At 57.1% G+C, this 113,259-nt stretch carries 108 protein-coding genes (1 of these 108 only partly in view); 49 read left to right on the top strand and 59 right to left on the bottom strand.

What is annotated here, in order from left to right:
• The 4 genes in view from uraD to IFT53_RS07040 are tightly spaced (at most 7 nt apart) and all read left to right on the top strand, a layout consistent with a single transcriptional unit that may run on beyond the window.
• Window positions 1-149, top strand: the final stretch of a protein-coding gene (gene uraD / locus IFT53_RS07025) for a 2-oxo-4-hydroxy-4-carboxy-5-ureidoimidazoline decarboxylase (RefSeq protein WP_192064258.1). The gene continues 385 nt to the left of window position 1, outside the view; the window shows 149 of its 534 coding nt (coding positions 386-534); its start codon lies off the left edge, out of view; the stop codon is at window positions 147-149.
• A 7-nt stretch (window positions 150-156) separates the two neighbouring features.
• Window positions 157-657 (top strand): ureidoglycolate lyase, encoded by a 501-nt coding sequence (locus IFT53_RS07030; RefSeq protein WP_192064257.1) that lies wholly within the window; start codon window positions 157-159, stop codon window positions 655-657.
• A complete protein-coding gene (gene uraH / locus IFT53_RS07035) occupies window positions 654-1,010 on the top strand; it encodes a hydroxyisourate hydrolase (protein ID WP_042617386.1) in 357 nt (118 codons plus the stop codon). Before IFT53_RS07030 ends, uraH begins: the two co-directional genes overlap by 4 nt.
• 5 nt (window positions 1,011-1,015) lie before the next feature.
• Window positions 1,016-1,756, top strand: a complete 741-nt coding sequence (locus tag IFT53_RS07040; protein ID WP_192064256.1) for a metallophosphoesterase family protein — start codon at window positions 1,016-1,018, stop codon at window positions 1,754-1,756.
• Here IFT53_RS07040 and IFT53_RS07045 read toward each other — a convergent pair whose 3' ends face one another.
• The 10 genes from IFT53_RS07045 to IFT53_RS07090 all read right to left on the bottom strand — a co-directional run bounded on the left by IFT53_RS07045 (window position 1,757) and on the right by IFT53_RS07090 (window position 16,281).
• Window positions 1,757-3,001 carry a D-alanyl-D-alanine carboxypeptidase gene (locus tag IFT53_RS07045; RefSeq protein WP_192064480.1) on the bottom strand — a complete coding sequence of 415 codons (1,245 nt, stop codon included), beginning with the start codon at window positions 2,999-3,001 and terminating at the stop codon, window positions 1,757-1,759.
• 491 nt (window positions 3,002-3,492) lie between these two features.
• A complete protein-coding gene (locus IFT53_RS07050; protein WP_042617383.1) occupies window positions 3,493-4,629 on the bottom strand; it encodes an alpha-hydroxy acid oxidase in 1,137 nt (378 codons plus the stop codon).
• 185 nt (window positions 4,630-4,814) lie between these two features.
• Window positions 4,815-6,773, bottom strand: coding sequence for a methyl-accepting chemotaxis protein (locus IFT53_RS07055; protein ID WP_192064255.1), 1,959 nt, complete (start codon window positions 6,771-6,773; stop codon window positions 4,815-4,817).
• A 226-nt stretch (window positions 6,774-6,999) separates the two neighbouring features.
• Entirely contained in the window at window positions 7,000-8,316 is a 1,317-nt protein-coding gene (gene guaD, locus IFT53_RS07060; RefSeq protein WP_192064254.1) for a guanine deaminase, read from the bottom strand.
• Window positions 8,313-9,560, bottom strand: a complete 1,248-nt coding sequence (gene puuD, locus IFT53_RS07065) for a urate hydroxylase PuuD (RefSeq protein ID WP_192064253.1) — start codon at window positions 9,558-9,560, stop codon at window positions 8,313-8,315. Before puuD ends, guaD begins: the two co-directional genes overlap by 4 nt.
• A 115-nt stretch (window positions 9,561-9,675) precedes the next feature.
• Window positions 9,676-10,569, bottom strand: a complete 894-nt coding sequence (locus IFT53_RS07070; protein WP_192064252.1) for a LysR substrate-binding domain-containing protein — start codon at window positions 10,567-10,569, stop codon at window positions 9,676-9,678.
• A gap of 224 nt (window positions 10,570-10,793) precedes the next feature.
• Complete coding sequence (gene xdhC / locus IFT53_RS07075; RefSeq protein ID WP_192064251.1) at window positions 10,794-11,651, bottom strand: xanthine dehydrogenase accessory protein XdhC; 858 nt, start codon at window positions 11,649-11,651, stop codon at window positions 10,794-10,796.
• 15 nt (window positions 11,652-11,666) lie between these two features.
• Entirely contained in the window at window positions 11,667-14,006 is a 2,340-nt protein-coding gene (gene xdhB, locus IFT53_RS07080; RefSeq protein WP_192064250.1) for a xanthine dehydrogenase molybdopterin binding subunit, read from the bottom strand.
• 5 nt (window positions 14,007-14,011) lie between these two features.
• Window positions 14,012-15,481 carry a xanthine dehydrogenase small subunit gene (gene xdhA / locus IFT53_RS07085; protein ID WP_192064249.1) on the bottom strand — a complete coding sequence of 490 codons (1,470 nt, stop codon included), beginning with the start codon at window positions 15,479-15,481 and terminating at the stop codon, window positions 14,012-14,014.
• 23 nt (window positions 15,482-15,504) lie between these two features.
• Complete coding sequence (locus IFT53_RS07090) at window positions 15,505-16,281, bottom strand: 3-hydroxybutyrate dehydrogenase (RefSeq protein WP_192064248.1); 777 nt, start codon at window positions 16,279-16,281, stop codon at window positions 15,505-15,507.
• Window positions 16,282-16,438: 157 nt separating this feature from the next.
• On the opposite strand from IFT53_RS07090, the gene glpK reads away from it, so the two are divergent.
• From glpK to bacA, 4 genes are all read left to right on the top strand, one after another.
• Entirely contained in the window at window positions 16,439-17,932 is a 1,494-nt protein-coding gene (glpK, locus tag IFT53_RS07095; RefSeq protein WP_192064247.1) for a glycerol kinase GlpK, read from the top strand.
• A 116-nt stretch (window positions 17,933-18,048) separates the two neighbouring features.
• On the top strand, window positions 18,049-19,110 hold the full coding sequence (locus tag IFT53_RS07100; RefSeq protein ID WP_192064246.1) for an LLM class flavin-dependent oxidoreductase: 1,062 nt from the start codon (window positions 18,049-18,051) through the stop codon (window positions 19,108-19,110).
• Between the two features lie 17 nt (window positions 19,111-19,127).
• Window positions 19,128-19,880, top strand: coding sequence for a type I methionyl aminopeptidase (gene map / locus IFT53_RS07105; protein ID WP_042617372.1), 753 nt, complete (start codon window positions 19,128-19,130; stop codon window positions 19,878-19,880).
• 186 nt (window positions 19,881-20,066) lie between these two features.
• A complete protein-coding gene (gene bacA, locus IFT53_RS07110; protein ID WP_192064245.1) occupies window positions 20,067-21,344 on the top strand; it encodes a bacteroid development protein BacA in 1,278 nt (425 codons plus the stop codon).
• A 54-nt stretch (window positions 21,345-21,398) separates the two neighbouring features.
• On the opposite strand, the gene IFT53_RS07115 is transcribed toward bacA, so the two are convergent.
• The gene (locus tag IFT53_RS07115) at window positions 21,399-22,382 is read right to left on the bottom strand and encodes a polysaccharide deacetylase family protein (protein ID WP_192064244.1); all 984 of its coding nucleotides are present in this window, start codon (window positions 22,380-22,382) and stop codon (window positions 21,399-21,401) included.
• A 195-nt stretch (window positions 22,383-22,577) separates the two neighbouring features.
• Between IFT53_RS07115 and IFT53_RS07120 the strand changes: the two genes are divergently transcribed.
• The 4 genes from IFT53_RS07120 (at window position 22,578) to IFT53_RS07135 (ending at window position 26,293) form a co-directional block, all read left to right on the top strand.
• Window positions 22,578-23,162, top strand: a complete 585-nt coding sequence (locus IFT53_RS07120; RefSeq protein ID WP_042617369.1) for an NnrU family protein — start codon at window positions 22,578-22,580, stop codon at window positions 23,160-23,162.
• A gap of 156 nt (window positions 23,163-23,318) precedes the next feature.
• Window positions 23,319-23,990: a tetratricopeptide repeat protein gene (locus IFT53_RS07125; protein WP_192064243.1), complete on the top strand. Its 672-nt coding sequence runs from the start codon at window positions 23,319-23,321 to the stop codon at window positions 23,988-23,990.
• Window positions 23,991-24,023: 33 nt separating this feature from the next.
• Window positions 24,024-25,460 (top strand): ribosome biogenesis GTPase Der, encoded by a 1,437-nt coding sequence (gene der, locus IFT53_RS07130; RefSeq protein ID WP_192064242.1) that lies wholly within the window; start codon window positions 24,024-24,026, stop codon window positions 25,458-25,460.
• A gap of 224 nt (window positions 25,461-25,684) precedes the next feature.
• Window positions 25,685-26,293 (top strand): DUF2026 family protein, encoded by a 609-nt coding sequence (locus IFT53_RS07135; protein WP_192064241.1) that lies wholly within the window; start codon window positions 25,685-25,687, stop codon window positions 26,291-26,293.
• Window positions 26,294-26,440: 147 nt separating this feature from the next.
• Here the strand turns inward: IFT53_RS07135 and IFT53_RS07140 are convergent, their stop codons facing one another.
• Window positions 26,441-27,529 (bottom strand): bifunctional monoglucosyl/glucuronosyl diacylglycerol synthase, encoded by a 1,089-nt coding sequence (locus IFT53_RS07140; protein WP_192064240.1) that lies wholly within the window; start codon window positions 27,527-27,529, stop codon window positions 26,441-26,443.
• 96 nt (window positions 27,530-27,625) lie between these two features.
• Window positions 27,626-28,543: a sugar kinase gene (locus IFT53_RS07145; protein ID WP_192064239.1), complete on the bottom strand. Its 918-nt coding sequence runs from the start codon at window positions 28,541-28,543 to the stop codon at window positions 27,626-27,628.
• A gap of 163 nt (window positions 28,544-28,706) precedes the next feature.
• Here IFT53_RS07145 and bglA point away from each other — a divergent pair, with 163 nt between their 5' ends.
• Complete coding sequence (bglA, locus tag IFT53_RS07150) at window positions 28,707-30,374, top strand: beta-galactosidase BglA (RefSeq protein ID WP_192064238.1); 1,668 nt, start codon at window positions 28,707-28,709, stop codon at window positions 30,372-30,374.
• A 12-nt stretch (window positions 30,375-30,386) separates the two neighbouring features.
• Here the strand turns inward: bglA and IFT53_RS24030 are convergent, their stop codons facing one another.
• The 3 genes from IFT53_RS24030 to IFT53_RS07165 form a co-directional block, all read right to left on the bottom strand.
• Window positions 30,387-31,337: an HD domain-containing phosphohydrolase gene (locus tag IFT53_RS24030; RefSeq protein WP_192064237.1), complete on the bottom strand. Its 951-nt coding sequence runs from the start codon at window positions 31,335-31,337 to the stop codon at window positions 30,387-30,389.
• Between the two features lie 102 nt (window positions 31,338-31,439).
• Complete coding sequence (gene ade, locus IFT53_RS07160) at window positions 31,440-33,137, bottom strand: adenine deaminase (protein ID WP_192064236.1); 1,698 nt, start codon at window positions 33,135-33,137, stop codon at window positions 31,440-31,442.
• Window positions 33,138-33,268: 131 nt separating this feature from the next.
• On the bottom strand, window positions 33,269-34,375 hold the full coding sequence (locus tag IFT53_RS07165) for a branched-chain amino acid ABC transporter substrate-binding protein (protein ID WP_192064235.1): 1,107 nt from the start codon (window positions 34,373-34,375) through the stop codon (window positions 33,269-33,271).
• Between the two features lie 271 nt (window positions 34,376-34,646).
• On the opposite strand from IFT53_RS07165, the gene IFT53_RS07170 reads away from it, so the two are divergent.
• Window positions 34,647-35,816, top strand: a complete 1,170-nt coding sequence (locus IFT53_RS07170; protein WP_192064234.1) for a DUF3095 domain-containing protein — start codon at window positions 34,647-34,649, stop codon at window positions 35,814-35,816.
• A 108-nt stretch (window positions 35,817-35,924) separates the two neighbouring features.
• Here the strand turns inward: IFT53_RS07170 and IFT53_RS07175 are convergent, their stop codons facing one another.
• From IFT53_RS07175 to IFT53_RS07190, 4 genes are all read right to left on the bottom strand, one after another.
• Entirely contained in the window at window positions 35,925-36,242 is a 318-nt protein-coding gene (locus IFT53_RS07175) for an ArsR/SmtB family transcription factor (protein WP_042617358.1), read from the bottom strand.
• 459 nt (window positions 36,243-36,701) lie between these two features.
• Entirely contained in the window at window positions 36,702-37,748 is a 1,047-nt protein-coding gene (choV, locus tag IFT53_RS07180) for a choline ABC transporter ATP-binding protein (RefSeq protein ID WP_042617357.1), read from the bottom strand.
• Window positions 37,745-38,596 carry a choline ABC transporter permease subunit gene (choW, locus tag IFT53_RS07185; RefSeq protein WP_192064233.1) on the bottom strand — a complete coding sequence of 284 codons (852 nt, stop codon included), beginning with the start codon at window positions 38,594-38,596 and terminating at the stop codon, window positions 37,745-37,747. Before choW ends, choV begins: the two co-directional genes overlap by 4 nt.
• 87 nt (window positions 38,597-38,683) lie before the next feature.
• On the bottom strand, window positions 38,684-39,643 hold the full coding sequence (locus IFT53_RS07190) for a choline ABC transporter substrate-binding protein (protein WP_192064232.1): 960 nt from the start codon (window positions 39,641-39,643) through the stop codon (window positions 38,684-38,686).
• Window positions 39,644-39,843: 200 nt separating this feature from the next.
• Between IFT53_RS07190 and IFT53_RS07195 the strand changes: the two genes are divergently transcribed.
• The 4 genes from IFT53_RS07195 (at window position 39,844) to IFT53_RS07210 (ending at window position 43,520) form a co-directional block, all read left to right on the top strand.
• Complete coding sequence (locus IFT53_RS07195; RefSeq protein ID WP_192064231.1) at window positions 39,844-40,425, top strand: thymidine kinase; 582 nt, start codon at window positions 39,844-39,846, stop codon at window positions 40,423-40,425.
• Window positions 40,426-40,544: 119 nt separating this feature from the next.
• Window positions 40,545-40,994, top strand: coding sequence for a pseudoazurin (locus tag IFT53_RS07200; protein ID WP_192064230.1), 450 nt, complete (start codon window positions 40,545-40,547; stop codon window positions 40,992-40,994).
• 93 nt (window positions 40,995-41,087) lie between these two features.
• A complete protein-coding gene (locus IFT53_RS07205) occupies window positions 41,088-42,113 on the top strand; it encodes a hypothetical protein (protein ID WP_192064229.1) in 1,026 nt (341 codons plus the stop codon).
• Between the two features lie 210 nt (window positions 42,114-42,323).
• Window positions 42,324-43,520 carry a DUF2333 family protein gene (locus tag IFT53_RS07210; protein ID WP_192064228.1) on the top strand — a complete coding sequence of 399 codons (1,197 nt, stop codon included), beginning with the start codon at window positions 42,324-42,326 and terminating at the stop codon, window positions 43,518-43,520.
• Window positions 43,521-43,551: 31 nt separating this feature from the next.
• Here the strand turns inward: IFT53_RS07210 and IFT53_RS07215 are convergent, their stop codons facing one another.
• Both IFT53_RS07215 and IFT53_RS07220 read right to left on the bottom strand, forming a co-directional pair.
• Entirely contained in the window at window positions 43,552-44,268 is a 717-nt protein-coding gene (locus tag IFT53_RS07215; RefSeq protein WP_192064227.1) for a helix-turn-helix transcriptional regulator, read from the bottom strand.
• 241 nt (window positions 44,269-44,509) lie between these two features.
• Window positions 44,510-45,031, bottom strand: a complete 522-nt coding sequence (locus IFT53_RS07220; RefSeq protein ID WP_082249857.1) for a TIGR00645 family protein — start codon at window positions 45,029-45,031, stop codon at window positions 44,510-44,512.
• Window positions 45,032-45,345: 314 nt separating this feature from the next.
• Between IFT53_RS07220 and IFT53_RS07225 the strand changes: the two genes are divergently transcribed.
• Complete coding sequence (locus IFT53_RS07225; RefSeq protein ID WP_192064226.1) at window positions 45,346-47,592, top strand: TonB-dependent hemoglobin/transferrin/lactoferrin family receptor; 2,247 nt, start codon at window positions 45,346-45,348, stop codon at window positions 47,590-47,592.
• A 55-nt stretch (window positions 47,593-47,647) separates the two neighbouring features.
• Here IFT53_RS07225 and IFT53_RS07230 read toward each other — a convergent pair whose 3' ends face one another.
• Window positions 47,648-48,505 carry an extensin-like domain-containing protein gene (locus tag IFT53_RS07230; RefSeq protein ID WP_192064225.1) on the bottom strand — a complete coding sequence of 286 codons (858 nt, stop codon included), beginning with the start codon at window positions 48,503-48,505 and terminating at the stop codon, window positions 47,648-47,650.
• On the opposite strand from IFT53_RS07230, the gene IFT53_RS07235 reads away from it, so the two are divergent.
• From IFT53_RS07235 to queF, 6 genes are all read left to right on the top strand, one after another.
• Window positions 48,506-48,688: a hypothetical protein gene (locus IFT53_RS07235; RefSeq protein WP_192064224.1), complete on the top strand. Its 183-nt coding sequence runs from the start codon at window positions 48,506-48,508 to the stop codon at window positions 48,686-48,688. It abuts the gene before it with no gap.
• Window positions 48,689-48,770: 82 nt separating this feature from the next.
• A complete protein-coding gene (locus tag IFT53_RS07240) occupies window positions 48,771-50,960 on the top strand; it encodes an anthranilate synthase (protein ID WP_192064223.1) in 2,190 nt (729 codons plus the stop codon).
• A 69-nt stretch (window positions 50,961-51,029) separates the two neighbouring features.
• Complete coding sequence (locus IFT53_RS07245) at window positions 51,030-51,731, top strand: TIGR02117 family protein (RefSeq protein ID WP_192064222.1); 702 nt, start codon at window positions 51,030-51,032, stop codon at window positions 51,729-51,731.
• A gap of 37 nt (window positions 51,732-51,768) precedes the next feature.
• The gene (locus IFT53_RS07250) at window positions 51,769-52,404 is read left to right on the top strand and encodes a LysE family translocator (RefSeq protein WP_192064221.1); all 636 of its coding nucleotides are present in this window, start codon (window positions 51,769-51,771) and stop codon (window positions 52,402-52,404) included.
• 134 nt (window positions 52,405-52,538) lie between these two features.
• On the top strand, window positions 52,539-53,456 hold the full coding sequence (locus IFT53_RS07255; protein ID WP_192064220.1) for a cation diffusion facilitator family transporter: 918 nt from the start codon (window positions 52,539-52,541) through the stop codon (window positions 53,454-53,456).
• A 3-nt stretch (window positions 53,457-53,459) separates the two neighbouring features.
• Window positions 53,460-53,924, top strand: coding sequence for a preQ(1) synthase (gene queF / locus IFT53_RS07260; protein WP_042617345.1), 465 nt, complete (start codon window positions 53,460-53,462; stop codon window positions 53,922-53,924).
• Window positions 53,925-53,941: 17 nt separating this feature from the next.
• On the opposite strand, the gene IFT53_RS07265 is transcribed toward queF, so the two are convergent.
• Together IFT53_RS07265 and IFT53_RS07270 are read right to left on the bottom strand one after the other, a co-directional pair.
• Entirely contained in the window at window positions 53,942-54,712 is a 771-nt protein-coding gene (locus IFT53_RS07265) for a DUF2076 domain-containing protein (protein ID WP_192064219.1), read from the bottom strand.
• A 111-nt stretch (window positions 54,713-54,823) separates the two neighbouring features.
• Complete coding sequence (locus IFT53_RS07270; RefSeq protein WP_192064218.1) at window positions 54,824-55,414, bottom strand: HupE/UreJ family protein; 591 nt, start codon at window positions 55,412-55,414, stop codon at window positions 54,824-54,826.
• 218 nt (window positions 55,415-55,632) lie between these two features.
• Between IFT53_RS07270 and IFT53_RS07275 the strand changes: the two genes are divergently transcribed.
• Window positions 55,633-56,214 carry an ATP-dependent Clp protease proteolytic subunit gene (locus IFT53_RS07275; protein WP_042617342.1) on the top strand — a complete coding sequence of 194 codons (582 nt, stop codon included), beginning with the start codon at window positions 55,633-55,635 and terminating at the stop codon, window positions 56,212-56,214.
• An 84-nt stretch (window positions 56,215-56,298) separates the two neighbouring features.
• Here IFT53_RS07275 and IFT53_RS07280 read toward each other — a convergent pair whose 3' ends face one another.
• Window positions 56,299-57,360 carry an SDR family oxidoreductase gene (locus tag IFT53_RS07280; RefSeq protein WP_192064217.1) on the bottom strand — a complete coding sequence of 354 codons (1,062 nt, stop codon included), beginning with the start codon at window positions 57,358-57,360 and terminating at the stop codon, window positions 56,299-56,301.
• Window positions 57,361-57,458: 98 nt separating this feature from the next.
• On the opposite strand from IFT53_RS07280, the gene IFT53_RS07285 reads away from it, so the two are divergent.
• The gene (locus IFT53_RS07285) at window positions 57,459-57,848 is read left to right on the top strand and encodes a winged helix-turn-helix transcriptional regulator (protein ID WP_192064216.1); all 390 of its coding nucleotides are present in this window, start codon (window positions 57,459-57,461) and stop codon (window positions 57,846-57,848) included.
• Here IFT53_RS07285 and IFT53_RS07290 read toward each other — a convergent pair.
• Entirely contained in the window at window positions 57,845-58,519 is a 675-nt protein-coding gene (locus IFT53_RS07290) for a spermidine synthase (RefSeq protein WP_192064215.1), read from the bottom strand. The two genes, IFT53_RS07285 and IFT53_RS07290, sit on opposite strands and share 4 nt — an antisense overlap.
• Before the next feature lie 163 nt (window positions 58,520-58,682).
• Here IFT53_RS07290 and IFT53_RS07295 point away from each other — a divergent pair, with 163 nt between their 5' ends.
• Window positions 58,683-59,867 (top strand): benzoate/H(+) symporter BenE family transporter, encoded by a 1,185-nt coding sequence (locus tag IFT53_RS07295; RefSeq protein ID WP_192064214.1) that lies wholly within the window; start codon window positions 58,683-58,685, stop codon window positions 59,865-59,867.
• A gap of 299 nt (window positions 59,868-60,166) precedes the next feature.
• Window positions 60,167-61,873 carry a 2-isopropylmalate synthase gene (leuA, locus tag IFT53_RS07300; protein ID WP_192064213.1) on the top strand — a complete coding sequence of 569 codons (1,707 nt, stop codon included), beginning with the start codon at window positions 60,167-60,169 and terminating at the stop codon, window positions 61,871-61,873.
• A 51-nt stretch (window positions 61,874-61,924) separates the two neighbouring features.
• Here the strand turns inward: leuA and IFT53_RS07305 are convergent, their stop codons facing one another.
• Entirely contained in the window at window positions 61,925-62,890 is a 966-nt protein-coding gene (locus tag IFT53_RS07305; protein WP_192064479.1) for a metallophosphoesterase family protein, read from the bottom strand.
• A gap of 228 nt (window positions 62,891-63,118) precedes the next feature.
• Between IFT53_RS07305 and IFT53_RS07310 the strand changes: the two genes are divergently transcribed.
• Window positions 63,119-63,517 (top strand): NUDIX domain-containing protein, encoded by a 399-nt coding sequence (locus IFT53_RS07310; RefSeq protein ID WP_192064478.1) that lies wholly within the window; start codon window positions 63,119-63,121, stop codon window positions 63,515-63,517.
• A 3-nt stretch (window positions 63,518-63,520) separates the two neighbouring features.
• On the opposite strand, the gene IFT53_RS07315 is transcribed toward IFT53_RS07310, so the two are convergent.
• Window positions 63,521-64,513 (bottom strand): glutathione S-transferase family protein, encoded by a 993-nt coding sequence (locus IFT53_RS07315; RefSeq protein ID WP_192064212.1) that lies wholly within the window; start codon window positions 64,511-64,513, stop codon window positions 63,521-63,523.
• 294 nt (window positions 64,514-64,807) lie between these two features.
• Between IFT53_RS07315 and IFT53_RS07320 the strand changes: the two genes are divergently transcribed.
• Window positions 64,808-65,374 carry a GNAT family N-acetyltransferase gene (locus IFT53_RS07320; RefSeq protein WP_192064211.1) on the top strand — a complete coding sequence of 189 codons (567 nt, stop codon included), beginning with the start codon at window positions 64,808-64,810 and terminating at the stop codon, window positions 65,372-65,374.
• Between the two features lie 5 nt (window positions 65,375-65,379).
• On the opposite strand, the gene IFT53_RS07325 is transcribed toward IFT53_RS07320, so the two are convergent.
• From IFT53_RS07325 to IFT53_RS07345, 5 genes are read right to left on the bottom strand one after another with little or no spacing between them, the layout of a single operon-like run.
• Window positions 65,380-65,805, bottom strand: coding sequence for a GNAT family N-acetyltransferase (locus tag IFT53_RS07325; protein ID WP_192064210.1), 426 nt, complete (start codon window positions 65,803-65,805; stop codon window positions 65,380-65,382).
• Window positions 65,802-67,883, bottom strand: a complete 2,082-nt coding sequence (locus IFT53_RS07330) for a hypothetical protein (RefSeq protein WP_192064209.1) — start codon at window positions 67,881-67,883, stop codon at window positions 65,802-65,804. Before IFT53_RS07330 ends, IFT53_RS07325 begins: the two co-directional genes overlap by 4 nt.
• A 1-nt stretch (window position 67,884) precedes the next feature.
• Window positions 67,885-70,698, bottom strand: coding sequence for a DUF4159 domain-containing protein (locus IFT53_RS07335; protein WP_192064208.1), 2,814 nt, complete (start codon window positions 70,696-70,698; stop codon window positions 67,885-67,887).
• Window positions 70,695-71,615, bottom strand: coding sequence for a DUF58 domain-containing protein (locus IFT53_RS07340; RefSeq protein WP_192064207.1), 921 nt, complete (start codon window positions 71,613-71,615; stop codon window positions 70,695-70,697). The genes IFT53_RS07335 and IFT53_RS07340 overlap by 4 nt, the downstream gene beginning before the upstream one ends.
• Window positions 71,616-71,640: 25 nt before the next feature.
• Entirely contained in the window at window positions 71,641-72,651 is a 1,011-nt protein-coding gene (locus tag IFT53_RS07345) for an AAA family ATPase (protein ID WP_042617330.1), read from the bottom strand.
• Between the two features lie 180 nt (window positions 72,652-72,831).
• Here IFT53_RS07345 and IFT53_RS07350 point away from each other — a divergent pair, with 180 nt between their 5' ends.
• Genes IFT53_RS07350 through IFT53_RS07360 form a run of 3 tightly spaced genes read left to right on the top strand, consistent with a single transcriptional unit; the run spans window position 72,832 to window position 75,340 of the window.
• Window positions 72,832-73,455, top strand: coding sequence for a DUF1285 domain-containing protein (locus IFT53_RS07350; protein WP_192064206.1), 624 nt, complete (start codon window positions 72,832-72,834; stop codon window positions 73,453-73,455).
• Window positions 73,452-74,081, top strand: a complete 630-nt coding sequence (locus IFT53_RS07355; RefSeq protein ID WP_192064205.1) for a CoA pyrophosphatase — start codon at window positions 73,452-73,454, stop codon at window positions 74,079-74,081. Before IFT53_RS07350 ends, IFT53_RS07355 begins: the two co-directional genes overlap by 4 nt.
• The gene (locus IFT53_RS07360) at window positions 74,078-75,340 is read left to right on the top strand and encodes a CCA tRNA nucleotidyltransferase (protein ID WP_192064204.1); all 1,263 of its coding nucleotides are present in this window, start codon (window positions 74,078-74,080) and stop codon (window positions 75,338-75,340) included. The genes IFT53_RS07355 and IFT53_RS07360 overlap by 4 nt, the downstream gene beginning before the upstream one ends.
• On the opposite strand, the gene IFT53_RS07365 is transcribed toward IFT53_RS07360, so the two are convergent.
• From IFT53_RS07365 to hemF, 3 genes are all read right to left on the bottom strand, one after another.
• The gene (locus IFT53_RS07365; RefSeq protein ID WP_042617326.1) at window positions 75,331-75,519 is read right to left on the bottom strand and encodes a DUF1059 domain-containing protein; all 189 of its coding nucleotides are present in this window, start codon (window positions 75,517-75,519) and stop codon (window positions 75,331-75,333) included. The genes IFT53_RS07360 and IFT53_RS07365 overlap by 10 nt on opposite strands.
• A gap of 99 nt (window positions 75,520-75,618) precedes the next feature.
• Window positions 75,619-75,888 carry a hypothetical protein gene (locus tag IFT53_RS07370; RefSeq protein ID WP_236727927.1) on the bottom strand — a complete coding sequence of 90 codons (270 nt, stop codon included), beginning with the start codon at window positions 75,886-75,888 and terminating at the stop codon, window positions 75,619-75,621.
• A gap of 119 nt (window positions 75,889-76,007) precedes the next feature.
• Window positions 76,008-76,919: an oxygen-dependent coproporphyrinogen oxidase gene (hemF, locus tag IFT53_RS07375; RefSeq protein ID WP_192064203.1), complete on the bottom strand. Its 912-nt coding sequence runs from the start codon at window positions 76,917-76,919 to the stop codon at window positions 76,008-76,010.
• Window positions 76,920-77,041: 122 nt separating this feature from the next.
• Between hemF and IFT53_RS07380 the strand changes: the two genes are divergently transcribed.
• Entirely contained in the window at window positions 77,042-77,320 is a 279-nt protein-coding gene (locus IFT53_RS07380; RefSeq protein WP_192064202.1) for a hypothetical protein, read from the top strand.
• On the opposite strand, the gene IFT53_RS07385 is transcribed toward IFT53_RS07380, so the two are convergent.
• Complete coding sequence (locus tag IFT53_RS07385; RefSeq protein WP_192064201.1) at window positions 77,317-78,972, bottom strand: Na/Pi cotransporter family protein; 1,656 nt, start codon at window positions 78,970-78,972, stop codon at window positions 77,317-77,319. The two genes, IFT53_RS07380 and IFT53_RS07385, sit on opposite strands and share 4 nt — an antisense overlap.
• A gap of 194 nt (window positions 78,973-79,166) precedes the next feature.
• Entirely contained in the window at window positions 79,167-79,628 is a 462-nt protein-coding gene (locus tag IFT53_RS07390; RefSeq protein ID WP_192064200.1) for a tRNA (cytidine(34)-2'-O)-methyltransferase, read from the bottom strand.
• A 406-nt stretch (window positions 79,629-80,034) separates the two neighbouring features.
• On the opposite strand from IFT53_RS07390, the gene IFT53_RS07395 reads away from it, so the two are divergent.
• Window positions 80,035-81,891, top strand: coding sequence for an ABC transporter ATP-binding protein (locus tag IFT53_RS07395; RefSeq protein WP_192064199.1), 1,857 nt, complete (start codon window positions 80,035-80,037; stop codon window positions 81,889-81,891).
• Window positions 81,892-82,021: 130 nt separating this feature from the next.
• Complete coding sequence (locus IFT53_RS07400; protein WP_192064198.1) at window positions 82,022-83,899, top strand: ABC transporter ATP-binding protein; 1,878 nt, start codon at window positions 82,022-82,024, stop codon at window positions 83,897-83,899.
• Here the strand turns inward: IFT53_RS07400 and IFT53_RS07405 are convergent.
• Complete coding sequence (locus IFT53_RS07405; protein WP_192064197.1) at window positions 83,896-84,831, bottom strand: endonuclease/exonuclease/phosphatase family protein; 936 nt, start codon at window positions 84,829-84,831, stop codon at window positions 83,896-83,898. The two genes, IFT53_RS07400 and IFT53_RS07405, sit on opposite strands and share 4 nt — an antisense overlap.
• Before the next feature lie 305 nt (window positions 84,832-85,136).
• Here IFT53_RS07405 and petA point away from each other — a divergent pair, with 305 nt between their 5' ends.
• From petA to IFT53_RS07425, 4 genes are all read left to right on the top strand, one after another.
• Entirely contained in the window at window positions 85,137-85,715 is a 579-nt protein-coding gene (gene petA, locus IFT53_RS07410) for a ubiquinol-cytochrome c reductase iron-sulfur subunit (RefSeq protein WP_042617320.1), read from the top strand.
• 12 nt (window positions 85,716-85,727) lie between these two features.
• Window positions 85,728-87,011 carry a cytochrome b gene (locus IFT53_RS07415; RefSeq protein WP_192064196.1) on the top strand — a complete coding sequence of 428 codons (1,284 nt, stop codon included), beginning with the start codon at window positions 85,728-85,730 and terminating at the stop codon, window positions 87,009-87,011.
• 22 nt (window positions 87,012-87,033) lie between these two features.
• On the top strand, window positions 87,034-87,921 hold the full coding sequence (locus IFT53_RS07420; protein ID WP_192064195.1) for a cytochrome c1: 888 nt from the start codon (window positions 87,034-87,036) through the stop codon (window positions 87,919-87,921).
• 190 nt (window positions 87,922-88,111) lie between these two features.
• Entirely contained in the window at window positions 88,112-88,654 is a 543-nt protein-coding gene (locus IFT53_RS07425) for an adenine phosphoribosyltransferase (RefSeq protein WP_042617317.1), read from the top strand.
• Window positions 88,655-88,701: 47 nt separating this feature from the next.
• Here the strand turns inward: IFT53_RS07425 and IFT53_RS07430 are convergent, their stop codons facing one another.
• The 8 genes from IFT53_RS07430 to IFT53_RS07465 all read right to left on the bottom strand — a co-directional run bounded on the left by IFT53_RS07430 (window position 88,702) and on the right by IFT53_RS07465 (window position 96,602).
• Window positions 88,702-89,169 carry a MaoC family dehydratase gene (locus tag IFT53_RS07430; protein ID WP_192064194.1) on the bottom strand — a complete coding sequence of 156 codons (468 nt, stop codon included), beginning with the start codon at window positions 89,167-89,169 and terminating at the stop codon, window positions 88,702-88,704.
• Complete coding sequence (locus IFT53_RS07435) at window positions 89,166-89,621, bottom strand: MaoC family dehydratase (RefSeq protein ID WP_042617315.1); 456 nt, start codon at window positions 89,619-89,621, stop codon at window positions 89,166-89,168. The genes IFT53_RS07430 and IFT53_RS07435 overlap by 4 nt, the downstream gene beginning before the upstream one ends.
• Window positions 89,622-89,777: 156 nt before the next feature.
• Window positions 89,778-90,881, bottom strand: coding sequence for a redox-regulated ATPase YchF (gene ychF / locus IFT53_RS07440; RefSeq protein ID WP_042617314.1), 1,104 nt, complete (start codon window positions 90,879-90,881; stop codon window positions 89,778-89,780).
• Window positions 90,882-90,997: 116 nt separating this feature from the next.
• Entirely contained in the window at window positions 90,998-91,624 is a 627-nt protein-coding gene (locus tag IFT53_RS07445; protein ID WP_192064193.1) for an exopolysaccharide biosynthesis protein, read from the bottom strand.
• A 119-nt stretch (window positions 91,625-91,743) separates the two neighbouring features.
• Complete coding sequence (gene pth, locus IFT53_RS07450) at window positions 91,744-92,460, bottom strand: aminoacyl-tRNA hydrolase (RefSeq protein WP_192064192.1); 717 nt, start codon at window positions 92,458-92,460, stop codon at window positions 91,744-91,746.
• An 84-nt stretch (window positions 92,461-92,544) separates the two neighbouring features.
• The gene (locus IFT53_RS07455; RefSeq protein WP_192064191.1) at window positions 92,545-93,261 is read right to left on the bottom strand and encodes a substrate-binding periplasmic protein; all 717 of its coding nucleotides are present in this window, start codon (window positions 93,259-93,261) and stop codon (window positions 92,545-92,547) included.
• A 24-nt stretch (window positions 93,262-93,285) separates the two neighbouring features.
• Window positions 93,286-95,676 (bottom strand): EAL domain-containing protein, encoded by a 2,391-nt coding sequence (locus IFT53_RS07460; RefSeq protein ID WP_192064190.1) that lies wholly within the window; start codon window positions 95,674-95,676, stop codon window positions 93,286-93,288.
• A gap of 311 nt (window positions 95,677-95,987) precedes the next feature.
• Window positions 95,988-96,602: a 50S ribosomal protein L25/general stress protein Ctc gene (locus tag IFT53_RS07465; protein ID WP_042617309.1), complete on the bottom strand. Its 615-nt coding sequence runs from the start codon at window positions 96,600-96,602 to the stop codon at window positions 95,988-95,990.
• A 285-nt stretch (window positions 96,603-96,887) separates the two neighbouring features.
• Here IFT53_RS07465 and IFT53_RS07470 point away from each other — a divergent pair, with 285 nt between their 5' ends.
• Window positions 96,888-97,847 carry a helix-turn-helix domain-containing protein gene (locus IFT53_RS07470; protein WP_042617308.1) on the top strand — a complete coding sequence of 320 codons (960 nt, stop codon included), beginning with the start codon at window positions 96,888-96,890 and terminating at the stop codon, window positions 97,845-97,847.
• A gap of 135 nt (window positions 97,848-97,982) precedes the next feature.
• Complete coding sequence (adh, locus tag IFT53_RS07475) at window positions 97,983-99,500, top strand: aldehyde dehydrogenase (RefSeq protein WP_042617307.1); 1,518 nt, start codon at window positions 97,983-97,985, stop codon at window positions 99,498-99,500.
• 81 nt (window positions 99,501-99,581) lie between these two features.
• On the opposite strand, the gene IFT53_RS07480 is transcribed toward adh, so the two are convergent.
• The 6 genes from IFT53_RS07480 to lgt all read right to left on the bottom strand — a co-directional run bounded on the left by IFT53_RS07480 (window position 99,582) and on the right by lgt (window position 105,570).
• Complete coding sequence (locus tag IFT53_RS07480; protein WP_042617306.1) at window positions 99,582-100,514, bottom strand: ribose-phosphate pyrophosphokinase; 933 nt, start codon at window positions 100,512-100,514, stop codon at window positions 99,582-99,584.
• A 242-nt stretch (window positions 100,515-100,756) separates the two neighbouring features.
• On the bottom strand, window positions 100,757-101,467 hold the full coding sequence (locus tag IFT53_RS07485) for a hypothetical protein (RefSeq protein WP_192064189.1): 711 nt from the start codon (window positions 101,465-101,467) through the stop codon (window positions 100,757-100,759).
• Window positions 101,468-101,552: 85 nt separating this feature from the next.
• Window positions 101,553-102,704, bottom strand: coding sequence for a M24 family metallopeptidase (locus tag IFT53_RS07490; RefSeq protein WP_192064188.1), 1,152 nt, complete (start codon window positions 102,702-102,704; stop codon window positions 101,553-101,555).
• 1 nt (window position 102,705) lies between these two features.
• Complete coding sequence (gene pgeF, locus IFT53_RS07495; RefSeq protein WP_192064187.1) at window positions 102,706-103,500, bottom strand: peptidoglycan editing factor PgeF; 795 nt, start codon at window positions 103,498-103,500, stop codon at window positions 102,706-102,708.
• Window positions 103,501-103,644: 144 nt separating this feature from the next.
• The gene (locus tag IFT53_RS07500) at window positions 103,645-104,745 is read right to left on the bottom strand and encodes a class I SAM-dependent methyltransferase (protein WP_192064186.1); all 1,101 of its coding nucleotides are present in this window, start codon (window positions 104,743-104,745) and stop codon (window positions 103,645-103,647) included.
• Window positions 104,746-104,760: 15 nt separating this feature from the next.
• Entirely contained in the window at window positions 104,761-105,570 is an 810-nt protein-coding gene (gene lgt, locus IFT53_RS07505) for a prolipoprotein diacylglyceryl transferase (protein ID WP_192064477.1), read from the bottom strand.
• 134 nt (window positions 105,571-105,704) lie between these two features.
• Here lgt and IFT53_RS07510 point away from each other — a divergent pair, with 134 nt between their 5' ends.
• The 5 genes from IFT53_RS07510 to IFT53_RS07530 all read left to right on the top strand — a co-directional run bounded on the left by IFT53_RS07510 (window position 105,705) and on the right by IFT53_RS07530 (window position 108,270).
• Window positions 105,705-105,881 (top strand): hypothetical protein, encoded by a 177-nt coding sequence (locus tag IFT53_RS07510; RefSeq protein ID WP_192064185.1) that lies wholly within the window; start codon window positions 105,705-105,707, stop codon window positions 105,879-105,881.
• On the top strand, window positions 105,878-106,141 hold the full coding sequence (locus IFT53_RS07515) for an accessory factor UbiK family protein (protein WP_042617301.1): 264 nt from the start codon (window positions 105,878-105,880) through the stop codon (window positions 106,139-106,141). Before IFT53_RS07510 ends, IFT53_RS07515 begins: the two co-directional genes overlap by 4 nt.
• 452 nt (window positions 106,142-106,593) lie before the next feature.
• The gene (locus IFT53_RS07520; RefSeq protein WP_042617300.1) at window positions 106,594-107,094 is read left to right on the top strand and encodes a YbjN domain-containing protein; all 501 of its coding nucleotides are present in this window, start codon (window positions 106,594-106,596) and stop codon (window positions 107,092-107,094) included.
• 4 nt (window positions 107,095-107,098) lie between these two features.
• Window positions 107,099-107,917: a pyrroline-5-carboxylate reductase gene (gene proC / locus IFT53_RS07525; RefSeq protein WP_192064184.1), complete on the top strand. Its 819-nt coding sequence runs from the start codon at window positions 107,099-107,101 to the stop codon at window positions 107,915-107,917.
• A gap of 11 nt (window positions 107,918-107,928) precedes the next feature.
• Window positions 107,929-108,270 carry a tRNA-binding protein gene (locus tag IFT53_RS07530; RefSeq protein ID WP_192064183.1) on the top strand — a complete coding sequence of 114 codons (342 nt, stop codon included), beginning with the start codon at window positions 107,929-107,931 and terminating at the stop codon, window positions 108,268-108,270.
• Window positions 108,271-108,290: 20 nt separating this feature from the next.
• Here IFT53_RS07530 and IFT53_RS07535 read toward each other — a convergent pair whose 3' ends face one another.
• From IFT53_RS07535 to IFT53_RS07550, 4 genes are all read right to left on the bottom strand, one after another.
• A complete protein-coding gene (locus IFT53_RS07535) occupies window positions 108,291-109,652 on the bottom strand; it encodes an ATP-binding protein (protein ID WP_409233674.1) in 1,362 nt (453 codons plus the stop codon).
• A gap of 56 nt (window positions 109,653-109,708) precedes the next feature.
• On the bottom strand, window positions 109,709-110,422 hold the full coding sequence (locus IFT53_RS07540; RefSeq protein ID WP_042617296.1) for a response regulator: 714 nt from the start codon (window positions 110,420-110,422) through the stop codon (window positions 109,709-109,711).
• Between the two features lies 1 nt (window position 110,423).
• Window positions 110,424-110,942 carry a MarR family winged helix-turn-helix transcriptional regulator gene (locus IFT53_RS07545; protein ID WP_042617295.1) on the bottom strand — a complete coding sequence of 173 codons (519 nt, stop codon included), beginning with the start codon at window positions 110,940-110,942 and terminating at the stop codon, window positions 110,424-110,426.
• Window positions 110,943-111,159: 217 nt separating this feature from the next.
• Window positions 111,160-111,759, bottom strand: coding sequence for a DUF1236 domain-containing protein (locus tag IFT53_RS07550; RefSeq protein WP_192064181.1), 600 nt, complete (start codon window positions 111,757-111,759; stop codon window positions 111,160-111,162).
• Between the two features lie 188 nt (window positions 111,760-111,947).
• Here IFT53_RS07550 and IFT53_RS07555 point away from each other — a divergent pair, with 188 nt between their 5' ends.
• Window positions 111,948-112,592: an MBL fold metallo-hydrolase gene (locus tag IFT53_RS07555; protein ID WP_192064180.1), complete on the top strand. Its 645-nt coding sequence runs from the start codon at window positions 111,948-111,950 to the stop codon at window positions 112,590-112,592.
• Window positions 112,593-112,748: 156 nt separating this feature from the next.
• Here IFT53_RS07555 and IFT53_RS07560 read toward each other — a convergent pair whose 3' ends face one another.
• Window positions 112,749-112,964, bottom strand: a complete 216-nt coding sequence (locus IFT53_RS07560; RefSeq protein ID WP_042617292.1) for a cold-shock protein — start codon at window positions 112,962-112,964, stop codon at window positions 112,749-112,751.
• Between the last annotated feature and the right edge of the window lie 295 nt (window positions 112,965-113,259).

Consider the following 113,259-nt stretch of genomic DNA (forward strand, 5'->3'; position numbering starts at 1 on the left):
GCGCTTTTGAGACGCGCATCGATAACAATGCGCAAGACGAGTTCGCCACCGCGACGGAGCAGGTTGAGAAAATCGCCCTGCTGCGATTGTCTGTCTTGCTGCCTGATAACGCTGACGGTTCCGATCAGGCGCGTGCGGACCAGAGGTGAATGTATTTTGACTGATTTTCTGGAAATCCTGCCTCTGACCAAGGCGGCATTCGCGCCCTTTGGCGATGTAATCGAGACAGACTCCGCCACTGTCAGGCTCATCAATGGTGGCAACACCGAACGGCACCATGCGCTGGCAGCAGCAGATGTGACGGGCGAGGGCGCGCGGGTCGTCCTGAACATTTTTCGCGGAAAGCCTCGGCAGTTTCCCTATGCTGTTGATATGATGGAGCGGCATCCGCTGGGGAGCCAGAGCTTTACGCCCTTGAGCGGCAATCCGTTTCTGGTGGTTGTGGCGCAGGATGATGAGGGCAGACCCGGTAAACCTCACGTGTTTCTGGCGCGGGCAAGTCAGGGCGTGAACTATCATCGCAACGTCTGGCACCACCCATTGATGACGCTGGGTTCGACAAGCGATTTTCTGGTTGTCGACCGCGATGGGCCCGGCAACAATCTGGAAGAATCCTTTTTCGATCGACCCTATTTCATCACGGACCCTCAGCCATGACCGGCCTTACGACACATGTTCTTGACGCAGCCCACGGCACGCCCGCGCAAGGATTGAAGATTGACCTTTACCGGCTGGATGGCGAAAGCCGCGAAAAGCTGAAAACCGTTGAAACCAACAGCGACGGCCGTGTGGATGGCGGCCCTTTGTTGATCGGGGAAACATTCCGCGCCGGGCAATATGAGCTTGTGTTTCATGCAGGTGATTACCTGCGAACAAAAGGTCTTGTTCTGCCGGAGCCAGCCTTTCTCGACATCATTCCCATTCGTTTTGGCATCGCCGATGAAAGCGGGCATTACCACGTGCCACTGCTGCTTTCGCCCTATAGCTACTCGACCTACCGGGGAAGTTAAGCGCCATGATCTTTGCCGCCATCGCTGATATCCATGGAAATTGCGCTGCTCTGGAAGCGGTTCTCCGCGATATCGAGAGGCTTGGCATCACCGATATCGTCAATCTGGGTGATTGCTTCAGCGGCCCGCTCGATGCTGGCCGCACGGCTGATATTCTAGTGGGGCAAGCCATGCCGACGGTGCGCGGCAACCATGATCGTGCCTTGATCGATCGCCCTTTTGAAGAGATGGGCGACTGGGAAAAGCCTGCATATCAGCAGCTTTCGCCAGCCCATATCGCCTGGCTGGAGGCGTTGCCTTTCGACCTCGTTTTCAAGGATGTGGCCTATTGCTGCCACGGCTCACCGGTGGATGATCTGGGTTATTGGCTGGAGCAACTGGCGCCGGAAGGGTTTCTTCACCAGCGCGCGCGGGCTGAGATTGAGGCTCTGGCCGATAGCATCAAGCAACCGCTCATGCTGTGCGGCCACACCCACATTGCCCGCACGGTCCAGCTTTCGGATGGTCGGTTGATCGTCAACCCCGGCAGTGTCGGCTGCCCGGGCTGGAAGGATGATGAACCGTTTTACCATCAGGTTGAGGCGGGGCATCCACTTGCCAGTTATGCGGTGCTGGAAGAAACGGCGCAGGGCTGGCAGGTTTATGCGAGGCAGGTACGTTATGACAGTGCGACAGCGGCAGAGCTTGCACGCGCCAATGGCATGCCCGCTCTGGGCACGGCCATCGCCACCGGCTGGCTCGGCTGATTATCCCTCATTCGCCATCACGACACAGGAATAGGACTGCGCCTTCAAATCCTTGCAGGCGGAAAGGGCTGCCGCCTGGCTATCGAAGCCGGTAAACCGCGCGCGATAGAGCGTCGTTGCCCCACTGCGTACCGCTTCGGTGTAGGGCGCAATTCCTGTGTATGCAGAGACGATGGTTGGGCGGGCACTGCGCAGCAGCGACATGGCTGCGGCCTGAGTGTCCGCTGCCGCGATCTGAACTTCCCAGTCGCTGCGCTGAGGATCTGCCAAGGGATGAGACGATGACGTGTCTACCATCGCCATGGCGTTGCTGGCGGTGGCGATCTGCATGGCCACAGGATCTGTCCGGCGTTCCCGGAACATGGGCAATGGCACGGTGGCCAAGGCGACATAGAAGGTGCGGCTTGTGCTGGCGCTGGCAATCAGCTGCTGATTGACACCAGATCTGGATGCCTTCGGGACGGCCTGATCCAGAAGAGACGCCATTTGGGCATCGCGGCTACGGGCGGTCTTGCCACCAAGAACGACGCCCACGACACTGCGACCATTGTGGTTGACCGCGCTGACCAGATTGAAGCCGGAGGCATTGGTATAGCCGGTCTTGATGCCATCGACCCCGGTATAGCGCGCCATCAGGCGGTTGTGGCCGCGTATTGTTTTGCCGCGAAACTTAAAGGACTGCGTGGCGAAGAGTTTGTATTCTCTCGGAAAATCGCGCTGAAGCGCAAGGCCGAGCTTGGCCATGTCACGCGCCGTTGTCACTTGCGACTTGTTGGGCAGACCGGATGCGTTGCGGAAGGTGGTTTTTGTCATGCCAAGCTGGCGCGCCTTGCGCGTCATCATCTGCGCGAATTTCGCTTCGGAGCCACCAATGTGATCGCCCATACCTTCGGCCATATCATTGGCAGACTTGACGATCATGCCATAGACCGCTTCTCGCACCGTGAATGTCGTGCCTGCCTTGACCCAGAGTTTCGAGGGGATCACGGAGGCTGCGTGTCTGGACATGATGATTTTCTGATCCCAGCGCAGCCGTCCCTCGTTCAAGGCTTCGAAAACCATGTAGAGCGTCATCATCTTGGTGAGGGAGGCTGGATAATTGACCGTATCGGCATTTTGGGACGCCAGCACTTTGCCCGTCTTGGCATCCATGACGAAATGCGCGTAGCCCGCATGGGCCTCAGATGCTTGTAACGCAAAGACCATACTGAGAAACGCCAATGCAAAGATCCATGCTCCAGCCATTCCTTGTTTGATCGTTCCCAGCATCAATTCGCCCCTTGTTCGTCCATGTCTTCTGGTCCCGAGCCTACCGATAGATTGAGGCAACGAAACCGCTCAAACTTTAAAGATCGCTTTCATCCCTAATTAAGTATGAAAATCGACCCCTATTGGTGGCGGGTTATTTTCTTGGAGGATGACCGCCGTAAAATACGTTTCCGCCCAAAATCTTGCTCAGAGCGAGATGACGAAATGCCGTTGGGCGCGCGCAGTGATCTGGCCAACAGCGCGCCCAAACGCGCTGGATATTAGGGATTTTGCGGGGCTCTACGAATGCGGGCGGTCGTGCCTCTGACGAGACGGAGCGTGGGCCGTTCCAGTCTGGAAGGCAGCCGTGGAAGTTGAACGTCACGGCCATTTTTCTGGGTAAATTGAAGAAAGTGCCTCACGGGATCGTGACGACCACGGTCGCCTCGAAACTGCCTGCGCTCTCTTTTGAGAGCGCAGGTCTGGTTTCAACGAACGAGAATGCTGCGATCCACATCGGTCAGCAGACGCTTGCCGCACAGCGCCATGGTCACATCCATTTCCTTGCGGATGATTTCCAGAGCGGTTGTCACGCCCTGCTTGCCAGCTGCGCCTAGGCCATAGAGGAAAGGGCGGCCGATATAGGTGCCCTTGGCGCCGATGGCGATGGCCTTCAGCACGTCCTGACCGGAGCGAATGCCGCCATCCATATGGACCTCGATCCTGTCGCCAACCGCATCAACGATCCTTGGCAATATCTCTATGGAAGATAGCGCGCCATCGAGTTGCCGCCCGCCATGGTTGGAAACGATGATGGCATCGGCTCCCGTATCGGCTGCGGCGCGGGCGTCTTCCTCATCCAGAATGCCCTTGAGGATCAGCTTGCCGCCCCAACGTTCCTTGATCCATTCGACATCCTTCCAGGACAGGCGTGGGTCGAACTGTTCCGCTGTCCAGGAAGACAGCGATGACAGATCGGCAACATTCTTGGCATGCCCGACGATGTTTCCGAAGGTGCGGCGTTTCGTGCGCGCCATATCAAGGCACCATTGCGGGCGCGTTGCCATTTGCCAGATGTGTTTTGGCGTGAATTTCGGCGGTGCAGACAGTCCGTTGCGCAGATCCTTGTGGCGCTGGCCAAGAATTTGCAGGTCGAGCGTCAAAACCAGCGCCGAGCATTTGGCGGCCTTGGCGCGGTCGATGAGGTTGTTGACGAAATCACGGTCCCGCATCACGTAAAGCTGGAACCAGAAGGGGCGGGAGGTGACAGAGGCCACGTCTTCGATGGAGCAGATGCTCATGGTCGACAATGTGAAGGGAACGCCGAATTCTTCCGCTGCCTTGGCGGCCAGCATCTCTCCATCCGCGTGCTGCATGCCGGTCAGGCCGGTGGGGGAAAGCGCCACCGGCATGGAAACCTTTTCGCCGATCATTTCGGTTGCCAGCGACCGGTTGGTCATATCCACGAGCACACGCTGGCGAAGCTTGATCTTGGCGAAATCATCTTCATTGGCGCGGTAGGTGCTTTCGGTCCATGCGCCACTGTCCGCATAATCAAAGAACATCTTCGGCACGCGGCGTTGAGCCTGTTTCTTCAAGTCAGAAATCGTCAGTGCTTTGCTCATGGATGAAGCCTTCAAATTTGAATGTCTTCTTCACCTACCATGAGCGCGGGATTTGTAACATTGAAAATGTTGGCCTGTGGTCTGCGACGCGCAGCAAAAAATGCGGAGGACAAAACCGCATCACAGGAAAAAGCTCATAAAAAAAGGGCGGCACAAGCCGCCCCATTTTCGGTCTATCGTTGCTTTCAGAACTCTTCCCAGCTGCTTTGAACTGCGGCAGCCGATGCGCCGCCGCCGAAAGCGCCTGCGATCTTGCGGCCAAGGGCGCGGGCAGGGGATGGCGCCGGTCTGGACGCGGTTGACGCTGCTCTGACAGGTGCGGCCTGTGCCGGTGCCGCACGGGCTGCGCCATCTGAGGCGCCCAGGTTGAAGCGCTGCAGCAATTGGTTGAGAGAGGCTGCTTCCTTGGCAAGGCTATGGCTGGCCGCAGTCGATTGCTCGACCATGGCAGCATTCTGCTGTGTGCCCTGATCCATGGTGTTGACGGCAGTGTTGATTTCCTGAAGTCCAACAGACTGTTCACGCGAGGATTCAACAATCGCTGTGATGTGACGGTTGATTTCCTGGACTTCGCCAACGATGACTTCCAGAGCGCGACCGGTTTCACCGACCAGATGCACGCCGGAGCGAACGTGTTCGCCAGAGGTGGTGATCAGTGCCTTGATTTCTTTTGCGGCCTTTGCAGAGCGCTGGGCGAGTTCACGCACTTCCTGTGCGACAACGGCAAAGCCCTTGCCCGCTTCGCCCGCCCGTGCTGCTTCAACACCGGCGTTGAGCGCCAGAAGGTTGGTCTGGAACGCGATTTCATCGATGACGCTGATGATGTTGGTGATTTCGCCCGAAGAGTGCTCAATCTCGTTCATCGCAGTCACGGCCTGACGAACGACGTCGCCGGATTTTTCCGCACCTGCACGCGCCTTGGCCACGAGCCGGCCGACTTCTTCGGCGCGATTGCTGCTATCTTTCACCGTTGTGGTGATCTCTTCCAGCGCCGCTGCCGTTTCTTCGACAGAGGCCGCCTGCTGTTCCGTGCGTTTAGACAGATCGTTGGCAGCAGAGCGGATTTCATTGGCACCTGCATCGATCCCGCGGGCATTCTGTCCCACAGCACGCAAAGCGTCATTCAGGTTGCCGACGGAATCGTTGAAGTTGGCGCGCAGCGTATCGAGATGGGCCACGAATGGCGTGGTGATGCGATAGCCAACATCACCGGCGGCCAGACGTCCGAGACCCCGGGCCAATTCATCAACGGCAAACTGGGTATCAGCTGCGTCCTGCTCTTTCTGCGCTTCGCGCTCCAGGCGTTCTTTCTCGGAAAGGCTGCGGCTTGCTTTGGCTTCATCTTCCAGACGCGTGCGCTCAAGCGCATTTTCGCGGAAGATGGACACTGCCTTTGCCATCAGTCCAACTTCGTCGTTGCGGTCCTGTCCATCCACAGGGGCAGCGGTTTCACCCTGTGCAAGGGTCGTCATGCGTTCACGCAGCGCGGCAATGGGTGACGTAATTCCCTTGGCGGCAACAATAAGCGCGGCAAGAATTCCCAATGCGAATACGCTGCCAACGACAGTGAGGCCCATCAGAATGGCGGAATTCGTCGCGTCGGTCAGACCGTCACTTTCTTCTGCTACCGATTCTACGATCTTATCCAGAGCGCTTGCATTGTCTTTGGTCAGGGGAATAATCAGGGCGTCAGCCTTGGCCAAAACCGCGGCAGCTTCGGTGTTGCGGTCTTGCTGACCCAACAGAACAGCCTGATCCGTGAGGATGGTAACTTCCTTCGCTCTGGATATCAGCGCATCGATGGCTGCCGTTTCTTCGGGAAGGTTGTCTTTCGCCCCCTGAAGGCGCTTGAACATCGCCGTCTTGCTTTCATTATAAAGGGTAACCGCCGCCTGCAGACGCGGATCCTCTTTGTTATATGAAAGTGTTTGGTAGGCAGAGTAAGCGGCGGCAACCAGATTTCGATTGGCGCGAGCCAGTTCAACAGTGGACGTATTATCCTTGGAGATGAACTCGCTGTAAGCGTCGTCTGCTGCTTTGAACTGGACTGAAATATATGCAGTGCCGCCCATTCCTACGATGCAGAGCGGGACAATTAAAGATAGGATTTTGGTGCGAATACTCGCATTTTTTAAAAAAGACATCTTCCCTCGCGATTGGGTAATGGGTGCGAAAACGGTGCATCTGAGCGGCAGCGTGGGAGTCGCTTCGTTTCAAAGCAGAATGTTTTCGTGAAATGACGCTGCATGACAGGAGGGGATGCCGTCATGGCGACCGTGGGCATTACTGTCACTTCCACGATTAGAAAGTTACAGTTTACACAAACTTAATTTTGAATTGCGTGTTTTAGTAGTGCTAGTTCTCGCAGGATTATTTAAGCTCAATAAAGCTTTTGGTTGCGACGCCGGCTACATATGTTTCGCTGACGGTTCTGTCGTCCCCCATGGTCAGCATCAGGAACAATTCTTCCGTCAGGCTTTTGACGACTTCCATTTTCAGCGCCATGGCGGGCGTGGATGACGCGTTGAGAACGGTTATATCCGCATCGGTGCCAACGTCCAGAGTGCCGATGCGATCAACCATCGACAGGGCCTCGGCATTGCCGCGGGTCATCATATACCAGCTTTCGAGCGGATTGAGGCGCTCACCCAGAAGCTGTTGAATCTTGTAAGCCTCGTCCATGGTGCGCAACATGGAATAGCTGGAGCCGCCGCCAATATCGGTGGCAACCGCGATGCGCACGGGCTTTTCGCGCCGCTGCAACTTTCTCATCGGGAACAGGCCGGAGCCGATGAACAGGTTTGAGGTTGGGCAGTGCACGGCGACCGCGCCTGTCTCTGACAAGACATCCGCTTCCCGATCCGACAGGTGAATGGCGTGGCCGAGCAGGGTCTTGTTGCCCATCAAACCGTAACGCACGTAAATATCCGTGTAGTCGATGGCCTCAGGGTAAAGTTCGCAGGTATATTTGATCTCGTCCAGATTTTCCGACAAATGCGTCTGGATGAAGAGATCAGGAAACTCCTGCGCCAGTGCCTGCGCTGCTTCCATCTGCTTTGGTGTGGATGTGATGGCAAAGCGTGGTGTGATGGCGACGTGGTTGCGGCCTTTGCCGTGCCAGTCCGCAATCACCTGGCGTGTCTCATCATAGCCCTGTTCAGGCGTATCGAGCAGACCCTGCGGGGCATTGCGGTCCATCATGACCTTGCCGCCCACCATCAGCATGTTGCGCTTCATGGCCTCGGCAAAGAATGCATCGGCGGAGGTTTTGTGGACAGAGCAATAGGCAACCGCCGTGGTGGTGCCGTGGCGGATCAGCTCATCGTAAAAATGCGTGGCGATGCGTTGCGCATGCGCGCTTTCCACAAAACGGCATTCTTCCGGGAAGGTGTAGGTGTTCAGCCATTCCAGCAGATTGGCCGCATAGGAGCCAATGACCTGCATTTGCGGAAAGTGCACATGCATGTCGATGAGGCCCGGCACGATGAGGTGAGGGCGATGATCCTTCTCGAGGACACCTTCAGGGGCCTGTGCGCGGATGTCTGCATAGTCTCCGATAGCGCTGATCTTGCCGTCTTTAATCAACAGGCCGCCATCTTCGATATAGAGATAGCTGGCCGTATCATCGATGGAAAGCGGTGCGCGATTGAAGCTGAAAAGACGTCCGCGCAGCAGGAGCATGCTCATTGTGTTTTTCCTTGAGACACGGCGCTTTCATACCAGGCGGTCAGCACCTTGCGTTCTTGCGGCGTTATCGCCGTGATGTTGCCGGGGGGCATGGCATGGCTGCGGCCTGCCTGTAAATAGATTTCCCGCGCATGGGCTGCAATCTGTGCATCCGTTTCCAGTTTCACCCCCTTCGGTGTGAAGGGAACGCCCTCCCAGACGGGCTCTGCCGCATGGCACATGGAACAGCGGCCCTGCACCACATCCCGTGCGGATGCAAAATGCATATCGCTGGCAAAACGCTGCTGGGCAGGGGAAAGCGTAGCGGCTTTCTCTTCCTGCTCGCCGGTTAGTATCTTCGGCACTGTTGATAGCCACATGATGACGATGAAGATCAGCAGAGTGACCAGCCATGTCCATGTGGGCCGGCCCTTACGTGCATGTGTGGTGTTGAACCAGTGGCGGATCGTCACGCCCATCAGGAACACCAGCGCGGCGATGATCCAGTTGAACTGCGTCGCAAATGCCAGCGGATAATGGTTCGACAGCATGAAGAAAATGACGGGCAGCGTCAGGTAGTTGTTGTGCAACGAGCGCTGCTTGGCAATGCGGCCGTATTTTGGGTCTGGCGTGCGCCCTGCAATGAGGTCAGCGACGACGATCTTCTGATTTGGAATGATAATCATGAAGACGTTGGCCGACATGATGGTGGCGGTAAACGCGCCCAGATGCAGGAAGGCGGCACGGCCGGTAAAGACCTGTGTATAGCCCCAAGCCATGCCCACCAGCGCGATGTAGAGCACGACCATCAGGCCCCAGGTGTTGTTGCCCAGCGGAGATTTGCAGAGGAAATCATAAAACAGCCAGCCGACAGCCAGCGATGCGAGCGAAAGACAGATGGCCTGAAACTGCGTGAGTTCCAGCACCGAATGGTCGATGAGAAACAGGTCTGCGCCGCCGTAATAGACGATGCAGAGCATCGCAAAGCCGGAAAGCCATGTGGCATAGCTCTCCCATTTGAACCAGGTGAGATGTTCCGGCATCTGCGCGGGCGCCACCAGATATTTCTGGATATGATAGAAGCCACCGCCATGGACCTGCCACTCTTCGCCATAAGCGCCGACAGGCAGATGCGCGCGCTTGACCAGTCCCAGATCGAGCGCGATGAAATAAAAGGATGAGCCAATCCAGGCAATGGCGGTAATCACGTGCAGCCAGCGGACGGCAAAAGCCATCCATTCCCACGCAATGGCGTATTCGTACATTCTGTTCCCCTGACGTTTCACCGCACTGTGCGAGAAAATCCCACGTTAGAAAAGAGGGAACCGTTGTCTCGCCGCCCGTTGTCCGTCTGTTTTTTGATGAGTGATGGCTTGATGCTTACTTGGCCTGTGGGACAAGACTGAAAATCCAATCGCAGAACAAGGCGATCTTGCGCGATCGGCTGCGGTTTTCCGGATAAACCAGCCAATAGTTCGCGGCGTCATAGCTTAAAATATCGAAAGGCTGGATCAATCGCCCCAAGGCGATCTCGTCTGTATAGAATTCAGGTGTGAGAATGGCGACGCCCTGTCCGGCAATCGCCGCTGCCGCTTCGAAGGTCTGTGCGCCCATGCGGCTGCCCGTTCGCTGTAAAAACGACGGATCGTCTATGCCTGCGGCCTTGAACCAGAGCGTCCACCACGGGTCGGTTGGATCGATGATGCGAAGCTTCAGCAGGTCTTCAGGGGTCTTCACGCCTCCGATGCTATCTGCCAGCGAGGGGCTTAGCATGGGGCTAAAGCCCCCACGCATCAGCAAATGCGACTTCAATCCTGGCCAATTGCCTGAGCCAACGCGGATTGCGAGATCGACATTCAGCCCGCTAAAGTCCACGAAGTCCTGAGAGGTTTCGAGCCTGACGGCAAGATCGGGATTTTCGATCTGGAACGAGACAAGGTGGCGAGAAAGCCAGCGCGCCGCAAATGTCGGCGTCGTATGAATGAACAGCGTGCCTCCAGTGCTTTGCTTGAGGTCGGAGACCGCCTCCACAAGAGTCGTCAAACCATCTGTCACGCGCGGTGCTAGCCGCCTTCCGTTTTCCGTCAATCGAAGCTGACGGGGCTTGCGCTCAAAAAGTGCGGAGCCGACGAAATCCTCCAGCAGCTTGATCTGATAGCTGACCGCCGTCTGGGTCATGCCCAACTCCTCGCCAGCTTTGGTGAAGCTGAGATGTCGGGCGGCGCTGTCGAAAACGCGCAACGCGTTCAACGGAAAATTGCGGGACAGCTTCATAGATAAGTTCTCTTTATCCATAAGGTCTGAAGTTTCATTGGTTATTCCATAAAAACAGGAGCATTGGTCTCTCATAGCATCAAAAGAGCTCAGGAGAAATACAATGCGTACAGCCGCTTTCAGCGTCTGGCCACGGCTATTGTCGCGCCTATGGATTGGGATGAAATTTCCGCGTCACGTGACAGTGCGTCGGGATTGTCCGGAAGAAGAATTACACGATCATCTCAAGCGTGATCTTGGGCTTCTGGATGGACGGGAAGGGGTTGGTCCGGGGCGGGCACGGCGGAGCGATGCAATGCGTGAAGCACTTGCGCTACCACCAAGGCCGCTATGACGGCGGGGCGTTTGTCTTTGACTGCCTCTCCACCAATTGGCAGAACCAGCCGCTCCAGTGCGGACCTCGGCGCACCCTCACGCTCCAGCCAGTGCGCGAAGGTTGCGCGCTTGGTTTTCGAGCCGATCATGCCGACATAGGCAAGATCGCTGCGGGCAAGCGCTTCCTTCGCAATCAGGAAATCGAGCGCATGGTCATGGGTTACGATGATGGCCGCGCCGCCTGCCGGAATATTCTTCACGAAGCCTTCTGGCATGGCTGTCAGCTTCGATGAAACGGTGGTGGGCAAGCCTTCCAACTCGTCAGCGCGTGTTTCGATCACAGTCACGGATAGTGGAAGCAGCGATAGCGCTTGTGCCAATGCCTTGCCCACATGGCCCGCGCCGAAAATGACGACGGCGGGGCGAGACTGATCGTCCTGCGCCAGCCGCGCTTTAATGGCCTCCGCAATCTCCTCCGAAACCGGACTAAACCGAAGCAGGGTGCGCCCGCCGCAGCACTGGCCGATTTCTGGGCCCAGCGGAATGTCCATGCTATCGACATCAGTCTTGCCAGCCAGCATCGCCCGGGCGTGGTCAATCGCCATATATTCGAACTGCCCACCACCAATCGTCTGCCAGATCAGATCTTTTGAAACCAGCATGAAGGTGCCAGCCTCACGCGGGGCCGAACCTTTGACAGTTTCGATCTCTATGAGAATGCTGGGGTTTTTGCCATCCAGAAAGAAGGAGATGGGGGTGTCAGCCATGGGCGCGGGCTCCGGTCAAACCTTCCTCAGCCGTTCCACCGCCATCAGCACCCTCTCAGGTGTTGCGGGTGCATCCAGCCGCGGGCAGACTTTGTAATCGGCAACGCTTGCGACCGCCATGGACAGGGCTTCCAGAACCGAGATCGCCAGCATGAAGGGTGGCTCGCCCACGGCCTTGGAGCGGCCAATGGTCGGCTCCACATTCTGCGACCATTCCGCCAGCTTGACGTCGAAAATCTTCGGACGGTCGGAGGCAAGGGGGATCTTGTAGGTGGAGGGCGCGTGGGTACGCAGCCGTCCCTTGTCATCCCACCACAATTCTTCCGTTGTTAGCCAGCCCATGCCCTGCACGAATGCGCCTTCCACCTGACCGATATCGATGGCCGGGTTGAGGGATTTTCCGACATCGTGAAGAATATCGGTGCGCTCCATCATATATTCGCCGGTCAGCGTATCGATGGAGACTTCGCAGCAGGAGGCGCCATAGGAGAAATAATAGAACGGCTTTCCTCTGCCCGCCGCCCGGTCCCAGTGAATTTTCGGGGTCTTGTAAAACCCCGCAGCGGACAGCTGAACGCGGGCGAAATAAGCCTGTTTGATAAAGTCGTTAAAGGCGATTTCTTCCGTTCCGACTCTGACACGATTGGGCAGAAACGCGACCTCGTCTTGACCAACCTTCCATTTCTCCATCGCAAACTGAACAAGGCGCTCCCTGATCTGGCGTGCCGCATCATAGGCGGCCATGCCGTTGAGATCGGTGCCGGAAGAGGCCGCGGTCGCAGAGGTGTTGGGCACCTTGCCGGTGGTGGTGGCGGTGATCTTGACCCGGTCGATATCCACCTGAAACGCATCGGCAACCACCTGAGCCACCTTGGTGTAAAGCCCCTGGCCCATTTCTGTGCCGCCATGGTTCAGGTGAATGGAGCCGTCATTATAGACGTGGATCAGCGCGCCTGCCTGATTGAAGGCGGTCATGGTGAAGGAAATGCCGAACTTGACCGGCGTCAGGGCGATGCCCTTGCGGATAATAGGGCTGGTCTTGTTGAAATCGATAATCGCCTGCCGCCGTGCCTGATAATCGCTTGATGTTTCCAGCTCTTCCACGATGCGGGCGATGATATTGTCTTCGACCTCCTGATGGTAGGGCGTGGTGGTGCGGCCCGAGCCCGTCTGGCCATAGAAATTCAGCTTGCGGACTTCCAGCGGGTCCTTGCCAACAGCATAGGCGATTTCCTCGATGAAGCGTTCTGCACCCAGCATGCCCTGTGGCCCGCCAAAACCTCGAAACGCGGTGTTGGAAACGGTGTGCGTTTTCAGTGGCTTGGATTGAAGTTTTACATGTGGATAGAAATAGCTTGAATCCGCGTGGAAAAGCGCGCGGTCGGTGACCGCGCCTGACAGGTCCGAGGAGAAACCGCAGCGTGCCGCATAGGTCGCGTCAACCGCATGGATGCGGCCTTCGTCATCAAAGCCCAATTCGTAATCGACTCTAAAATCATGGCGCTTGCCCGTTGCCACCATGTCCTCGTCGCGGTCAGGGCGGATTTTAACGGCGCGGTTCAGTTTCTTGGCCGCGATGGCGCAGAGTGCTGCGAACTGGTTGCCCTGCGTTTCCTTGCCGCCAAAGCCTCCGCCCATGCGCCGCACCTGCACCGTGACGGCATGGGATGGCACTTGCAGGATGTGGCTGACGATGTGCTGGATTTCGCTCGGGTGCTGGGTGGAACTCCACACCGTGACCTCATCATCCTCACCCGGCACAGCCATGGCAATATGGCCTTCCAGATAGAAATGCTCCTGCCCACCGATGCGCATGGTGCCGGTCAGGCGGCGTGGCGCGACATCCATTTCGACCTCGGCATCGCCGCGTTGCAGCAGCATGCCGGGGGTCACCAGCGGCTCGCCGTTTTCGATAGCGCTGTCGATATTGCTCCAGTGCGGAAGGTCATTGTAGGTGATTTTCGCCTTGCGGGCGGCTTTGCGGGCAATGTCGCGCGTCTCCGCGAAGACGGCAAAGATTGGCTGGCCGTGAAATTGGACGAGCTTCTCCGCCAGCAAGGGCTCATCGTGACGCCCGCCGGAGGATACATCGTTTTCGCCCGGAACATCTTTTCCGGTCATCACCCAGAGCACGCCGGGTGTTGCTTCCACCTGCGACAAATCCATCGAGACGATTTCCGCATGGGCTCGGTCTGCCATGCCCAGCGCGCCGTGGATCAGACCAGCGGGTTCAGGAATATCGTCGATATATTCAGCACTTCCGGTGACATGCTTGTGTGCTGAATCATGGCGCATAGATCCATGAAGTTCGCCGTTTACTGCTGTTTTCTTGCGCTCGAATGTGTTGGTATCCATGGCCTTCACGCCTCCGCCAGCGCAAAGCGCTGCAACTCTTGGGCCTCACCTGTGGTTTCCAGGAAAAAGCGGGTCAGCAGGTTTTTCGCGGTCAGCAGACGATATTCGGCTGTGGCGCGCCAGTCGGTCAGCGGCTGAAAATCTGCCTCGATCACATCACGAGCCGCTTGAATGGTTTCAATGTTCCAGGCTTTGCCCTTGAGCGCGCCCTCAAGCGCCACGGCGCGCTTGGGCGTTGCCGCCATGCCGCCAAAGGCAATGCGTATGTCTTCCACCACGCCTGCGCCATCCAGCTTCAGATGATAGGCGGCACAGAGTGCTGAAATATCCTCATCGCGGCGTTTGGAAATCTTGTAGATCGCGCAATGGGTATCGGCTGATGGGATCGGCACGAAAAGTTTTTCCACGAACTCGCCGGAAAAACGATCCTGCTTGCCGTAGTCGATGAAGTAGTTTTCGAGCGGCATTGTCCGGCTGCCGGTTGATGAGCGCAGCGTCAGCGTGGCCCCAAGTGCGATCAGCGCAGGTGGTGTGTCGCCGATGGGTGAACCATTGGCAATGTTGCCGCCAATCGTTCCCATGTTGCGAACCTGCTGGCCACCAATGCGGTCAATCAGACGGCCAAGGGAGGGAATATGCTTTGCCAATATTGTGAAGGCATGGGCGTAAGTCACGCCAGCGCCTATCGAAATGCCGCCATCTCTTACCGAGATCGACTGAAGCTCGCTCAAGTGATTGATGAAGATGACGGAGGTCAGCGTCCGCATCTGCTTTGTCACCCACAGGCCGACATCGGTGGAGCCAGCCACGATGGTGGCCTTGGGCTCAGCCGCATAGGCGGAAGCGAATTCGGAAATGTTCGACGGTATGATCGTGCGACAGTCATCTTTGTTGATGATGATCGTTTCAGTCTGCTGGATCGCCCAGAGGCGTGACATGATGCTGGAGCGGTCCCGCTCGATCGGGTCGAACAGGGTGCTGGGTCTGGCAGCTGTCACGCTTTCAGCGGCGCGAATGATCGGCTCGTAGCCGGTGCAGCGACAGAGGTTGCCCTGCAACGCCTTTTCGATATCGGCACGGGATGGCTTGTTGCTGGTGAGCCAGAGGCCATAAAGCGACATGACGAAGCCGGGTGTGCAAAAACCGCATTGGGAACCATGATAGTCCACCATGGCCTGTTGCACCGGGTGCAGCACGCCATTCTTGCCCGCCAGATGCTCTATGGTGACGATATGCGCGCCATGCAGCGAACCGATGAAACGGATACAGGCATTGACGGTTTCGTAGCGCAGCGAGCCATCCAGAAGACGACCGACAAGAACGGTGCAAGCGCCGCAATCGCCTTCGGCGCAGCCTTCTTTTGTCCCGGTCAGTCTTTTTTGCAGCCTCAGATAATCGAGCAGCGTTTCCGTCGGACCAAAATCCTTAAGCGAAACGGTCTCGTTGTTGAGGATGAAGCTGATTGCGTCTTTCATGCCGTGCCTTCGTCTGCGTATGATTATTGTGCGGTCCAGCCGCCATCGATGGAAATATGCGTGCCGGTGATCTGTTTTGCGGCATCGCTGGCCAGGAAGATGGCGGTTGCGGCCACATCCTCGACCTTCACGAATTCTTTCGTCGCCTGCAGTCGCAAGAGAACGTCGTTCTTGACCTCGTACTCGCTGATGCCGCGTGCCTTGGCTGTGTCGGGTATCTGCTTTTCCACGAGCGATGTCAGCACATAGCCCGGGCATATGGCGTTGACGGTAATGCCAGTCTCGGCAAGTTCCAGCGCTGCGGATTTCGTGAGCCCGATGATACCATGTTTTGCCGCCACATATGCAGATTTATAGGGCGAGGCAACGAGACCATGCGCGGAAGCGATGTTGATGATGCGGCCTTTGCCTGCTGCTTTCATCAGTGGAATGACTGCCCGCATGGTGTGAAACGCGCTGGTCAGGTTGATGGCGATGATCTGGTCCCATTTTTCCGGCGGAAAATCTTCCACCGGTGCCACGTGCTGCACGCCCGCATTGTTGACCAGAATATCCACTGATCCGAGCTTGTCATGCGTCGTTTTTACCAGATCGGAGATCTCGTCGGGCTTTGTCATATCAGCCGCGTGGTAGAGAACGCGTGTGCCGCTTTCTGCTTCCATCAGCAGACGGGTATCTTCGATCTCACTCTCAACGCCGAAGCCATTCAGCATCACGTTGCAGCCATCATTGGCAAAGGCTTGTGCTATGGCCAGACCAATGCCGCTGGTTGAGCCTGTCACGATTACGGTTCGGTGCATGGCGTTTCCCTTTGCCCAACGTTGCAACGCTTGCTGGCAGGTTATGCTTAAAGCAGGGGAACTGGCAATCATATTTGACATGTGATGCGCATGCCGTGGCTTGACATTGTGAGCCGCGCATATTGTCTTGCGCCAAACTTTATTCCGGGAGGCATGCATGGGCGGTTATATTCTCGCCATCGACCAAGGCACGACATCGACACGCGCCATCGTTTTTGATGGTTCGATGCGGGTGGCAGGGACGGGGCAAAAAGAGTTCCGGCAGATTTTCCCTGATTCCGGATGGGTGGAGCATGATCCGGAAGAGATCTGGGAAAGTGTCGTCTGGTCGATCAAGCAGGCTTTGGAAAAGGCCGGAGTGAAGGCGTCTGACATCGCCGCCATCGGCATTACCAACCAGCGCGAAACCACGCTTTTGTGGGAGCGTGACACCGGCAAGCCGCTACACAATGCCATTGTCTGGCAGGACCGGCGCACCGCCAAGCTGTGCGAAAAGCTGAAGAAGGACGGGCACGAGAAGGTGTTCGCCAAGAAGACCGGCCTGCTGCTCGATCCGTATTTTTCTGGCACAAAACTGTCCTGGCTGCTTTCGAAGGTCAAGGGTGCGCGCAAGCGCGCCGAGAAGGGCGAGCTGTGCTTCGGCACGGTCGATACATTCCTTATCTGGCGGCTGACCGGCGGCAAGTCCTTCGTGACGGATGCCACCAATGCGTCTCGCACGCTGATGTTCAACATCGAAAAGAACGCCTGGGACAAGCAGCTTCTCGAAATTCTTGATGTGCCAGCGTCTGTTCTGCCTGAGGTTCTGGATTGCGCCGCCGAATTTGGCGTGGCGGATGCCGAACTTTTTGGTGCGCCTATCCCTATTCTCGGTGTGGCGGGTGACCAGCATGCAGCCGTGATCGGGCAGGCCTGCTTTGAGCCGGGCATGCTCAAATCCACCTATGGCACCGGCTGCTTTGCACTTTTAAACACCGGCAAAGACATGGTTCGCTCCAAGAACCGGCTGCTGACAACCATTGCCTACCGTCTGGATGGCAAGACCACCTATGCGCTGGAAGGGTCCATCTTCGTCGCCGGTGCTGCCGTTCAATGGCTGCGCGATGGGATGAAGGTCATCGGTTCCGCATCCGAAACCGGTGCTCTTGCCGAGAAGGCAGACCCATCGCAGGACGTTTATCTGGTGCCTGCCTTCGTTGGTCTTGGCGCGCCCTGGTGGGATGCGGATGCGCGTGGCGCCATGTTTGGGCTGACGCGCGGCACCGGTCCGGCAGAGTTTGCGCGCGCTGCATTGGAAGCCGTCTGCTACCAGACCGGAGATCTGCTGGATGCCATGCACAAGGACTGGAAGAACGCCAATGGCGACACCGTGCTGCGTGTCGATGGCGGCATGGTAGCCTCTGACTGGACGATGCAGCGCCTGTCCGACCTCATCGATGCACCGGTTGACCGCCCTGTGATCCTTGAAACGACAGCCCTTGGTGCCGCCTGGCTTGCGGGCAGCAAGGCGGGTGTCTGGCCGGATATGAAGGCGTTTTCTGAAGTCTGGTCTCGCGACAACAGGTTCGAGCCGCAAATGGATGACGAGACCCGCGAGCGCAAGATCAAGGGGTGGCGAAATGCCGTGCGGCGCACCCTGAGTTCAGTCTAGAACCGAAGCGCCGCCGTCTGGCCTATCGAATCTCTCGATAGGTCCTTTCGGCTTTTTGGGTTTGCCTCGCTCTCATTCTATCCCTATCTCTCAAGAAACATCATTGAGGGTTAGACATGGAATTGGGTCTCTATACATTTGCGGATGTCGATCCGAACGCGCCTGGCGGCAAGGGTGCCGAGGGTGCGCGCAGGCTGAAAGACCTTCTGGAAGAAATCGAGCTTGCCGATCAGGTGGGGCTGGATGTGTTTGGTCTGGGCGAACATCACCGCCCGGATTATGCGGTTTCATCGCCATCAACAGTGTTGGCTGCAGCAGCCGTGAAAACCAAGAACATCCGGCTGACGAGCGCTGTTTCCGTGCTGAGCTCGGATGATCCGATCCGGGTGTTCCAGCAATTTGCAACGGTGGATCTCCTGTCCAATGGCCGTGCCGAAATCATGGCGGGCCGCGGCTCCTTCATCGAGTCCTATCCGCTGTTTGGATATAATCTTGAAGATTACGACGAGCTGTTCAGCGAAAAGCTGGATTTGCTGCTGACGCTTCGCGAGAAGGAAATCGTGACGTGGTCCGGGTCGAAGCATCCGCCCATCAACGGACGCGGTGTTTACCCGCGCCCCTTCCAGGACCATCTGCCGATATGGATTGCCGTTGGCGGCACTCCGCAATCCGTGGCACGGGCAGGGGCCATGGGCTTGCCTGTGGCGCTGGCGATTATTGGCGGCGAATACCGCCGCTACGCGCCGCTGTTTGATCTTTACCGCGAGGCAGCACGCCGCGCCGGGCAGGAGCCAGCGAAGCAGAAAACCAGCATCAATGTGCATGGGTTCATTGCCGATACCACCGAAAAGGCCGCCGACCAGTTCTACGGGCCGCAGGCAAAGGTCATGAACCGCATTGGGCGCGAACGCGGCTGGGGACCGACCAACCGTGCGCATTATGACGTGGCGCGCGGGCCGGAGGGCAATCTGTTTCTCGGTGACCCGGAGCTGGTCGCGGAAAAAATCATCAAGGCCCATGGCGTCTTCAAGAACGATCGTTTTCTGCTGCAAATGGCCATCGGCCTCATGCCGCATGACCAGATCATGCGCGGTATCGAGCTTTACGGCACCAAAGTCGCCCCGATTGTGAGAAAAGAATTGACTGGCAGGAGCGATAGCGCGAAAGCCACGGCCTGAAAAACAACGGGACGACAATGGTTATTTCCTCCGAAGAAGAACTGGCGAAGCTGAAAGAGATTGGCCGCATTTGCGGGTTTGCGATGCAGACCATGGCCGATGCGATGGAGCCGGGCATGACGACGCTGGAAATGGATGCCATCGGTCGCAAGGTGCTGGAAGACAATGGCGCGCAATCTGCCCCGGAATTCTGCTATCAGTTTCCGGGTGCGACCTGCATCAGCGTCAATGAAGAAGTGGCCCACGGAATTCCCGGCCCCCGCATCATCAAGGCGGGCGATCTCGTCAATATCGATGTGTCAGCGGTGAAAGATGGCTTTTTCGGAGATACCGGCGCGTCCTTTGCCGTTCCGCCTGTCAAAAAAGAGATCGAGCGGCTGTGCCGGGATGGCAAGCGCGCCATGTGGACTGGTTTGCAGCAGATCAAGTCAGGCCGCCCGCTGGCGGATATCGGCAATGCCATCGGCGCCTTTGCGAAGAAAAATCGCTACACGCTGATCACCAATCTCGCCAGCCACGGCATTGGCCGCTCCCTGCACGAAGAGCCGACCGAGCTTGCCACATGGCCGGACAAGGATGAAACCCGCATCATGACCGAAGGCATGGTGTTTACGGTCGAGCCCTTCCTGTCCATGGGTGCCTATTGGGCCGAAGATGGCGATGACGATCCATGGACGCTGTTCAGCGACCCTAGCGCACCAACGGTCCAATTTGAGCATACCGTCGTCGCAACCAAGAATGGTCCATTGATCCTAACGCTTGCAGAGTAATTCCAGGTGGCTGCACGCATGCCTTGTTTAAGGGTTTCCTCATCTCCGGCTGCGGCAGCGCGCATCTACCTTACATCTTCGTAAGTTAGCGTTTGTTGCATTGCTGCACACGGATTTCTGCCCTAGTTTCCCGCAAAACTGCTTCGCCAATAATGGCTGACCTCAAAGCTCGCGAGAGTTCAAAACGTGTTTCATTCCTTCTTCCCAAAACCCAAACTGTTTTTCACCTCTGCCGTCGTCTGGTCGCTTCTTATGATTGGGCTTTGGTATGCTGGTGCACGAGGGTGGGGCAATGCAATAGGCCTGCCCGATCTGCCTGCGGGCCAGCCGCCTGCTACCGGCGTTACCGTTTTCTGGTCGACCCCATTTCTTTGGTTCTATCTCTATTACACAGCGGCCGTTGCGCTGTTTGCGGCTTTCTGGTTCGTCTATAGCCCGCACAGATGGCAGAACTGGTCAATTCTGGGCTCGGCGCTGATTATTTTCGCGACCTATTTCTCGGTTCAGGTCAGCGTGGCTATGAACGCCTGGTACGGTCCCTATTATGACCTTGTCCAGCAGGCTCTGGCCAAAACCGCTCCTGTTACGGCAGAGCAGCTCTATATGGGGCTTGTTGGCGTTACCGGTATTCTGTTCTTCGCCATCACTGTCGGCGTGCTCAATCTGTTTTTCGTCAGCCATTATATCTTCCGTTGGCGCACCGCGATGAACGAATTTTATATGGCCAACTGGGATCGCCTGCGCCACATTGAAGGCGCTTCGCAGCGTGTTCAGGAAGACACGATGCGTTTCTCCAGCACCGTCGAGGGTTTGGGCGTCGGTCTGGTGCGAGCGATCATGACGCTGATCGCATTTCTGCCCGTTCTCTTCACCTTCTCCGAGACAATCACGGAACTGCCGATCATCGGTGAGATTCCGCATGCGTTGGTGTGGGCCGCAATTGTTTGGTCACTGTTCGGCACTGGCTTCCTCGCTCTCGTCGGCATCAAGCTTCCCGGTCTTGAGTTCCGCAATCAGCGCGTTGAGGCGGCCTATAGAAAAGAACTTGTTTATGGCGAGGACCATGAAGACCGCGCCCGCCCTGCTACCGTGGCGGAGCTCTTTTCGAATGTGCGGAAAAACTATTTCCGTCTTTATTTCCACTATCTGTACTTCAACGTCGCTCGTATCTTCTATCTTCAGGCCGATAATCTCTACAGCCTTATCGTGCTCATTCCATCGATTGCGGCTGGGAAGATCACGCTGGGTGTGTTCACGCAGATCGGTAACGTCTTCGATCAGGTGCGTGGGTCGTTCCAGTATCTCATCAATTCCTGGACAACGATCGTTGAGCTTCTTTCCATCTATAAGCGCTTGAAGGCCTTCGAAGCTGCAATCGACGATAAGCCGCTGCCGGAGATCGATCAGCGTTACCTCAAGCGTGAAGCTGAGGATGGCGAGTTGGCTGCGAACAAGCCGACCTGACACAGAAAAGGGTGGCCATGTGCCACCCTTTTTCATTTCAAACCCATGCGGTTTTCAGCCCTGCGATTTCTGCGCCCGCCGTGCCTCGATCATCGGCATGGCCTGCGCGTAAGTCACGCAGGCGACATCCTGCCTGTTGCAGACCTCCCGCAGCAGGCGCTCCAACGCATTCCAGTAGGCGCCGCCATTCATCTTCACAAAGTGAAAGCCGAGTTGGAGCGGCATGCGCTCGCCATCATATTGTCTGTCGAAGGCGGCGCGGAAGGCCTGATAGGCGCGTTCCTCGAATTCGGCTGACTTTTCTCTGTTTTCGATGGCCATGGAATGGCGCACGAACAGATTGTAGTCCATGGCGATGATGGGCCGGTTGCTGGGGCCTTCTGGAATGAGCGGCAGACCGAAATGCTGGATGCCGTTTTTCATGGTCGGCCATGCCGGGCCTTTGGTAATGCTGGTGGCATCATAGACGAAGCCGTGTTTCTTCTGGGCAGCGGTCAGCGCTTCGCTTTGCGATAGATAGGGCGCGCGGAAGCCGTTGATGCCGTGAACGAGATCGCGCCAGCCCTGCGGCTCCACATCCTTCTTACCAATCATCTGCCACGCATTTTCCATGGTGCTGGTAAAGTTGGTGAATTCGGCATCCCACTGTTCTTCACTCCAGTTGCCACCATCAAAATGGCCACAGGTGTGGTTGGCAATCTCGTGGCCTTCCTGCCTGGCTGACCAGATATTCTGAAGGCGTGTCTCGACCTCTTCAACCGACTGGCCGAAGCCGACATTGGAGCGGCCAGCTTTCATGCCAGGTCCCTGATAGCTCTTGGCGCTCGTCTTGCGGTCCATGACCAATGTGCAGGCGAGGAAATAGGTGAAATGCGCGCCCACCTCTTTCGCCGTTGCGCGGCTTCGCTCCCAGAGCGAATTATCGCCAGCGCCATCGAAGGAAACCATGAGCAATTGTTTTGGCTTTTCCATCGTCTGTGCGCTGACGGGCGCGGCAAAGGCGACGGATAGGGAAAGAAGTGCAATAGAACGTAACATTATGACCACATCTGCAAAAGGTGGTGCTTCATGACCATGCAATAAGGCGAAGCTTTGATTTGTCTGCAAATTTCGTTAAATTGCGGCCGTTCGCGGGGCAAGCCGAAATCGGCAGTAGATTAAGGCTGGCGCTTTCGCAGCATTGTTTTAAGCATAGCCTCATACGCTTTGCGCGACATATTCAAAGGGCTCTCCATGCTATTGCTTGTTATCTCTCTCATCGTTCTTCTGGGCACGCATTCGGTTCGGATATTCGCGCCGGGCTTTCGCAATAAAATGATCGCGCAGATGGGTGAGGGGCCATGGAAGGGCGCCTATTCCGTCGTTTCCATTCTGGCCGTCGCCTTCGTCGCCTATGCCTTTGGGCAGGCGCGGCAGGTTACCGGCATACTTTATTCCCCACCCATCTGGACCAGCCATATCGCGCTGACCCTGATGCTGTTTTCGATGATCTGTCTTGCCGCCAGCCTCCTTCCGGCTGGCCATATCGCAACGAAGATGAAGCATCCGCTGGTTCTGGCGGTCAAGATCTGGGCGCTGGCGCATCTTCTTGCCAATGGAGAGACGTCTTCCGTCTTGCTCTTTGTGGCAATTCTCGCCTGGGGCGTCGTGGTGCGCATTTCGCTGAAGCGTCGCGCAAGGGCAGGTGAGGTGGTTACCCGCCCCTTCGTCTCTGCACGCTACGACATCCTCGCCGTTGTGCTGGGCATTGTGCTGTGGGCTGCTTTCATCTGGAAGCTGCACGAATGGTTGATCGGCGTTCAACCGCTCGCGATGTAAGAAAAACGAGTTTTCCCCTTACATATAAGGGAAAATAGGCTAGAAGGCCGAGCAATGACCGTGGTTGGCTTTTTGCGCTGGCCTCGGCCAAGGGCTTTGGCATGTCCGCAGACCAGATGAACGGTGACGGATCCGGTGCGGGTAATGGAGAATTCGATGGCAAACGAGAATGATACATTCGTCCGCGAAGTAAACGAGCAGATCCGCGCTGAGCAGATGAGCAATTTCTGGGGACGCTATGGCATTGTTGTCGTGGCTGCCGCCGTGCTTGTCGTTGCCGGAGCCGCCGGAACTGGCATTTATGAATACTGGAACAGCAACCGCGCATCGGCCTCTGGCGATCAGTTTGCCAGCGCGTTGAAGCTTGCCGCCGATGGCAAGAATGACGAGGCGCTGAAGGCTCTGGCCGATCTGGAGACTGCCGGTCACGGCTCCTATCCGGTTCTGGCAAAGTTCCGCTCTGCAACGCTTCTGGCCCAGAAGGGCGATACAGCAGGCGCAATCACGGCCTTTACAGCTATTGGCAACGATACATCCGCGCCACAGGTGTTCCGTGATACGGCCAAGGTTCGCGCCGCGTGGCTGCTGGTGGATACCGGCAGTTACGAACAGGTTTCCGCGCAGGCGGAAGTGCTGGCCAGCGAAGGCCAGGCCATGCGCAATTCCGCACGCGAGGCGCTTGGCCTTGCGGCTTACAAGGCTGGCGATTTCGTGAAGGCCAAGCAGTGGTTTGAGCAGATCATGTCTGATGCCCAGGCCCCGCGCAACGTCACGAGCCGCGCACGTATCATGCTCGATAATATTGCCGCATCCGGCAAGGCAGCGTAAGTTCGCGCCATAGTTTCAAGTTAGGGTTTCCCCATGAGTTTCACCGTCGCCATCGTAGGGCGTCCCAATGTCGGCAAGTCCACACTGTTCAACCGTCTGGTTGGCAAAAAACTCGCGCTTGTGGATGATACGCCGGGCGTGACCCGCGACCGCCGCCCCGGCGATGCGAAGCTCATCGACCTGCGCTTCACCATCATCGATACTGCAGGTCTGGAGCAATCCGGTCCGGAAACACTTCAGGGCCGTATGTGGGCGCAGACGGAGGAGGCCATGGAAGAGGCTGACCTGACGCTGTTTGTCGTGGACGCCAAGTTCGGCCTCACACCTGCTGACCAGACGCTGGCGGAAATGCTGCGTCGCCGAGGCAAGCCTGTGGTTCTGGTTGCCAACAAGTCTGAAGCACGCGGCTCCGATGGCGGCTTTTACGATGCCTACACTTTGGGTCTCGGTGAGCCATGCCCGATTTCTGCCGAGCACGGGCAGGGCATGATCGACCTGCGCGATGCCATCGTCGCGGCCATTGGTGAAGACGTAGCGTTTCCGAAGGACGATTTCGACGAGGCTGAGACGGATGTCGTGCTGCACCGCGGCGAATTTGGCGAGGACGAGGACGACGAGGAAGAAGAGCCCGTTTATGACGAGACCAAGCCGCTGCGCGTGGCAATCATCGGTCGTCCCAATGCTGGCAAATCCACCCTCATCAACCGTTACCTCGGCGAAGACCGCCTTCTGACGGGACCTGAAGCGGGCATTACCCGTGACAGTATTTCGGTTGAGTGGGATTGGCGCGGCCGCACCATCAAGATGTTCGATACCGCAGGCATGCGCCGCAAGGCACGTGTTACCGAGAAGCTGGAAAAGCTTTCCGTAGCGGATTCGCTGCGCTCTATCCGCTTTGCGGAAACTGTGGTCATCGTGTTTGATTCCACCATTCCTTTCGAGAAGCAGGATTTGCAGCTCGTCGATCTGGTCATCCGCGAAGGCCGTGCCGCTGTGCTGGCTTTCAACAAGTGGGATCTGGTCGAAGACCCTCAGGCGTTTCTGGCAGACCTGCGCGAAAAAACTGAACGTCTGCTGCCGCAGGCGCGTGGCATTCGCGCTGTGCCCATGTCCGGCCAGTCTGGCTATGGCCTTGACCGGTTGATGCAGAACATCATCGATACCGACAAGATCTGGAACCGCCGCATCTCCACAGCCAAGTTGAACAAATGGCTGGATGCGCAGGTTACCCAGCATCCGCCACCGGCAGTATCAGGCCGTCGTCTGCGCCTCAAATACATGACGCAGGTCAAGGCCCGCCCACCGGCCTTCATGATTTCCTGCACGCGCCCGGAAGCCATTCCGGAATCCTACACACGCTACCTCGTCAACAACCTGCGCAAGGATTTTGACATGCCGGGCGTACCGATCCGGGTGCACTACCGTGGTTCGGACAACCCGTTCGAAAGCAAGGCGAAGAAGAAGCGCTAGTGCCGGTCGTCGCCGATCTAGCCGCAAGCCTACCTATCACTCGACGTCATCCTCGGGCTTGACCCGGGGATCTAACTAGCCCCTACATTCACCGTGGTTGGATCCTCGGGTCAAGCCCGAGGATGACGGAAGTGGGGGTAGCGTACTCCAACGCAACCTCTTCCCATTGCAATATCGACAATACGGTTTCCCAGCGCAAAGCCGTAATTCTCAGGTAAAAACCCATGCTGATCAAGCAGACTGACTATCACCGCATCTATCGCGTCATCAACAGCCTGCTGGTCAACGAGAACGCTGATCCTGCATCGGCTTCCATGTATTTCAGCACCTTTGGTGCCTTTATTCTTGAGCATCATTACAAGGTCAAGGCCAAGCCGAAGGGTGGGCTTGCGGCCTATAATCTGGATGGCAAGTTGATCCTGTTTGCGGATCACCGCGAAGATGGCCATGTGACCGGAGCTGGCGAGAATTTTCACTGCTGGGTGGAGGCGGAAGGCTGGGCGATCGATTTCATGGCGCCAGCGTTTGCCGAGGCAGCGCAGGGGCTTTCTGTGCCGTCGAAAATGTTTCAGCGACCATTGTCTGAGATGGCAGTGTCGATCAACGATCTCTCGCAGTCGGGCGATTTCTATTACAAGTCCGAGCCGGAAGCGACTGCCCGTCGCTTTGCGGATTGGCGCAAGCACACCATGATCGGGGACCTTGCATCGGTTGCCGCAGGCTGGTTTCGGAAGTCGCCCAGGCAGATGCAGTCATCTATCTCCGTTGTCGATCAAAGCGACAAATCCACGACCATTCCTCTGGTCGGTCATGCCCTCCAGGGCGCATGGTAAGGCTGTATCGGGGAATTAAAAAGGACGGCCAGCGTGATCCCGCGGCAGCCGCCTGACGTCAATCAGCAGCCCGACCCCGCTCTAAAGATAGCGGCGGTCGCGTCCCGATGCGTCTTGTGACAGCCTTGCCCGGCTTCGTCCACATGTCTATCGGGAAAAAGCGTCGAATTTCAGCATATTTCTGCTGCGGGCTGCAATCCTTGATCCAAACTCCGGTAGTCCGCTGCTCGCTGCCGAGGTGACGTTGTCAAGAAACTGGTTCGATGCCTTTTCCCAGGAATAGGTTCGCGATAGTGCAAGTGCAGCTTCACTTGAACACTTCAGCGCATCCATGCAGGCGGTGCGCAAATCCGTGTTCAACGCACCAGCGCGGGGATGGTCGCCGAGAATATCGAGGGGGCCAGTGACTGGAAATGCTGCGACAGGCACGCCGCTAGCAAGTGCTTCTAAAATCGTATTGCCAAATGTGTCTGTCTTGGACGGAAAGACGAAAACATCTGCCTGAGCATAGGCGTCGGCAAGATCCTTGCCGGTTTTAACGCCGGTAAACAGAACGTCCGGGTATTTTTGCTGGAGCTCAGCGCGCGCGGGACCATCGCCCACCACGACCTTTGAGCCGGGCAGATCGAGAGCGAGAAATTCAGGCAGGTTCTTTTCTACTGACACGCGACCGACGGTCATGAAGATGGGGCGTGGCAGATCAAACGGTTGGGCCTGTTTTTCGCGGGGAAAGAACTGGGCGGCATCAATGCCACGGCTCCAGCGTTTCAGGTTCTTCACGCCCTTGGCATTCAATTCGGTTTCAAGGCTTGGTGTGGCCACCATGCAGGCGCTGCCGCCATTGTGGAACCAGCGCACGAAGGCATAGAGCCAGCTTTCCGGTACTGGAAAGCGTGCGGCCACATATTCCGGGAAGCGTGTGTGGTAGCTGGTGGAGAAGCGCATGTTGTGTTTCAGGCACCAGCGGCGTGCCATGAAGCCCAGCGGGCCTTCGGTTGCTATGTGGACGTAGGACGGCTGGCTTTTTGCGATTTCTTTCGAAACACGGCCATAGCTGGCCACGGAGAGACGGATTTCCGGGTAGGTCGGGCAAGGAACGGAGTGGAAGTTCTGCGGTGTGACCATGCAGACTTCGACGCCCATGCGCTCCAGCTCGACATTGGTGTTTTCAATGGAGCGCACGACGCCATTGACTTGCGGATGCCACGCATCAGTGACGATGGTTATTCTGGTCATGATATGCCGACCTCCGCGCTGACGAATCCCGAAAGGATGTCGGGCTCCCACGCGTGTATGGGACAGGCATGTTACAGCTTCATGTCAGGGAGCCGATCAGTCCTTCGGCAGCAGGCCCGGGTCGATCAGCGCACCATGGTGACCGATGACGGTGACGGCGGCCTTGGCCGCGAAAGCGGCGGCAGCCTCTGGTGTGCTGCCCGCGACCAGCCTGGACAGGAACGCACCGTTGAAACTGTCGCCCGCGCTGGTCGTATCCACCACCTTTGCTGACTGGACCGCTGGTGCATGGCAGCGTGTCCCTGCGAAATCCAGCGTGGCACCATTGGCGCCATCCTTGACAACGATATTTGCGACGCCCGCAGCGCGGTAGCGGTGAATGGTAGCTTCAACATCCGCATCGCCGAAATGTGCAGCTTCGTCATCGAAGCTCGGCATGACCAGTGTCGCAGCGCGTGCGCCATCGGTAATGGTGCTCAGCATGGTCTTTCGGTCGGCCCAAAGGCGGGGGCGGATGTTGGGGTCGAAGACCACCTGTTTTCCCGACGCTTTGGCGCGCCGCATTTCGGCAAGAAATGTATCGACAGCAACAGGCGTGCTGAGAATGGCAAGCGTTATACCTGAGAAATAGACCATGTCGGCAGCTTCAATCGTGCCGCGCAGGTGGTCCGCATCCGCTGCCAGTTGGCGTGCGGCTGATGTGCTGCGCCAATAGCTGAATGTGCGCTCGCCATCCTTCAGGTTGATGAGATAAAGCCCAGGCGTGCCGCCTTTAAGCCGGGAAATGTTGGCGGTTTCTATGCCTGCCGCCTTGATGAAGCCGAGCATTTCTTCCGAAAGAGGATCGTCACCTAGGGCCGTGAAGTAATCGACAGTCCAGTCCGCTGGCATGCAGGCGCGGGCGTACCAGGCGGTGTTCAGCGTATCGCCGGCAAAGCCTTTGCGCAGCAATCCGTCGCCTGCCTGAGAAAGCTCGACCATGCATTCGCCGATAGAAAGAAACCGTCCGCCCATACAATTGCCTCCCTTGAATGGATGTCCCGCATTACGATGCTTGCCGCAGGCTGGCAAGGGCAAGTCATCATATGAGTGACTTGTTGGCTGAAACTGACAGGATTGCCGTTTACGAACAGACCTTAGCTTTATATGCTTTGACGAGCTTAACCGGAGATTGCCCATGGCCGACCTGATTGCCTCTGCCAACACTTCCACACACGACGGAGACTGGTGGAGGGGAGCAGCGATCTATCAGGTCTATCCACGCTCGTTCCAGGATACGACAGGCGATGGTTTTGGCGATCTGGCCGGTGTGACGGAACGGCTGCCCTACATCGCGTCGCTTGGCGTCGATGCTATCTGGCTTTCGCCCTTCTTCACCTCGCCCATGGCGGATATGGGCTATGACGTGTCAGATTATTGCAATGTCGACCCCATGTTCGGCACTCTGGCGGATTTCGACACGCTGATTTCGGAAGCGCATCGCCTTGGGTTGAAGATCATCATAGATCAGGTGATTTCCCACACGTCCGACCAGCATCCCTGGTTCAAGGATAGCCGCGCCAGCCGCACCAACCCGAAAGCCGACTGGTATGTCTGGGCAGACCCCAAGCCGGATGGGACTGCTCCCACCAACTGGCTGTCGGTGTTTGGCGGGCCAGCATGGGAATGGGATGGCGTGCGCAAGCAATATTACATGCACAATTTCCTCGCCTCGCAGCCGGATCTCAATTTCCATAATGTCGAGGTGCAGGACGCGCTGCTGGAAACCGTTCGTTTCTGGCTGGAACGCGGGGTGGATGGTTTCCGGCTGGACACGGTAAACTACTATTTCCACGACAAGCTTTTGCGCAACAACCCGCCTCATGCGCCCGATAGCGATGATGCTGGTCTCGATGCGCCTGATGTGAACCCCTATGGCATGCAGAGCCATGTTTACGACAAGACGCAAATCGAGAACATCGCCTTTCTCAAGCGGTTCCGTGCGCTGCTCGATCAATATGAGGGTCGCATGACCGTGGGCGAGGTGGGCGATGGTGCACGGTCGCTGAAGACGGTGGCGTCCTACACCGCCGATGGCGACAAGCTGAACATGTGCTACACGTTCGACCTTCTTGGCGGGGAGTTTTCCGCAGACCATATCCGAGGCGCGGTTGGCGGTTTTCAAAAGGCCGTCACCGATGGCTGGGTCTGCTGGGCTTTTTCCAACCATGATGTCGTACGCCATCTCAGCCGCTTTTCCGAAGGGCCGGAGGAGCAGACGCGCGTGGCAAAGCTTGCCTTCAGCGTGCTTGCCACATTGCGCGGCTCCATATGCCTTTACCAGGGCGAAGAGCTTGCGCTGACAGAGGCTGAGCTTGCATTTGAAGACCTGCGAGACCCCTATGGCATACGGTTCTGGCCTGCCTTCAAGGGGCGTGATGGATGCCGGACGCCAATGGTTTGGGAAACGGGACAGCCCAGTGCTGGCTTCACGACTGCGGAAAAACCGTGGCTGCCGGTGCCTTACGCGCATGCCATGCTGGCTGCCGATGGGCAGGAGCGCAAGCCGGACTCGGTGCTGAGCCACTACAAGGCGGTAATGGCGTTCCGCAAAAACCATGCAGCCTTGCGAGATGGCGACATGGTGTTTCTGGATACGCAGCAGGACCTGCTGGCCTTTACCCGAGCAAAGGGACAGGAACGCCTGCTTTTCGTGTTCAACCTCACGCGGGAGCCGGTGGAGTTCCTCATTCCAACTGATCTCAAAGTTGATGAAGTGCTGACAATGCCGGGCTTCCAGCCGCTGTTCGACGAGACCACGGTCAAACTTGATGGGCTTGATGTGTTCTGCGCGATTTTGGCGTGAGTGGTGGGCCTCTTAAAAGAGGCCCTTCGTCATCTCCGGGTCAAGACTAAGCACGAATTGCCAGATCAGTTCTTTATCAAACTGGTCGTCCCGTCCCATCATCCAGCTCAGTGCCTGTTGCGATGACCAGCCCTTCTTGTAGGGGCGTGTGGAGGTCAGCGCGTCGAAGACATCACAGATGGTGCTCATGCGCACTTCGGTGCTGATGGCGTCAGCTTTAAGCTGCTCGGGATATCCATTGCCATCCAGCCTCTCATGATGAGAGCGACAGATGTCGAGAACAAGCTGGGGCATATCCGTGTTTGCGGATAGCAGCTCGTAACCCAGGCTGGTGTGTTTTTCCACCACCTTGCGTTCATCAAGGTTCAGGACAGTCTGCTTTTGAAGAATGTGCTTTGGAATATAGAGCTTGCCGATATCGTGCAGCATGCCGGCCATGCACAGGTGCTGGACCGTTTCTTCATCCATGCCCTTAGATCGGCCAAAATGAAGCAGCAGGGCACCAACGGCAACAGAGTGCATGTAGGTTGCGCTATCGCGAGACCGTAGCCGTGACATGCCGATGTAAAGCGATGGATTTTCTTCCATCGTTCTCGCAACATCGTCCACCAACGGCTTGAAGGATTGCACGGTAACAGCTCGACCCTGGCAAATATCGCTGACCAGTGATTTTGCTGATTCTGCCTGTCCCTGAATTTTTGCGGCAGCTTCCAGCTTTTCCTGTCGGGTGGCGTTCGTCAGGTTTCTCTCGGTGGCGGGTGTGGCCCAGCCGGTGGGGGCGCACCCCAAAGACGTGTTGATGAAGACGCCGCCGCTCTCGGTGCTGCAAATCAGATCGATCTCTTCGCCAGACCGGATAACGAAGCGCCGCCCGAGGGTTGGGCTATCCTGCCACGCACCCTCGATAGCTTCAACGAACATCCCGACTTTGAGTTGCGACTTATCGATCTTCGTTACAGTCACGTGTTGCCCCGATACTCAAGCTCCATCCATCAAAGCTTGTTATCTAGCGCGACTCCGTTAATTCAATATGAGTATTTTCGATTATATTGTTATGGTTGTACTTTATGGAATGAGCGCGAACCGATCCACATCCACCATGCCCATATCCGAAATTTTCAGGTGCGGAATGACTGGGAGCGGAAGGAAGGCAACCTGCAAAAACGGTTCTTCCAGCGTTGTTCCAAGTGCATAGGCGGCCTTGCGTAGCTCGTGCAGCGTATCACGCACGGTCTCATAGGGCTCTAGGCTCATCAGGCCTGCGACGGGCAGGGCGATTTCTCCCGTAACCTTGCCATCTTCAACCACCACGAAGCCGCCCTTGATATCGCTGAGGCGGTTGGCAGCGCAGGCCATGTCGTCTTCGCTGACGCCAACCACGCAGATATTGTGGCTGTCATGCCCGACGGTTGAGGCGATTGCGCCCTTCTTCAGCCCGAAGCCCTGGACGAAGCCATTTGCATGGTTGCCATTTTTGCCGTGGCGCTCGATGACAGCGACCTTGATGATGTCATTGTCCAGATCAAGGCTTGTCTGGTTTCCATCCGTGGGAAGCTTGTAACGACGATGCTCGGTGATGATCTTGCCCGGCATAACGCCGATGACGGATGTTTCACCGTCTGTGACGGGCACGCCGAAATGCGATGCCAGAACGGGGCGTGCCTTGACGCTATCGAGCCCTACAGGCGCGATGGATTTACGCGTGGCGAAAAGCTCATTGGTCACTTTTCGTCCAGCTGAGAACACCATGTTGGCCTTGCAGTTCTGCAAGCTGTCAATCACCACCAGATCGGCGCGCCAGCCGGGCGCTATGAGACCACGATCGTTGAGGCCGAATGCCTTTGCGGCTGAAATGGATGCGGCACGATAGATGGCTAGCGGCTCCACGCCGCTTCCGATGGCGGTGCGGATCATATAATCGAGATGGCCCTGCTCGGCGATATCAAGCGGATTGCGGTCATCCGTGCACAGCGCCAGATAGGGCGACAGGCGCTCGGTGATGATGGACATCAGGGAGTGAAGATCCTTGGATACCGATCCTTCGCGCACCAGAATATGCATGCCCTTGCGGATTTTCTCCATCGCCTCTGCGGCGGTGGTGCATTCATGTTCGGTGCGAATGCCAGCTGAGAGATAACCATTCAGCGCTGTGCCGGAAAGCAGTGGTGCGTGGCCATCAATGTGCTGGCCCTGAAAGGCCTCCAGCTTCGCCATGCAGATCGGGTCTTTGTGGATCACGCCCGGAAAATTCATGAACTCGGCAAGGCCGATGACCTTCGGGTGGTTGCGGAAAGGCAGCAGGCTTTCGATTGGCAGGTCGGCGCCGGATGTTTCCAGATGGGTGGCAGGTACGCAGGAAGACAGCTGGACTCTGATGTCCATGATCGTTTCCAGCGCGGAATCGAGAAAGAACTGAATACCCTCTTTGCCGAGCACATTGGCTATTTCGTGCGGATCGCAGATGACGGTGGTGACGCCATAGGGAAGCACGCAGCGGTCGAATTCATGCGGTGTTACCAGCGATGATTCGATGTGCAGATGCGTATCAATGAAGCCGGGCACAACGATCTGGCCGGTAATGTCGATCGTTTCGACACCCTCATAGCTCTCGCATGTGCCGATGATCGTGTCGCCGCAGATTGCGATATCGGACGCTACAAGCTCGCCTGTAACCAGATCGAAAAAGCGGCCGCCCTTGAGAACGATATCAGCCTTCTCGCGACCTGTTCCCTGATCGATCCTGCGTTCTAGTGTCGATACCACGCTTCACCTCATTTCGATTTTTAGCTGGTCACGATTAAGCCAGACGAGCCGATGGCTTGTCCACCATGATGTGCCATAAAAGAAAACCGGGCGCGTCGCCGCACCCGGTCATATCAGTCATAACAGCGAAATTACTCGGCAGAAACGATCTTGCCGTTTTCCCACTTGTAGAGCGAGAAAGCCTGCGATGTCAGGTCGCCTGTTTCGCCATAGGTCAGCTTGCCGATGGCTGTTGCAACAGGCTCACCAGCCTTCAAAACCTTCGCAACGGCTTCCGCATCTTCAGCGCTACCAGCCTTTTCAATGCCTGCTTTCAGCACTTCAACAGCTGCATAGGCATTCAGCGTGAAGGCTTCTGCTGGAATGTTTGCGGCGGTCAGGGCATCAGCCGCAGCCTTGGAGTCGGTGCTCTTGGTCGCATCTGCTGCATTGGTGAAGATGGTGCCCGCAGCAGCGTTTCCGCCAATGCTCCAGAACTCGGAGTTCGACAGGCCATCGCCACCGATAACGGTTGCCTTGGCGCCAACATCGTTCATCTGGCGAACCAGAAGGCCCGCTTCAGGGTGGTAACCGCCGAAATAGACAACATCCACATTTTCAGACTTGAGGCGGGTCGTCAGCGCGCTGAGGTCTTTGTCGCCTGCCGTCAGTGCATCATACATGACTTCGGTCACGCCGCCTTCATTCAGCGTCTTCTTGAACGAGTCAGCCAAACCCTTGCCGTATGCACCCTTGTCATGAATGATCGCAACGCGGCGGTCCTTCAACTGTGCCAGTACGAGTTTGCCAGCGACCTGCGCCTGCTGGTCGTCACGGCCGCAGGTGCGCAACACGTTCCACAATTCGCGGTTTGTCAGGTCAGGTGCAGTGGCCGTTGGCGTTACCATCAGCACGCCGTTTTCCGCAAACACATCAGAGGCAGGAATGGCAACGCCCGATGTGACGGGGCCGACAACGAAACGGATGCCTTCGGCAACCAGCTGGTTGGCGGCAGATACGCCCTGCTTTGGCTCGCCACCATCATCAGCGAGCTTCAGGACAACCTGCTCGCCCAGAATGCCGCCATTCTTGTTAATAACGTCAACGGCGGTCTGCGCGCCTTTTTTGACCTGATCGCCATAGGCTGCGACGGGGCCTGTGAGCGGCGCAATAAGACCGATTACGATCTCAGCATGCGCCATTGGTGCGAAAGCGACCGATGCTGCCAGCGTCAGGCCAGATAAAATTTTGAAGGTCATTCCAGTTTCTCCTTGGGTTGGGTCCCGATGTGCCGCCGCAAGCACGGCGCTAAAAGCGCGCAAACCTCTTTCGGCGGGCGGGACTGGTGTCGTCTCATGTTTGATTTCCGACATCCTGCCGTCGTCATACGCATCAGAGGCGATTTCGCAAGCCATGTTTGATCCAAAGCGTTCGTGGGCGCGTAAATCCTGTGTGAGCGCAAAGTACTGGCCGCGTCAGAATAATAAATGGCTGCTGGTTTTTCATCGCTTATAGAAGGATAATACCGGCATGACGCCGACTGACGAAGAGTTTTTACAGAACCTGCCAGTCTTCCTGCATTTTGAGGATGTGGCAGACCCTATGCTGTATCGTGCCCTGCCGGATGGCTGGGCGCTTGCGCTTGCAGACATCACCGATTCCACGGGTGCGATTGATGCGGGCCGCTACAAATCCGTCAATATGGCGGGTGCTGGCGTCATTTCCGGAATTCTGAACGCCCTGCAAAGGCACGACCTTCCCTTCATTTTCGGCGGCGACGGTGCTGTGGTGGCCATTTCGCCCTCGCAGATCGATGCTGCGCGGGAGGCGCTGTCACGGGTGCAGACGTGGGTCGCAGATGATATCGGCCTGACACTGAGAGCTGCCATCGTGCCGCTATCAGCCATTCGCGAGCAGGGACTTGATGTTCGCGTGGCGCGGCTGCAAGCCAGCGATGATGTGTCCTACGCCATGTTTTCTGGCGGCGGTAACCACTGGGCCGACGAGCAGATGAAAAACGGCCGCTATCTGATCCATCCGGCCGAAGCCGGTGCGCGCCCTGATCTGACGGGTCTTTCGTGCCGTTGGGATCCGATCAAAGCGGCGCGGGGCAAGGTGGTGTCGATCATCGCGCTTCCGGGTCCCAACCAGGATGCACAGGCATTTCGGGATCTGGTGGCAGAGATCGTGGCGCTGGCCAATGATGATGGACGTGGTGGCCATCCGGTTCCCGCCGAAGGACCCCCGCTGGGGTTCATCAAAGAGGGAATGTTTCTGGAAGCAAAAGCGCTTTCCAATTACCGCGACCGGATCTCGCAGGTCCGCAAGCTTTCATGGGTACTCTTCCAGACAGCGATCATCACCGTTCTGTATCGGTTTCGAAAAACGGTGGGACGGTTCGATCCCGTGCAATACAAGCGATCGGTCGCCAGCAATACGGATTTTCGCAAATTCGATGACGGCCTGAAAATGACCGTGGATGTGGACGTCGACAGCTTGAAAAAGATCAGGGCCAGGCTGGAAGTTGCGGCGCGTGAGGGTATCTGCTTTTATGGTCTGCACGAGCAGGACACGGCACTGATGACCTGTATCGTTCCATCCCCGCTATCCAAGGATCATATGCATTTTGTCGATGGCGGTGAGGGAGGCTATGCTTATGCGGCGGCCAACTTGAAGGCGCAGATACAGGCATTGGAATAGGATGGGAAGAAGCGCCATGCGGCTGGAGGACACATGGCGCTTTGCTCGCTGTCACCCACGCTGTCGGCTTTAATGAAACCATTCAGCGTAGGGCGTTTGCGCTATCATTCAGGCAGCGGTCTTTTCCGCGCTCGGTGCGCAGTAGATTCCCTCGAGTGTCGCCAGGATCTTCTTCACGGAATCCGAAGTGCTGGAATAGTAGATCGTCTGCGCGTCGCGGCGTGTCTTCACCAGGCGCTGTGCGCGCAGCTTGGAAAGGTGCTGGGAAAGCGCTGACTGGCTCAGGCCAACCTGCGTTGCAAGAACGCCGACTGGAACTTCACCTTCAACCAAACTGCAAAGAATCATCAGCCGCTTGGGATTGGCCATGGCGGAAAGGAGACCCGCTGCTGCAGTCGATTGTTCTGAAAGAGTTTCTGTATTCATATTCTCACTTCTCCTGAGTGAACCCGCCCCCGCGGCTGCCTCATTGGCAAAACGAAACGTTATATGCCCTGATTGTACCAATTCGGCCAGATCGTTGTATATACCTAAATCTAGGGTAAAGCCCCTGCTTCATTAGAGAATTTTCACATTCTGTCATTTTTGCTTGTTATTGACGGAAAATAGTCGAATGTTCTACTTTACCTCGTCTCAACCCATTCTTACGGGTTATTTTTTACATTTTTGCGGCTGTGTGGGTATTTCATTTTCGCGTTTTCAAGACTTTGGCGGGTGCGGATTGGTTTACAAATGCTAAGCGCCCCCAAATTCTCTCACCTTAATTTAAAGTGATTGAAAATCGGTCTTACAAATCCGTTTTGGACACTCGTCCGCGTTGACATCACGCCTGTGCATTGCCGTGGCCGGGCTGGCCACGGACTGATTTGACCGGCATCGGGTGATTTATTTTCGCCGGTGAAGCGTCAATCCACGAACGACGTCATCCGAAGTGACCGTGCCGACCACCACGCCATTGTCGACGATACCAATCGCGCCGGGCTGTTTCGCCATGGCATCGAGAATGTCGACTAGCGGTGCGGTGGGGCGGGCCGTGCCGCTGACGGAAAGCCCGGCATTTTCCGCCGTCACGCCTCTTCGCATCACGTCTTCCGCCGTCAGCATGGAGATCGGGTTCATGTTCTGCACAAACTCCGCCACGTAGCTGTTGGATGGGTTCCTGACGATATCTTGCGGCGTGCCGCATTGGATGATGTGCCCACCTTCCATCATGGCGATGCGGTTGCCGATGCGGAAGGCCTCATCCAGATCATGGCTTACGAACAGGATCGTCTTTTTGAGCCGGCTCTGAAATTCCAGAAGCTCATCCTGCAACCGGTGGCGGATGAGGGGATCGAGTGCCGAAAACGGCTCATCCATCAGCAGGATCGGCGCTCCTGTTGCGAAAGCGCGCGCCAGCCCGACGCGCTGTTGCATGCCGCCGGATAGTTCCCCCACCTTGCGGTCTGCCCAGTCGGACAGATTGACGAGTTCCAACTGCTCGGCCACGCGTTTTTTGCGCTGGGCTTCCGGCAGGCCTGCCAGCTCCAGTCCAAAGCCGACATTGTCGGCTACGTTGCGCCATGGCAGCAGCCCGAATTGCTGAAAAACCATGGATACCGTGTGCATGCGCAGATCACGGAGTGATTTTTTCGATGTCTGATAGGGGTCGATATAGCCTTCAGGTGTTTTGACGCTGACGCTGCCGCGCACAACGGGTGCCAGTTGGTTGACGGCGCGAAGCAGTGTCGATTTTCCGGAGCCCGAGAGCCCCATCAGAACGAGAATTTCGCCTTCCTTTACGGCCAGCGAGGCATTGGCCACGCCCAGCACGAGGCCTGTCTCTTCGTTGATTTCGGCTCTGGTTTTCCCTGCATCCAGCATGGCCAGTGCCTTTGCCGGATTGTCTCCGAAGACGATATCAACCCGATCAAATATGATGGCGTCACTCATGCCTCATCCTCCGAGCCAGGTAAGCGGAACAGGCGGTCCAGTATGATCGCGACGATCACGATACAGAGGCCTGCCTCGAACCCCATGGCGATGTTGACGGTGTTGAGCGCACGAACCACCGGAACGCCTAGCCCATTGGCGCCGACCAGCGCGGAAATGACCACCATGGACAGTGACAGCATAATGGTCTGCGTCAGTCCGGCCATGATTTGCGGCGTAGCGAAGGGCAGTTCCACCTTGCGAAGCACTTGCGATGGTGTCGCGCCGAAGGCGACGGCCGCTTCGACAAGTGCGGGTGGGGTGGAAATAATGCCAAGCCTTGTGAGGCGAATGGGGGCCGGCAGAGCGAAAATGACCGTTGCGATCAGGCCCGGCACCATTCCCAGCCCGAAAAGAACCAAAGCTGGAATGAGATACACGAAGGTCGGAATAGTCTGCATCAAATCGAGAGCGGGGCGCATGATGGAATAGGCCCATTTGCGCCGTGCAGCGAATATGCCGAGCGGAATGCCAAGCACCATGCAGGTCACACTGGCGGCAATGACGAGAGCCAGGGTTTCGGTCGTGGCTTTCCAGTACCCAAGATTGATGATGAGCAGTAAACCGAGGGCCGTAAACAGCGGCATGCCGATGGAGCGGCGCATCCAGGCTGAGAGCGCTGTGAGCAGCGCCACGATGATGAGCGGATGGGGTGCCTGGAGCAGATAAAGCAGAGCGTCAATGACGCTTTCGAAAATGAACGATAACCAATCGAAGAAAAAAGAGAGATTTGTGGTCAACCAGTCCACAGCCTCTTTGGCGTATCGACCGATCGGTAAACGGTTTTGAGAAGCGCTGAGCCATTCCACGGTAAGAGGAGACCTTTCGTGAACGGAGTCATGATCGTCTTCCGGCAGTGACGCCGGAAGACGGGTTCAAGGCACTGACGTCAACGGCTAAAGGCCGAGGGTCTTTTTCGCGGCGGGCAGGGCATCGGCGCTGCCGTCCCTGGTCTTCACACCTGCAAGCCATGGCTCAATGGCGGATGGATTGGCTTTGAGCCACGCGGTCGCAGCCGCTTCACCCTCTGCGCCATCATTCAGGATCTTGCCCATGATCTCGTTTTCCATGGGCAGTGTGAATGACAGGTTTTTCAGGAAAGTGCCGACATTGGGGCACTCTTGCAGATAACCTGCGCGCACATTGGTGTAGATGGTGGCGCCGCCGAGATTGGGGCCGAAGACATCGTCACCGCCGGTGAGATAGGTCAGCTTGAAATTTGCGTTCATCGGGTGCGGTTCCCAGCCAAGAAAGACGATTGCGTCGCCAGACTTCTCAGCGCGTGCGACCTGCGCCAGCATGCCCTGTTCCGATGATTCAACAACGTCGAAGCTCTTGAGGCCAAACGTGTCCTTTTCCACCATGCCGAGGATCAGGCGATTGCCGTCATTGCCGGGCTCGATGCCGTAGATCTTGCCGCTCAGGGCGTCGCTATGGGTGGCGATATCCTTGAAATCCTTGATGCCAAGCTCTGCACCCTTGGCATTGGTCGCAAGCGTGTACTTCGCGCCGGTCAGGTTTTCGCGCACCGTCTCGACGGATTTGTCGTCACGATAGGCCTTGATATCGCCTTCCATCGTCGGCATCCAGTTGCCGAGGAAAACGTCGATATCCTTGTTTTTCAGGGAGGTGTATGTCACCGGCACCGAAAGAAGCTTCACGTCGGTCTCGTAGCCAAGGCTTTTCAGAATGACGGAGGCTGTTGCAGTGGTGGCGGTTATATCTGTCCAGCCCACATCCGAGAGGCGGACAGTTCCACAACTGGCCGGTTCTGCAGCGGAGGCGCTTGTGGTGAAGAGTGCCATTGCAGAAACTGCTGCGGCGAGGACCAGACAGCGGTGATTTTTTGCAAGCATTGCTTACTCCCTGTTTTTTAAGTTCCCTTGCCATTATCAATATCTTCGAAGCACAATCAACTCACGCGCAATTGCGACACGGCGAAAAAAAATACGTCGCACTTTAGGGTTGCGGCAAAAGCTGTGTTTATTGCCGCCATGGTCTTGCCCTTTGTCTGCTCCAGCCTGCAAAAGACGCCAACACAGGCCTGGAGGGCAAGATGGCAAAGCTCTATTTCAACTATGCGGCAATGAATGCCGGCAAATCCACCATGCTTTTGCAGGCGTCCTATAATTATCATGAGCGCGGCATGCGCACTGTGATTTTCACCGCTGCATTCGATAATCGCGCCGGCTTCGGCAAGGTTGCGTCTCGCATTGGCCTGTCTTCTGATGCGCTGGTGTTCGATGACAAGACAGATATCTTCAAGGTGGTGCAGGAACTGCATGCGCAAGAGCCTGTGGCCTGCGTCTTCATCGATGAGGCGAATTTTCTGTCGGAGCACCATGTCTGGCAGCTGGCCGCCATTGCCGACACTCTTGGCGTGCCGGTCATGGCCTATGGGCTGCGCACCGATTTCCAGGGCAAGCTTTTCCCGGCATCTAAAGAGCTTCTGGCGATTGCCGATGAGTTGCGCGAAATTCGCACGATATGCCATTGCGGGCGCAAGGCCTCGATGGTGGCGCGCTTCGATTCCGACGGCAAGGTCGTGAAGGAAGGCGCGCAGATTGATGTTGGCGGCAATGAGAAATACGTCTCCTTCTGCCGCCGCCACTGGGTAGAGGCCGTCAAAGGAGAATGAAATCCCGCTCTGCGACAGATTGGCCCATTTGATTTTGGTCAAGGACCGCAGCGCCGCGCAGGGATAGGACCGGTGACGAAGAGACCGCATTGTTGCGGTTTCGCACTGGAGTTAGCCTCATGACAAACACTGTTCTGCGCCTTTTGACCGGTATCGCGCTTGCCGGATTTCTGACCGTTCCTGCCATCTCTGCCGAGATCGAAATCAAGATGCTCAACAAAGGCGCTGATGGCAAGGCGATGGTGTTTGAACCAGCAGCCGTCAAGGCAAACATCGGCGATGTCATCACCTTCGTACCTGTCGACAAGGGCCATGATGCAGCGGCGGTTAAGGGCATGATCCCTGACGGTGCCGAGGAATTCAAGGGCAAGATGAACGAGGCCCTGAAGGTCACGCTTGAAAAAGAAGGGGCTTATGTCTTCAAGTGCACGCCTCACATGGGCATGGGCATGGTAGCACTTGTAGTGGTTGGCGATGCGCCTGCCAATCTGGATGCCGTCAAAGCTGGAAAGTTGCCCAAGAAGGCGCGCGACGTGCTGGATGCAGAGATCGCAACGCTCAATCTTTGATTTGCTGTTTTCATCTCCCGCATTGAGAAAAGGTCGCGCATATTGATATGAGCGGCGCTCTTGCGCGCCAACCGATTCGGGAGACGACCACTCATGGGAAAATTGCCGCCTTTTGATAGCCTGATAGAAAAGGCTAGAGGCGATGCGGAGCGGGTGCACGCACTTTCCGTGCAGCTCGCAGCCGCGCTGGGTGTCGTCCCCGAAGGCTCTTCAAACGGCGTCTACGAAAATGAGACTGCGCACATCGCACAACTGCGTGCCATGAAGGCGGACTTCGAAGCCGCTCTTTTGGCTCTCATTCACGATATCTCAGTGCGTACCGACCGTGCTTATGCTGCTTTCGATGCTGTTGACGAAGTGAGCGGCTTTCAGGCCTTCATGGCATTCTTCAGACGCAGGGAAGCGCCATCCTTCAAGGTCATCCGCACGAGAAAATTGGCCATTGCCGAGGGTCTGAGGATGCTGCTTCTGGAGGCTGCGACCGGGCACGGCCTGATCGATGACGCAAAAAAGTGGTTTTCTCCGTTGGTCCTCTCGTGCGAGCCGCAAATCCTGTCCAGCATGGAAAAGCGTCGCGGCATTGTGTCTGCCGTGGATGAGGCGCGGCAGCGCGACAGGGAGTTGGCAGCCTTGATCGGCACGGTGAGACGCAAGATCACCAATGCCAGCGATGAGGATCGCCAGCAAGCATTGCGGGCGGAGGAAGAGGAGGCTGGCACCCGCCATGCGGAAGTTCTGCTTGAGCGCGAGAAGCTGGCTGATGCCCATCAGATTCTTGATCGCCAGGCCGTACTGCTGGCTGATTTGATAGATGTGCTGAACGACCTCATGGTTGTCTTCACGCTCACCATCAACAAGATTTCTGTTGAGGCGGAGCGATGCATTCAACTCTATGATGCCGTTTATGGATCGATGGAACCGCTATTGGCGAATGCGCGCCCGCATTCCTCGAAAGCCGAAGATGAGCCTGACGCAATACCGCTTGGCGCTTTTCTGCCTTTGTTGATGCTACACACGCAGGGCACTGTGACCATGCAGGATATCGAGAAACGCAAGGCGCGGGCCGATCAGGCGCTGTCTTTACGCAGGTCCGACACAGCAAAAGCGGGTGCCCAATAAATCTGGTTGGGAAAAACGCTTGTTGTTCCGTTGTATCATGGCTTTCGGCACCATATGTGAAGGACGGTCGATCCGGTCTGGATCGTCATGGTTGTCGTACTGGAGTTCAGGCCGCCTTAATGGGTGGAATTCTCCAGCTTGGTCAAACTGGGCATAAGGTCTTTCGGGTCGCCACTTGGTTCCGGGCCATGCGCTAAGGAGAGTTCAACAATGCTCGATCCGGTCATCGCGTTTTTCAAGCGTATTTTCGCAGCGCTTGGGAGAGGTGCATCTGTTGTGATCGCATGGCTTTTCTGGCCGTTCCGCGCTGTGAGTGGCTGGTATGGAAACCGCCAGGGTTTCATCAAGGTGCCGATTGCCGCAGCGCTTGTCTTCCTCGTTGGCCTCTATGGGTATTTCATCTGGCAGACGCAGGTCTGGACCAACTTCAATCCTGATTACGTCAACAATTACAAATTTTCCGAACGGACGCTGGCCGCTGGCCAGGAGCTGCCGGTAGCAGCGGTCGCCCCCGCTGCAGCTCCGGCGTCGACCTCCAACTCTGAGACACCAGCCACTGCCACCGCGCCAGCGCCCGTTGTCGCGCAGGCGAGAAGCTGCCAGAGTTCGGCAATTGTCGATATGTCAGCGGATCTGATCGACTATAATGTGGACCAGAATTCATGGATTTCTTCCATGTTGCTATACCGTCTCGGCCTGTTCGGCATGGATTGGGACAGCACGCCGTTTCTGGATAACAAGGCGTCATTCCAGCGCGGCGTCAATCAGGCTGTCCGCCGGACTTCGGTCGAGCTGGTCGATTCGATCGGCCGAGTCCGTGGCACATCCGGTATTGACGCCAACTTGCAGAGCGCACGCGGCAATCTTCAGTTCGACGAATATTCCTGGTATTTCGGCCTGAACCCATTCGGCCCGAAGACGCCTAGCCCGAGCTACTACCGGTCTGCGGCTGAAAGCCTGCGCAAGTTCAATGTCAGCCTTTCGCAGTGCAATTCCGTATTCGATGGCCGCGCCGATAACCTCATCCAGTTCATTGATCGCATTGCCAACGATATTGGCGGGACATCAGCCATTCTTCGCGAGCGTTCGGAAAACTACAATGGCGGCTGGTTCGATACGCGGGCGGATGATCGGTTCTGGTTCGCTTACGGTCAGCTTTACGGCTATTACGGCATTCTCTCGGCTGCCGGCGCCGATTTTTCTCAGGTCATCCGTGAACGTAACCTGACGAGCCTGTGGAATGATACGCTGCTACAGACGCGCGCTGCGCTGCGTATTCAACCATTCATGATCTCGAATGGCGATGAGAGCGGCTGGATCATGCCATCACATCTGGCGACGATGGGCTTTTATGTGCTGAGAGTGCGCTCGAACCTTGTTGAACTCAGATCTGTTCTGGACAGATAAGATTCAGGCTGGCGCTTCCTTCGAGGGGGCGTCAGCTGATCAGCTTGAGGCGGATCGATTTAGCGACGAGTTGTGTGCGGTTGACGCAATCGAGTTTGCGGATAGCATTGTTCAGATAGGCATTGATCGTGTGATCGGACAGAGACAGAATCTGCCCGATTTCGGCTGATGTCTTGCCCTGAGATGTCCAGTGGATGACCTCAAGCTCACGCTTTGTCAGCTTGCGGGTCGCTGCCATTTCCGTCCGGCGCAATTGTTCATAGGCGTCGAACGCATGGATGGCAATCATGCCGATTTCATTCTTGGCAGTTTGCGACGGTTCTTCGCAACTCCCATCGAAACGCACCAGATGCCTGTCTCCGTTTACGGAGTTCGTTGGCACAAGCAGTCCGTTCGTAACGCCCGACTGCGTGAGCAGCGCGAGAATCCGTTTTACTTCCGGCTTGCTCTCATCGAGGTCTTTCATGTTCCATGATTGCGGGACCATGGATGTTGCTACCCTCGGCAGGACCGGGCAGTAACGGAGCAATAGCAGCTCATCATATTCGCGGATGAACCGCATCGGAAGGGATGTTTCGACGAGCGTTGTGGCAAGCAAATCTTCGCCGATGCGCGGCACGCGCATCAAGCTTGCATAGGTATAGCCGAATTCCTTTGCAGCGCCCTGAAGAACTTGCAACCAACGCGGGCGGCTCTCTGCCGCCGATAACTCTCTACCAATCAGTGATTGCCGTTCGAGCGCGATCATAATGTTTTCGTTCATAAAATTACTATGTTAACGGTGACAAATATACAAATCCTCCGAAAATTCCACTCTTTATTTCAAGTTTGGTTCCTTGTTCAGACATTATTCCAAATACTTTTAATTCAAATGACTTCTTAAAAAACCTTGACGTCACTTTGCATTTGCAATGGCGCGCATCACTACAGGATAGGCGCCAATGTTTTCTTTAAGATTTAAATAAAAGTCTAATAATATCTTCTCGATTTTATAAATCCGACTTTTCTTTTACATTCTTTGTCTTGGACATCAACTGTTCGAGATAGCCAAGCATCACCGCAGAGACCACAAATGCTAGATGGATGATCGTAAACCACATCAGCTTGCTGTCTGAATACTGGTTCGCATTCAAGAAAATCTGCAGGAGGTGGATAGAGGAGATGGCAACGATGGATGACGCAACCTTGATCTTGAGGCTACCCGCATCCAGCTTGCCGAGGAACGAAACCTTGTCTTCGCCTTCGTCGAACCGGCTGACGAAGTTCTCGTAGCCGGAGATCATCACCATAACGATCAGGCTTGCCACCAGTGCGGCGTCAATTAGCGCCAGCATTGCCAGAATCATCTCTGCATCCGTGTAGACGAAAACATTCCCCGCGATTTTCAGGAATTTGAATCCGAAGGAAATGGCATAGACGGCCAGAGCAGCCACCAGGCCCAGGTAAAACACGACGAGAAGCCATCGGCTGGACAATATGATGCGTTCAACGAGTAGCTCCAGAGATTTCATCGGATCTTTCCAGATTGGTTGAATGGGTGAACAATGGCTTTTCGTGCACTGATCTAGGCAGTCTCCCAAAAAGGTTCAAGGTTGCTATCAAACCGCGCCGCACGGGAATGTAGGCGTAATATTTCTGCAACAGTGAGGCGCCCTGAGATATATGAGACAAAAAATCATATTTTAATAATTGACTCTAATAATCATGTTTTATAGGTCTCGAACCACGGCGGGGCCGTGAAGATTTAAGGGTATTTATCAAGCCACATTGCGACGGCACCTCGCGTTGCCGCGCGCTTTCGTGTGCTCGCATTCAGGGGGTTCCAATGACGATCCGCGGTTCTCAATCAGCCTTGCTGGTTTGCACAGCTATGGCGCTCGTTTCCAGCAATTCCGCAGGTCATGCTCAGGAAACAACTGCTCAAAACAACGGCACGACCGTTCTCGAGCGCATTACGGTCAAGGGCAAGCGCGTCAAGGCGGGCGATGTTGCAGCCAACACGCCGCTGGCAAGCAGGACGACTGCGGAAGAGATCAGAAAAAAAGACATTACGAGCCTTGGTGATCTCGGCAACACCACAGAACCCGGTGTTGATTACGTGGATCCCAAGCCTGGTCGGATTGGTGGATTGTTCGTGCGTGGTCTCGGCGGAGCTCGCGTTGTCACGCTTGTGGACGGCATTCCTATTCCGTTTTTCGAAAATTTTGCCCGCGCAGGTCAGGCAACGTCGACCATGAGCAGCGGTGCCTCCAGCTTTGATTTCTCGGCTCTTTCTGCTGTCGACGTCATCCGTGGCTCCGATTCTAGCCGCATCGGCTCAGGTGCGCTGGCCGGTGCGTTGGTCTTGAAAACACTGGAACCAGAAGATCTGATCAAGGATGGGCGTGACTGGGGCGGTGTTGCCAAGCTGACCTATGATAGCGAAGACAAGAGTGTTGGTGGAGCCGTTGGCGTTGCGCGCAGGATCGAGAACACCTCTGTTCTCTTCCAGGGCGCGTACAAGCGCGGGCAGGAAACAGATAACAATGGATCCAACGATATCCTTGGAATTCGTCGCACCACTCCAAACCCCGGTGATTACGATCAGAATAACCTGCTGTTCAAGCTCCGGCAGGATCTAGAAGGTGGCCATCGTATCGGTTTTACGGCCGAGCGTTTCCAGTTGAAAAGCGACACGGATCTGAAGACGCTGCACGGCACATATCTGCCCGGCGCCTATTCCGGTTATGATGATACGTTGCGCGAAAGATTGTCGATCGATTACGAGTTCGAGGCGCCATCGGCGGATATGTTGATCGATTCAGCCCGTCTGACTGGCTACTGGCAGGCCTTGTCTAAAGAGTCCGGTTCGGGTGGTTTGCAGCTTAGCAATGCTCCTATCGCTCGTGATGATTCCATGCGCGAAAGCACGTTTGGTCTCACCGGCGGTTTGGTTTCCACCTTTGACACGGAAAATCTCAATCACACGGTCCGTATTGGCGGAGATGTCTCGGTCTTCGACTTCAAAGAGTGGTTCACCTCGGTCACGGGGGCGTCCTCAGCCGCCTCCTCGGCAGATATTCCGCATGTCGATGGCCGTCGTGTTGGACTTTACGCAGAAGACGAAATTGCTTTCGCCAATACTGGCTTTCGTCTGACGCCCGGCATCCGCTTCGACTATTTCGACTACGACCCATCAGGCGATATCGCTACGCATTCGGCCTATGCGACGCTGGGCCTTCCCAAAGATCGGGATGGTTCGCGCTTCTCGCCAAAGCTCATGGCAAGCTATGATCTGACGCCCGAGGTAGAACTGTTTGCGCAGTGGTCGATGGCTTACCGCGCACCAACCGTGAATGAGCTTTATCTCAGCTTCCCCAGCATCTCGCGTGGTTATTCAGTTGAGGGAAATCCTGAGCTCGAGCCGGAAACCAGCAATGGCTTCGAGATTGGTGCGAATTACGATACTGCCGATCTGAAAGGTCGGGTTGCGGTATTCCACAACAAATACAAGAACTTTATCGAGCAATATCAGACGACGACAAGCCTGTTTCCAACCCCCGCAACGCCGGGTGTTCCTGGCTCGGGCAGCCCCTTTGGTTCGCTGTTTACCTATCGCAACCGGGCCCATGTTGAAATATCCGGTGTCGAAGCGAAGGTCCGCAAAGAATTTGCCAATGGCTTCTTCGCGCATGGATCGCTTGCATACGCCTACGGCAAGGACACCGACAACAACGAGTTGATCCGCACGGTGGCTCCATTCAAGTCTGTTTTGGGTGTAGGATATTCTGCTGAAGTCTGGGGCACAGAGTTGACCGGCATCTTCACTTCCGGAATGCGTGACGACCACAAGGCCAACACCTTCGATGCGCCCGGCTATGGCATTGCAAACCTGACTGCTTGGTGGGAGCCAGAGCAGACAAAGGGACTGCGTATCCAGGCAGGCGTCTACAATCTGTTTGATAGGAAGTATTGGAATGCAGTCGGGGTGCGCGATGTCAATCCGACGACTGTGTCGAGTGCCAACCAGCCGGTCGATTTCTATTCCGAAGCCGGTCGCTCCTTCAAGGTCTCTCTCACGCAAACGTTCTAGTGAGCGAGTTTTTCAGCAAAGGAAAGGCGGGGCTACGTGTCCCGCCTTTTCCGTTTTAACGGCAATATAAGTACCCGCCCTTGCGCTCCAGCACATCCATATGGAGGTGATCCTGGTGGGTGGCGTCGCTGCCGGGAGAGAGAACGGTGCGGAAGAAGAGGCATGCGGCGGTGGTAATGGTGCGCTGGAACGCGCCTTCCATGGTGCCGTCTTCGCCACGCGGCTTCATGACAAGCGGTTCGCCCTTGTCGAAGGTCAGTGTCGCAATATCGACAGCACTGCCTTTTGCGTGTTCGGAAATCTTGCCGGTGCTTGCACTGTTGCGGTTGCGGCAAATATAGGTCGAGGCATTGCCGAAGGCGGTGACGCTTCTGTCTGGCAAAGCGATTTTTGCCGTCGGGACCACAACGTTCTTGGCCCAGCGCGAGAGCGCAAGGGCTGCTTCACAGCGCATCGTGCCTTCCGGCTCCAGTTTGATGCCGGGGATCACCACGGAGAGTTCGAGCGGCGAAGCGATGCCGCAGCCGTCCTCTTCACCCGGGATCGGCGGAAGTTCCTTGAATTGCGCACCTAGCTCTTTGAGTTCTGTAAGGCAGGCTTTGAGCTCTTCGGGATTTTCTGCCTTTACCGGATCGCGCGGCGGCTCTTCAGGCTTTTTCTCGTCTTCTTTCTTTGGCTCATCCGGCTTTGCGCTGGGTTCCGGTTTTTCCTCCGGCTTCGGCACGGTGCTTTCTGCAGGTGGTGGAACCGGCGCGTCCTCTGCTTTTTTCTCCGTAGGAGAAGCAGTAGGGGCGGCTGCGGGCGCTGCGTCCTGCTGCTCCGGTTTGGGCTGGGGAACCGGCACATCCTGCGGCGGTTGCGAGGCGGAGATCAGCAGCCCACTGGCTGCGATTATCATAAGGCGGAAAAGCATGTGACCGATCAGTCCCCCATTGCGGCACAGGCTCAACGCTTCAACATGCTTTCGGTTCAAATCCGCTTGCCATCGCGTGCGGTTGCCGCTAACAATTTGCTCCATGAACACACAGTCGAAGAACATTGCTATCTGGTGGTGGGGCAGCTTTACGCGGCCTTGAGCACCCATGTCCTAGACTAAGTCCAAGCCGCCCGAAGTTTCAGGCGGCTTTTTTGTTTTATGCCGCCCTCTCATCGGGCTTTAGAAACGGGAAGCGGAAGAGATGGTAACGATTATTCAGGATGACGGCTCGGAAACATACGAGACCAAGGGCGGCGTGAAAGTGACACGTCAGCGCCGTCCCGCAGAGTACGCAACGGCAATCGACAGCTATGTATCGGGGCTGGATGAGCGCCGGGGTGTGGTCTTTTCGTCAAACTATGAATATCCCGGTCGCTATACCCGTTGGGATACCGCCATCATCGACCCGCCGCTTGGCATTTCCTGCTTTGGCCGCACCATGTGGATCGAAGCCTATAATGGCCGTGGCGAAGCGCTTCTGTCGTTCATCACCGAGAAGCTGAAGGCAACGCCTGATCTGACGCTCGGCGCCTCCACCGCCCGCCGTCTGGACCTCGCCGTCAACGAGCCGGACCGGGTGTTTACGGAAGAAGAACGCTCGAAAATCCCAACCGTGTTTACGGCCCTTCGCGCCATTGTGGACCTGTTCTATTCCAGCGCCGATTCGGCCATCGGTCTGTTCGGGGCCTTCGGTTACGATCTTGCTTTCCAGTTCGACGCCATCAAGCTCTCGCTGGAGCGCCCCGAAGACCAGCGCGACATGGTTCTGTTTTTGCCCGATGAGATTCTCGTGGTGGATCACCATTCCGCAAAGGCCTGGATCGACCGTTATGATTTCGAAAAGGACGGCGTCACCACCTTTGGCAAGCCTCAGGATATCGCGCCTGAGCCATTCGTAAAGACGGACACCATTCCGCCGCGCGGAGATCACCACCCCGGCGAATATGCGCAGCTGGTGACGCACGCCAAGGAAAGCTTCCGTCGGGGCGATTTGTTTGAGGTTGTGCCCGGCCAGAAATTCATGGAGCGCTGCGACAGCAATCCTTCGGCCATTTCGCGCCGTTTGAAAGCCATCAATCCATCGCCTTACTCCTTCTTCATCAACCTTGGCCATCAGGAATATCTGGTTGGCGCTTCGCCGGAAATGTTCGTGCGCGTCTCCGGTCGCCGCATCGAGACATGCCCGATTTCAGGCACCATCAAGCGCGGCGAAGACCCGATTGCCGATAGTGAGCAGATCCTCAAGTTGCTCAATTCCAAGAAGGATGAGTCGGAGCTGACCATGTGCTCCGACGTTGACCGTAACGACAAGAGCCGCGTGTGCGAGCCGGGATCGGTGAAGGTCATCGGTCGCCGCCAGATCGAGATGTATTCGCGCCTCATCCACACGGTTGACCACATTGAAGGCCGCCTGCGCGACGATATGGATGCGTTTGATGGCTTCCTGTCTCACGCATGGGCTGTCACCGTTACCGGTGCGCCAAAGCTCTGGGCCATGCGCTTCATCGAAGCCCATGAGAAGAGCTCGCGCGTCTGGTATGGCGGCGCCATCGGCATGGTCGGCTTCAACGGTGATATGAATACGGGCATGACGTTGCGCACCATCCGCATTAAGGATGGCATTGCGGAGGTGCGGGCAGGGGCCACCTTGCTCAACGATTCCAACCCGCAGGAAGAAGAAGCCGAAACCGAATTGAAGGCATCAGCCATGATATCTGCCATTCGCGATGCAAAGGGCCAGAACTCCGCAGCGACCCAACGGGATTCTGCCAAGGTCGGCACCGGCGTCAAAATCCTGCTGGTCGACCATGAAGACAGCTTTGTGCATACGCTGGCCAACTACTTCCGCCAGACGGGCGCCACGGTCTCCACCGTGCGCTCTCCGGTGGCAGCAGAAGTGTTTGATCGCTTCCAGCCTGACCTCGTCGTCCTGTCTCCCGGACCGGGCAACCCAAGCGATTTCGATTGCAAGGCGACGATCAAGGCGGCACGGTCCCGCGATCTGCCGATCTTCGGTGTATGCCTTGGTCTTCAGGCGCTGGCGGAAGCCTATGGCGGCGAGCTTCGTCAACTGGCCGTTCCCATGCACGGTAAGCCATCGCGCATTCGCGTACTGGAACCCGGTCTGGTGTTTTCAGGCCTCGGCAAGGAAGTCACCGTGGGTCGTTACCATTCGATTTTTGCCGACCCGGCGACGCTTCACCGCGATTTCATCATCACCGCAGAAAGCGAAGATGGCACGATCATGGGCATCGAGCACAGCAAGGAACCGGTCGCAGCCGTTCAGTTCCACCCGGAATCCATCATGACGCTGGGCGGCGATGCTGGCATGCGGATGATCGAAAACGTGGTGACGCATCTGGTGCGGAAGGCAAAGACCAAAGCTGCCTGAGGGCATCAAAGACAATCGGCGGCGTATTCAAGCGCCGCCGTTTCCCTTTAGCGACGTGGGTGATGCTGAGTGAAGGCCTTCAAATATCTGAGCATCGCGTTCACGCTTATTCTCTGCATCATCGCGCTGGGCACGCTGGTTCCCGCACCCGTAGCCAAAGACCACGCATCTGTGGCCGCGCAGCCATCGCGCCGCATCCTCATTCTCGATAATCCCATCCACACGGATATCGCCCTGCCGGTTGATGCCGAGCTGCTGGAGCGTTTTGCGTTCTTGCGTGAGGCAAGCCTTGCTATTGAGGAGCCCGGCGTGCGGTATCTCATTTTCGGCTGGGGCGGGCGGGCATTTTACACGCAAACGCCGACATGGGCCGATTTGAAGCCGTTGCCGGTGTTGAAAAGTCTGACGCTCGACCGCTCGGTCATGCACATCGCCCTTGCAGGCGAGATTTCCCCCACCGAACCCCATGTCGCGGCGCTCGATCTTTCTGAGAATGGGTATCGGGATATGTTGGATTTCATTCTTGGCAGCTTTGCTGAGGTCGAAGGCAAAAGAATACCGCTCATCGGGCAGTCCTACGGACAATATGACGTGTTTTTCGAGGCGAATGGGTATTTCAACGTCCTGCTCGGCTGCAACACCTGGACGGCGGCAGCACTTCGGCAAGCTGGTCTGCGTACCGGGTGGTGGACGCCTTTGCCGCCACTGCTTTCTGCCTCACTGTGGTTGCACAACGATGCTGCTCCATCGTTGACAAGAACACAGCGATGACCACAATCTGGATTTCTTTGGACAGGGGCGCGCGACGATGATCGACTTTCACCAGCTATTGCTGGTCTACATTGCTTATATCATCGCCGTGGCCAGTCCCGGCCCCAGCAACATGACCATCATGGGCATCGCCATGAGCCGTGGTCGGGCACCGGCGCTCGTTCTGGCCATGGGCGTCATGACCGGCTCGCTGTTCTGGGCAGCGCTCACCGCCACCGGACTTTCCGCCGTTCTGGCGACCTATGCCAACGCTCTGTTTTTCATTAAGATCGCAGGCGGCATCTATCTTCTCTATCTCGCCTATAAATCTGCGCGTTCAGCTTTCTCTCCAGCGGCTGCTCAGGCCATTGTCGATGAAACACCAGTCGGTCGCGCTGAATACTGGCAGCTCTACCGTCGCGGCTTGTTGCTGCACCTGACGAACCCCAAGGCCATTCTCGGCTGGATCGCCATCATGTCGCTGGCTCTGAAACCGGGCGCTGGCGCCTCGACGCTTGTCGCCATCATCGGCGGCTGTGGCTTGCTGGGCATGGTCATATTCTGCGGTTACGCGCTGGTCTTTTCCACAGCCCCGGCCATCCGTATTTACCAGCGCTCCAAGCGCTACATTGAAACGGTTCTTGCGTTGTTTTTTACCTTTGCCGGTATCAAGTTGCTAATAAGCCGCGTGTAATCTCTTGACCTGGCGACGGCTTTAATCATAGAAGCCGCTTAAATGAACCGCGCGCACGGAGCCATCCGTGCGCGCGGTTCGTGCGTTTTGGGGTCCAATTCTGCAATTCATTCGCAACCGCATGGGGACAGGACATGAACGAACAGGGTCACGCGCTCGTCAGGAAACTCGCTTTCTGGGGCATCCCGTTTTCCATTATGGTGTTGTGCCTGAAGCTATCTGCCTGGTGGGTCACCGGCTCGGTCGCGCTGTTGTCGGATGGCCTGGAATCCACCGTGAATGTGGTCGCGGCCTTCATCGCCTATTTCGTGATCCGCTACGCGCAAAAGCCCGCCGATGACGATCACCAGTTCGGTCATCACAAGGCGGAATATCTGTCCGCTGTGGTCGAGGGCGTGCTGATCGTCGTTGCAGCTCTTCTCATCGTCAAGGAAGCGTGGAGTGGCCTGATGGCGCCACGCCTGCCGGATGCACCGGCGCTTGGTCTCGCCATCAACGCCTTTGCTGGTATTTTAAATGGCATATGGGCAACGATTCTCATCCGCGTTGGAAAGAAGCATTCCTCTCCGGCACTTCTGGCAGATGGACACCACATCATGTCGGATGTGGTCACCTCGGGTGGTGTTCTGATCGGTCTGGTTCTGGCAATCATGACGGGCTACGCCATTCTTGATCCGGTTCTGGCTATTGTCGTTGCCATCAACATCCTGTTTCAGGGTTCCAAGGTCATTCTGCATTCCCTCGGCGGCCTTATGGACCGTGCTGTGGAGCCGGACGAAGATGTGGCTATCAAGAAAGCCATTGCGGAGAACTCGACTGGCATTCTCGGCGTCCATGACCTCAAGACGCGCAGGGCAGGGGCGGTTGCCTTTATCGATTTTCACGTGGTGGTTCCCTCGGCCTTATCCGTGGGAGCAGCGCATGAAATTTGCGACCGGCTTGAAGATGCCATAAAGGGCGTGATACCCGGTGCCGTCCTCGCCATTCATGTGGAGCCTGAAAGTGAACAGGCTCATGGCGTTCGGGTAGAGTTTCAAGAAGCAGGAGTTTGAACCATGTCAGTCACGGATGTTTCCGGCCTGTCGCAGCTGGGCGCGCAAGTCGCTTCCCCCGAAAGCCCTGAAAAGGCCGTTCTGGAAAAAGTGCCGAATGGCAATGCCGGTACGGATTATGTCGTGCGCTTCACTGCGCCGGAATTCACGTCGCTTTGCCCCATGACCGGGCAGCCGGATTTTGCCCATATCGTCATCGACTACATTCCCGGTGATTTTCTCGTGGAATCCAAGTCGTTGAAGCTTTTTCTGCATTCCTTCCGCAATCATGGTGCGTTTCATGAGGACTGCTCGGTTTATATCGCCAAGCGCCTTGTAGACCTGCTTCAACCCAAGTGGCTGCGAATCGGCGCTTACTGGTATCCACGCGGCGGTATCCCAATCGACGTATTCTGGCAGACCGGCGCACCGCCAGAGGGCGTCTGGCTTCCCGAGCAGGGGGTCGCGACCTATCGCGGTCGCGGCTAACCCCGAACCCGATCTACTCAGACGAGAGAGCCGCTGTCGCCTGAGTCGAAATCAGCGTCGTCTGCGCTGTCGTCGTAGTCAGCCTGTTGCACATCAGAGTTGTCGTCATTGCTGGCGACATCCTGCTGCTTGTTGTCATCACCATAATAGTTGTTGATGACGGTTTCCTCGACTGGCGCTGCGGCAGTTCCCGCACCACCGAGACCAGATCCCCAACCGGATGAGGCAACATGATTGGAAAATATGCCGCTGAGGGAATTGGCCAGCAGCATGCCACCGGCAACGCCCGCTGCCGCGCCCAGCGCCCCTTGCAGAAAACCTCCGCTGCCACCGCTCGCACGCCCAAAGGCCGAGGGCTGCTGGTTGCTCCAAGGGCCACTGGGCTGCGGAGCATCGTTGCTTCGTCCCCATGGTCCCTGCGCCTGAGAAGGCTGAGATTGACCTGACATGTCATTGCGATAGCTCGGCGCTGGCGCAGGTGCAGCGGATGCTTGCTGGGGGCCACCGAAAATCGAGCTGAGGAAGCCACCTTGTTGGGCGGCCTGTGGTGCGGGATTGCTGCTTTCGAGCTGGTGAATGCGCTCTTCCAACTGGCGAATATGTACCGCTGCCGCTTCAAGCCCTTTTTCCTGCACGATGACGGCTTGGGCCAGATAATAGGGGGCGGAGGGATCGTCCTTCACGGCCTGCGAGATCAGCGTTTCCGCCTGAGGATCGCGCGGCGTTGAGGATGCAGACTTGACCCTGTCGAACAGGGATCTGATGAGTTGGGTTTCTTCTGGTGACATTGGTAGCCTCCTTGGCGTGCCGAGAAACGCACACCAAGGAAGTAGGGTTCAATTTCGACTTTTAAAAGCCGTCTGCGCCTTACATTTTTGTAAGGTTGAAGACCTCGATCTTCAGCCGCCGAAGACCAGCGAAAGACCTGTGAGTGCGGTCAATCCACCGAGGATGCGCACTGCGACGGTGCCAAGCTTTGCAATGGCCATTCCAAGCGCGATGCCTGCAACATGAAGGCCCATAGTGGCGACCACGAAGCCGACGCCGAATTGAAGCGCACCTGCGCTGCCCAATTCGCCGCCATGCGCGTGACCGTGGAAAAGCGCAAACACGCCGACGATGGCAGCCGCAACGCTCACCGGAACGCGGGTTGCCATGGCAACCAGCAGGCCAAGCGCGATAATGGAGGCCAGAATTGCCGGTTCAACGAATGGCAGTTCGATACCGCCAAGAGCCAACAGAAAGCCGATTGCCATGGTGCTGACGAAAGCTGCCGGGATTATCAGCAGAGCCTTGCGATTATCTGCAGATGTAGCGATCTGGGCTGCCCAGATGCCGACGGCGACCATGACGAGAATATGATCGGCACCGAACAGCGGATGTGAAAACCCTGCCATGAAGGAGCCGTGTTCTTCCGGGTTCAAATGGGCGAAGGCCGGGAGTGTGGTTGCGGCCAGCGTTGCAGCAGTGAGTGATAGTCTTTTGAACATCGTTCCCTCTTCAATCTTTCAAACAGGAGGCAAGGCGCTTGGGTCGCCCTGGCAAGTCCAGATATTAACGATATCGTAGGGACGAATAGGCTGTCCATGCGTCATTTGACGGTGCCTTGTTTATTAAGCAGTTCCGCGCCTTGCCTTTTTCGCTCATTGTTTTACGACACAAATCACACTATGTCCGGTAGGTAATGAATTACGTTGGAGACCGCCACATGAACGAAGACGAAGACGACAAGAGCAAGGAACTGCCGATCGGCAAGGAAACGGAAGCGAATCTTTTCAAGTCGCGTTCGATCTTCATCTATGGCGGCATCACCCAGGAGTTGGCGCAGAAGGTTTGCACGCAGCTCGTGGCACTTGCCGCAGCCAGCGATGACGACATCCGCGTCTACGTGAACTCGCCCGGCGGCCACGTCGAATCCGGCGACAGCATTCACGACATGATCAAGTTCATCAAGCCGAAGGTTTACATCATCGGCACGGGCTGGGTCGCTTCCGCTGGTGCGCTGATCTATGTGTCGGTGCCGAAAGAGCGTCGTCTCTGCCTGCCAAACACCCGCTTCCTGCTGCACCAACCATCCGGCGGCACACGCGGTATGGCATCCGATATCGAGATCCAGGCACGCGAAATCATCAAGATGAACAAGCGCCTGATCACGATCTTCTCCAAGGCAACAGGCCAGACGGAAGAAAAGATCGCCAAGGATATCGATCGCGATTACTGGCTGGGCGGCGAAGAAGCCAAGGCATACGGTCTCGTTGGCCGCATCGTTGAAAGCCAGTCCGAACTTTAAGAGTTCGACATTTGAAATTTCAAAAGCCCGCGCTGGTCTCAAACCGGCGCGGGCTTTTTCATGTCTTGCTGGCCCTCATTGAGTTCAGGGAATCAGCCGATCACCACGCAGCGTCTCGAATAGCGCGAAGAACGCGTCATCCGTCGGCTGGTAATCCAGGAACCCCATGCGGCGGCTTTTGCCCATGTCTGTCACAACCTCAAGAGGGCGACCGAGATCGGCGTCCGTGTGCCATGGCGATGCCAGGCGGTTGAGGTCGGGTTCGGCAAGGTTTTCGCGGAGCGCGATTTTCTGCCAGATTTCGGCGTCATCCTTCATCTGCTCTTCCAGCGGAATGACAGTGCCATCGAATGGAGCGGCCTCAATGCCAAACCAGTCGGCAATGCGCTCCCACATCCAGCTCCAGCGGAAAATGTCGCCATTGACGATGTTGAAGGCTTCGTTCTTCGCTTTTGGCGTTTCCGTGGCCCAGAGCAGTTGCTTGGCCAGAATTTTGGCATCCGTCATGTCCGTCAGGCCATTCCATTGCGCGGAAGAGCCGGGGAAGCGGAAGGGGCGGCCTGTTTCGCGGCACAGGGTCGCATAGACGGCCAGCGTCGTGCCCATGTTCATGGCATTGCCGACTGCCTGACCGATGACAGTGTGCGGGCGGTGGACGCTCCATGAAAAACCATCACGTTTGGCCGCTGAGAAGACTTCGTCCTCTTGCGCGTAATAGAAGTTTTCCACGTCGAGGCGGCCTTGCTCCTCGCGGAACGGCGTCTGCGGCAACTTGCCTTTGCCATAGGCTTCGAAAGGGCCGAGATAGTGCTTGAGGCCGGTAACCAGTGCCACATGGCGTGTGGATCGACCAAAGCTCAGGCCATCCAGCAGATTGCGCACCATGGCTGAATTGACGCGGATGTTTTCGGCTTCACTCTCCTGACGCGCCCATGTGGTGATGAAAACGGCGTCGGGTTTCACATCCACAAGGGCTTTTGCCGTTTCAGTCGCGTTTTGCAAATCGGCCGCAACGGGAATGATGTGCGCGTGCTGCGCCGGTTTGCGCGAGAGGCCATAGACCCGCCAACCCTGTTCCAACAGAAGATTTGCCGTAGCGCTTCCCACGATCCCGCTTGCGCCTACCACCAATGCCGTTTTAACCATGCTCGAACTCCATTTTTGTAAGAGCTATAATTAGGCATTCCGCATAGTGTCGTGTAGACGGCACGGATTGGGGACATGGATACCAAAGGGTGACCACGATGAAACCGGGAAGCCACGAAGCGGAATGGCGCGAGGATTGTGCGCCGAGGCGCGTGCTGGAGCTGTTTTCGACCAAATGGACCAGCATGATCTTGCACACGCTGCATACTCTCCATGAGGGAACGGCCCGCACCGGCGTGCTGGAGCGAAGCCTGCCGGGCATTTCGAAGAAGATGCTGACGCAGACGCTGAAGGAGATGGAGCGCACCGGGCTTATTACGCGCCATGTTCACGCAACACGGCCACCCGCCGTGGAATATACTCTGACAGCACTCGGCAACAGGTTTCTGGAGCCTGTGGAGATGCTCTATGCCTGGGGCAGGGACAATGCCGATGCGCTGGATCAACTAGGAGAGCGGTCAACCTCGCGGCGCAACGCTCAGCCTTAAGCTTTGGAAGCAAGCCACAGCGTGTGGCGCGCACCGCCGCGCTTGCCATTGGCGCGAACGCTGACTTCGTCGGTAGCGAAACCGGCCTGCCGCAGGCGGCGCGTGAAGGCGGCGTCCGGCCCTGAAGACCACACCGCGAGTACGCCTTTCGGGCGCAAGGCGGATCTCGCGGCTTGCAGGCCATCGGCATCATAGAGGCTGTCATTCGATGGGCGTGACAGGCCATCCGGGCCATTATCGACATCCAGGAGAATGGCGTCATAAACAGCTTTTTTCGAGCGGATGAGCGCACCGACATCTCCGACATGAATGTCCACGCGGGCATCATCCAGCGTGCCCTTGTGCAAATCTGCCATCGGGCCACGCGCCCAGGCAACGACCGCCGGCACCAGTTCAGCGACGGTCACGCTTGCGTCCGCCGGTAATGCGCCCAAAGCTGCCCGCAGGGTAAAGCCCATGCCCAGCCCGCCGATCAGAATGCTCTGGTTCGGTCGCCCTGCAATGCGTTCGCATGAAAGCGTTGCCAGCGCTTCCTCGGAGCCGCTCAGCCGGCTGTTCATCAGCTCGTTTGAACCGAGCATGATAGAAAATTCCTGGCCGCGCTGCTTGAGGCGCAGCTCGGTGCCATCGCCCGGAATGGCGGCTCGGTCCAGTTCTATCCAAGGAAGCATCTGATTTCTCGCTGTGCATTTTATCAGATGGAACATCTACACGGGCAGACAGATGAGAACAACCGCGCCCTGCAGGCGGCCTGGCGGCCATATGCGGCTTGTCAGCGCTCGCGTTTTTTGATCTGTGACGGAGATTATCGTTTCCCATTGCAAGAGCCCCCATATGCTGAAAGATTTTTCGCTCCAAAGCCTTTTCATGGGGTGCCTCACGGCATTTGTGGGTTTTGCCAGTTCATTCGCCGTGGTTCTGCAAGGCCTGAAGGCTGTCGGCGCAACGGATTACCAAGCTGCGTCGGGACTGATGGCCCTGTCGGTTTCCATGGGCATCTGTGCCATTGTCCTGTCGGCCACAACGCGGCTTCCCGTCTCTATCGCATGGTCCACGCCGGGCGCTGCGCTTTTGGCCACGACAGGCATTATCGAGGATGGGTTTGCGGGTGCCATTGGTGCCTTCATCATCTGCGCGGGGTTGATCATCATTGCGGGTCTGTTCAAGCCACTGGGCCGGGCGGTTGCCTCCATTCCTGCACCGCTTGCCAATGCAATGCTATCCGGCGTCATCATCGGCCTTTGTTTCGCGCCCATCAAGGCCATCGGCTTCAATCCGGCGCTTGGCCTGCCCATCATTCTGGCATGGATCGTCGTCGGGGCCATCAATCGATTGTTTGCAGTGCCCGCAGCACTTGCGGCCTTTACGCTGGTCATGATCTTCGGGGTGGATATTCCTCCGGGTGCCATGGATAGCGTGCTGCAGTCGCTCGCGCCGCCGATGGAATTCGTGATGCCTGTGTTTCATCTGCAAGCCATTGTTTCCATGGCGCTGCCGCTGTTCATCGTCACCATGGCCTCGCAGAACATTCCCGGCATCGCCGTGCTCAAGGTCAATAATTACCATCCCGAACCGGGGCCACTCTTCGTAACAACAGGCTTTTTCTCGTTGCTGGCAACGCCATTCGGTGGCCACGCGGTCAATCTCGCTGCCATTACCGCCGCCATGTGTGCAAGCGAAGATTCTCATCCCGACCCCAGCCGTCGTTATTGGGCTGCCATCATCAGCGGTGTCGGCTACATTATTTTCGGCCTTCTGGCAGGCGTGGTCACCGCTTTCGTGGCGCTTGCACCGCCTGTGCTCATTCAGGCGGTTGCCGGGCTTGCACTGGTAGCTGCATTTTCCGGTTCTGCGGTTGCGGCTTTCAAGGAGCCAGACACCCGTGAAGCCGCTGCCATCACCTTCCTCATCACCGCATCCGGCCTGTCCTTTGGCGGCATTTCGGGCGCATTCTGGGGCCTTCTCGGTGGTGGATTGATGATGCTGCTGACGCGATTTGTGAAACGCCTGAAAAAGTGAAGATGCCCTTGCAACTGAAAATTTCGCCGCTTATAAGATTCGCATGACCCATTGCACCGCAACCATATCAGGGATGAGCACGCAGATTTCTGCGAAGGCTTGCCCATGCGGTGCACTCTCGCTTCTTAGCCTCGACCTTACACGCGGTTGCCGGGTCCAGTGAGGAGCGCCCGGCGGCCGAAAGCCCGCTGGTGCGAACGCTCCTCAAGTCAAAATTTTCATTTTACTGGATTTAAGACCCGTTAGGGTGCGCATTCGACGACGGCTTTCAGCCCGCGATGCGTGGAAGGAGCAAGATAATGGACGCCAAGACACCAATTTCCAAGGGCATGCCGGACGCCAACGTTAAGTATCGCCCATACCCAGTCATCGACATCAAGGACCGCACCTGGCCATCGAAAACCATCGACAAGGCGCCGATCTGGTGTTCAGTGGATTTGCGCGATGGTAACCAGTCGCTGGTCAACCCCATGGGGCATGACCGCAAGGCGCGCATGTTCAAGCTGTTGCTGGAGATGGGCTTCAAGGAAATCGAGATCGGTTTTCCCTCGGCATCGCAGACAGACTTCGATTTCGCCCGCTGGTGTGTAGAGCAGGGCGGTGTGCCCGAAGATGTTTCCCTGCAGGTGCTGGTGCAGTGCCGGCCGGAACTGATTACCCGCACCTTCGAATCGCTGGAGGGCGCTAAAAATCCGATCATCCATTTCTACAACTCCACATCGGAATTGCAGCGCCGCGTGGTGTTCGGCAAGGATGTTCACGGCATCAAGCAGATCGCGGTTGATGCGGCCAAGATGATTACCGACATGGCTGCTAAGGCCGGTGGCGGATATCGTTTCGAATATTCCCCCGAGAGCTTTACCGGCACTGAACTGGAAGTGGCGCTGGAGATTTGCAACGCAGTGGTCGAGGTGGTCAAGCCAACGCCAGACAACAAGCTGATCCTCAACCTGCCTTCGACCGTGGAAATGGCAACGCCGAACATCTATGCCGACCAGATCGAGTGGATGTGCCGCAACATCGACAACCGCGAAAACGTCATCATCTCGCTGCATCCGCACAATGACCGTGGCACTGGCATTGCCGCCACGGAACTGGGTCTGATGGCGGGTGCCGACCGTGTGGAAGGTACTCTGTTCGGCAATGGTGAACGTACCGGCAATGTCGATGTCGTGACGCTGGCGCTGAACATGTACACGCAGGGTGTCGATCCCGAGCTGAACTGCCGCGATATCGAGCGCATCAAGTCGGTCTACGAATATTCCAACGAAATGACGATCCCCGAGCGTCATCCTTACGTGGGTGAACTGGTCTACACCGCGTTCTCTGGTTCGCATCAGGATGCGATCAACAAGGGCATGAAGGCGATCAAGGTTGCCAACCACCCTGTGTGGGAAGTGCCTTATCTGCCCATCGACCCGAAGGATGTCGGTCGTTCCTACGAGGCTATCATCCGTATCAACTCGCAGTCCGGCAAGGGCGGCATCGCCTATATTCTGAACGAGGATTACGGCATCAACCTGCCGCGCAATCTTCAGGTGGAATTCCGCGAGGAGATCCAGCGCATCACCGATGAAGAAGGTGTCGAGCTGCCCGCCAAGCGCATCTACGAACACTTCATCGAGCGGTATGTGACGCAGTCTGACGCGCGGCTGAAATTTGTGGATCACCACACCTATCCAGCTGGTGATTTCAAGGGCATGCGCGTTGTTGCGGCTGAGATTACGGATAATGGTGAGATCAAGCGCATCGAAGGAAAAGGCACCGGCCCCATCGATGGCTTCATCAATGCGCTGTCGACCTATCTGGGCATCGACCTCTCTGTGAATGACTATTCCGAACACTCGCTGCAGCACGGTTCGAACGCCTCGGCCATCGCTTATGTCGAGATGGAGCATCCCGGCGGCAAGCTGTTCGGTGCGGGCATCAATACCAACATTGTTGGAGCATCGCTGGAAGCGATCGTTTCCGCCGCTAACCGGGTGTTGGAAGCGCGCGCGAAATAAGCATCATCCCCATTCCTGTGCTATCAACAGGAATGGGGACTATCTCCCGGATTATTCTTTGTTGCCCTGTTCGGCGGGGTTGGCGAAGCCGAGCGGCTTGCCATTGCTGTAAAACACCCGCACGTCTTCCAACTCAACGCCTGTGGCTTTTTCGTTGAGGCCGTAGCGTTCGCAGGTCACGTCCCATGTGCCGGGGCCACCATCGATGTGAAAGAGATTGTATCCCGCGCGTGGCTTCTTGCCGCCCGGGCCCTGGCTGGTGGAGGCTATGCACACGACCGGCGTGTGGTCACGCCCGCGATGGGTGTTCAGCCAGTAGACCGTGTTGAGGTGGGTGTGGCCGTGCAGAACGAGTTCTGCGCCACCGGTGGCAATGGCGGCGGCGAAGCGGCGAATGCCGATCATGCGCTTGTGGGTGGCCGCAGCGCCCCTGATGGGTGGGTGGTGGATCATGACAACACGAAACAGGCCTTTTTCGCCCGCTTCTTTCAGCAATTGCGCGGTGGCGCGAGCCTGTCTGCGTCCGAAATATCCAGTGGCGGAGAAAGGTGGCGTGGCTATCGATGTGGAGCAGCCGATCATGGCAACGGGACCGCGAACCCGCATATAGGGGAAAATCTTGCGGTCTTCGTCCCAGTTCTCCGGGTCTCCATCACCGCGCACGAAGGGGTACCATGCGGCCATGGCCTTGTCATGCGCGCCGGGCACATAGGCGTCATGGTTTCCCGGCACAACCGACACCTTCAGCGGGTCGCCGATTTCCTCAAGCCAGTCTGCGGCAGCGCGGATCTCGATGCCGGTAGCCAGATTGACCAGATCCCCCGTAATGGCGATATGGTCCGGCGCCCTGCTTTCCATATCATCGACGATCTTTTCCAGCGTATCGCTGAAAAGATGCTTGCGGCGGTTGAGACGCCAGTTCACAAACCCAAGAATGCGCTTGGATGCGAGTTCGCGAAAGGTGAGCTTCGGCAGCGGGCCGAGATGAATGTCGGAAATATGGGCAAGTTTAAACATGCGTTCAGACATAATCTATCCATGTTGGAGCGTACAATGCGAAATCTCGATTTTTCAAAGGGATAAGCGCTGAACGTGTGAGAGTGAAGCCCTATCCGGGGTATCTTACTTGAGTTGACGGAGAGTTGAGACGTGACTGAAAACCATGGGCGGGGCGAAGGGTTCCGGCAATTGCTGCGGAATGTTGCCAAACGCCTGCTGCACACGTTCTTCTTCTTTCGTCGCGGGATGACGCTTGGGGGCCGCGCCGCTTGCTTCGATGGGCAGGGTCGGGTGTTTCTGGTGCGCCACACCTATGTGCCGGGCTGGCATATGCCCGGCGGCGGTGTCGAGCGTGGCGAGACTTGCGTGGCGGCACTTCACAAGGAAATTCGTGAGGAGGGCAACCTTGTTGCGAGCTCTGCGCCTCAGCTCATCCATGTCTATTTCAACAACCGCACCAGCGACCGCGACCATGTGATGTTTTATCGGCTTGAGGTCACGCAAAGTGTTGCGAAAGTGCCAGACCGCGAAATCAGCGAGAGCGGATTTTTTGCTCTGGACGCTTTGCCTGAAGGCACGACGCCCGCCACCCGCAGGCGTCTTGCGGAACTGGCGGGCGACAGGGCACCCGATGACTATTGGTAGGTTTTAGCCCAGCCGTTCCCGGCCATGCGCCTTATCCAGATCGAGTTCAGGCCCGACAGGCACGATGCCGGTGGGGTTGATGGTCTTGTGGCTACGGTAATAATGCTCCTTGATATGCCGCATATTGACCGTCTCCGGCACGCCTGACGTCTGGTAGAGATCCCGCAGATACCCAGTCAGGTTTGGGTAATCATGAATGCGGCTGATGTTGCATTTGAAGTGGCCGACATAGACAGGATCAAACCGCACCAGCGTGGTAAACAGCCGCCAGTCTGCTTCCGTCTGGTCTGAACCAAGCAAGTATCGCTTTGTTGCAAGGCGCTCCTCCAGCATGTCGAGCGTTTCAAATATTTTGACGACGTGCTCCTCATAGGCCTCCTGCGTGGTGGCAAAGCCCGCCTTGTACACACCATTATTCACCGTGTCGTAGATGCGATCATTGAGGGTGTCGATTTCGCCGCGCAGAGCCTGCGGATAGAAATCGCTTGTCGACCCTGTCAGGCCATCAAAGGCTGAGTTGAACATGCGGATGATGTCTGCGGACTCATTTGAAACGATGGTTTCCTGGTGCTTGTCCCACAGCACAGGCACGGTCACGCGGCCGGAATAGACAGGGTCCGCCTTGGTATAGACCTGCCACATCGCTGAAAACCCGAACAGATGATCTTCCGTTGCGCCCGGCGTGCGGGCGTCGTCAGCTTTGAATTCCCAGCCATTTTCCAGCATCAGCGGATCGACGACTGAAACGGAAATGAGGTCTTCCAGTTTTTTCAGCTTGCGAAAAATAAGCGTCCGATGCGCCCAAGGGCAGGCCAGAGAGACATAGAGATGGTAGCGATCTTTCTCCGCTTTGAAGCCACCCTTGCCGGAAGGACCTGCTTCGCCATCTGCGGTGACCCAATTGCGAAACTGCGAGGCGCTGCGTTTGAAGTGGCCCTTGGTTTCCTTGGTGTCGTACCAGACGTCCTTCCAGACACCTTCGACCAGCATACCCATCTGCGATCTCCTTATGGTTGTTGGCGCACTGTAAGCCATGCGCGAGCGCAGGCGAACCCTGGAGGCAGTGAACAGTGCGTTTCGTTTATGATTCGCCACACAAGGTAAATGGTTCTGGCCACGGATTTGTTCTGGACGCGTCGGAATTTTCCTGATATCGGCGTTTATCACAATTCTGAGGAAGTTCTGCTTTATGACCGCACTACGGATGCTCCGACGACGCTGACCCGCCGAACGCCTTAACCGGCGCAGCCGTCATATCGTCATGTCCGTATCCAACGTTCCGGTCCCTTCATGTCCAAGCACGAACTTGTCTACCTCACCGAAGACGCGTCCCATGACGCCATCATCGAACTGATCAACGCAGAAGCCTTCGGGCCCGGCCGCCACACCCGCGCTGCCGCCCGCATTCGCGAGCAGGGTGCGCATGACCGCTCGATTTCCTATATCTGCGCCGATGACGGCGAAACGATTGCGTCGGTGCGCATGACGCCGGTTCTGGCCGGTAATGTCAAAGGCCATATGCTCGGGCCTCTGGCCGTGCGGCCCTCCCACAAAAATCTTGGCATCGGCCGCGAACTGGTGCGGATTGCCATCGCTGCGGCCAAGCGCAAGGGTTCGGAAGCCGTGATCCTCATCGGTGATCCGCCGTACTACATGCCGCTGGGCTTTGAAAAAGTGGCCTATGGTGCACTCGATTTTCCAGGTCCCGTTGATATGAACCGGGTTCTTGTCGTGCCCCTGGCTGCCGACACGCATGAGCGGCTTGTTGGCAAGATCGGCTGGCGGAGTTGCGCCGCGACCGTTGCCTTGGAGCTTGAAGAAGAAGGCTACGGCGCGCCACTGCGTGCGATCGGCTAAAGCTTCTAGGCCAGGGGTTTCTTCAGGTAGGTCAGAGCCGTCGTTTCGGTGAAACCTTCGATCTGGCCAAAAATCTCATAGCCGCATGCCTGATAGATCGCCAGCGCATCCGGGTTCATCGTGTCGATATAGGCACCCCTGCAACCGCGCTTGCGGGCTTCGTCTTCTGCCATGGCTAGCAATTTCGGCCCAAGACCCTGGCCTCTCATCTCTTCCGGGATGAAGAGGAGCGATGTGTAGAGCCAGCCACGCGCCGTATGGCCGCTGAGCCCCCCCGTCACGATGCCTTCCGCATTGCGCAGGGAAATGACAAGCTCACGCCAATCACTCGGGCCAAAGCGTTCTACATTATAGGCTTTCAGAGCCGACAGAATTGCGGCTTCGCTTTCCTTATCCGGCCCGTCGCTGATGGTGATCTGAGGTTCCGTCATCGTCCTTCACGCCACCAGAGTGCGGAAAATGCCATCAGCAGGGCCGCAAGGCCTGCAAAACCGGCAAAGAGCGGCAGCGTGTTGACGCCCTTCAGCACCGTTTCATCGGTCAGGCGAATGAGCATGCGGTCATTGTCTGCAACACGAATGTCTCCGCGAACCGGCAGAAATTCTGGCAACACCACACGACCGTCATCATTGACCACGCGGTGGATGCTGCCTTTCGTGGCATCGACCAATGGCTTCAACGGCTCGGTGGTCGAGATCATCGCCTTGAATTCCGGCGCATCGACAGCGCCGACATGGACAAGCGTGGTGAATTCGCCGTTGGAGATTTCGTAGAGGCCGGTTTCATCCATGCGCCGCTCGATCTTGTAGAGACCGGGCTCTGCCTCGGTGAATGCCATGGTTTCTGTCTTGCGGGTGGGGAACCTGACGGTGGCATTGCCGGGATTGTCGCCAATGGTCTGGCGCGTGATTTCCAATGCGCGGCCATTGGCACGCGCCGTCAGCGCCTCTTCCTCAAGTTCCGGTTCCTTCATCAGCCAGTGGGCGATGCGGCGGTATAGCCCCACATGCGGCCCGCCGCCTTCATAACCACGCGCCCACAGCCAACCCTGATCAGAGAGGAGCATGGCGACACGGCCTTCGCCCTGCCTGTTCAGCACGAGAAGCGGGTCCTGCCCATCTCCCAGCATCACGGTCTGGCCCTGCGGTTGCTCGACGCCGACAGTGCGGAACCAGCGGCCCCATTGCGGCGGCTCCTGGCCTGATCCTTCCAGTCCTCGCGTTACGGGGTGCTTCTTGCCTGCTTCAGACAGGCGCGGGTAAAAGGCGGATTGATGGACCTCGCCGGTGGGCTGCGCGGGTAAAACGGAGGCCAGCGGCGTCATGGCAATGGAATCCTGGCCCGCATGTTCAGGGCCTGCAGCAATCAAAAGCGCGCCGCCCTTTTCCACATATTGGGCGATGTAATCATAATAGAGGATCGGCAGCACACCGCGATGCTGGTAGCGATCAAAGATGATGAGATCGAAATCCTCGATCTTTTCCACAAACAGTTCGCGTGTGGGGAAGGCGATCAGCGAAAGCTCGTTGATAGGCGTTCCATCCTGCTTTTCCGGCGGGCGCAGAATGGTGAAGTGAACCAGATCAACCGATGTGTCCGATTTCAGCAGGTTGCGCCATGCGCGTTCGCCCGCATGGGGTTCGCCGGATACCAGCAGCACGCGCAGGTTCTGGCGGATACCTTCGATGACGTGGACGGCGCGGTTGTTGGTGGTCGTCACCTCACCGGGAAGCTCGGCCACGGAAAATTCCATGACGTTGTTGCCGCCGCGTGGAACCTTGAACTGGAACGGCACCGGCTGGCCGGGCGTCGCCTGAATTCTGGCGAGTTCCTGACCGTTCATCTTGATGGTGACATCTGCCTGGCCACCTTGCGAGCGACCATCATCGAAAACTCGCAGCGTCAGTTCCTGCTGTTCGTTGACGATGCCAAAGCGCGGTGCGCGCACCACTTCGATGCGCCTGTCGAATTCATTGGCGCGGCCGGTGATGAGGCCGTGGACAGGGGCCTTCACACCCAGCGTCTGCTCGATGTCCGATGTGACGTTTGGAATGTCATGGATCTGGCCGTCGCTCAGGAAAATCGCACCGCCGACGCGCGTGGGTGACACATCCGATATGGCAGCCGCAAAGGACGAGAACAGGTTCGTGGCTGGTGAATCGCTGTTGGCATCGTTGGTGACTTCCACAATGCGCGGTTCGATGCGCGGGAAGCGGGCGAGACGCTCGCGCAGGGCGGCAAGCGCCTGATCCGTCTGTTCCGGGCGTTGCTGCACGTCCTGACTTTGCGAACGATCGACGATGACGGGAACGATGGTGGAAAGCGGTTCGCGTTCCTCATTGCTCAAAAGCGGGTTGGAGATGGCCAGCAGCAATGCGGCGAGCGCCAGCCCACGCAGCCATGCGCCGCGCACGCCACGCCAAAGGCCGATGATGGCCAGCAGAAACGCTGCGGCGGCGAGCACAGCAATCAGAACCCAAGGCAGGAAGGGGGAAAAGGCCAGTGTCATATCATTGCCCCAACCGCTGGAGGATGTCAGGGACGTGGACCTGATCGGCCTTGTAGTTGCCGGTCAGCATATACATCATGATGTTCACGCCGGTTCGGAACGCATGTTCGCGCTGCACTTCATCCGGTGGCACCGTGGGCAGAACCGGCGCGCCGTTGGCATCGATAGCCCAGGCACCGGCAAAATCATTGCCGGTGATGATGATGGGTGACACGCCATCGCCAGATGAGGATATGCCTGACGTCGTTTTGGCCGCATCCTGCCGGGATTCCACCCACAATGGGCCTTGCGCGTAGCGCCCCGGAAAGTGGTTCAAAAGATAGAAAGAGCGCGTGAGCACGTGGTCGGTCGGCACAGGTTCCAGCGGCGGAATGTCTACATTGGCGAGAATTTCCTGAAGGCGCTGACCATTAGCGCTGGTGCCGCCCATATTCTCAAGCGATGAGAACTGGTCTCGCGTATCAAACAGAACGGTGCCGCCCGCGCGCATATAGGCATCGATGCGGGAGATGGCAGCGGTGGATGGCATGGGTGCTGTGGCTGAAATCGGCCAGTAGATGATGGGGTAGAAGGACAGCTCGTCCTTGGAAATATCCAGCCCCACCGGCGCGCCGGGCTCAAGCGTGGTGCGCCATGTCATGAATTCCGTCAGGCCCTGCAATCCCTGTTCGGAGATGCGATCCACGTCATCTTCACCTGTTCGCACATAGGCGAGATGAGTGGTATCAAGCCGCTCGAATATGGCTTCATCGCCGGGTTTGGGGTCGTCGGCACGAGCAATGTCGGGCGAGAAGACCGCAAGGCTTGACCCGAGCAAGAGCAGGATGGCCGCAGCCGAGCCGCGTGCGCGTGGCAGGCGGGAAAATACGCCGTTCATGAAGAGAACAATCAGCGTATCGGCAAAGAGCATGAGGAGAGCCGCAATGAACAGAGCAGGCCTCAGCGATCTTGCCTCTTCTCCCACCAAACCTTCGCGCACGGTTGCCATGCCGGCAAGCGAGGCGTCGATGGGGCGCAGCACCGTGCCCTGTGGCAACAGGTTGAGCGCAACGAAACCGGCTTCCGTGCCGTAAAGGCCCGGCGGGTTGTCGAAACTGGCGCGAGGCGACTGGCCAGCCTTGATTTCCAGCGGCCGGGCAGACCCGATTTCCGTCGTCAAAGCGCCCTGTGCGTTCAAAATGCGGTAAGGCGCCAAGGCGGCGGCGGGCGCATTGGCAGATGCCGAGGAGCCGCCAACCTGTGACAATTGGACGATACGGCGCAGCATTTCCACGAAATGACCTGAAATCGGCAAATCCGACCAACTGGCTTCTGCGCTGACATGGAACAGCACGATGCGGCCTGCATCGACATTGCGGGTTGTTACGAGCGGTGTGCCATCGGCAAGGCTTGCCCATGTACGCTCGGAAAGATCAGGTGTGGGCTCCGCCAGAACCTGACGCTTGATGAGAACACCATCGGCCTTCGGCATGCCTGCAAAGGGACCGAAATTGGGGAAATCTGCCAGCGGCTGAGGTTCCGCCCAGGAAAGTGCGCCGCCCAGGGCGCGCTCACCCTGTCGCAGTGTGACGGGCACCAGCGGGTCATCGGCAGGGGCTGCCGCAAGGCGCGGACCCGCGAACCGGATCAGCGTGCCGCCACGGGAGAGCCAGCGCCCGATGGGTTCATAGGTTTCCTGCGGCAAGCGACCAATATCGGCCATGACAATGACCGATGGGCTGGATTGCAATAATTCGGGGATCGCCACCGCAAGGTCCGCCTGTCGTTGCGGCACCAGATCGACATAGGGCTGGAGGGCGCGGCTGATGTAAAACAGCGGCTGAAGAAGCGGCTGGAAGTCATTGCCTGTTTCCCCCGCCAGAAGGGCAACGCGGCGGCGGCGAAAGCCATCATCCAGAAGACGGACAGAGCCTGCGCTCGACAATCTCTCCACCGACAGGCGGGCAAAATCATTGCGCAGTTCAAAGGGCGCGCTCAAAACCGCCGTTGTTTCAGCCGCGCCGGGCGCAAAGGTCGCGTCGTCGCTGGCGAGCATACGGCCTTGGCTATCATGGGCGTTGACGGTGAGGTTGGCAGGGCCGTCGGTTTTAAGACGCGAGAGCGACACGGTCATGGTTTCGGCACCGTTTTCTGCGCCGGTAATGGCGGTCACAGCCTGTCCATCACCTTCGACCACGCGAAATTCGGCTGGATTGATGCTGGCAAGATCGGCAAGTGCGGTCTGGTCATCGGGTGTTGCGACCCCATCGGTGATGTAGGCGAGGGTGCCGGGTGTCGTGCCATTCATGGCTTCGTTCACGGCTTGCGCGGCGCGTACTCTGTCTGGCACCAGAGGCTGCGGTCTGGCTGCCGCCAGTTTTTCAAGCGCTCCCGCCGATGTTCCGGGTTCGGAATCGTTATCGCGGTCTGCCGTGAAGGTGATGGAAACAGGACGTTCGGCTCGCTCAGCATCCCCAATCAGGGCTTCTGCGGTGCGCACGCGCCGGTCCCAATCTGGTGCAGAGGCCCAGCCATTGTCCATGACCAGCACCAGCGGACCATCACCTGCCAGCGTGTTGTTGCGCGGATTGATGACCGGGTCTGCCAGCGCGAAAATAACGGAGGCGGCCAGCAACATGCGCAGCAATGTCAGCCACCACGGGCTTTTAGACGGCGTTTCCTCCCGTTTCAGCACGCTTGCCAGAATGCGAAGCGGCGGAAACACCTCTGCCTTCGGGCGCGGCGGTGTCAGCCGTAGCAGCCACCATATGGCGGGCAGCGCCAGAAGGCCGATGAGAATATAGGGGCTGGTGAAAACGAAGGGCAGGGCGCTCATGTCCGGCCTCCGGTCTTGGCCGTGGAGGGCGCGCCCGAGAGATACATGTGCATGGCAACAAGCGCTTCTGATGCCAGATGATCCGTGCGGTGAAACACGAAATTCCACCCCAGACGACGAAGTGAGGACGACAAGGCATCACGCCGCGCGAGATAGGCGCGTGTGTAATCGTCACGAATGGTTTCGGCACGACCGGAGGTCAGCTTTTCGCCGGTTTCGGGATCGGAAAATTCTGTGCGCCCGCTATAGGGAAAGATCTCCTCTGCGGGGTCGGCAATTTCCACCACATGGCCGCGCATGCCGCGCCGTGCAAGCGGCGAAAGGCGCTCCATGACAGCAGTTGCATCATCCAGAAAATCCCCGATCACGACCAGATCGCTGGAGCCACGGATCATCGCCGTATCCGGCAATCCTGTCGTGGCGGGCGCGTGCATGATGGCTGTTGCGAGGCGTTCTGCGGCATTGCGGGCGGAGATCGGTTCCATAATGCCGGGACAACCGATGCGCTCTCCCGAGCGAGCGAGAATTTCCGCCAGCGCCAGCATCAGCACCAGTGCGCGGCTTTCCTTGGAAACGCTGCCCAGCGTGGACTTGAACATCATCGATGGCGAAAGGTCCGCCCAGAGCCAGATGGTGTGGGCCGCTTCCCATTCCCGGTCGCGGACATAGGTATGGTCATCGCGTGCCGAACGGCGCCAATCGATGCGCGAAAGGCTTTCGCCCTCTGCATAGGGCCGGAATTGCCAGAAATTTTCGCCGATACCGCGTTTGCGGCGACCATGCCAACCCGCGGTTACCGTGTTTGCAATGCGCTTGGCTTCCACCATGCAGTCGGGTACTAGTGCGGCGCGTTGGCGCGCACGGGCAAGAACGTCGCTGCCATGCGTCTGCTCTACGATCTGGCCGATGGATGCCACATGCACTCCTAATCCGACCGGGTGGTCAGTGTTTTGCTTGTTCCACAAGGCTTGCAATCACATCACGAACCGACATGCCTTCGGCACGGGCGGCAAATGTCAGCGCCATGCGGTGTTCAAGAACCGGCTCAGCCAGCGCGTAGATATCATCCAGCGAAGGTGCAAGGCGGCCTTCATAAAGCGCGCGGGCTCTGGCCGTCAGCATCAGCGACTGACCGGCGCGCGGGCCGGGTCCCCAAGCCACGTTCTTATCCGTCAAGGCATTGCCATGGCCGGGACGCGCCGAGCGCACCAGCGCCAGAATGGCATCCACCACCGTGTCGCTGACCGGCATCTGGCGAATGAGGGTCTGAATTTCAATGAGGCGATCGGCTTCGATCACGCGGCGCGCTTCGCCGGAGGCGGTGCCCGTCGTGTCGAGCAGGATCTGACGTTCGGCGGCGAGATCAGGATAATCCACATCCACCTGCAACAGAAATCGGTCGAGCTGGGCTTCCGGCAGAGGATAGGTGCCTTCCTGCTCCAGCGGGTTTTGCGTGGCCAGAACATGGAAGGGCTTTGGCAGGTCATAGCGTTCACCTGCCACGGTGATGTGATATTCCTGCATGGCCTGCAGCAGTGCGGATTGGGTGCGCGGGCTGGCGCGGTTGATTTCGTCGGCCATCAAAAGCTGGCCGAAAATCGGGCCCTTGATAAAGCGGAAAGAGCGGCGGCCGCTCTCATCCTGATCCATGACTTCCGAACCGAGAATGTCTGACGGCATGAGATCGGGCGTAAATTGAATGCGGTTGGCATCCAGACCGAGAACGGTGCCGAGCGTCGTCACAAGCTTTGTCTTGGCAAGGCCGGGCACGCCGACCAGAAGCGCGTGGCCACCGGAGAGAACGGCCAGCAACACATTCTGCACGACCTTTTCCTGCCCGAAAATAACCTTGGAGACTTCGGCCCTGACTGCCGCGATATCCGACAGCGCTGTTTCGGCAGCGGCGATGATCGCTTTCTCGTCGAGGGTTTCGCTGGTGTTGATCATTCCCATATCGCTCTCCTCAAACTTAAGCCGCAGCCTTCGTTCCAAACCGGTCACTCATCGCATACAGGACTGATTTCGCGCTGCCTATAGCTTATTGCCATACTGCCCGCTGACAAGCATCCTTTGAATGACTATCTCGTTACCATCAAGCGACCACATCAATAGGTGACAAAGCAGGGCTCGAATATGGCGGATGAGACGATAAATTCGGCGAAAGACGCAGCGGGCCTCGCCGCGATGATTTCCCATGCCGCTGAACAGAGCGGCGACAAATCCCGTGGCCCGGCACCCGTCGAGCGCTGGGATCCGCCTTTTTGCGGGGATCTGGACATGGAAATCCGGGCGGATGGCACATGGTTCTACATGGGCACGCCCATTGGCCGCGCCCCCTTGGTGCGGTTGTTTTCCACGGTTTTGCGCAGGGATGAGGACGGCCAAACCTATCTCGTAACACCTGTGGAAAAAGTGGGCATCCGTGTCGTTGATGCCCCCTTTCTGGCGGTGGAGATGAATGTGGCCGAAAAAGACGGCGTGCAGATGCTGACATTTCGCACCAATGTGGGTGATGTGGTGGAAGTTGGCCCGCAAAATCCGTTGCGGTTTGAATTGAGCGGTGAAAACAAGGCGTTGAAGCCTTATCTTCGGGTGCGGGGTCGGCTCGATGCCCTCGTTTCACGGGCGGTCATGTATGATCTCGTAGAATTAGGCGAGGTCATTGAAATTGAAGGAAAAGAGATGTTTGCCGTAAGGTCCGGCGGGGAGGTTTTTGCCATCATGCCTGCCGATGAGCTGGATGCGCTTTCAAGATGAGCGTCGATGTGATGGACTTTTCGGCCGGTGACTTCCGCCAGCGTGTGCTGTCCGATGGAGAAGGCGTGGCCGAGCGTGAAGATGGCGACCATATTCTCAACCCCGATGCGCGCCTTTTCGGCGATGGTATCACGCTGAAAGATGCGGCGGTTCTGGTGCCGATCGTGGACTATGGTCGCGACGCGCGGGTCATCTTCACCCAGCGCACCTCAACGCTTCGCAAACATTCCGGCCAGATTTCCTTTCCCGGCGGTGGCATAGATCCGGATGACCGTTCTCCTGAGGATGCTGCCCTGCGGGAAACGGAAGAAGAAATCGGGCTGGATCGGAGTTTCATCGAAACGGTAGGGCGCTTGCCCGATTATTTTTCCGGAACGGGTTTCCGCATCAAGCCGGTGCTCGCAGTGGTCAAACCGGGTTTTGACCTCACGCCGAACCCGACCGAAGTAGCAGAGGTTTTCGAGGTTCCGCTATCATTTCTGATGCAACCGACAAACCACAGGCAGGCAAGCCGCATCTTTCAGGGGAAGGAGCGGTTTTTCTACGAAATGCCCTATGGCGAGCGTCACATTTGGGGCATTACGGCGGGCATTGTACGCCGCATCTATGAAAGGTTCTATTCATGAGCAACGTTGCCGGACAGGACTGGTTCTTGAAACCAGGTCTCCAGCGGATTCTGGCGCTTTTGAATGCCGATGGTGGTGAGGCGCGCATCGTCGGCGGTGCTGTTCGCAATGCCCTGATGGGCATGCCGGTGGCAGATATCGACATGGCGACGACGCTTCCGCCTCAGGATGTGGTGGAGCGGGCGCAAAGTGCGGGCATCAAAGCCGTGCCAACCGGCATCGAGCATGGCACGGTTACGCTCGTTCTGGATGGCGAAGGCTTTGAAGTCACGACCCTGCGCCGTGATGTGGAAACCGATGGCCGCCATGCGCAGGTCGTTTTCGGCACCGACTGGAACGAGGATGCGCAGCGCCGCGACCTGACGATCAACGCGCTCTATGCCGACGCCTCCGGCGAGGTGATCGATCTTGTCGGCGGGCTGGCTGATATCGAAACGCGCAATGTTCGTTTCATTGGTGATGCAGATACGCGCATTGCCGAAGACTATTTGCGGGTTTTGCGGTTTTTCCGCTTCTTCGCCCATTACGGTTCCGGTCGTCCCGATGCGGATGGGCTGCGGGCCAGCGCGCGCGCCAAGGACAAGATGTCCACACTCTCTGCCGAGCGCGTGTGGAGCGAAATGAAAAAGCTCCTCTCGGCCACCGATCCATCCCGGGCACTTCTGTGGATGCGCCAATCCGGTGTGCTTTCTCAGGTTTTGCCGGAAACGGAGAAATGGGGCATCGATGCCATCCATGGTCTTGTAGCCGCTGAGCAGGCGCTGGGGTGGACGCCGGATGCGCTGGTGCGCCTTGCAGCCATTGTGCCTGTGGATGCGGAGCGCGTCGCGACTATGGCTTCACGGCTTCGCCTGTCCAACGCTGAAGCGAAGCGCCTCAAGCAGTGGGCGTCTGCGCCTGTTATCGATACTGCTATCACCGATGCCGCTTTTGATCGCCTGCTGTATCGCACCGGTGTTGAGGGAATAACTATGCGCCTGATGCTTTCGCTCGCCGCAGCACGCGCAGATATCTCCGTAGGCGAGGGAGCCATGCAGAAGATTGCGCGTCTCTCGGCGTTGCTGTCTCGCACGCAGAAATTTGTGCGCCCAACTTTCCCGCTCACCGGCGCGGATGTGTTGGCCGCCGGGGTAGCGCCGGGTCCGAAGGTTGGCGAGATTCTTGGGCAGCTCGAGGAAAAGTGGATCGAGTTCAACTTCTCACTGGACCGGGCAGCCTTGACTGCCCGGCTGGAAGGAGCGGTGAAGGATCAGGCCTGAACCTGATCCTCATTGCGGATGCGCGTCTTGATGTTTTCGACCATGTTCTCTCGAATGACGTCTTCGCCGTGGGCTTGGCGCATATGGTCGACTGCGCGTCGCACAACTTCGGCGTCTTCGTCTGCACGTGTGTGCCACTCACAACCCGGCACCAGGGTTCCGCATTCATAAAGTCTCATCATAGGCCTCCCTTATGAGAAGCGTCAGGGCGGAACTTTCGCTTGGAAGGTTCTGCCCTCCGCATCAGCAAACGGGTCGGCAAGATAGAAGGTTCCGTGTCAGATCGTGTCTCGAAGTGCCCAGCAGTGGAATACGGATGATGTGGCTGCAGCCGGTGCACGCGACGGCACAACGCCGTCATCATTGGCCGCAGCATTGTTCGCAAGCCTGCGCTTGACCTGCTCTGCATAAAAGGAAAGCGGCAAATCTCTGTCGCCGACCGCCCTCATCTCCAAGGCTAGCCGGTTGATCAATTCTGGAGTTGGTAGAGCCTGGGATTGGCTATTGCCAAGGCCAGATATGGGCATGCTGTTTGAAGTAATCATCATGATATCTCCTCCAGTCCATCTACAACTGGAAGCGTATCACTGCCTTCAAATCTTAATAAGAGCTAAATTTCTTATTCACTGCCTAACCCTGTAACAAAAGGGAATTTTTTTGTGATCTGTCAAGGCCAGCGCACCACGGGAGGCAGCGACGACAGAATTGAGTCGACATTGCCGCCGGTTTTCAGGCCGAAAATCGTTCCACGGTCGTAAAGAAGGTTGAATTCCACGTAGCGGCCACGGCGAATCAGTTGTTCATCGCGGTCTTCTTCCGTCCACGGCAGGTTGAAATTGCTGCGCACGATCTTCGGATAGACCAGATTGAAGGCGCGGCCGACATCCTGCACGAAGGCGAAATTGTCGTTCCAATCGCCCTTTCCTTCTTCCGGGTGGAGCCAATCGAAGAAGATACCGCCGATGCCGCGTGGCTCGTTGCGGTGCTTGAGATGGAAGTACTCATCGCACCATTGCTTGTAGCGCGGATAATCCGCCACGGCGTGGCGATTGCAGGTGATTTCGAACACGCGGTGGAAGATCTGGCTGTCATTGTCTTCCTGCGTGCGGCGTCGGTCCAGAACCGGCGTCAGGTCCGCGCCGCCGCCAAACCAGTGGCTGGAGGTCACGACCATGCGCGTGTTCATATGAACGGCAGGCACGTTGGGATTGACCGGGTGGGCAATCAGCGAAATGCCGGATGCCCAGAAGCGGGGGTCTTCTTCCGCACCGGGTATCTGGTTGCGGAATTCCTGCGAAAACTCGCCATGAACGGTGGATGTGTGAACGCCGACCTTTTCAAAGACGCGGCCTTCCATCATCGACATCTTGCCGCCGCCGCCTTCGCCATTGTCTCGCTGCCATTCCTTCTGCACGAAACGGCCTGGCGGCTGGTCGGCGAGGGGGCCTTGCAGCTCGTCTTCAATCGTCTCGAAGGCGGTCACGATCGTGTCACGCAGGCTCTCGAACCAGGCCTTGGCAAGTGCCTTCTTGTCCTCGATGTCGTCAGGCAAGCCCTTTGGCAAAACCGGCCGTTCCATATCGATCTCCTAAGCGTCGAATCATTGCAATTGGCCCGGTTTAGCAGTCGTGCAGCAACGATACAAATTCGACTCGCCAAGTCCCGTGCTTCACACTATCTTTTGAACAGAGAGGTTGTGTCATGGCGAAATTTACCGGCCCGCCGCCGCTGGATGGCTTGAAGCGCAGGATCGATGCCCACAGGCAGGATCGCGCCGCTGCCGGTGGCCGCAAGAATGACAGACAAGGCATGTTCGTTCGCCAGACCTTCTGCCTTGCCCGCGAAGAGGCGCGTGCCAAGGCAAAGGAGTGGTTCGATGAATATCCCAAGGCCGCCTATTGGACCGAAGTGGAAAGCTGGCGTCCGCTGGATGGCGACCGCATAGAGTTCACCATGCGCCGCCTCCCTTCGGCAGATTAGCTTTTACGGCTGTCAACCGCCCGGAGCCTGCTTTCGCCCAACACGCCGCCCTGGTCCAGAATGGGATGCGCCACGGAAACGATGTGGGCGTTAACGCGCTTGAGATCGCGCAGGATGTCCAGATGCAGCGAACTGGTTTGCAGGCTCTGCGTCAGCCCGTCGCGAAGGCGCTCCAGATGGCGGCTGGATGACCGCTTTTCCAACCGTCTGATATCGACCTTGATTTCCATCAGATGGCGGGCGAGATCGAAATCGCCGGTCACGAAAACGCTCTGGGCGGCGCGCAGGTTCTCGATGGTCATGTCGAACAGTGTTTTCAGCTCGTCATAGCCTTCATTGGAAAATTTGAAGCCATTGACGATTTTCTTGCGGATCTGCTCACACAGGCCCTTTTCGACGATATCGCCAATATGTTCGAGGTTGATGGCGTAATCGATGATGGTGATCGAGCGGCGGGCGGCGTCTTCGTCCAGCCCTTTGCGGCCCAGCTGAGACAGATAGATCTTCACATCCTGCTGCAACATGTCGACCTTGGTTTCCAGCGCGGCGATTTCGGCCAAGGGGGCAAGGTCGTTGTGCTTGAACGCGTTTTCAGCGCGGATCAGCATGCGTTCGATGGTGTCGCCCACGACCAGCACTTCGCGTGTTGCATTGGCAAGCGCCACGACGGGCGTATCCAGCGCGCTGGCATCGAGAAAACGCTGGCCTTCCTCGGCTTTCGCGTCATCCGGCACCATCTTCGCCATGATGTCCGAGATCAGGCCTGAAAACGGCCAGGCAATGGCTGCGAGTGCCAGATTGAAGATCAGATGGGCGTCCACCGGCAGCATGTCTTGTGAAAGCGGAAGCTGTTGCAGCAATGTCGCTCCATAGCCCGCGAGCGGCAACGCGACGAGGCAGCCCACGGTGCGCACGAAAAGATTGCCGAGGGTGATCCGCCGGGCCGATGCCGGGGCGGAGAGGGTGGCGATGACAGGCGGGATGGCGCCACCGATATTGGCGCCGAGAATGAGAACGATGATCAGCGCGGTGGAGAGAATGTCTGCGGATGCCAGCGAGAGGATCAACACGACGACCGCAAGGCTGGAGGATGACACGAAGGCAAGCGTTGCGGAGAGAAGAAGGGCGACCGGCCAGGCATCATCCAGAAGGCCGATGAATGCGCCGAGTGCTGGAGAATCGCGCATTGGTTCGGTCGCGGCACTCAACAGGTGCAGCGAAAGCAGCATCAGGCCAACGCCCACCAGCGCCGTGCCGCCGCCTTGCCGTGCGCTCGATGTTCCCCTGCGCACAATGATGCCAGACAGGATGAGCATGGGCGACAGCCATGCCACGCCAGTCGCAAATATCCAGGCGGTGACGGCGGTGCCGATATTAGCACCGAGAAGAACCACCTGCGCCATGCGCGGGCGAATGAGGTCTCGCTCCGCAAAGGATGCGACGGTTAGAGCCGTGGCTGTGGAACTCTGCAAGGCGATGGTGGCGAGAAAGCCTGACAGCATCGAGCGCGGTCCGCTTTTTGTGCCGGTTGCGAGCACGATGCGCAACTTGACACCAAAGGCCCGTGTAACGCCGTCCTTCACCTGAGCAAGGCCGAACAGCAGAAGTGAAACCGCGCCGAGCAGGTTGACGATGATGATGGTGGATTGCATGCTTGGTCGCCCTCCGTCCGTCAGTCTTCTATCGTGAATACCTTTCCTTGCCCGAAACCGTTCTAGCCTTCGGACGACATGCTGCGCGGAAAGTTTTCGGAGGTAGGACTCTTTCGTTGGCTAATGAATATAGGCCTGAAATACCCTGCCGTACAGGGCTGATTACGACATTTAGACGCGAAATGGCGATGGACCTATCGCCAGGCCGTCTGTCGTAAAGCCTCCCCAGTGATCATCGCAGCCGACATGGCAACGTTAATGGAGCGCTGCCCTTCCACCATCGGAATGATCAGCCGCATATCGGCCTTGTCGTGGACGTGATCGGGAACGCCGGCGCTTTCACGGCCAAGCAGCAGTATGTCATCGGCCCGGTATTCAACGTTCACATAGGGCAATGCCGCCTTGGTGGAGGCCAGAAGCAGCCGGCGGCCGGTGGTTGCGCGCCACTCTTCAAAGCGCTCCCAGTTGACATGACGCGTCAGTGACGCCGTGGAGAGATAATCCATGCCTGCGCGTTTCAGGTTGCGGTCTGAAATATCAAATCCGGCTGGCTCGATAATATCAACGCCGATGCCGAGGCAAGCGGCCAGCCTCAAAATGGTGCCGGTGTTGCCGGGAATATCCGGTTGGTAAAGGGCGATCCTGATATCGGGCATGCTGATGTCTTTCCTGAAGGGCTTCAAGCGACTTATCATGGTCCGGAATGCAGAAACAAGGAACCGCGCCTAGCCAATCTGTTGTCGTTCGGTCGCAATCGCGTGTTACGGCTCAACCCTGTTGAAACTTGTGGTGGTTTGGTGCTGGTCAATGCTTATTTTTTGAGCTACAGATGCGCAACTTCAACACCAGCCATGGAGGTTCAGATGGATAAAATTGTTCGACATCGCCTTCCGGCCTTTGTAGCGCCTCTGCAGGCCTAGGTGTTTTCAGCGGTCCATCCGCATCTCTCAAAATCCCGTCATGTGGCTGTTGCGGCCATATTCCATTGTATTCCCGTTGTGGCTGCGAGCATCTCAGCTCCCTGCGCCGTTTCATCGGGTTGTTTATGTCCGGAGCTTGGCCATGTTCGGCTGGTTTGAAAAACGCCTAAATCCATTTCCCGCTTCCACGCCCGTGGTGCCACCGGCTAAGCTTTTGCCGTTCATGTGGCATTACGTCAAACCCGCCGCACCGTGGTTGCTGCTCTTAGGCTTGATGTCTATGGGGATCGCGATTGCCGAAGTGATGCTCTATCAGTTCCTTGGCAATATCGTTGATTGGCTGTCGACGGCCAACCGCGAGACGTTTCTTCAGGATGAAGGCTGGCATCTGGTCGTCATGGCGGCCATTGTGCTGGTCGCGCTGCCGCTGATGGGTTCGATCCACACCATGACGATGCACCAGACGCTGGCTGGAAACTTCGGCATGATTGCCCGCTGGCACATGCACCGCTTTCTGCTGCGCCATTCCATGACGTTTTTCGCCAATGAGTTTGCGGGCCGCGTTTCCACCAAGGTCATGCAGACGGCGCTCTCCATTCGCGAAGTGGCGTTGAAGATCATCGACGTTTTCGTCTATGCGATCAGCTTCGTCATCTCCATGCTGTTCATGGTGGCGGCTGCGGATTGGCGTCTGGTCATACCGCTTGTCGTGTGGCTGGCGATCTACATCTCCATCCTGACCTACTTCGTGCCCAAACTGGGACGTCTGTCCAGTGAGCAGGCCGATGCGCGATCCCTGATGACAGGCCGCATCGTGGATAGCTACACCAACATCGCAACCATCAAGCTGTTCTCACATGCTGGCCGCGAGGAGGTCTATGCCCGCGAAGGCATGGACATGTTCCTGGGCACCGTCCACCGGCAGATGCGCAAGATTTCGGCCTTCAACATCGCCATCGATATCAACAATGCCTTTGTCATGTTCTCAACGACTTCGCTTGGCCTGTATTTCTGGCTGACCGGCTCGGTCACTGTCGGTGCGCTGGCGGTTGCCATCGGTCTTTCCATGCGCGTCAACGGCATGTCGCAGTGGATCATGTGGGAAGTCACATCGCTGTTTGAAAATATCGGCACGGTCTATGACGGCATGAGCATGATGTCCAAGCCGCACGATATCGTTGATGAGGCCGATGCGCCTGTGTTGTCTGCATCAAAGGGCGAAATCCATTTCGACAACATCCGCTTCCACTACGGCAAGAACAAGGGTGTGATTGAAGGCCTGTCTCTGGATATCAAGCCCGGCGAAAAGGTTGGGCTTGTTGGCCGTTCCGGCGCTGGCAAGACAACGCTGATGAACCTTTTGCTGCGCTTCTACGATCTCGAATCGGGCAAGATCCTCATCGACGGGCAGGATATTTCCACCGTCTCGCAGGATAGCTTGCGTGCGCTGATTGGCGTTGTGACGCAGGATACATCGCTGCTCCACCGCACCATCCGTGAGAACATTGCCTATGGTCATCCCGGCGCCTCGGATGAGGAGATCATTGCAGCGGCAAAGCGCGCCAATGCGTGGGACTTCATCGAAACGCTTGTCGATATGCACGGTCGCCAGGGGCTCGATGCGCAGGTTGGCGAGCGCGGCGTGAAACTGTCCGGTGGCCAGCGCCAGCGCATCTCGATTGCCCGCGTGTTCCTGAAAAACGCGCCGATCCTCATTCTCGATGAAGCAACGTCTGCGCTGGATTCGGAGGTCGAAGCGGCAATTCAGGAAAACCTGTTTGCCCTGATGGAAGGCAAGACCGTCATCGCCATCGCGCACCGCCTGTCAACGCTGACAGAAATGGACCGCGTAATCGTTCTTGACGCGGGCAAGATCGTTGAGGCTGGAACCCATGCCGAGCTTGTGCAGCATGGCGGCATTTATGCCGACCTGTGGCTGCGCCAGTCCGGTGGCTTCATCGCTGACGAGGAACCCGACATGAAGGCGGCAGGGGAGTAGGTTAGGCCTCTAAACGGTTGCGGCATAGGCTATGCTTGGGGACAGGTCCGAGCATAGCCAATACCCATATTACAAAAATATAATCTGCCTTGCGCTTTGCCGTTTAAGCGATTCCGCCTATATCCAGATTATGGTCATTACCCGCATTTTCCGCTTTTTCGAGAACTGGATCAAACCCTTCGATCGCAAGGATGATCTGCGGCCGCCGCAGGATACGCTGCCGTTCATCTGGTTCTATCTGCGACAAGCCAAGGCCCCGTTTTTTGCCATGCTCGTTCTGGGCGGCATGACAGCGGCCATAGAGGCGGCCTTGTTCTGGTTCGTCGGGCGGCTGGTGGATATTCTCTCTGGTATCGAGCCGGGGGCGGGCTGGGCCGGGTTGATTGCCAGCCATGGCTATGAACTCGTTGGCATGCTGGTTCTGATTGCCGTTGTCCGCTTCGTCGTGACCATGCTGACGGCGCTTGTAGATCAACAGATCATTACCCCCGGTTTTTATAATCTTGTGCGCTGGCAATCCTACAGGCATGTTGCTCGCCAATCACTGACGTTTTTCCAGAATGATTTTTCCGGCCGCATCGTTACCAAGGTCTGGTCTGGGGGGCAGGCGGCGGGGGATCTCGTCACGTCGCTCATGGAAAGCGTCTGGTTCGTCGGTATCTATTCAGTGTCGATGCTGTTTCTGATTGGCGGGCTGGATTGGCGACTGGCCGCTGTCGTCGTGCTGTGGGTGGGAATATTCTCGCTTCTGGCGCGCTATTTCGTGCCGCGCATCCGCCTGCATTCCAAGGAAACCGCCGAAGCGGCTTCCATGCTCTCAGGCCGCATGGTGGATGCCTATAGCAACATCCAGACGCTGCGGCTGTTCGGGCGTGACGATGCCAATGATCGCTATATGCGCGATGGCTTCGATACATTCCAGAACAAGACCATGATGTTCACGCGCTTCATCACCGGCGTGCGGGCTTCCATGGCGTTGCTGTCCGGCATCATGATCACATCGATGGCGGCTCTCTGCATCGATCTCTGGCTATCCGGCAAGATCAGCTCTGGTGCTGTCGCCTTCACGCTCGCACTTGTCCTGCGGCTGAATTTCCTGCTGGGCAGATTGATGACGCAGTTCAACGGTATCATGCGCAATTTCGGCACCGTGCAAAACGCCGCGGAACTGATTTCCCAGCCTATCAGTCTGGTTGATGCGCCCGCAGCCGCCGCACTTGTCGTCTCTAAGCCCGGCATTCGCTATGAGGACGTCAGCTTCCATTATGGTCGTGCCAAGGGCGTGATTGATCATTTGAGTCTCGATGTGCAGCCGGGTGAGAAGGTCGGCATTGTGGGCCGTTCTGGTGCTGGCAAGTCCACACTCGTCAATCTGCTTCTGCGTTTCTATGATGTGGAGCAGGGTCGCATCCTCATCGACGGACAGGATATTGCCAAGGTCAGCCAGGAAACGCTGCGCGCCCATATTGGCATGGTCACGCAGGATACATCACTGCTGCACCGCTCCATCCGCGATAACATCATGTTCGGGCGCATGGATGCCACCGAAGAGCAACTGCTCGCGGCCATCCGGCGCGCCAAGGCGGATGACTTCATCGAACGTCTGGAAGATCAGCGCGGACGCAAGGGGCTGGACGCCCATGTGGGCGAGCGTGGTGTGAAACTTTCAGGCGGCCAGCGCCAGCGTATCGCCATTGCCCGCGTGATGCTGAAAGACGCGCCGATCCTCGTGCTTGACGAGGCGACATCGGCGCTGGATTCGGAGGTCGAGGCTGCCATTCAGAGCAATCTGGACGAGTTGATGCGCGGCAAGACCGTCCTTGCCATTGCCCACCGTCTGTCCACGATTGCCGCACTGGATCGCCTGATCATCATGGATGCCGGGCGGATCGTGGAGCAGGGCACGCATAGTGAGCTTGTGGGCAGTGGCGGTCTTTATTCCGAGCTATGGGCGCGCCAGTCCGGCGGTTTTCTGCCAGCTGACGCAACGGTGCCGGAAAAGCTCTAGGGCGCCGCTATCGCGAAATCGGCAACCAACCCGTAATGGTTGGAGCCATGATTGTTGGCTAGGCGTTCGAGCTTCATCAGGGTTGCCGGTTTTCGTGCGAAGATGTGGTCGATTGCGATGCCGAAATCACCCGCCGAGATTGGCCATGTCGCAGGCTCCCACGGCGCTTTTTTTAGATCGGTCGTCAGGAGAAATTCCTGCATGTCAGGGGCAATGCTGGCCGAGTTGAAATCACCGGCGAGAATGAGCGGGCCTTTCACGGCAGTCAGCCTGGCGCGGATGCGGCCCAGTTCATTTCGGTGATACTGATCGAAATACGGCTTTGCCAGATGCGCTGCCGCAAGCGTGAGCTTGATGCCATCGATATCGACCATCGCCGTAGCAAACCGGTCGCGGCTGATATAGCTCGACGATCTCACGCGGGCATTTTCCAGCGGGCGTTTCGAGAGCATCAGAAGATCGCAGGATTGCGTGCCTTCGCCACAACCGAGGCGGTAGGGATAGGTCTGTTGAAGGCGCGGCAGGACGTCTGTCAAAGCCGCCGCTTCCAACACGTATACGGCATCCGCGTTCGAGGCGAGGATCGTGTCGGCGATTGATTCGGCGTTCGCGCTGTTGTCCATCAACACGTTGAAGGAGAGCAGGCGGAAGGGTTTCGAACCATCAGGAGCGAAGGCATCCGTCACGAATTCCGTGTGCATGTAAGCCGCGTGTGCACTGAGTGTGAGCGCCCAGACAAGCAGAATGATAAAGACGCGGGACCGCAACACGACAAGGCAAAGTGCAGCAAAAAGTGCTGTGACGACTGCGATGTGAAGCTGGAAGCTGTTGACGAAGCCCAGGAGCCAGAAATCAACGATATAACGGATACTTATCACGCCCAGCGCAAGAACTAGCGCGCAGGCGGTGACGCAAGTGAGCCTCGATTTCAATTCAAAAACCTCGTGTGTCGGCTCTCCCTGATTCTGATTAGCATGGGCCTTATCTCCGCACAATGTTGCAGGATGGACAGCCACGGCGGAAAAGGGTGAAAAAAATGGGGCGGAACGTAGAATTACGGCAGCTTTATGTGCTTTGCTCTTGCCAAGGTCGGCGATATTTTGCGATCAAGCAGAATAGGCGCGATTTATTGTCGCGCACGAACCAGGGCGCGGGGGATCGAGTTTGTCCTGGATCAAAACAGAGCTGGAGGACTCATGCGACTTTCAACGAAATCAGCGCAGAGGATGGTGTAGCGGTGAGTGAGCACGTAAATGATCATGACGCTGCGGGTGAACCCACCCGTCGCGATTTTCTCTATTTGGTAACGGGCATGGCGGGCGCTGTCGGCGTTGGCGCTGCTGTCTGGCCATTTATCGACCAGATGCGTCCTGATGCGTCCACCCTGGCGCTTGCATCTATCGAAGTGAATGTGGCGAGCGTCGAGCCGGGCATGTCATTGACTGTCAAATGGCGCGGCAAGCCGATCTTCATTCGTAACCGCACGCCGAAAGAGATCGAAGAAGCAAACGCCGTCCAGCTGGCCGAGTTGAAAGATCCGGTTGCGCGCAACGCCAACCTCGACGCCGCAGCGCAGGCGACCGATGTGGATCGTTCCGCCGGTGCCGGCAAGGAAAACTGGATCGTCATGGTCGGTTCCTGCACGCATCTGGGTTGTGTTCCGCTGGGTCAGGCCGGTGATTTTGGCGGGTGGTTCTGTCCCTGCCATGGCTCGCACTACGATACGGCGGGCCGAATTCGCAAAGGTCCGGCGCCGGAAAACCTGCACATTCCGACCTTCGCATTTACATCCGATACCGTGATCAAGATCGGATAAGGGGACATTTAAATGAGTGGTCATTCCAGTTATCAGCCCTCGACCGGTATCGAAAGATGGGTCGATTCGCGCCTGCCGCTACCACGTATGGTCTATGATAGTTTCATAGCCTATCCGGTGCCGCGTAACCTCAATTACGCCTACACATTCGGCGCAATGCTCGCCGTCATGCTGATCGTGCAGATCCTGACCGGCGTCGTGCTGGCCATGCATTATGCCGCAGAAACGACGGTTGCGTTCAACTCCGTTGAAAAGATCATGCGTGACGTGAACCACGGTTGGCTGTTGCGCTACATGCACGCCAACGGTGCTTCCTTCTTCTTCATCGCGGTCTATCTTCACATTGCGCGTGGCCTTTACTACGGCTCCTACAAGGCACCGCGTGAAATCCTCTGGATTCTCGGCTGCGTCATCTTCCTTCTGATGATGGCAACCGGCTTCATGGGCTATGTTCTGCCCTGGGGTCAGATGTCCTTCTGGGGCGCGACCGTTATCACCGGCTTCTTCACCGCGTTTCCGGGCGTGGGTGAGTGGATCCAGCAGTTCCTGCTCGGTGGCTTTGCCGTTGACCAGCCAACGCTGAACCGCTTCTTTGCGCTTCACTACCTCTTGCCCTTCATGATCGTCGGTGTGGTTATCCTCCACATCTGGGCGCTGCACGTGACAGGCCAGACCAACCCGACAGGCGTTGAAGTCAAGACGAAGACGGACACGGTTCCGTTTACGCCTTACGCAACACTGAAAGATGCGCTGGGCATTTCCATCTTCCTGCTCGTCTACGCATATTTCGTCTTCTACATGCCAAACTTCCTCGGCCATGCTGATAACTACATCATGGCTGATGCGCTGAAGACACCTGCGCATATCGTGCCGGAATGGTACTTCCTGCCGTTCTACGCCATGCTGCGCGCCATCACCTTCAATGTCGGCCCGATCGACTCCAAGCTTGGTGGCGTTCTGGTGATGTTTGGTGCGATCGTTGTTCTGTTCTTCCTGCCATGGCTGGATACATCCAAGGTTCGCTCCGCTGTCTACCGCCCATGGTACAAGATGTTCTTCTGGGTCTTCGTGGTGAACTCCATCATGCTCGGCTGGCTCGGCTCGCGCCCTGCAGAAGGCACCTACGTGACGCTTTCGCAGATCGGAACGCTCTACTACTTCGGCTTCTTCATGGTCATCATGCCGCTTCTCGGCCTGTTCGAGACGCCAAGGCGCATCCCGAATTCCATCACTGAGGCTGTTCTGGAAAAGAACGGCAAGACTGCCGCGGCGCCTGCTGCTGCTGTCAAGATATGAGCGCGAAAGAAGGACGATTACAATGAAAAAGCTTGTAACGAGCATCGCGCTTATTGCTCTCATGACTGGTCTTGGTTCTGCGGTTTCCGCCGCAGAAGAGGGTCACGATCTCAAGGCGCAGACCGAGCATGCGATTGCGGGTGGGCACTTCCCCATCCTCAAGCCGCATGAAGAAAAATGGTCTTTCGCTGGTCCCTTTGGCAAGTATGACAAGGCACAGCTTCAGCGTGGATTGAAGGTCTACAAGGAAGTCTGTTCCGCCTGCCATTCTATGAGCCTTGTGTCCTTCCGCACGTTGGAAGGTCTTGGATATTCGGAAGACCAGGTCAAAGCATTCGCTGCCGAATATGAAGTGCAGGATGGCCCGAACGCCGATGGTGAAATGTTCACCCGCAAGGCCGTTCCATCCGATCACTTCCCGTCGCCTTATGCGAACAAGGAAGCGGCTGCAGCATCCAACGGCGGCGCTGCACCACCGGATATGTCGCTGCTTGCCAAGGCACGCGGTATCGAGCGTGGCTTTCCGCAGTTCCTGATCGACATGATCCCCGTTGTTGGTGGATATCAGGAAGGCGGACCGGATTATATCCATGCTCTGCTGACCGGATATCAGGACGCTCCTGCCGGTATCGAAGTTGCTGAAGGCACGCACTTCAATCCCTACTTCAACAGCGCAATTGCGTTGAAGATGGCACCCCCGATCAGCAGCGATCAGGTGACCTATGACGATGGCACACCGCAGACGCTGGACCAGTATTCGCAGGACGTTTCCGCGTTCCTGATGTGGGCTGCAGAGCCGCATCTGGAAGAGCGCAAGCGCACCGGTTTCATGGTCATCATCTTCCTGCTGATCTTCACGGCACTGATCTACCTGACCAAGAAGTCGGTCTATTCCAGAACAGAGCACTGATCGTCTCGGCACTGATGAGTTGGAAGCCCTTTCGGTTAAGACCGGGAGGGCTTTTCTCTTTGTGGGATATCAGAAGCTGTTAAACCCGTGGTCACAACGATGAATTTTCGGTTGTTGTCTATTGGTCTGCCGCGTCCAAATAGGTAAAGTCGCAGGACATTCGACCCCTCCTGAAACCATCGGAATTTTCATGACCGCTATTGCCTCGGAACTTGCTGCTGCCATTCGTTCGATCAACGACTATCCCAAGCCAGGGATCATCTTCCGTGACATCACCACGCTGCTCGGCAATCCGCGTGCATTTCGCCGCGCTGTCGATGAGTTGGTGCAGCCCTATGCCGGAATGAAGATCGACAAGATCGCTGGCATGGAAGCGCGTGGCTTCATTCTGGGCGGTGCCGTGGCGCATCAGCTGTCCGCTGGCTTCGTGCCCATCCGCAAGAAGGGCAAGCTTCCGCACACCACGGTGCGCGTGGCCTATAGCCTGGAATATGGCGTCGATGAGATGGAGATGCACGTAGACGCCGTTCAGCCAGGCGAGAAGGTCATTCTGGTGGATGATCTGATCGCGACCGGTGGCACGGCTGAAGGTGCGGTCAAGCTTCTGCGTCAGATGGGCGCTGAGATCGTATCCGCCTGCTTTGTCATCGACCTACCGGATCTGGGCGGCCGCAAGAAGCTTGAGGATCTTGGTGTCGACGTGCGGACGCTGGTGGAATTTTCCGGTCACTGATCCGGATCGCCCTTGAATGGCAAGGGCGACGCCGGAATTGTGTCGCCCTATTCGAATTCCAGAACATTGCTCTGGAATGTCACAACCGTCTTGCCGTGTTGGTTGACACCTTCGTTGAGGGTCGTGTTCAAAAGCACGCCGGGCCGAGAAGCCAGCGGGCGTGATGAAATCATCGTCGCGAAATAGGTCACGTCGTCCCCGGCATAGACGGGGCGCAGCCATTTGAGATTGCGAAAGCCCGGGGAGGGGCCAAGCTTGGGTGGTTCGATACCTTCCGAGGTCAGGCGTCTAACCTCTTTGCCCCAATAGGCTAGAAAGCACTTCATCCACGACGCGCTGGTTTGCCAACCGGATGCGCAGAGACCTTCAAAGACTGAGTTCTTTGCCGCGTCAGCGTCGAGATGGAACGGCTGCGGATCAAACTTCGTCGCGTAGCGAATGATGGATTCGGCGGAAAAATGGACCGTACCAAGTTCAAGTTTCACATCCGTCGGGTAAAGCTCGATAAACTTCATGATGCTGCTTTCCCTGTCGTGGCCAGCATGGCGTTCACTTCCGCCACGCAAACTGTCTCGCCGCGCTGGTTCTGCAATTCATGGCGCAATTTGATAACGCCCATGTCGGGGCGAGAGCGGGAGACGCGCTGTTCGACAACGGTCGATGTGCCGCTGAGCGTGTCATCGGCCAGAACCGGTTTTTTCCATTCGACAAAATCGACACCAAGCCCCGCCTGTGATGGCGCGTCCTTCATGTAGCTGTCCACCGTCATGCGCATCAACATGCCGCATGTGTGCCAGCCAGAGGCCGCAAGCCCTCCCAAAATACTGGCTTTGCCTGCCTCTTCAGAGAGGTGCATGGGCTGAGGATCGAATTCCATCGCAAATTCAATGATTTCGTCTGCAGTCACTGTTTTCGGCCCCAGCGGAAAACTCCGACCGGGCGTAAAATCTTCAAAGGCATATTTCACTCGCGAACTCCTCCTTCGCTGACTTCGACCAGAACGTAAACTAGCTTCGCGGTTTACGTAAAGGTAAAATAGGCGCGCGCATGCAGAATTTTGAGTTGCCAAAACGCAAACGGCCCGCGACGAAGCGCGGGCCGTTTGTTTCAATAGATCGTCAAATCAGGTGTTGAAGCGGAAGTGGATGACGTCGCCGTCATGCACCACATATTCCTTGCCTTCATCGCGGCCCTTGCCTGCTTCCTTGGCGCCGACTTCACCCTTGAAGGCAACGTAATCGTCATAGGCAATGGTGAAGGCGCGGATGAAGCCGCGTTCGAAATCGGTGTGGATCACGCCGGCAGCGCCGGGTGCCTTGGTGCCGCGCACGATGGTCCAGGCGCGGGTTTCCTTGGGGCCTACGGTGAAGTAGGTGATGAGGTCCAGCAGCTGGTAACCAGCGCGAATCAGGCGGTCGAGACCGGCTTCTTCAAGGCCTAGAGCCGACAGGAATTCTTTGGATTCCTCTTCTGGCAGCTGCGCCACTTCAGACTCGATGGCAGCAGAGATGATGACGCATTCTGCACCCTGCGCCTTGGCCATTTCAGCCACGGCCTTGGTGTGCTCATTGCCATCAACAGCATCGCCTTCCGCTACGTTGCAAACGTAAAGCACAGGGTGCGATGTCAGAAGGTTGAGGCCCTTCAGAACTTCGATCTCGTCGTCTGCCAGTGTCTTCAACAAAAGACGGGCAGGCTTGCCGTCGTTGAGCAGCTTGATAACCGCTTCCATGACGGGCAATTGCGCCAGCGAATCCTTGTCCTTGGAAGAGGCGCGCTTGCGGGTCTGCTCAACGCGACGTTCAAGGCTTTCCAGATCGGCCAGCATCAGCTCGGTTTCAATTGTGTCAGCATCACCAACAGGGTTGATGCGGCCCTCGACATGGGTGATGTCATCATCTTCGAAGCAACGCAGAACGTGAACCACCGCGTCGACTTCGCGAATGTTGGCAAGGAACTTGTTGCCCAGACCTTCGCCCTTGGATGCGCCACGCACGAGGCCCGCAATATCCACGAAGGAAATGCGTGTGGGAATGAGTTCCTTGGAGCCTGCAATATCAGCCAAAACCCGCATGCGTGGGTCCGGCACGGCCACTTCACCCGTGTTGGGTTCGATTGTGCAGAAGGGGTAGTTTGCCGCCTGTGCAGCCGCTGTTTTCGTCAGCGCATTGAAAAGTGTGGATTTGCCCACATTGGGCAGACCGACGATACCGCATTTGAAGCCCATGGCTTGAACCTGCCTCTGTTCTCTTGAGAATTCCGTTAGTCGAGCCTTTTGCGGAAAGGGCAGGGCAAGGTCAAGCCTTGAAGCCGCAAACCTTCAGGATTCCCCGCAAAAGCAGCTTAGACGGCGGGTTGCCCCATGCCGAGCCAGCCCGAAATGAGCGCCCAACCGCCGTAGATCAGGGCAACACTTGTCAACACGGAGAGAACTGCGAGAACAAGCCCCACCAGCACTGCCACATCGTCGCGCTGCGCCAACCCCAGGGCGATGGCGAGAACCGCAAGACCCGGCAGCACGTTACCGAATGGAATGGGCAGTGCGATCAGCACCGCCATGATGAAGACGACAATGCCAAGCCCGGCCGAGCCCAGCATTCGGGTCAGCACATGGCCGCGCGGGCGCAAAAGGCTTTCCAGCTTCGCCAGACGCGGCGCGGCTTTTTCCGCCGTCAGTTCTATGATGGACCGCGACACGGACAGGCGACCGAGGAAGGCTGGTAGCTTCATGCTCTTCGCGCCGAAAATGATCTGCAGCGATAAGATGGCAAGCGCCGTTCCGAAAATCATGCCTGCTGGAATGCCCGGCGTTGGAATGATGGCGGGGATAGCAAAGACCAGCAAGACAAAGGCAATCGCCTTGTCGCCGAGTTTGTCGAGCAGCCCGGCCAGCGTAACCTTTTCCGGCAGCTCCTGCGGCAGCCGTTGCAACAGCTGCGCCATGGTCTGGTGGGGAATATCCTCACGCATGGACGAGATATTCGCGTGATGCAGGAAATGAGCGGCGATCGGCGTCTGATGTTTTCATCAGCGTGAAATGGGTATGCTGCGAAAAGTTTCAAGCGGCGATGCGGTTGCTGCCCACGATCTCAGTCCTTCTTGGCAAACATCCGTTTCAGCATTTCGGCCATGGGCCCGGTTTCCGGCAGCTTCTTTGGCTGGGCGAAATTGCGCGCTGCGTGGATATGCGATGGCGCGGCGGGCTTTGCTGGGCCTGCGGCTTTCTTTTCCTCGGATTTCACGCCAGCGGCCAGCGCCAGCTTGTTCATCAGCTGCGAATCCTCGCCTTTCACCAGCATTTCGGCATTGTCGGCAATGGCATCGATCAGCGGCTCCAGCCACACCTTGTCGGCCTTGGCGAAGTCTCCCAGCACATGGCCGTTGACACGCTCCTTGTCGCCGGGATGGCCGATGCCCAGCCGCAGGCGGCGATATTCCTTGCCGCAATGGGCATCGATGGATTTGAGGCCATTGTGACCGCCATGGCCACCGCCAACCTTGATGCGGGCGCGACCCGCAACCAGATCCAGCTCATCATGGATGGCGATGATGTCGCCGATCTTGACCTTATAGAAGCGCATGGCTTCACCGACGGATTCGCCTGAAAGGTTCATGAACGTCAGAGGCTTGAGGAGAAGCACTTTTTGCCCTGCGATCTCGCCTTCGGAAATCTCCGCCTTGAACTTTTTCGACCAGGGCGCAAAAGAGGGCAGGCGTTGCAGTGCATCGACAGCCATGAAACCGATATTGTGGCGATTGCCCGCATATTGCGTGCCGGGATTGCCAAGGCCTGCAATGATGATCATGGACGCTTCCGCTTCGTTCGTTGGACCGATGCCTTCACCATCGAAAAATCAAGCGGAAGTCAACGCTTTTGTCGCGGCTTTTGGCTAGGGACGCGTTATGAGGCCGTGTTTTTCAAAAATCTGGCGCTGGGTTCCGTCCGAAATCATGCCATTGAGGACATGCTGCATTTTGGCAATCAGAGGGTCAGGAACAGAAAGATTGCACGCCATGCCGAGGCTCTGGTGGGTCAGAACAGCCACTTCCACAAACTCGCCGGGCGCAAGTTTGTTTAAAGAGCTTTCAGACATCGGCATCAGATCAATGCGCCCCGCCGCCAGCTTGACCAGGGTCGTGTCAAAATCTGCGCTGAGATCGATCCGCTTGAAATCTAGGGATTTCAGAACGGATTCGGTATAGTCGGTCCGCTGCGTTCCCACGACATAGGCCTTGGCATCCTCTAGACTGTTGATCTGCAGGCTGTGGTCCTTGCGCGCAACCAGAATGTTGCGATCCGTATGGAGGGGGAAAACCCATTTGAACAGGGGCTGGCGCGCAGGCGTGCGGGCTGCTGCTGCAACGCAGTGCATGGGTTCGGATTGGGCCAAGGCCAAAGCTCTAGCCCAGGGCAATATGTCCGCTTGATATTCAATGCCGCTACGCTCAAATATGATCTTCAACTGGTCCATATAGACGCCGCTCGGGCGTCCCTGGCTGTCCCTCACATTGTAGGGCGGGTAGTTTTCAGTTGAAATGTGCAGCCGCTCGGCTGAGGCCGGTAGAGCCGCGGCAAACAACAGCAGTGCTAATAGAGTTCGCAACATTGACGTTCATCCTCCCCGATGACGTTACGCCCTGACGTTTGCCGTTCGTTGTAGTCCCTGCTGTTCGAAAGCAGCCATGAAGGTGCTGATTGGCTGCGGTCTTGCGTAAAGATATCCCTGTCCGCAATCTACGCCAATATCTTTCAGCATGGCTTCCTCTTCTGCTGTCTCAATTCCCTCGGCAATCACGATGCAGTTCATTCTGTGCGAAATGGCGTTGATGCCTTCCACAAGCATGCGGCTTCTGTGGCTAATCTCCGCCACCTCATCCCGGATGGAGCGCGTAAACGACTGGTCGATCTTGATGATATCGATCGGGAAGCGGTTGAGATAGCTCAGCGACGAATAACCGGTGCCAAAGTCATCCAGTGCGATCCGGCATCCCAGTTCGCGGATGGCGCTCAGAACGGCTCGAATTTGCGGGTCGTCATGCATCAGCACGGCTTCGGTAATTTCTACCACAAGCCGGTTGGGCAAAATGCCGTAACGGTACAGCAGGCCGGCAATGCGCGTGGGCAGACCGGGTTCAAACTGAAGCGCAGAGAAATTCACGGCAACATAGGCATTGAAATAGGCGGGGACATGCGAAATAGCGGCGAGGTCACGCAGGGCGTGTTCAAGGATGGCGTTGCCGATGCGCCTTATCGTGCCGTTTTCTTCGGCAACATTGATGATTGCTGCGGGCGAAAGAATGCCCTTGCGTGGGTGGTTGAGGCGCATCAATGCCTCAAAGCCAACCGTTTCGCCATTGGTCAGGTTGCGAATGGGCTGGAAATGAGCCTCCAGCCAATCGCCGTCCAGCGCCTGTTCAATATCCTGCTCAATGTCTGCGCGCTCTCGCGCCTGCGACATGATCGACGGATCGAACATCTGCGCGCCGTTCTTGCCCGCACGCTTCTTGCTGTACATGGCCATATCGGCGTTTTGCAGAAGTTCGGATGCCGTTTTTGCGTGGGTGGGGTAAAGCGCCAGGCCGATACTGGCACTGAGGCGCACGTTGTGGCCGACAGCGTCGAAAGGCGTATCGAAAATCGAGCAAATGGCATCGCATAGCTTGTTGGCGCGTCCATCAGCCATCGGTCCTGTCAGCAGGATCGCAAACTCGTCACCGCCCAGCCTCGATGCCGTATCGAGCGGGGTGAGAAGCCCCTTCAAGCGGTCGACAAAGGTCTGGAGCACGGCGTCACCCGCCGCATGGCCAAGATTGTCGTTGATCATCTTGAAACGGTCGAGGTCGATGAACAGGCAGGCAAGCTCGGTATTGTTCGCATCGGCCTCGAGAATCTTATCATCAAGAATGGCTTCAAAGCCCTGGCGATTGAAGAGCCCGGTCAGATGGTCGGAAATGGCCTGCAAGCGATTGCGCTGCTCCGATCGGCGAAGCTCGGTCACGTCGGTCATGACGCTCAAGCCCTCGGAGCGATGGTGGCCATCGCCAAGATCCAGCGTCTTTTCCGCAATCAGCACGTCCATGTGGCGGCCATCGCCGCATTGAAAATGGAGCGTGAGTTCGGAACTGCCCGCAATGGCGTCAGCTGTTGCTTCATGGTGTTTGCGCAGGACAAACCGCGCCCGATCTTCGGGGACGATCAGTTCGGCGAAACTGCGGCCCAGAACATCTTCGCGCTGGTAGCCTGTGGCCTCCACCCAGTAATCGCTGACGGCGGCAATGCGGTCTGCCGGGTCGAGGGAGAACAACATGGCCGGGGTGCGATTGTAAATCTCTGTCGTGCGCAGATGCGCCTTCTTGATTTCCTGTTCTTCCCGTTCCAGCTGAATCTGCATTTCATTGAAGCTGCGCGCCAGCCGTCCCATTTCGTCCTTGGAGCGCCAGTCGACATGGTGGCGGGAGCCGAGCCTGCGTGTCGCCTCAATGGCCGCAGTCAGCCGCAGCAAGGGTTTCATCACCATCAGCCGGTTGCCAATGATGGCTGCGGTGAACAGGGTGAAGATCGCCAGAATGAAAATCGAGATGAAGGCCAGCTCGATATTGCTCAGCGAATTGAACAGTCCAACATTTTGAAAGAAAACGGTGATGGTGCCGACCTTTGTCTCACCATCCAGGTTCTTGTAATTGATGTCGCGTGAGATTGAGGACGTATCGCCTGAGGCAACGGAACCTGCTGTCTGGGTAATGTCCAGATGACCGAGCGTATCGCGGACTTTCACCATGTAGACGGCGGGATCGGTAACGAGTGTGCCAGTGATCTGGTTGATGGTCTCGTCATCAAGGTCCCAAAGCGGGCGGCCAAGTGCCTGCGAATTGGCAACCAGCAGGATTTCCAGGCGGTCTCGCTGGGTGGCGACCGACTCATGGTGGGAAAGCATAAGCAGAATAGTAAAAAGCGGCGCGACCAACGCAAGAAGTGCGCCGGAAACAATCGCGATAAAGCGACTTTCAACGGAATGGGTCATCTGCAGCTATATCGTCCTTTGTCCTTCAAACCCTTGCCGCAGAGATGCGATAAAAGCTTCATGTTCGAATTACGACGCGTCCGATAGTCGGTGCAAAGCCTTGGCGTGGCTCTACAACCGACAATACGCAAAGTCGTAAACCCAAAGCTTTGACTTATCGTTTCCGGGCATGATTAACCCTTGCTGAAGACAAGGCCGAAACGGCCGGTGTTGCTGTTTCGTTGTGGAAAAAGTCCATAAAAAATGCCCCGCATCTTGCGATGCGAGGCATTGAAGAGAGAGCGATGGACAGCGCAGATGCGCTGAACAGATTACTCGGAAGCGCCTTCGGCTGCTTCTTCCGTTTCATCAACAACTGCAACAGTTGGTGCAGCGATTGTCGCAACTGTGAAGTCGCGGTCAGTGATGACAGGAGAAACGTTCTTTGGCAGCTTGATATGCGAAATGTGAATGCTATCGCCGACCTTGAAGCCATCGAGGTCAACAGTGATTGCTTCAGGAATATCATCCGCAGGCACGTGGGCTTCGATTGTGTGACGAACGATGTTCAGAACGCCACCTGTCTTGATGCCAGACTTCTCTTCGTTGATGAAGTGAACTGGAATTTCAACAGTGACCTGCGAGTTGCCAGATACGCGAAGAAAATCGACGTGCATCATGAAATCGCGGACTGGGTCGCGCTGGTAATCCTTTGGAAGGACCTTGTAGATCTGGCCGTCAACGTTGATCGTTGCGACAGTCGTCATGAAACCACCGGCCTGAACGCGCTTGGTGACTTCATTGGTCGAGATAGCGATAGAAACCGGGGCTTGCTTGTCACCATAGATGACAGCAGGAATCAAACCGTTGCGACGAAGTTCACGAGAGGACCCCTTACCAACTCGTTCGCGCGCCTCGGCCTTGAGCTCATACGATTCTTTGCTCATGGCATAATCCTTTTAGGTTGTCTGGAGAGTTCATTCCGGCGTGCCGGAGCAAACTGGAGAAAGCTCTTTCAAAAGCCGTCTCGCCCGCGTTGCCTCCAAGGGTGTCTACACGGATGCGGGCGCTATAGTATAAAGACGGTTTAAAGGCAAGTCCGTTCAGCCCCGGCCTGCGTCCCAGCCACGCCTTATGCCTGACAACCGGGCCGCATCAACACGGATGACGCTTTTTTTCGTTGAAAGAGACACGCATCAGGTGCACCATCGGTTCAAGATCGGGAGGAGATCATGACCAACGGCACGGCACATGCTGACCACGTGTATCGAAGCGCCAGCCAGCCTTCGGCTGCGGCAAGTTCACCCATCATCGCATCGTGGCGGCGGTGCATGACCATGCACCATCTGGCACCTGAACAAAGCAGCGAGCCCATCTTCCTGGGCGATGCGGAGTTTCGCCGCGCCCGGGAAATCTCGGCACGCCTGATTGCCGAAAGTGCCGACGAGCTGGACCGCATTTTTCTGAGCGTCGGCAAGGCCGGGTGTTGCCTTCTGTTGACGGATGCGGATGGCGTTGCGCTGGAGCGGCGCGGTGCGGCGACCGACGACCGGGATTTTCGCAGGCTTGGCCTGTGGTCTGGTGCCGTCTGGAGCGAAGCGAGTGTCGGCACCAACGGCATCGGCACGGCGCTGGCCGATGAGCGGTCCGTGACCATCTACCGCGACCAGCATTTCTTCTCGTCCAACATCAATCTTTCCTGCACCACCGCGCCCATTCGCGATCATCTCGGCCATGTCACCGGCGCACTGGACATTTCCACCTGCCGCGATGACGTCAATGATCTCACATTCTCTATGCTGACCCAGGCAGTGCGGGATGCGGCCCAGCGCATCGAGGGCAATTTGTTCCGGGCGGCATTCCCCGGTGCCCGCATCCTCATGCTGCCATCTGGTCAATCGGCTGCTTTGTCGCTTCTGGCCGTGGATCAGGATGATATCATTCTGGGCGCTACACGGGCGGCACGTCTGGCCTTGAAGCTGGATGATGCGCATCTGGCTGCTGGTATTCCAGCATCTGATGCCCTGCGGGAAGAGCGGCATGACAAGGGGGCAGAGCTGGCTGAGGCTGAGCGTGCAGCGCTTCGCCGGGTTCTGGCGCGTGCCGAGGGCAATATCAGCAAGGCGGCAACTCTGCTGGGGATCAGCCGCGCCACGCTTCACCGAAAGATGAAGAGGCTCGCGGTCCACTAAGGTGCATCTGTCGCATATGTGAAACACTGTGCACTGCGGTATTGCGGCGGCACCCTATGAAGGCCAGAATTCTGGGTTCACCATTCTCCCCAGGCGATCCGATACAGGTCGCATTTCATCAGGGAGGATGAACGCATGAACATTCAGGTCCAGCAAAAAGCCGGCGAAGCTCCATTCAAATTGAAATACGGAAATTATATTGGCGGCCAGTGGGTGGAGCCGAAATCCGGACGTTATATGGATAATCTGTCACCCGTGACAGGCCAGAAGATTTGCGAAGTTCCCCGTTCAGACGCCAGCGATATCGAGTTTGCGCTGGATGCTGCGCACAAGGCGCGCGCCGCCTGGGGAACGACGAGCGCGACGGAACGCTCCAACATTCTGTTGAAAATTGCCCAGCGCATCGAGGATAATCTCGAGCTTATCGCTCGCGCCGAGACATGGGACAATGGCAAGCCGCTGCGCGAAACAACGCATGCCGATATTCCGCTGGCGATTGACCATTTCCGTTATTTCGCCGGTTGTATCCGTGCGCAGGAAGGCTCGATCGGTCAGATCGACAATGACACGGTCGCTTACCATTTCCACGAACCGCTTGGCGTCGTCGGCCAGATCATTCCGTGGAATTTCCCGATTCTAATGGCGACATGGAAGCTTGCACCGGCGCTTGCCGCTGGCAACTGCGTGGTTCTGAAGCCGGCGGAACAGACGCCAGCGTCAATTCTGCTCGTCATGGAGCTGATCGAGGATCTGCTGCCGCCGGGTGTTGTCAACATCGTCAATGGCCTTGGCCTTGAGGCCGGAAAGCCGCTGGCGCAGAGCAACCGCATTGCCAAGATCGCCTTCACCGGCTCAACCTCGGTCGGCAAGGAAATCATGCGCTATGCCGCTGATAACGTTACCAACATCACGCTGGAACTGGGCGGCAAGTCCCCCAACATCTTCTTTGCCGATGTGATGAATGAGGATGATGCTTTCCTCGACAAGGCACTCGAAGGCTTTGCCATGTTTGCGCTCAACCAAGGCGAGGTGTGCACATGCCCGTCCCGCGCTTTGGTGCACGAATCGATCTATGATCGCTTCATGGAAAAGGCCATCAAGCGGGTGGAGGCCATCAGCCAGGATGACCCGCTGAACGCCGCCACCATGATCGGCGCTCAGGCTTCGCAAGAGCAGTTCGACAAGATCATGAGCTATCTGGAGATCGGCAAAAAGGAAGGCGCGAAAGTGCTGACTGGCGGCGACAAGAAATCGCTCTCCGGCAATCTGAAAGACGGCTTCTACATCCAGCCGACGGTGTTTGAAGGCAACAACAAGATGCGGGTGTTCCAGGAGGAAATCTTCGGCCCCGTCGTATCCGTCACCACCTTCAAGACGGTCGAGGAAGCCATCGAGATCGCCAATGACACGGTCTATGGCCTTGGCGCTGGCGTGTGGAGCCGCGATACCAATCTTGCCTATCGGGCAGGGCGCGGCATCGAAGCGGGTCGCGTCTGGACCAATTGCTACCACGCCTATCCGGCTGGTGCAGCGTTTGGCGGTTACAAGCAATCGGGCATTGGTCGTGAAACCCACAAGATGATGTTGGATCACTACCAGCAGACCAAGAACCTGCTGGTTTCCTACAGCCCCAACAAGCTCGGCTTTTTCTGAGGCCAGCCGCTTCCAATCGCCAAACAGCAAAAAGCCGGGGCAAATGCTCCGGCTTTTTCATTGATACGATGATGAAAAATATCAGTCGAAGAGACCAGAAACAGACTGTTCCATGGCCGTGCGGTTGATCGCCTCGCCGAGCAGGGTGGCGGTGGTGATGACGCGGATATTGTGCGCGGACTGTACAGCGGTCGTTGGCTGAATGCTGTCTGTGATAACAAGTTCACGCAGCTTGGACGATGCCACGCGCGCAACGGCACCACCGGACAGAACGCCGTGGGTGATGTAGGCGGTTACGCTGGTCGCGCCGTTCTTGAGAAGAGCTTCTGCCGCGTTGCAGAGCGTGCCGCCGGAATCGACGATATCGTCCATCAGCAGGCAGTCTTTGCCGGTCACGTCACCAATCACGTTCATGACTTCGGACTCGCCGGGACGATCACGGCGCTTGTCGACGATGGCCAGCAGACAGTCGAGACGCTTTGCCAACGAACGGGCGCGGACAACACCGCCAACGTCAGGGGAAACGACCACGACGTTCTTGGTGTCGTAATGTTCCTTCACGTCGCGCGCCAGAATAGGGGCGGCGAAGAGGTTGTCGGTTGGAATGTCGAAGAAGCCCTGGATCTGTCCAGCATGCAGATCAAGCGTCAGAACGCGGTCTGCACCGGCTTCGGTAATCAGGTTGGCAACCAGCTTTGCCGAAATCGGTGTGCGAGGGCCAGCCTTGCGGTCCTGCCGAGCGTAACCGAAATAGGGAAGAACCGCCGTGATGCGCCTTGCTGAGGAACGACGCATGGCGTCGATCATGATCAGCAGTTCCATCAGGTGGTCATTAGCGGGGAAAGACGTGGACTGAACGAGGAAGACATCCTCGCCACGCACGTTTTCTGAGATTTCTACGAATATTTCCTGGTCAGCAAACCGCTTTACAGTGGCATTTCCAAGAGGGACATTCAGATACTTGCAGATCGCTTCGGCCAGATGCCGGTTCGAATTGCCTGCGAAAACCTTCATTGTTGCCGCCTGTTTCCATGCCAATGCTGAAGATCCTACAACGTTGCTCGCTGTGGTCTCCGCGTCGTTCTACGGGAAGGAATACCCGACCCGAATGGGTGCCGGACATGCCGTTTTGCCATGGGCGCTTTAATAGCGGTGTTGCCCGTGAATGCAATAGGTCAGAGGGTGTTAGCCTTAATTTTCATGAAAACTTTGTGACTCGGTCGAAGCTTATCCGCCTTGATTCTATCACAGGTTGCTCATCCGCGCTGAGCATTTTTCCATGACTGGTAATCCTGCAGTGTTTTGGCCGCGATTTTTTGCATGGCCGCGTCTGTTGCGCCAGACCACGGGTCTGCTCCGCGTGCAGGCACAACTTCCTGGCCCTGAAGTCGGTGAAGCCGCGCGCCATTCGCATCCAGCACATCCCACACATAGACAATGGTCACGTTGCCGCCATCGGCAAAGGCTGAGAGATAACCTTTCAGAATATTTTCAGCCGTGGTGTCCGAGGAGGGACGGATGGTCAGCCCTTTTGCGCGGGCTTCCGCACCCAATTGTCTGGAAAGCGGAGTGACGGCCTGAACGGGCGCGCCGATGATCGGCAAAAACCGGATTGTGCCAGCTGATGCGCCTGATGGGAGGGCCACCGTCTTTACCTCTGGCTGCGGCTGAGCCGCAGGCATGGGCTGGTTTGCCACCGGCTTGCCGTATTGAACACCGCTGGACATGGCCTGCGCCTGGGCCTGTCGGGTGTTTTGCGGGGCGTAGGCTGGAACCTGAGATGTTATGCCCGTCGGCGTGCGGTCAGCGGCGGCGGCGACCTGATCCAGATCACCCTGATTGACCGGAGTCGATTGCACGTTGCTTTCCCCCACATTCACAAGCGGGGTCAGCGTATCGGTGGTGTTGCAGGCCGATAGAGCGAGGGTCAGGATCGGGATTGCGATGACCAATCCTAACCGGCGCATGTCAGATGTCCCTTCATCACGTCCTCCGCCCAACCATCATATTTTTGTAATGTAGGGTTTGAGGTCGTTGCGAGTCAAATCGAGTTTAGACCGTCAACAGATCAAGGCTGTGGCGCGAGAGTGATTCCGGTGCCCCTTCCGTGGTGAGGTAGGTCTGGCCAAGGGTCATCGCCGCGCCGGTGTCGCTGTCCATGATGATCATGTGAACGAACAGCGTCATGTTGGGCAGGATTTCCTGCGTGTTGCCCGCATAGAACATCTGGTGTTCCATCCATGAGGGCGAGAAACGAGCGCCCAGAGAATAGCCGCAGGCATTCAGGCGGTGGCGCGTCAGTCCGCGCTCGTCCATGATGCGGGCGTGGACATCGAAGACATCCCCGAAGGTGTTGCCGGGGCGCAAAACCTCCTCAATGGCTCGGATGTTCTCGGCACAGGCGTTGTAAAGCTCCTTGTGACGGAAATCCGGCTCGCCGATGATGATGGTGCGCATCATGGCGGCGTGGTAATGGGCGCTGACGCCAGCCCATTCCAGCGTCAACTGGTCTTTCGCATCCAGTTTGCGGCGTCCCGCCTTGTAGCGGCACAGAAGCGCGTCGGGGCCAGAACCGATGATGAACTCATTGGCGGGATAATCGCCACCGCCCGCAAAGACAGCACCCTGCATGGCAGCAAGAATATCCGCTTCGTCTGCTCCTGGGCCCACGATCTTGAGCGCGGCATCCAATGCATCATCCGCCAATTCACCAGCGCGTTTCGCATAGGCGACTTCTGCGGGGCTCTTGACCAGTCTCAGTCCGCTGACGACGGCCGATGCATCGATGATCTGGCAGAAGCTTGCGAGTTGATTGTCGAGGAGGCGGGCAACTTTGCCCGTCATGCCGTGGGTATCGAATTCGATACCGATACGGCAGCCAAGCAGATCCATATCGCTCAGCAGGTCTTTGAGGTCGAGTGTTGGATCGGCATTGATGCGATCCACCCAGATGACGATGTTTTCGATGTTGGAGGTCTGGCGTGCCTGGCGCAGATCGGCCGAGCGCGTCAAAAGCGTCATGGTGCCATCGGCCTTGACCACCAGCGTCTGGAAAAAGCAGTAGCCGAATGTGTCGTAGCCGGTCAGCCAGTACATGCTTTCCTGCGCAAACAGCAGGATAGCGTCCAGCTTTTCCTCTGCCATCTTCTCGCTCAGGCGTGCGCGGCGTGCCTCGAATTCGGCTGCGTCGAAGTGCAAGGCCATATCAGTTCTCCAGAATTGCTATTGCTGAAATCTGCCGTCCATAATCCGGCTCGCGGAGATGCGTAGTTCGGCGGAACGAGAAGAACCTGTCATCATCCGGGTAGGTGCAGAGATCGAGATTTTCCGCCGTTACGCCAGCGCCAGCCAGCCGGTCGATGGTCAGTTGCTTCAGGTCGAAAAAGGCATGGCCCTCATTGGGTGAGGGCGAAAGGTAGGTCGCGTAGGCAGGGTTCATGTCTTCAAGGCTTTCGACACGCTCCGGTCCGACCTCGTAATTCAGGCGGCTGATGGAGGGGCCGAGGCTTGCCACGATCCGCTCCCGCTTGGCGCCAAGGCCAATCATCGCCTCGATGGTGTTTTCCAAAACGCCCGTAACGGCGCCCTTCCAGCCCGCATGGGCCGCGCCCACGACGCCGGCCTCTGCGTCCGCAAAAAGAATGGGCCCGCAATCGGCGCTGAGAACGCCAATGATGATGCCCGGCGTGGCCGTTACCATGGCGTCGGCTTCCAGTCTCTCGCCATTATAGCTCCCGTCGATGACGTTCACATCGGGAGAGTGCATCTGGTGCACGGTCGCCAGTTTTTCCACTGGCAGTCCGAACCATTGGGCAACGCGCCTTCTGTTTTCCATCACCGACTGGCGGACATCATGAGAGCCCAGCCCGACATTCAGACCACGATAGATGCCTTCCGAGACACCGCCGTGACGGGTGAAGAAGCCATGGCGAATGGCCTTGTTTGCGCCCGCGGCCAGCAATGGGCTCTGGATGGGCAGCGGCAGAGTTTCGTCCTGCATACGGTGTCATTCCTTGGCGATGTCGCTGATTCTGAAACGAATATTCGCGTGCGAGTGTTTCCGGTTAAGCGCATCTCTTGCGATGCAGACGGCAGATTCTCTGCTTCGTATTTATCCAATGGTGGCCCAGGGGCGGTGCCCCTGTCAATCCAGGGGGCGGAATGGCAGCAGATGCACGGGCGCGCTGGACACTGCCAGCACTTTGAACAGTTCCCCCATTTTACCCGCACCTTCACCCGCCAACCGGTTGACGGCCTGGGCAATTTCCATCTCCTGATCCGGGGTGGCTTTGGATGCCAGCGCCTGCGCACGCTCCCGCAAGCCAAGGCCATAGAGGAAATCTCCCTGCGGCAGACAGCCATTGACGTGAACGCCAAAACTCTCCGCGGTCCTCATGAGGCTTTCAAAGTCCACATGGCTGGTCAGATCGGCCTCGCCGGGATGGGCCAGAACCGGATCATATTCATGCATGCGAAGCGCCTGCAACGTGTCGCCAAAGCCTGAGACGATGTAGCCATAATCGATGATAAGCGCCACGCCGCCCTGACTTTTCAGCCTTTGTGCAATGGCTGTCATCACAGCTTCGCGGGCAGGGGAATATTCGAATATGGTGCCGATCGGCTGGCGCTCCGGCAGGGGCGGCAGCAGGGTGGGGTCAATGCTGGCAAGTCCGGCTGTGAAGATCAGTTCGTTATCGGCATCCATCGCCACCACGCGTTCGCGGAAGCCCTGCGGCGTTTTCACGAACTGGCGGATGGGAATGGCGTCGAACAATTCGTTGGCGGCAATCAGCAAAAATCCCGGCGGCACGTCGACGAAACTTTCATGCCAGGCAATCTTGTCGCCATGGGCGGCCAGCGTCTGGCGCTGAATGTCGCTCAGTTTCGGGCTGGTTTCCACCAGATGGACCGTCATGGCGTCATAGAGCGGTGGTGCGATGCGCTGGATGACCCGCAGCATGTCAGCCATCATGGTGCCGCGTCCCGGGCCGATCTCCACCAGCCGCACAGGCGCAAGCGCGCCGTGCCGCTGCCATGCGTGGACGATGAACACGCCGAGCATCTCGCCGAACAGTTGGCTGATCTCTGGGGCGGTGACGAAATCTCCGGTGCGGCCAAAGGGTTGGCGCGTTTTGTAGTATCCGTGTTCCGGGTCTGCGAGACAGAGCGCGAAGAAGTCGGTCACGCTCATGGGGCCATTGAGGCGGATGAGGGACTTTATGCGGCGTGCAAGTGGTGTCGGCATGGTGTCACCCGGTCCCTATGCTGCCGAAGCGCGGCGCGCGCGTAGAACTGCCCAGACGCCCAGCAGGAACATGGGTGTTGATAAAACCATGCCCATGGTCAACCAGTCCCCGGCAAGATAACCGATCTGCGCATCCGGCTCACGGAAAAATTCCACAAAGATTCGCGACAGCGCGTAGCCGCAGACAAAAACACCCGTCACCGTACCGGGGCGTCGCAGCGCCTTGAAGCCATAAATCAGAATGGCGAGGATAATCAGCAGGACGATGCCTTCAAGCGCTGCTTCATAAAGCTGGCTGGGATGGCGCGCAAAGGGGCCGCCCGTTGGAAAGACCACCGCCCACGGCGCATCACTCAACCGACCCCACAACTCTCCATTCACGAAATTGGCGAGACGGCCGAAAAACAGGCCGATGGGTGCAACGGCGGCAATGATGTCGAACATGCTCCAGACGGGAATGCCGTTGCGGCGTGCAAACAGAACCATGGCGATGGTGGTGCCGATGAGGCCTCCATGAAACGACATGCCACCATTCCAGATCTGCAGCGCGCGGATCGGATTGGCGATGACGGCGCCCATATCGTAGAACAGAATATAGCCTATGCGTCCACCAAGCACGATGCCGGCGGCGGCCCAGACGATGAAATCATCGAGGTGGACAGGTGTGATCGGTGATTTTTCGTGCGGCCACAGGCGATCGGTAAGGCTCAATGTCCGGGCATAATACCAGCCCAGCATGATGCCGAAGACATAGGCGATGCCATACCAATGGATTGGCAGGGGTCCCAGGTTGAACGCCACCGGATCGATATTAGGGAAAGGCATGATCGAGAACTGGGCCAGCGGTGCAAACAAATCGCGTATTCCATTGTCATTGCGTTGAGAGCAAGGAACTCAAGAGTGCTACGGTTGGGCGCCGGATACCTCTTCTATTCTTTTACCCGGCGAGAAAATGGCGATTGAAAGAGGTATGGTCAAGGCGATTCTTCGGCGCAATGATGGCCGGGCCTGCGGCGTTTGAAGCGGTGTCGCTTCCTTATTTTTCTTGCAAGGCGGCGGATGAGTGCCTACCTGAGATGCATGACCCGGAAGAGCAAATGACCTTTCCAGATATTCATGAGGAAACAGCACCATGACAACGACCGGAACCAACCGAATTTTCGATGAATTCGCCAAGATCATGACTGATGCGGCCGGTGCCGCGCAGGGAATGCGCAAGGAAGTTGAATCCGCTTTTCATGCGCAGGCCGAGCGTTGGCTGAACAGCCTCGATCTCGTCAAGCGCGAGGAGTTCGAAGCCGTCCGCGAAATGGCCATTCAGGCCCGTGACGAGAATGACGCTCTGCGCGCACGCATCGAAGCCTTGGAAGCGAAGTCCTCCACGACCGCTTCATAAGCCACTTTTCCGACCGCTGATTCTGATGCCGGGCCTTCCCAAAGGTCCGGCATTTTTCATTTTTGTATCATTTCGAAGCAGTTTGCGCCGCAGTGGGGATTCGGGACTCACAAGCAAGCAATTTCATTCAGTTTTTTTTAACGTCTGTGGAAACGTCCAAAAAACACAATTGGCAGAGTCAGTTATGACTCACAACTGAGGTTTCGTAAGAGGAGATATACACAGTTCTGATTGTAAAAACGGGATGCCGGGGGTGGCGCGGGGACTCGCTCGTTATACACTGATTTTCAATGATGATTCGAAACGAACCCCGTAAGCTCCAGACATGTTTGCAGCGTTATTCTGGCGGCGTCGGGCATCATCCGTAAGTATTGAAATCCGGCATTTGCGTGTGCGTTTTTGTGCCTTTGCGTGCGAGACAGAACATTCATTTCCGGCTGAGAAGGTGCCGTATGAGCCTAATGGAATTTGAAGTCGAGCGTTACTCAAACCCGGTCGATATGATCGAGTTCGTTGCCGCGTCCAACGACTGGTCGTTCGAGCGCTCCGGCGAAGATGAAATCGCTATGACCGTCGAGGGCAAGTGGGCTGATTATCACGTCTCGTTCTCGTGGATGGAGCAGTTCGAAGCGTTGCATCTGGCTTGCGCATTCGATCTTAAGATCGCCGATCACCGGGTCAATGAAGTCATCCGCCTTCTGGCGCATGTCAACGGCCAGACGCTGATGGGGCATTTCGATCTGTGGCGTCAGGAAGATGTCGTCATTTTCCGTCAGTCCTTGTTGCTGGCAGGTGGCGCGGAGCCAACAAACCAGCAGGTCGAAGTGCTGCTCTCCAGCGCGCTTGAGGCTTGCGAACAGTATTTCCAGGCATTCCAGTTTGTTGTCTGGTCCGGCATGGAAGCCAAGGCTGCCATGGAAGCCGCGCTGTTCGAAACAGTTGGGGAAGCCTGAGCCTATGGTCTCGCTTGCATCTGGTCCGCTTGTTCTCATCGGCGCTGGCAATATGGGCGGCGCCTTGCTCTCTGGCTGGTTGAAAAAGGGCGTCACGGGTTCCTCGGTCATCGTGATCGATCCCGGTCCATCCGACGCTATGATGGGCGTGATTACGGAAGCTGGTGCCACGCACCTCACCGCGCCACCGGAAAATACGGTTGCGGGCATTCTGTTTCTGGCCGTCAAGCCGCAGTTGATGGATGTTGTTCTGCCTGCGTTGAAATCCATGGTCGGGCCACAAACCGTTGTCGTGTCCATCGCGGCGGGTAAGACGCTCGATGGTATCGAAACCCTTCTTGGTAAGTCCGCTGCCATCCGCGCCATGCCGAACACGCCTGCCATGATCGGGCGCGGAGTGACTGGTGCGTTTGCCAATGAGGCGGTGAGCGAGCAGCAGCGTTCCCTCGTCGAGACGCTGCTGAAGGTCAGCGGTCCGGTTGAGTGGGTTGCGACCGAAGGCGATATCGACGCAGTTACAGCTTTATCGGGCAGTGGCCCTGCCTACGTCTTTTATCTCGTGGAGTGCATGGCAGAGGCAGGTCGCAAATGCGGCTTGCCGGCGGACCTCGCCATGCGCCTGGCACGGGAAACCGTCGCGGGGGCTGGTGAATTGCTTCATCAGTCCCCCGAGGACGCTTCACGCCTGCGCAAGAACGTCACGTCGCCCGGCGGCACGACTGCGGCAGCACTTTCTGTTCTGATGGATGACAATGGCATGCAGCCGCTGTTTGACAAGGCTATTGCTGCAGCCAGAAAACGCGCTGAAGAGCTGGCTGTTTAAAGAGGGCCTCGATGAGTGAGTCGATCACCTATGCAGACTTCGAGAAGGTCGATATCCGTGTCGGCACTGTTGTCGAGGTCGAGGCCTTTCCCGAGGCGCGCAAGCCTGCATTCAAGCTGAAAATCGATTTCGGGCCAGAGATCGGCGTCAAGAAATCCTCTGCCCAGATCACTGTGCACTACACGCCTGAAACCCTTATGGGGCGGCAGGTTATGGCGGTGGTCAATTTTCCGCCACGCCAGATCGGTCCTTTTCGCTCTGAAGTCCTGACGCTTGGTTTTGCTGACACCGACGGTGCCATCGTGCTGGCCGGTGTGGAACGTGCCGTTCCCAATGGCGAGAAGATGTGCTGAGGCAAGCGGTCTCCGCGATCTCAGACCGGGATTTTCACGATCACCCTCAATCCACCCTGCGGACTGTCATCCAGCGTCACGTCACCACCATGGCTTCGGGCGATGTCGCGCACGATAGACAGGCCAAGCCCGGTGCCGGAGGCATCCAGATTGCGCGCTTCATCCAGGCGATGAAACGGCTTGAACACATCCTCCCGTGAGTGCTCAGGAATACCGGGGCCATCATCATCGAAGACGAAGCTAATCGATTTCGGGGCCTTGCGGATTTCAACGGCGAGCGTTGTGGCATAGCGGTGGGCGTTTGCGGCCAGATTTCCGAGCAGACGAGAGAATGCGGTGGGGCGAACAGAAAGCTCCTGAATGCCGTTCAGCTGATAGCTGAAGGTCTTTCCGCAGGACTGGAAATCATTGGCGAACCTGTCGAATAGGGGCCCAAGTTCCAGCGTTCCGACCGTCTCCTCCGTGTCGTCCCTTGCGAAAGCCAGATAGGCCTCCAGCATGGACTGCATGTCATCGACGTCCTTGTCCAATCCCTCCAGATCGGGGTTGTCAGCCGCCAGCGCCAGCTGAAGCTTGAAGCGTGTGAGGATGGTGCGAAGGTCGTGGCTTACGCCGTTCAGCATGGCGGTCCGCTGTTCCATCTGCCGCTCGATGCGCTCCCGCATCAGGATGAAGGCGAGGCCAGCGCGGCGTACCTCATCGGCACCTCTGGGCGAATAGGCTGTCATTTTCTGCCCACGACCAAAGCTTTCTGCGGCTTTTGCCAGCGCCAGAATGGGCCGGATCTGACCACGCAGAAAAAGGATCGAAATTCCAAGCAGAACCAGCGAAGCACCCGCCATCCAGACGAGGAAGATATGCGTGTTGGACGCATAGGCCTGGCTGCGACGCGTGAAGACGCGCAGAGTTTTGTCATCAAGCTGGATGCGTATTTCCACCAGCGCACCATTGCCGAAAGTGTCGAGCCAGAACGGCTTGCCAATCTGCTGGCGAATCTGGTCCGCCAGAATGGTGTCGAGGATGGAGAACAGAGGTTGGGGCCGTGCTTCCGGCAGCTCCTGCTTCGGCTCGATATAGACACTGAGATCGAGCTTCTCGCGCGCGATGTTGATGACCCGCTGGTAGTCGTCTTCCTCAGGGTCAGTTTCCAGCAATTCGATGACAGCTGCAATATCGCGGGTCACGGCGGCAGAGAGGCGCTCCGTTACAAGCTGCCAATGGCGTTCCATGAACACAGCAGCGACAACGACCTGCAATAGGACCATGGGCAGAATGATGATGAGAAGCGAGCGTGTGTAGAGGCCTGTCGGCAGCCAGTGCCGCAGCCAACGGGCGGAAGAACGCCAGGCTCGCATGGGGGCGCTGTCTTGAACTGCGGTCATCAAATCGCCGATTGCCATTTTCGCCCACTCTCACTCGCCTGCGCGGGGCACAGGCTTTAATCGACACTCAGACGATAGCCGATGCCACGCACTGTCTGCAGGTAAACCGGGTTTGCAGGGTCGTCCTCGATCTTGCGACGAAGCCGGTTGATCTGCACATCGATGGTGCGTTCGCCCACATCTGCCTCCGCATCCACAAGCTCGTGGCGCGGAATGGTTTCGCCGGATCGCAGAGCGAACAGAAGCATGATGTCCTGCTCGCGGTCGGTCAGCCTGATGATGTCGGCACCGCGCCGCAATTCCTTGCGCGGCACGGAGAAATTATAGGGCCCAAAAATGATTTGTTCGATCTTGGGCGTGTCAGGAGACGCGTTGCGCCTCAAGATGTTGTTGATGCGTAGGACCAGTTCACGCGGATCAAACGGCTTTGCCAGATAGTCGTCGGCACCAGCCTCCAGACCCGCAATCCGCGCATCAGCTTCCGAACGGGCCGTCAGAAGAATAACGGGAACGGACTTGTTTTCGTTGAGTGACTTGGTCAGCGACAATCCGTTTTCGCCGGGCATCATCACATCGAGGATCAGCAGATCGAAGCGTATGCCCTCCATCTTGCGGCGTGCTTCGGCGGCATCTGCTGCTGCGGTAATGCGGTAGCCCTTGTCCCCCAGAAAGCGCTGCAGCAAAGCGCGGATTCGCGAGTCGTCATCAACGATCAGCAGGTGAGGGGCGTCGTCATCCGCCAATGGCTGCCGGGGCGAATTGCTCACCATGTCATTCCTCCACTGCGTTCAAAACTCTGTCGGTGGCGGGATCACGCATGCGCGCCAGAAATTCGCGCACGCAGGCGCGCGCTTCTGGCTGCATGGCTTCCAGCGCCCGGTCGATGCGGCGAGACTGGGGATCGCTGAGTGCCAGCGCCAACTCACGTCCCGTCAGTGTTGGATAGAGCCTGCGCTGTCGGCGATCTTCAGGCCCGGCCATCTGGCGGATATAGCCATCATCGATCAACTGCTTCAGCACGCGGGCAAGGCTTTGCTTGGTAATCTGCAACGTGTCCAGCAGGTCGGCCACCGTCATGCCCGGCTGGCGGCAAACGAAATACACCACGCGATGATGCGCCCGGCCATAATCCAGCTTGGACAGGATCACATCAGGGTCGGACACGAAATCCCGGTAGGCAAAGAAAAACGCCTCGATCGTATCGAAGTCGATCTTTCCGTCATCGACATGCGGAAGCGCAGGGGCTTGCTTGGAAGCGGTCTTTTTCAGCGACTGCGCAGGCACTGTCATTCCTTCATTCTGGCTGGCCACGGGTGCCGGTTGGTACACACGCCGAGACACTACCCGAAAATGCGGCGAACGGGAGGATAGGCGTGATCATTTTGTGTTGCGATCGATAATATGGTGTCGGCTGGACATCAACATCAATATGGGCAAGCAGGCCGGTGAACGCAAAAGAGCGCGGACATGCCGCGCTCTCCTGTCGTTCAAATCTGAAATCGAATGCTTACTCGTAGACGTAAACAACACGACGTGTGCTTGGCTCTACCAGAACCGCACGGTCGTTGATGCGAACATAGCTGTATTCGTAATCAGGAACTGTCACCATCTGTGCACCAGCCGGAACAGTCGTGCCAACAACGACGTCGCCATCATAGGTGATCGTTTCACCCGGATGCTGGTCAATGTAGGTCATGACCTGCTCAGGTGGGTTTACTTCGCCAACGCGGCCGAGGTTTGGGTCGCCCGGGTTCGGCTCTGACTGAACATTGGATGTCTTCTCATAGGTCACCACAGGCACGTTGATGTCGCTACGGCGCTCACGAAGAATAACCGGCGCGCCTTCATACATCACGTTGAGATAATCGGCATTCGCCCAACCACGCAGGCCGTTTACCTCGACGCGGCACCAAGCGCTGCCGTCGATGCAGCCATCAAGCACAGCATCGCTGCCGCGTGTTGCCAGACCGACTTCCGGGTAGTCCTCGCCAGGACCGGACCGCACGGAAAGATCGGACGCAGTCGTGGCCACCATTGCTGCATTGGCATATCCGGCGAGCAACGCAAAAGCGCCACCGGCAATCATGATCTTGAGCTTCTTGTTCATTGGTCTCACTCCTTTGAAGGTCGGGGCAAGAACGCGCGAACATCAGGTCTGTTCCGAATTTCATGATCGCTAAAATACAATCTGCTCATACCGATTGGATATTGCACAGGCTTCGCAAACGCCGCCGCTTTGTTGTTTAACCGTGATGAGCAGTCTATAGAGATGCTGTTTTTTGAGAAGGAGAGACCATGGGTAAGCTACAGGCGGGCATTATTCCCGTGACGCCATTTCAGCAGAACTGCACAATCCTTTTCGATGAAGACACCAAGGAAGGCGTCATTGTCGATCCGGGTGGCGATGTCGATGTCATCATCCAGACGGTGACCGAAAACGGTATCAAGCTGAAAGAAATCTGGCTCACGCATGGCCATCTCGATCATGCTGGCGGGGCAAAGGAGCTGAAGGAAAAGTTGTCTCTGCCTATCATCGGCCCGCATGAGGATGACAAGCCGCTTCTGGAGCGCATCGAGACGCAGGCGCAAACCTATGGCATTCCCGGCCTTCAAAATGTGTTGCCGGATCGCTGGCTGGAGGATGGGGCCACCGTCTCCTTCGGCGATCACGTCTTTGAAGTTTACCATTGCCCCGGTCACGCCCCCGGCCACGTCATTTATTACAACCGTGCGCAGGCTTTCGCCCATCTTGGTGATGTGCTGTTCAGCGGCTCGATTGGCAGAACGGATCTACCGGGTGGCAACCACGAGCAATTGCTGGCCTCGATCCGCGACAAGGTGCTGCCATTGGGTGATGACGTCGGCTTTATCTGCGGCCACGGCCCCGGAGGCCGCATCGGCGAGGAGCGCCGCACCAATCCCTATCTCAAGGGCATCTAGTCGGCAGCCTAAAAGGTTGCAATTGCGTGAGTATTACACGCGCGACGGCAGGGTCGCGCGTTTCAACCGCCAGTGGGCATTGTGTGTTCCTGCCCGCAAATCAAAAAAACCCGGCATTCCTGCCGGGCTTCAACGAGAATAGAAAGTCGTCAGAGGTTAGCCGTCGATCTGGAGATTGACTGCTTTTGGTCCTTTGCCGCGACGATCAGGTTCAGTGTCGAAGCTTACTTTCTGGTTTTCCGAAAGAGCGGACAGGCCAGAAGCCTGTACGGCAGAGATATGAACAAAGATATCGGCGCCACCATTGTCTGGTTTGATGAAGCCGAAGCCCTTGTCTGTATTAAAGAATTTAACGGTGCCAGTCTCGGCCATGCATCAGGTCCTTTTCGCTCTGCCCGTGTTCAGCTCCAGGCAGCATTACAGTTTTGCCCGTGAGGGCGTACGGCAGGCAGTTTTTGAATGTTGAGAATATGGACCTTTGCGTGGAAAGCTTTTGACGTTCTGATCAACGTTATTTTGTCCCCGCCGCTCGGAGTTTTTATCCCCGAGGCATTTGTTTTTTAGGCCTTCCCATGCTCGTAACTCGCCTGAACAGCAACAGATTGCTGTGTTTATTCTAAATTGGCAAGCAAAACTTTTGGAGCAAATTCCGCGCCCGTTCACCTCT

The sequence above is a fragment of the Rhizobium sp. CFBP 13644 genome (genome assembly GCF_014842165.1).
Taxonomy (GTDB): Bacteria; Pseudomonadota; Alphaproteobacteria; order Rhizobiales; family Rhizobiaceae; genus Agrobacterium; species Agrobacterium tumefaciens_C.

Excerpts from the sequence above, each read along its gene's own strand:
- xdhC (WP_192064251.1), bottom strand. The coding sequence starts at position 11,651 with ATGGCTGACACCCCCATCTCCTTCTTTCTGGATGGCAAAAACCCCAGC.
- IFT53_RS07465 (WP_042617309.1), bottom strand. The coding sequence starts at position 96,602 with ATGAGCAAAGAATCGTATGAGCTCAAGGCCGAGGCGCGCGAACGAGTT.
- IFT53_RS07545 (WP_042617295.1), bottom strand. The coding sequence starts at position 110,942 with ATGACAGTGCCTGCGCAGTCGCTGAAAAAGACCGCTTCCAAGCAAGCC.
- IFT53_RS07515 (WP_042617301.1), top strand. The coding sequence starts at position 105,878 with ATGACAACGACCGGAACCAACCGAATTTTCGATGAATTCGCCAAGATC.
- IFT53_RS07430 (WP_192064194.1), bottom strand. The coding sequence starts at position 89,169 with ATGAAGTTTATCGAGCTTTACCCGACGGATGTGAAACTTGAACTTGGT.
- IFT53_RS07345 (WP_042617330.1), bottom strand. The coding sequence starts at position 72,651 with ATGGGAATGATCAACACCAGCGAAACCCTCGACGAGAAAGCGATCATC.
- uraH (WP_042617386.1), top strand. The coding sequence starts at position 654 with ATGACCGGCCTTACGACACATGTTCTTGACGCAGCCCACGGCACGCCC.
- IFT53_RS07390 (WP_192064200.1), bottom strand. The coding sequence starts at position 79,628 with ATGCCCGATATCAGGATCGCCCTTTACCAACCGGATATTCCCGGCAAC.
- leuA (WP_192064213.1), top strand. The coding sequence starts at position 60,167 with ATGGACGCCAAGACACCAATTTCCAAGGGCATGCCGGACGCCAACGTT.
- IFT53_RS07295 (WP_192064214.1), top strand. The coding sequence starts at position 58,683 with ATGCTGAAAGATTTTTCGCTCCAAAGCCTTTTCATGGGGTGCCTCACG.
- IFT53_RS07070 (WP_192064252.1), bottom strand. The coding sequence starts at position 10,569 with ATGAAGCTGTCCCGCAATTTTCCGTTGAACGCGTTGCGCGTTTTCGAC.
- IFT53_RS07225 (WP_192064226.1), top strand. The coding sequence starts at position 45,346 with ATGACGATCCGCGGTTCTCAATCAGCCTTGCTGGTTTGCACAGCTATG.
- IFT53_RS07290 (WP_192064215.1), bottom strand. The coding sequence starts at position 58,519 with ATGCTTCCTTGGATAGAACTGGACCGAGCCGCCATTCCGGGCGATGGC.
- IFT53_RS07420 (WP_192064195.1), top strand. The coding sequence starts at position 87,034 with ATGAAAAAGCTTGTAACGAGCATCGCGCTTATTGCTCTCATGACTGGT.
- IFT53_RS07335 (WP_192064208.1), bottom strand. The coding sequence starts at position 70,698 with ATGAGCGCCCTGCCCTTCGTTTTCACCAGCCCCTATATTCTCATCGGC.
- IFT53_RS07090 (WP_192064248.1), bottom strand. The coding sequence starts at position 16,281 with ATGCACCGAACCGTAATCGTGACAGGCTCAACCAGCGGCATTGGTCTG.
- hemF (WP_192064203.1), bottom strand. The coding sequence starts at position 76,919 with ATGGAACGGCCGGTTTTGCCAAAGGGCTTGCCTGACGACATCGAGGAC.
- pgeF (WP_192064187.1), bottom strand. The coding sequence starts at position 103,500 with ATGCAGGACGAAACTCTGCCGCTGCCCATCCAGAGCCCATTGCTGGCC.
- pth (WP_192064192.1), bottom strand. The coding sequence starts at position 92,460 with ATGATCATCATTGCAGGCCTTGGCAATCCCGGCACGCAATATGCGGGC.
- IFT53_RS07140 (WP_192064240.1), bottom strand. The coding sequence starts at position 27,529 with ATGACCAGAATAACCATCGTCACTGATGCGTGGCATCCGCAAGTCAAT.
- IFT53_RS07560 (WP_042617292.1), bottom strand. The coding sequence starts at position 112,964 with ATGGCCGAGACTGGCACCGTTAAATTCTTTAATACAGACAAGGGCTTC.
- IFT53_RS07400 (WP_192064198.1), top strand. The coding sequence starts at position 82,022 with ATGGTCATTACCCGCATTTTCCGCTTTTTCGAGAACTGGATCAAACCC.
- IFT53_RS07045 (WP_192064480.1), bottom strand. The coding sequence starts at position 3,001 with ATGGCTGGAGCATGGATCTTTGCATTGGCGTTTCTCAGTATGGTCTTT.
- IFT53_RS07380 (WP_192064202.1), top strand. The coding sequence starts at position 77,042 with ATGGCGAAATTTACCGGCCCGCCGCCGCTGGATGGCTTGAAGCGCAGG.
- IFT53_RS07205 (WP_192064229.1), top strand. The coding sequence starts at position 41,088 with ATGGGAAAATTGCCGCCTTTTGATAGCCTGATAGAAAAGGCTAGAGGC.
- IFT53_RS07425 (WP_042617317.1), top strand. The coding sequence starts at position 88,112 with ATGACCGCTATTGCCTCGGAACTTGCTGCTGCCATTCGTTCGATCAAC.
- IFT53_RS07535 (WP_409233674.1), bottom strand. The coding sequence starts at position 109,652 with ATGACCGCAGTTCAAGACAGCGCCCCCATGCGAGCCTGGCGTTCTTCC.
- IFT53_RS07240 (WP_192064223.1), top strand. The coding sequence starts at position 48,771 with ATGGTAACGATTATTCAGGATGACGGCTCGGAAACATACGAGACCAAG.
- IFT53_RS07265 (WP_192064219.1), bottom strand. The coding sequence starts at position 54,712 with ATGTCACCAGAAGAAACCCAACTCATCAGATCCCTGTTCGACAGGGTC.
- IFT53_RS07050 (WP_042617383.1), bottom strand. The coding sequence starts at position 4,629 with ATGAGCAAAGCACTGACGATTTCTGACTTGAAGAAACAGGCTCAACGC.
- IFT53_RS07490 (WP_192064188.1), bottom strand. The coding sequence starts at position 102,704 with ATGGCCTTGCACTTCGACGCAGCCGAATTCGAGGCACGCCGCGCACGC.
- IFT53_RS07330 (WP_192064209.1), bottom strand. The coding sequence starts at position 67,883 with ATGACACTGGCCTTTTCCCCCTTCCTGCCTTGGGTTCTGATTGCTGTG.
- IFT53_RS07215 (WP_192064227.1), bottom strand. The coding sequence starts at position 44,268 with ATGATCGCGCTCGAACGGCAATCACTGATTGGTAGAGAGTTATCGGCG.
- IFT53_RS07485 (WP_192064189.1), bottom strand. The coding sequence starts at position 101,467 with ATGCGCCGGTTAGGATTGGTCATCGCAATCCCGATCCTGACCCTCGCT.
- IFT53_RS07540 (WP_042617296.1), bottom strand. The coding sequence starts at position 110,422 with ATGGTGAGCAATTCGCCCCGGCAGCCATTGGCGGATGACGACGCCCCT.
- IFT53_RS07170 (WP_192064234.1), top strand. The coding sequence starts at position 34,647 with ATGACGCCGACTGACGAAGAGTTTTTACAGAACCTGCCAGTCTTCCTG.
- IFT53_RS07220 (WP_082249857.1), bottom strand. The coding sequence starts at position 45,031 with ATGAAATCTCTGGAGCTACTCGTTGAACGCATCATATTGTCCAGCCGA.
- IFT53_RS07305 (WP_192064479.1), bottom strand. The coding sequence starts at position 62,890 with ATGTTTAAACTTGCCCATATTTCCGACATTCATCTCGGCCCGCTGCCG.
- xdhB (WP_192064250.1), bottom strand. The coding sequence starts at position 14,006 with ATGGATACCAACACATTCGAGCGCAAGAAAACAGCAGTAAACGGCGAA.
- IFT53_RS07415 (WP_192064196.1), top strand. The coding sequence starts at position 85,728 with ATGAGTGGTCATTCCAGTTATCAGCCCTCGACCGGTATCGAAAGATGG.
- IFT53_RS07250 (WP_192064221.1), top strand. The coding sequence starts at position 51,769 with ATGATCGACTTTCACCAGCTATTGCTGGTCTACATTGCTTATATCATC.
- IFT53_RS07550 (WP_192064181.1), bottom strand. The coding sequence starts at position 111,759 with ATGAACAAGAAGCTCAAGATCATGATTGCCGGTGGCGCTTTTGCGTTG.
- IFT53_RS07165 (WP_192064235.1), bottom strand. The coding sequence starts at position 34,375 with ATGACCTTCAAAATTTTATCTGGCCTGACGCTGGCAGCATCGGTCGCT.
- IFT53_RS07255 (WP_192064220.1), top strand. The coding sequence starts at position 52,539 with ATGAACGAACAGGGTCACGCGCTCGTCAGGAAACTCGCTTTCTGGGGC.
- IFT53_RS07555 (WP_192064180.1), top strand. The coding sequence starts at position 111,948 with ATGGGTAAGCTACAGGCGGGCATTATTCCCGTGACGCCATTTCAGCAG.
- IFT53_RS07230 (WP_192064225.1), bottom strand. The coding sequence starts at position 48,505 with ATGCTTTTCCGCCTTATGATAATCGCAGCCAGTGGGCTGCTGATCTCC.
- ychF (WP_042617314.1), bottom strand. The coding sequence starts at position 90,881 with ATGGGCTTCAAATGCGGTATCGTCGGTCTGCCCAATGTGGGCAAATCC.
- IFT53_RS07285 (WP_192064216.1), top strand. The coding sequence starts at position 57,459 with ATGAAACCGGGAAGCCACGAAGCGGAATGGCGCGAGGATTGTGCGCCG.
- IFT53_RS07470 (WP_042617308.1), top strand. The coding sequence starts at position 96,888 with ATGACCAACGGCACGGCACATGCTGACCACGTGTATCGAAGCGCCAGC.
- IFT53_RS07530 (WP_192064183.1), top strand. The coding sequence starts at position 107,929 with ATGAGTGAGTCGATCACCTATGCAGACTTCGAGAAGGTCGATATCCGT.
- IFT53_RS07520 (WP_042617300.1), top strand. The coding sequence starts at position 106,594 with ATGAGCCTAATGGAATTTGAAGTCGAGCGTTACTCAAACCCGGTCGAT.
- IFT53_RS07365 (WP_042617326.1), bottom strand. The coding sequence starts at position 75,519 with ATGAGACTTTATGAATGCGGAACCCTGGTGCCGGGTTGTGAGTGGCAC.
- IFT53_RS07280 (WP_192064217.1), bottom strand. The coding sequence starts at position 57,360 with ATGGTTAAAACGGCATTGGTGGTAGGCGCAAGCGGGATCGTGGGAAGC.
- IFT53_RS07460 (WP_192064190.1), bottom strand. The coding sequence starts at position 95,676 with ATGACCCATTCCGTTGAAAGTCGCTTTATCGCGATTGTTTCCGGCGCA.
- IFT53_RS07275 (WP_042617342.1), top strand. The coding sequence starts at position 55,633 with ATGAACGAAGACGAAGACGACAAGAGCAAGGAACTGCCGATCGGCAAG.
- queF (WP_042617345.1), top strand. The coding sequence starts at position 53,460 with ATGTCAGTCACGGATGTTTCCGGCCTGTCGCAGCTGGGCGCGCAAGTC.
- IFT53_RS07500 (WP_192064186.1), bottom strand. The coding sequence starts at position 104,745 with ATGCCGACACCACTTGCACGCCGCATAAAGTCCCTCATCCGCCTCAAT.
- choV (WP_042617357.1), bottom strand. The coding sequence starts at position 37,748 with ATGAGTGACGCCATCATATTTGATCGGGTTGATATCGTCTTCGGAGAC.
- IFT53_RS07100 (WP_192064246.1), top strand. The coding sequence starts at position 18,049 with ATGGAATTGGGTCTCTATACATTTGCGGATGTCGATCCGAACGCGCCT.
- xdhA (WP_192064249.1), bottom strand. The coding sequence starts at position 15,481 with ATGAAAGACGCAATCAGCTTCATCCTCAACAACGAGACCGTTTCGCTT.
- proC (WP_192064184.1), top strand. The coding sequence starts at position 107,099 with ATGGTCTCGCTTGCATCTGGTCCGCTTGTTCTCATCGGCGCTGGCAAT.
- IFT53_RS07200 (WP_192064230.1), top strand. The coding sequence starts at position 40,545 with ATGACAAACACTGTTCTGCGCCTTTTGACCGGTATCGCGCTTGCCGGA.
- IFT53_RS07385 (WP_192064201.1), bottom strand. The coding sequence starts at position 78,972 with ATGCAATCCACCATCATCATCGTCAACCTGCTCGGCGCGGTTTCACTT.
- IFT53_RS07040 (WP_192064256.1), top strand. The coding sequence starts at position 1,016 with ATGATCTTTGCCGCCATCGCTGATATCCATGGAAATTGCGCTGCTCTG.
- IFT53_RS07145 (WP_192064239.1), bottom strand. The coding sequence starts at position 28,543 with ATGGGCGGACGGTTTCTTTCTATCGGCGAATGCATGGTCGAGCTTTCT.
- IFT53_RS07120 (WP_042617369.1), top strand. The coding sequence starts at position 22,578 with ATGCTATTGCTTGTTATCTCTCTCATCGTTCTTCTGGGCACGCATTCG.
- puuD (WP_192064253.1), bottom strand. The coding sequence starts at position 9,560 with ATGTACGAATACGCCATTGCGTGGGAATGGATGGCTTTTGCCGTCCGC.
- IFT53_RS07055 (WP_192064255.1), bottom strand. The coding sequence starts at position 6,773 with ATGTCTTTTTTAAAAAATGCGAGTATTCGCACCAAAATCCTATCTTTA.
- guaD (WP_192064254.1), bottom strand. The coding sequence starts at position 8,316 with ATGAGCATGCTCCTGCTGCGCGGACGTCTTTTCAGCTTCAATCGCGCA.
- IFT53_RS07350 (WP_192064206.1), top strand. The coding sequence starts at position 72,832 with ATGGCGGATGAGACGATAAATTCGGCGAAAGACGCAGCGGGCCTCGCC.
- IFT53_RS07370 (WP_236727927.1), bottom strand. The coding sequence starts at position 75,888 with ATGATGATTACTTCAAACAGCATGCCCATATCTGGCCTTGGCAATAGC.
- IFT53_RS07355 (WP_192064205.1), top strand. The coding sequence starts at position 73,452 with ATGAGCGTCGATGTGATGGACTTTTCGGCCGGTGACTTCCGCCAGCGT.
- IFT53_RS07115 (WP_192064244.1), bottom strand. The coding sequence starts at position 22,382 with ATGTTACGTTCTATTGCACTTCTTTCCCTATCCGTCGCCTTTGCCGCG.
- IFT53_RS07190 (WP_192064232.1), bottom strand. The coding sequence starts at position 39,643 with ATGCTTGCAAAAAATCACCGCTGTCTGGTCCTCGCCGCAGCAGTTTCT.
- IFT53_RS07360 (WP_192064204.1), top strand. The coding sequence starts at position 74,078 with ATGAGCAACGTTGCCGGACAGGACTGGTTCTTGAAACCAGGTCTCCAG.
- IFT53_RS07325 (WP_192064210.1), bottom strand. The coding sequence starts at position 65,805 with ATGACGGAACCTCAGATCACCATCAGCGACGGGCCGGATAAGGAAAGC.
- lgt (WP_192064477.1), bottom strand. The coding sequence starts at position 105,570 with ATGCCTTTCCCTAATATCGATCCGGTGGCGTTCAACCTGGGACCCCTG.
- IFT53_RS07125 (WP_192064243.1), top strand. The coding sequence starts at position 23,319 with ATGGCAAACGAGAATGATACATTCGTCCGCGAAGTAAACGAGCAGATC.
- der (WP_192064242.1), top strand. The coding sequence starts at position 24,024 with ATGAGTTTCACCGTCGCCATCGTAGGGCGTCCCAATGTCGGCAAGTCC.
- IFT53_RS07310 (WP_192064478.1), top strand. The coding sequence starts at position 63,119 with ATGACGCTTGGGGGCCGCGCCGCTTGCTTCGATGGGCAGGGTCGGGTG.
- IFT53_RS07175 (WP_042617358.1), bottom strand. The coding sequence starts at position 36,242 with ATGAATACAGAAACTCTTTCAGAACAATCGACTGCAGCAGCGGGTCTC.
- adh (WP_042617307.1), top strand. The coding sequence starts at position 97,983 with ATGAACATTCAGGTCCAGCAAAAAGCCGGCGAAGCTCCATTCAAATTG.
- IFT53_RS07135 (WP_192064241.1), top strand. The coding sequence starts at position 25,685 with ATGCTGATCAAGCAGACTGACTATCACCGCATCTATCGCGTCATCAAC.
- IFT53_RS07195 (WP_192064231.1), top strand. The coding sequence starts at position 39,844 with ATGGCAAAGCTCTATTTCAACTATGCGGCAATGAATGCCGGCAAATCC.
- IFT53_RS07320 (WP_192064211.1), top strand. The coding sequence starts at position 64,808 with ATGTCCAAGCACGAACTTGTCTACCTCACCGAAGACGCGTCCCATGAC.
- map (WP_042617372.1), top strand. The coding sequence starts at position 19,128 with ATGGTTATTTCCTCCGAAGAAGAACTGGCGAAGCTGAAAGAGATTGGC.
- IFT53_RS07210 (WP_192064228.1), top strand. The coding sequence starts at position 42,324 with ATGCTCGATCCGGTCATCGCGTTTTTCAAGCGTATTTTCGCAGCGCTT.
- IFT53_RS07445 (WP_192064193.1), bottom strand. The coding sequence starts at position 91,624 with ATGCGTGAGGATATTCCCCACCAGACCATGGCGCAGCTGTTGCAACGG.
- IFT53_RS07270 (WP_192064218.1), bottom strand. The coding sequence starts at position 55,414 with ATGTTCAAAAGACTATCACTCACTGCTGCAACGCTGGCCGCAACCACA.
- IFT53_RS07395 (WP_192064199.1), top strand. The coding sequence starts at position 80,035 with ATGTTCGGCTGGTTTGAAAAACGCCTAAATCCATTTCCCGCTTCCACG.
- IFT53_RS07455 (WP_192064191.1), bottom strand. The coding sequence starts at position 93,261 with ATGTTGCGAACTCTATTAGCACTGCTGTTGTTTGCCGCGGCTCTACCG.
- glpK (WP_192064247.1), top strand. The coding sequence starts at position 16,439 with ATGGGCGGTTATATTCTCGCCATCGACCAAGGCACGACATCGACACGC.
- IFT53_RS07480 (WP_042617306.1), bottom strand. The coding sequence starts at position 100,514 with ATGAAGGTTTTCGCAGGCAATTCGAACCGGCATCTGGCCGAAGCGATC.
- IFT53_RS07315 (WP_192064212.1), bottom strand. The coding sequence starts at position 64,513 with ATGGGTATGCTGGTCGAAGGTGTCTGGAAGGACGTCTGGTACGACACC.
- bglA (WP_192064238.1), top strand. The coding sequence starts at position 28,707 with ATGGCCGACCTGATTGCCTCTGCCAACACTTCCACACACGACGGAGAC.